This window comes from Burkholderia aenigmatica, from assembly GCF_902499175.1.
In the GTDB taxonomy this organism is placed as follows: domain Bacteria; phylum Pseudomonadota; class Gammaproteobacteria; order Burkholderiales; family Burkholderiaceae; genus Burkholderia; species Burkholderia aenigmatica.
Window position 1 is genome coordinate 1 of sequence record NZ_CABVQC010000015.1, and the last position, 112784, is coordinate 112784.

At 66.0% G+C, this 112784-nt stretch carries 105 protein-coding genes and 6 pseudogenes (1 of these 111 running past the window's edge); 49 read left to right on the forward strand and 62 right to left on the reverse strand.

The genetic code is table 11. The features are described 5' to 3' along the window. The 3 genes and pseudogenes from BDO18943_RS12990 to BDO18943_RS13000 form a co-directional block, all read left to right on the forward strand. Window positions 1-627: alkaline phosphatase family protein (locus BDO18943_RS12990; protein WP_321533533.1), on the forward strand; the 627-nt coding region annotated here is incomplete at its 5' end. Between the two features lie 22 nt (window positions 628-649). Further along, window positions 650-1873, forward strand: a complete 1224-nt coding sequence (locus tag BDO18943_RS12995) for a cytochrome-c peroxidase (protein ID WP_265328603.1) — start codon at window positions 650-652, stop codon at window positions 1871-1873. Between the two features lie 135 nt (window positions 1874-2008). After that, a pseudogene (locus BDO18943_RS13000) lies at window positions 2009-2209 on the forward strand (IS5/IS1182 family transposase); the annotation flags it as partial. Between the two features lie 4 nt (window positions 2210-2213). Here the strand turns inward: BDO18943_RS13000 and BDO18943_RS42620 are convergent. Next, window positions 2214-3122: pseudogene (locus tag BDO18943_RS42620) on the reverse strand (IS110 family RNA-guided transposase); the annotation flags it as partial. 478 nt (window positions 3123-3600) lie between these two features. Between BDO18943_RS42620 and BDO18943_RS13005 the strand changes: the two are divergent. Then, the gene (locus BDO18943_RS13005; RefSeq protein WP_175022598.1) at window positions 3601-4206 is read left to right on the forward strand and encodes a hypothetical protein; all 606 of its coding nucleotides are present in this window, start codon (window positions 3601-3603) and stop codon (window positions 4204-4206) included. 338 nt (window positions 4207-4544) lie between these two features. Here the strand turns inward: BDO18943_RS13005 and BDO18943_RS13010 are convergent, their stop codons facing one another. From BDO18943_RS13010 to BDO18943_RS13030, 5 genes and pseudogenes are all read right to left on the reverse strand, one after another. Then, window positions 4545-5669 carry a M14 family metallopeptidase gene (locus BDO18943_RS13010; RefSeq protein ID WP_175022599.1) on the reverse strand — a complete coding sequence of 375 codons (1125 nt, stop codon included), beginning with the start codon at window positions 5667-5669 and terminating at the stop codon, window positions 4545-4547. Window positions 5670-5911: 242 nt separating this feature from the next. Continuing rightward, window positions 5912-6409 (reverse strand): annotated as a pseudogene (locus BDO18943_RS13015) (hypothetical protein); the annotation flags it as partial. A gap of 43 nt (window positions 6410-6452) precedes the next feature. Beyond that, complete coding sequence (locus tag BDO18943_RS13020; protein ID WP_175022601.1) at window positions 6453-6959, reverse strand: disulfide bond formation protein B; 507 nt, start codon at window positions 6957-6959, stop codon at window positions 6453-6455. Next, the gene (locus BDO18943_RS13025; RefSeq protein ID WP_175022594.1) at window positions 6956-7237 is read right to left on the reverse strand and encodes a hypothetical protein; all 282 of its coding nucleotides are present in this window, start codon (window positions 7235-7237) and stop codon (window positions 6956-6958) included. Before BDO18943_RS13025 ends, BDO18943_RS13020 begins: the two co-directional genes overlap by 4 nt. Continuing rightward, complete coding sequence (locus BDO18943_RS13030) at window positions 7237-8460, reverse strand: MFS transporter (RefSeq protein ID WP_175022602.1); 1224 nt, start codon at window positions 8458-8460, stop codon at window positions 7237-7239. Before BDO18943_RS13030 ends, BDO18943_RS13025 begins: the two co-directional genes overlap by 1 nt. A 439-nt stretch (window positions 8461-8899) precedes the next feature. Between BDO18943_RS13030 and BDO18943_RS13035 the strand changes: the two genes are divergently transcribed. Then, window positions 8900-9286, forward strand: a complete 387-nt coding sequence (locus BDO18943_RS13035; RefSeq protein ID WP_235995985.1) for a nuclear transport factor 2 family protein — start codon at window positions 8900-8902, stop codon at window positions 9284-9286. Between the two features lie 72 nt (window positions 9287-9358). Here the strand turns inward: BDO18943_RS13035 and BDO18943_RS13040 are convergent, their stop codons facing one another. The 15 genes and pseudogenes from BDO18943_RS13040 to BDO18943_RS13110 all read right to left on the reverse strand — a co-directional run bounded on the left by BDO18943_RS13040 (window position 9359) and on the right by BDO18943_RS13110 (window position 23614). Then, window positions 9359-10393 carry a helix-turn-helix domain-containing protein gene (locus BDO18943_RS13040; protein ID WP_175022604.1) on the reverse strand — a complete coding sequence of 345 codons (1035 nt, stop codon included), beginning with the start codon at window positions 10391-10393 and terminating at the stop codon, window positions 9359-9361. A 232-nt stretch (window positions 10394-10625) separates the two neighbouring features. Beyond that, window positions 10626-11123, reverse strand: a complete 498-nt coding sequence (locus BDO18943_RS13045; RefSeq protein ID WP_175022605.1) for a hypothetical protein — start codon at window positions 11121-11123, stop codon at window positions 10626-10628. Window positions 11124-11177: 54 nt separating this feature from the next. Beyond that, window positions 11178-11669 carry a hypothetical protein gene (locus BDO18943_RS13050; RefSeq protein ID WP_175022595.1) on the reverse strand — a complete coding sequence of 164 codons (492 nt, stop codon included), beginning with the start codon at window positions 11667-11669 and terminating at the stop codon, window positions 11178-11180. Continuing rightward, a complete protein-coding gene (locus BDO18943_RS42625; RefSeq protein ID WP_235995987.1) occupies window positions 11582-12097 on the reverse strand; it encodes an isocitrate lyase/phosphoenolpyruvate mutase family protein in 516 nt (171 codons plus the stop codon). Before BDO18943_RS42625 ends, BDO18943_RS13050 begins: the two co-directional genes overlap by 88 nt. Window positions 12098-12247: 150 nt before the next feature. Continuing rightward, window positions 12248-13183, reverse strand: coding sequence for a 3-hydroxyacyl-CoA dehydrogenase NAD-binding domain-containing protein (locus BDO18943_RS13060; RefSeq protein WP_175022606.1), 936 nt, complete (start codon window positions 13181-13183; stop codon window positions 12248-12250). Window positions 13184-13211: 28 nt separating this feature from the next. Next, window positions 13212-14417: an acyl-CoA dehydrogenase family protein gene (locus tag BDO18943_RS13065; RefSeq protein ID WP_175022607.1), complete on the reverse strand. Its 1206-nt coding sequence runs from the start codon at window positions 14415-14417 to the stop codon at window positions 13212-13214. Window positions 14418-14441: 24 nt separating this feature from the next. Beyond that, complete coding sequence (locus BDO18943_RS13070) at window positions 14442-15197, reverse strand: acetoacetate decarboxylase (protein WP_175022608.1); 756 nt, start codon at window positions 15195-15197, stop codon at window positions 14442-14444. An 80-nt stretch (window positions 15198-15277) separates the two neighbouring features. After that, window positions 15278-16510: a CaiB/BaiF CoA transferase family protein gene (locus BDO18943_RS13075; protein WP_175022609.1), complete on the reverse strand. Its 1233-nt coding sequence runs from the start codon at window positions 16508-16510 to the stop codon at window positions 15278-15280. 78 nt (window positions 16511-16588) lie between these two features. Next, window positions 16589-17392 carry an enoyl-CoA hydratase/isomerase family protein gene (locus BDO18943_RS13080; RefSeq protein ID WP_175022610.1) on the reverse strand — a complete coding sequence of 268 codons (804 nt, stop codon included), beginning with the start codon at window positions 17390-17392 and terminating at the stop codon, window positions 16589-16591. A gap of 113 nt (window positions 17393-17505) precedes the next feature. Further along, window positions 17506-17862: a DUF3331 domain-containing protein gene (locus BDO18943_RS13085; RefSeq protein WP_175022611.1), complete on the reverse strand. Its 357-nt coding sequence runs from the start codon at window positions 17860-17862 to the stop codon at window positions 17506-17508. A 341-nt stretch (window positions 17863-18203) separates the two neighbouring features. After that, a complete protein-coding gene (locus BDO18943_RS13090) occupies window positions 18204-18668 on the reverse strand; it encodes a two pore domain potassium channel family protein (RefSeq protein ID WP_175022612.1) in 465 nt (154 codons plus the stop codon). Window positions 18669-18759: 91 nt separating this feature from the next. Continuing rightward, window positions 18760-20001 carry a PucR family transcriptional regulator gene (locus tag BDO18943_RS13095; protein WP_175022613.1) on the reverse strand — a complete coding sequence of 414 codons (1242 nt, stop codon included), beginning with the start codon at window positions 19999-20001 and terminating at the stop codon, window positions 18760-18762. A gap of 256 nt (window positions 20002-20257) precedes the next feature. Continuing rightward, window positions 20258-20443 carry a hypothetical protein gene (locus tag BDO18943_RS13100; protein ID WP_175022614.1) on the reverse strand — a complete coding sequence of 62 codons (186 nt, stop codon included), beginning with the start codon at window positions 20441-20443 and terminating at the stop codon, window positions 20258-20260. Window positions 20444-20454: 11 nt separating this feature from the next. Further along, window positions 20455-20730: pseudogene (locus BDO18943_RS13105) on the reverse strand (catalase); the annotation flags it as partial. 157 nt (window positions 20731-20887) lie between these two features. After that, window positions 20888-23614 carry a LuxR C-terminal-related transcriptional regulator gene (locus BDO18943_RS13110; RefSeq protein WP_175022616.1) on the reverse strand — a complete coding sequence of 909 codons (2727 nt, stop codon included), beginning with the start codon at window positions 23612-23614 and terminating at the stop codon, window positions 20888-20890. Window positions 23615-24460: 846 nt separating this feature from the next. Between BDO18943_RS13110 and BDO18943_RS13115 the strand changes: the two genes are divergently transcribed. From BDO18943_RS13115 to BDO18943_RS13140, 6 genes are all read left to right on the forward strand, one after another. Further along, on the forward strand, window positions 24461-25543 hold the full coding sequence (locus tag BDO18943_RS13115; RefSeq protein WP_175022617.1) for a porin: 1083 nt from the start codon (window positions 24461-24463) through the stop codon (window positions 25541-25543). Between the two features lie 180 nt (window positions 25544-25723). Then, window positions 25724-26158 carry a YtcA family lipoprotein gene (locus tag BDO18943_RS42630; RefSeq protein WP_235995989.1) on the forward strand — a complete coding sequence of 145 codons (435 nt, stop codon included), beginning with the start codon at window positions 25724-25726 and terminating at the stop codon, window positions 26156-26158. Between the two features lie 14 nt (window positions 26159-26172). Beyond that, window positions 26173-27228 carry a multidrug transporter subunit MdtN gene (gene mdtN / locus BDO18943_RS13125; RefSeq protein WP_175022618.1) on the forward strand — a complete coding sequence of 352 codons (1056 nt, stop codon included), beginning with the start codon at window positions 26173-26175 and terminating at the stop codon, window positions 27226-27228. A gap of 7 nt (window positions 27229-27235) precedes the next feature. Continuing rightward, window positions 27236-29329 (forward strand): FUSC family protein, encoded by a 2094-nt coding sequence (locus BDO18943_RS13130; RefSeq protein ID WP_175022619.1) that lies wholly within the window; start codon window positions 27236-27238, stop codon window positions 29327-29329. Then, a complete protein-coding gene (locus tag BDO18943_RS13135; protein WP_175022620.1) occupies window positions 29326-30810 on the forward strand; it encodes an MdtP family multidrug efflux transporter outer membrane subunit in 1485 nt (494 codons plus the stop codon). Before BDO18943_RS13130 ends, BDO18943_RS13135 begins: the two co-directional genes overlap by 4 nt. Beyond that, complete coding sequence (locus BDO18943_RS13140) at window positions 30810-31280, forward strand: MarR family winged helix-turn-helix transcriptional regulator (protein WP_175022621.1); 471 nt, start codon at window positions 30810-30812, stop codon at window positions 31278-31280. The genes BDO18943_RS13135 and BDO18943_RS13140 overlap by 1 nt, the downstream gene beginning before the upstream one ends. Window positions 31281-31611: 331 nt before the next feature. On the opposite strand, the gene BDO18943_RS13145 is transcribed toward BDO18943_RS13140, so the two are convergent. The 5 genes from BDO18943_RS13145 to BDO18943_RS13165 form a co-directional block, all read right to left on the reverse strand. After that, window positions 31612-32301: a PqiC family protein gene (locus BDO18943_RS13145; protein WP_175022622.1), complete on the reverse strand. Its 690-nt coding sequence runs from the start codon at window positions 32299-32301 to the stop codon at window positions 31612-31614. Next, window positions 32298-33950, reverse strand: coding sequence for a PqiB family protein (locus tag BDO18943_RS13150; RefSeq protein ID WP_175022623.1), 1653 nt, complete (start codon window positions 33948-33950; stop codon window positions 32298-32300). Before BDO18943_RS13150 ends, BDO18943_RS13145 begins: the two co-directional genes overlap by 4 nt. Continuing rightward, a complete protein-coding gene (locus tag BDO18943_RS13155; RefSeq protein WP_175022624.1) occupies window positions 33943-34596 on the reverse strand; it encodes a paraquat-inducible protein A in 654 nt (217 codons plus the stop codon). The genes BDO18943_RS13150 and BDO18943_RS13155 overlap by 8 nt, the downstream gene beginning before the upstream one ends. After that, the gene (locus BDO18943_RS13160; RefSeq protein WP_175022625.1) at window positions 34593-35240 is read right to left on the reverse strand and encodes a paraquat-inducible protein A; all 648 of its coding nucleotides are present in this window, start codon (window positions 35238-35240) and stop codon (window positions 34593-34595) included. The genes BDO18943_RS13155 and BDO18943_RS13160 overlap by 4 nt, the downstream gene beginning before the upstream one ends. 83 nt (window positions 35241-35323) lie before the next feature. Then, window positions 35324-35779 (reverse strand): MarR family winged helix-turn-helix transcriptional regulator, encoded by a 456-nt coding sequence (locus BDO18943_RS13165; RefSeq protein ID WP_175022626.1) that lies wholly within the window; start codon window positions 35777-35779, stop codon window positions 35324-35326. 272 nt (window positions 35780-36051) lie between these two features. On the opposite strand from BDO18943_RS13165, the gene BDO18943_RS13170 reads away from it, so the two are divergent. Then, window positions 36052-37359 carry a PucR family transcriptional regulator gene (locus tag BDO18943_RS13170; protein WP_235995991.1) on the forward strand — a complete coding sequence of 436 codons (1308 nt, stop codon included), beginning with the start codon at window positions 36052-36054 and terminating at the stop codon, window positions 37357-37359. Window positions 37360-37386: 27 nt separating this feature from the next. On the opposite strand, the gene BDO18943_RS13175 is transcribed toward BDO18943_RS13170, so the two are convergent. Then, window positions 37387-37992, reverse strand: coding sequence for a TetR/AcrR family transcriptional regulator (locus tag BDO18943_RS13175; protein ID WP_175022627.1), 606 nt, complete (start codon window positions 37990-37992; stop codon window positions 37387-37389). 110 nt (window positions 37993-38102) lie between these two features. Here BDO18943_RS13175 and BDO18943_RS13180 point away from each other — a divergent pair, with 110 nt between their 5' ends. From BDO18943_RS13180 to BDO18943_RS13190, 3 genes are read left to right on the forward strand one after another with little or no spacing between them, the layout of a single operon-like run. Then, window positions 38103-39158, forward strand: coding sequence for a sugar phosphate isomerase/epimerase family protein (locus BDO18943_RS13180; protein ID WP_175022701.1), 1056 nt, complete (start codon window positions 38103-38105; stop codon window positions 39156-39158). 29 nt (window positions 39159-39187) lie between these two features. Continuing rightward, a complete protein-coding gene (locus tag BDO18943_RS13185) occupies window positions 39188-40072 on the forward strand; it encodes an alpha/beta fold hydrolase (RefSeq protein WP_175022628.1) in 885 nt (294 codons plus the stop codon). A 2-nt stretch (window positions 40073-40074) separates the two neighbouring features. Beyond that, window positions 40075-41013, forward strand: a complete 939-nt coding sequence (locus tag BDO18943_RS13190) for an alpha/beta hydrolase (RefSeq protein WP_175022629.1) — start codon at window positions 40075-40077, stop codon at window positions 41011-41013. Between the two features lie 470 nt (window positions 41014-41483). On the opposite strand, the gene BDO18943_RS13195 is transcribed toward BDO18943_RS13190, so the two are convergent. Genes BDO18943_RS13195 through BDO18943_RS13205 form a run of 3 tightly spaced genes read right to left on the reverse strand, consistent with a single transcriptional unit; the run spans window position 41484 to window position 43962 of the window. After that, window positions 41484-42227: a polysaccharide deacetylase family protein gene (locus BDO18943_RS13195; protein WP_175022630.1), complete on the reverse strand. Its 744-nt coding sequence runs from the start codon at window positions 42225-42227 to the stop codon at window positions 41484-41486. Between the two features lie 23 nt (window positions 42228-42250). Next, a complete protein-coding gene (locus BDO18943_RS13200) occupies window positions 42251-42817 on the reverse strand; it encodes a hypothetical protein (protein WP_235995993.1) in 567 nt (188 codons plus the stop codon). Next, on the reverse strand, window positions 42817-43962 hold the full coding sequence (locus BDO18943_RS13205; protein ID WP_175022703.1) for a glycosyltransferase family 4 protein: 1146 nt from the start codon (window positions 43960-43962) through the stop codon (window positions 42817-42819). The genes BDO18943_RS13200 and BDO18943_RS13205 overlap by 1 nt, the downstream gene beginning before the upstream one ends. A 584-nt stretch (window positions 43963-44546) precedes the next feature. Here BDO18943_RS13205 and BDO18943_RS13210 point away from each other — a divergent pair. The 4 genes from BDO18943_RS13210 (at window position 44547) to BDO18943_RS13220 (ending at window position 49513) form a co-directional block, all read left to right on the forward strand. Next, on the forward strand, window positions 44547-45851 hold the full coding sequence (locus BDO18943_RS13210; RefSeq protein ID WP_175022631.1) for a dicarboxylate/amino acid:cation symporter: 1305 nt from the start codon (window positions 44547-44549) through the stop codon (window positions 45849-45851). 57 nt (window positions 45852-45908) lie between these two features. Then, entirely contained in the window at window positions 45909-46040 is a 132-nt protein-coding gene (locus BDO18943_RS42960) for a hypothetical protein (protein WP_260865346.1), read from the forward strand. Window positions 46041-46383: 343 nt separating this feature from the next. After that, window positions 46384-48318, forward strand: coding sequence for an SMP-30/gluconolactonase/LRE family protein (locus BDO18943_RS13215; RefSeq protein ID WP_175022632.1), 1935 nt, complete (start codon window positions 46384-46386; stop codon window positions 48316-48318). Window positions 48319-48673: 355 nt separating this feature from the next. Further along, window positions 48674-49513, forward strand: coding sequence for a peptidylprolyl isomerase (locus BDO18943_RS13220; RefSeq protein ID WP_175022633.1), 840 nt, complete (start codon window positions 48674-48676; stop codon window positions 49511-49513). Between the two features lie 25 nt (window positions 49514-49538). Here BDO18943_RS13220 and BDO18943_RS13225 read toward each other — a convergent pair whose 3' ends face one another. Both BDO18943_RS13225 and BDO18943_RS13230 read right to left on the reverse strand, forming a co-directional pair. Further along, complete coding sequence (locus tag BDO18943_RS13225; protein WP_175022634.1) at window positions 49539-49976, reverse strand: GNAT family N-acetyltransferase; 438 nt, start codon at window positions 49974-49976, stop codon at window positions 49539-49541. Window positions 49977-50105: 129 nt separating this feature from the next. Next, window positions 50106-51011, reverse strand: a complete 906-nt coding sequence (locus BDO18943_RS13230) for a LysR substrate-binding domain-containing protein (protein ID WP_175022635.1) — start codon at window positions 51009-51011, stop codon at window positions 50106-50108. A 162-nt stretch (window positions 51012-51173) separates the two neighbouring features. On the opposite strand from BDO18943_RS13230, the gene BDO18943_RS13235 reads away from it, so the two are divergent. Beyond that, a complete protein-coding gene (locus tag BDO18943_RS13235) occupies window positions 51174-51674 on the forward strand; it encodes a lipocalin-like domain-containing protein (protein ID WP_175022636.1) in 501 nt (166 codons plus the stop codon). 35 nt (window positions 51675-51709) lie between these two features. On the opposite strand, the pseudogene BDO18943_RS13240 reads toward BDO18943_RS13235, so the two are convergent. Continuing rightward, window positions 51710-52231 (reverse strand): annotated as a pseudogene (locus BDO18943_RS13240) (hypothetical protein); the annotation flags it as partial. A 308-nt stretch (window positions 52232-52539) separates the two neighbouring features. Between BDO18943_RS13240 and BDO18943_RS13245 the strand changes: the two are divergent. Then, window positions 52540-53832, forward strand: coding sequence for an MASE1 domain-containing protein (locus tag BDO18943_RS13245; RefSeq protein ID WP_175022637.1), 1293 nt, complete (start codon window positions 52540-52542; stop codon window positions 53830-53832). 13 nt (window positions 53833-53845) lie between these two features. Further along, window positions 53846-54661 carry an alpha/beta hydrolase gene (locus BDO18943_RS13250; protein WP_175022638.1) on the forward strand — a complete coding sequence of 272 codons (816 nt, stop codon included), beginning with the start codon at window positions 53846-53848 and terminating at the stop codon, window positions 54659-54661. An 85-nt stretch (window positions 54662-54746) separates the two neighbouring features. On the opposite strand, the gene BDO18943_RS13255 is transcribed toward BDO18943_RS13250, so the two are convergent. Further along, window positions 54747-55361, reverse strand: a complete 615-nt coding sequence (locus BDO18943_RS13255) for an FMN-dependent NADH-azoreductase (RefSeq protein WP_175022639.1) — start codon at window positions 55359-55361, stop codon at window positions 54747-54749. Continuing rightward, the gene (locus tag BDO18943_RS13260; protein WP_175022640.1) at window positions 55361-55810 is read right to left on the reverse strand and encodes a GNAT family N-acetyltransferase; all 450 of its coding nucleotides are present in this window, start codon (window positions 55808-55810) and stop codon (window positions 55361-55363) included. Before BDO18943_RS13260 ends, BDO18943_RS13255 begins: the two co-directional genes overlap by 1 nt. Before the next feature lie 84 nt (window positions 55811-55894). On the opposite strand from BDO18943_RS13260, the gene pdxR reads away from it, so the two are divergent. The 4 genes from pdxR (at window position 55895) to BDO18943_RS13280 (ending at window position 59633) form a co-directional block, all read left to right on the forward strand. Next, complete coding sequence (gene pdxR, locus BDO18943_RS13265; protein ID WP_175022641.1) at window positions 55895-57307, forward strand: MocR-like pyridoxine biosynthesis transcription factor PdxR; 1413 nt, start codon at window positions 55895-55897, stop codon at window positions 57305-57307. A gap of 659 nt (window positions 57308-57966) precedes the next feature. Next, the gene (locus BDO18943_RS13270; RefSeq protein WP_175022642.1) at window positions 57967-58215 is read left to right on the forward strand and encodes a hypothetical protein; all 249 of its coding nucleotides are present in this window, start codon (window positions 57967-57969) and stop codon (window positions 58213-58215) included. A 201-nt stretch (window positions 58216-58416) separates the two neighbouring features. Continuing rightward, window positions 58417-59448, forward strand: coding sequence for an HAF repeat-containing protein (locus tag BDO18943_RS13275; protein ID WP_235995997.1), 1032 nt, complete (start codon window positions 58417-58419; stop codon window positions 59446-59448). A 20-nt stretch (window positions 59449-59468) separates the two neighbouring features. After that, window positions 59469-59633, forward strand: a complete 165-nt coding sequence (locus BDO18943_RS13280; RefSeq protein ID WP_235995998.1) for a hypothetical protein — start codon at window positions 59469-59471, stop codon at window positions 59631-59633. A gap of 636 nt (window positions 59634-60269) precedes the next feature. Here BDO18943_RS13280 and BDO18943_RS13285 read toward each other — a convergent pair. Continuing rightward, the gene (locus tag BDO18943_RS13285) at window positions 60270-61295 is read right to left on the reverse strand and encodes a MerR family transcriptional regulator (protein ID WP_175022644.1); all 1026 of its coding nucleotides are present in this window, start codon (window positions 61293-61295) and stop codon (window positions 60270-60272) included. Window positions 61296-61504: 209 nt separating this feature from the next. Between BDO18943_RS13285 and BDO18943_RS13290 the strand changes: the two genes are divergently transcribed. Further along, window positions 61505-62191, forward strand: a complete 687-nt coding sequence (locus tag BDO18943_RS13290) for a hypothetical protein (RefSeq protein ID WP_175022645.1) — start codon at window positions 61505-61507, stop codon at window positions 62189-62191. Between the two features lie 22 nt (window positions 62192-62213). On the opposite strand, the gene BDO18943_RS13295 is transcribed toward BDO18943_RS13290, so the two are convergent. Further along, complete coding sequence (locus tag BDO18943_RS13295) at window positions 62214-63299, reverse strand: ATP-binding protein (protein ID WP_175022646.1); 1086 nt, start codon at window positions 63297-63299, stop codon at window positions 62214-62216. Beyond that, window positions 63296-64039 (reverse strand): response regulator, encoded by a 744-nt coding sequence (locus BDO18943_RS13300; RefSeq protein WP_175022647.1) that lies wholly within the window; start codon window positions 64037-64039, stop codon window positions 63296-63298. Before BDO18943_RS13300 ends, BDO18943_RS13295 begins: the two co-directional genes overlap by 4 nt. 374 nt (window positions 64040-64413) lie before the next feature. Between BDO18943_RS13300 and BDO18943_RS13305 the strand changes: the two genes are divergently transcribed. The 6 genes from BDO18943_RS13305 to BDO18943_RS13330 all read left to right on the forward strand — a co-directional run bounded on the left by BDO18943_RS13305 (window position 64414) and on the right by BDO18943_RS13330 (window position 69988). After that, entirely contained in the window at window positions 64414-65088 is a 675-nt protein-coding gene (locus BDO18943_RS13305) for a histidine phosphatase family protein (RefSeq protein WP_175022648.1), read from the forward strand. Window positions 65089-65107: 19 nt separating this feature from the next. Continuing rightward, window positions 65108-66139, forward strand: a complete 1032-nt coding sequence (locus BDO18943_RS13310) for a phosphotransferase (RefSeq protein WP_175022649.1) — start codon at window positions 65108-65110, stop codon at window positions 66137-66139. Between the two features lie 58 nt (window positions 66140-66197). Further along, complete coding sequence (locus BDO18943_RS13315) at window positions 66198-66962, forward strand: SDR family oxidoreductase (RefSeq protein ID WP_043179052.1); 765 nt, start codon at window positions 66198-66200, stop codon at window positions 66960-66962. Between the two features lie 7 nt (window positions 66963-66969). After that, window positions 66970-67728, forward strand: a complete 759-nt coding sequence (locus BDO18943_RS13320; protein WP_175022650.1) for an SDR family NAD(P)-dependent oxidoreductase — start codon at window positions 66970-66972, stop codon at window positions 67726-67728. Window positions 67729-67761: 33 nt separating this feature from the next. Next, entirely contained in the window at window positions 67762-69006 is a 1245-nt protein-coding gene (locus tag BDO18943_RS13325; RefSeq protein WP_174914491.1) for an acyl-CoA dehydrogenase family protein, read from the forward strand. Between the two features lie 76 nt (window positions 69007-69082). Further along, complete coding sequence (locus BDO18943_RS13330) at window positions 69083-69988, forward strand: LysR family transcriptional regulator (protein ID WP_175022651.1); 906 nt, start codon at window positions 69083-69085, stop codon at window positions 69986-69988. Window positions 69989-70089: 101 nt separating this feature from the next. On the opposite strand, the gene BDO18943_RS13335 is transcribed toward BDO18943_RS13330, so the two are convergent. Beyond that, entirely contained in the window at window positions 70090-71064 is a 975-nt protein-coding gene (locus BDO18943_RS13335) for a LysR substrate-binding domain-containing protein (protein ID WP_175022652.1), read from the reverse strand. Window positions 71065-71218: 154 nt separating this feature from the next. Between BDO18943_RS13335 and BDO18943_RS13340 the strand changes: the two genes are divergently transcribed. From BDO18943_RS13340 to BDO18943_RS13360, 5 genes are all read left to right on the forward strand, one after another. Continuing rightward, on the forward strand, window positions 71219-72331 hold the full coding sequence (locus BDO18943_RS13340; RefSeq protein WP_175022653.1) for a CaiB/BaiF CoA transferase family protein: 1113 nt from the start codon (window positions 71219-71221) through the stop codon (window positions 72329-72331). Next, window positions 72328-73671, forward strand: a complete 1344-nt coding sequence (locus BDO18943_RS13345; protein ID WP_175022654.1) for an MFS transporter — start codon at window positions 72328-72330, stop codon at window positions 73669-73671. Before BDO18943_RS13340 ends, BDO18943_RS13345 begins: the two co-directional genes overlap by 4 nt. Next, complete coding sequence (locus BDO18943_RS13350; RefSeq protein WP_175022655.1) at window positions 73668-75014, forward strand: PhoPQ-activated protein PqaA family protein; 1347 nt, start codon at window positions 73668-73670, stop codon at window positions 75012-75014. Before BDO18943_RS13345 ends, BDO18943_RS13350 begins: the two co-directional genes overlap by 4 nt. 161 nt (window positions 75015-75175) lie before the next feature. Continuing rightward, on the forward strand, window positions 75176-76234 hold the full coding sequence (locus BDO18943_RS13355; protein ID WP_175022656.1) for a porin: 1059 nt from the start codon (window positions 75176-75178) through the stop codon (window positions 76232-76234). A gap of 42 nt (window positions 76235-76276) precedes the next feature. Beyond that, entirely contained in the window at window positions 76277-76636 is a 360-nt protein-coding gene (locus tag BDO18943_RS13360) for a BON domain-containing protein (RefSeq protein WP_175022657.1), read from the forward strand. A 22-nt stretch (window positions 76637-76658) separates the two neighbouring features. Here the strand turns inward: BDO18943_RS13360 and BDO18943_RS13365 are convergent, their stop codons facing one another. From BDO18943_RS13365 to BDO18943_RS13385, 5 genes are all read right to left on the reverse strand, one after another. Then, window positions 76659-77681, reverse strand: a complete 1023-nt coding sequence (locus tag BDO18943_RS13365; protein WP_043179037.1) for an AraC family transcriptional regulator — start codon at window positions 77679-77681, stop codon at window positions 76659-76661. A gap of 100 nt (window positions 77682-77781) precedes the next feature. Next, complete coding sequence (locus tag BDO18943_RS13370) at window positions 77782-78978, reverse strand: porin (protein WP_175022658.1); 1197 nt, start codon at window positions 78976-78978, stop codon at window positions 77782-77784. A 137-nt stretch (window positions 78979-79115) separates the two neighbouring features. Then, on the reverse strand, window positions 79116-80297 hold the full coding sequence (locus BDO18943_RS13375; RefSeq protein ID WP_175022659.1) for an MFS transporter: 1182 nt from the start codon (window positions 80295-80297) through the stop codon (window positions 79116-79118). Beyond that, entirely contained in the window at window positions 80294-81706 is a 1413-nt protein-coding gene (locus tag BDO18943_RS13380) for a D-arabinono-1,4-lactone oxidase (protein WP_175022660.1), read from the reverse strand. The genes BDO18943_RS13375 and BDO18943_RS13380 overlap by 4 nt, the downstream gene beginning before the upstream one ends. Before the next feature lie 74 nt (window positions 81707-81780). Next, window positions 81781-83007 carry an amino acid deaminase/aldolase gene (locus tag BDO18943_RS13385; RefSeq protein WP_175022661.1) on the reverse strand — a complete coding sequence of 409 codons (1227 nt, stop codon included), beginning with the start codon at window positions 83005-83007 and terminating at the stop codon, window positions 81781-81783. Window positions 83008-83437: 430 nt separating this feature from the next. On the opposite strand from BDO18943_RS13385, the gene plcR reads away from it, so the two are divergent. Then, window positions 83438-84151, forward strand: coding sequence for a phospholipase C accessory protein PlcR (gene plcR, locus BDO18943_RS13390; RefSeq protein WP_175022662.1), 714 nt, complete (start codon window positions 83438-83440; stop codon window positions 84149-84151). A 66-nt stretch (window positions 84152-84217) separates the two neighbouring features. After that, window positions 84218-85594 (forward strand): pectin acetylesterase-family hydrolase, encoded by a 1377-nt coding sequence (locus tag BDO18943_RS13395; protein WP_175022663.1) that lies wholly within the window; start codon window positions 84218-84220, stop codon window positions 85592-85594. 108 nt (window positions 85595-85702) lie between these two features. Here BDO18943_RS13395 and BDO18943_RS13400 read toward each other — a convergent pair whose 3' ends face one another. The 11 genes from BDO18943_RS13400 to BDO18943_RS13450 form a co-directional block, all read right to left on the reverse strand. After that, window positions 85703-86026, reverse strand: coding sequence for a DUF4148 domain-containing protein (locus tag BDO18943_RS13400; RefSeq protein ID WP_175022664.1), 324 nt, complete (start codon window positions 86024-86026; stop codon window positions 85703-85705). A 271-nt stretch (window positions 86027-86297) separates the two neighbouring features. Then, complete coding sequence (locus tag BDO18943_RS13405; RefSeq protein WP_175022665.1) at window positions 86298-87413, reverse strand: J domain-containing protein; 1116 nt, start codon at window positions 87411-87413, stop codon at window positions 86298-86300. A 107-nt stretch (window positions 87414-87520) separates the two neighbouring features. Beyond that, window positions 87521-87844: a DUF4148 domain-containing protein gene (locus BDO18943_RS13410; protein WP_089453956.1), complete on the reverse strand. Its 324-nt coding sequence runs from the start codon at window positions 87842-87844 to the stop codon at window positions 87521-87523. Window positions 87845-87999: 155 nt separating this feature from the next. Beyond that, window positions 88000-88965, reverse strand: coding sequence for a LysR family transcriptional regulator (locus tag BDO18943_RS13415; RefSeq protein ID WP_235996000.1), 966 nt, complete (start codon window positions 88963-88965; stop codon window positions 88000-88002). Window positions 88966-89045: 80 nt separating this feature from the next. Then, on the reverse strand, window positions 89046-89345 hold the full coding sequence (locus BDO18943_RS13420) for a hypothetical protein (protein WP_235996002.1): 300 nt from the start codon (window positions 89343-89345) through the stop codon (window positions 89046-89048). Between the two features lie 452 nt (window positions 89346-89797). After that, window positions 89798-90745 (reverse strand): transcriptional regulator CynR, encoded by a 948-nt coding sequence (cynR, locus tag BDO18943_RS13425; RefSeq protein WP_235996004.1) that lies wholly within the window; start codon window positions 90743-90745, stop codon window positions 89798-89800. 113 nt (window positions 90746-90858) lie between these two features. Next, window positions 90859-92271 (reverse strand): efflux transporter outer membrane subunit, encoded by a 1413-nt coding sequence (locus tag BDO18943_RS13430; RefSeq protein ID WP_175022667.1) that lies wholly within the window; start codon window positions 92269-92271, stop codon window positions 90859-90861. After that, the gene (locus BDO18943_RS13435) at window positions 92265-93164 is read right to left on the reverse strand and encodes an efflux RND transporter periplasmic adaptor subunit (protein WP_175022668.1); all 900 of its coding nucleotides are present in this window, start codon (window positions 93162-93164) and stop codon (window positions 92265-92267) included. The genes BDO18943_RS13430 and BDO18943_RS13435 overlap by 7 nt, the downstream gene beginning before the upstream one ends. Before the next feature lie 2 nt (window positions 93165-93166). Further along, window positions 93167-93391: a DUF1656 domain-containing protein gene (locus BDO18943_RS13440; RefSeq protein ID WP_175022669.1), complete on the reverse strand. Its 225-nt coding sequence runs from the start codon at window positions 93389-93391 to the stop codon at window positions 93167-93169. Next, window positions 93388-95454: an FUSC family protein gene (locus BDO18943_RS13445; protein WP_175022670.1), complete on the reverse strand. Its 2067-nt coding sequence runs from the start codon at window positions 95452-95454 to the stop codon at window positions 93388-93390. Before BDO18943_RS13445 ends, BDO18943_RS13440 begins: the two co-directional genes overlap by 4 nt. 501 nt (window positions 95455-95955) lie before the next feature. Beyond that, on the reverse strand, window positions 95956-98340 hold the full coding sequence (locus BDO18943_RS13450) for a DNA polymerase II (RefSeq protein WP_175022671.1): 2385 nt from the start codon (window positions 98338-98340) through the stop codon (window positions 95956-95958). Window positions 98341-98482: 142 nt separating this feature from the next. On the opposite strand from BDO18943_RS13450, the gene BDO18943_RS13455 reads away from it, so the two are divergent. Further along, on the forward strand, window positions 98483-98980 hold the full coding sequence (locus BDO18943_RS13455) for a hypothetical protein (protein WP_175022672.1): 498 nt from the start codon (window positions 98483-98485) through the stop codon (window positions 98978-98980). Between the two features lie 129 nt (window positions 98981-99109). Here the strand turns inward: BDO18943_RS13455 and BDO18943_RS13460 are convergent, their stop codons facing one another. Beyond that, window positions 99110-99406, reverse strand: a complete 297-nt coding sequence (locus BDO18943_RS13460) for a hypothetical protein (RefSeq protein WP_175022673.1) — start codon at window positions 99404-99406, stop codon at window positions 99110-99112. 214 nt (window positions 99407-99620) lie between these two features. Between BDO18943_RS13460 and BDO18943_RS13465 the strand changes: the two are divergent. The 3 genes and pseudogenes from BDO18943_RS13465 to BDO18943_RS13475 all read left to right on the forward strand — a co-directional run. Continuing rightward, window positions 99621-100739 (forward strand): annotated as a pseudogene (locus tag BDO18943_RS13465) (SEL1-like repeat protein); the annotation flags it as partial. Window positions 100740-100802: 63 nt separating this feature from the next. Further along, a complete protein-coding gene (locus BDO18943_RS13470; protein ID WP_175022596.1) occupies window positions 100803-101723 on the forward strand; it encodes a hypothetical protein in 921 nt (306 codons plus the stop codon). 68 nt (window positions 101724-101791) lie between these two features. After that, window positions 101792-102499, forward strand: a complete 708-nt coding sequence (locus tag BDO18943_RS13475) for a tetratricopeptide repeat protein (protein ID WP_307871418.1) — start codon at window positions 101792-101794, stop codon at window positions 102497-102499. A 223-nt stretch (window positions 102500-102722) separates the two neighbouring features. Here the strand turns inward: BDO18943_RS13475 and BDO18943_RS13480 are convergent, their stop codons facing one another. Further along, window positions 102723-104297 carry an EAL domain-containing protein gene (locus BDO18943_RS13480; RefSeq protein WP_175022674.1) on the reverse strand — a complete coding sequence of 525 codons (1575 nt, stop codon included), beginning with the start codon at window positions 104295-104297 and terminating at the stop codon, window positions 102723-102725. A 489-nt stretch (window positions 104298-104786) separates the two neighbouring features. On the opposite strand from BDO18943_RS13480, the gene BDO18943_RS13485 reads away from it, so the two are divergent. After that, a complete protein-coding gene (locus BDO18943_RS13485) occupies window positions 104787-105083 on the forward strand; it encodes a hypothetical protein (RefSeq protein ID WP_175022675.1) in 297 nt (98 codons plus the stop codon). A gap of 35 nt (window positions 105084-105118) precedes the next feature. Here BDO18943_RS13485 and BDO18943_RS13490 read toward each other — a convergent pair whose 3' ends face one another. Together BDO18943_RS13490 and BDO18943_RS13495 are read right to left on the reverse strand one after the other, a co-directional pair. Continuing rightward, complete coding sequence (locus tag BDO18943_RS13490; protein ID WP_175022676.1) at window positions 105119-105424, reverse strand: hypothetical protein; 306 nt, start codon at window positions 105422-105424, stop codon at window positions 105119-105121. Between the two features lie 74 nt (window positions 105425-105498). Next, window positions 105499-106545, reverse strand: coding sequence for an AraC family transcriptional regulator (locus BDO18943_RS13495; protein WP_175022677.1), 1047 nt, complete (start codon window positions 106543-106545; stop codon window positions 105499-105501). Window positions 106546-106639: 94 nt separating this feature from the next. Here BDO18943_RS13495 and BDO18943_RS13500 point away from each other — a divergent pair, with 94 nt between their 5' ends. Further along, window positions 106640-107659 (forward strand): sterol desaturase family protein, encoded by a 1020-nt coding sequence (locus BDO18943_RS13500; protein WP_175022707.1) that lies wholly within the window; start codon window positions 106640-106642, stop codon window positions 107657-107659. A gap of 36 nt (window positions 107660-107695) precedes the next feature. After that, window positions 107696-108430, forward strand: a complete 735-nt coding sequence (locus BDO18943_RS13505) for an alanyl-tRNA editing protein (RefSeq protein WP_175022678.1) — start codon at window positions 107696-107698, stop codon at window positions 108428-108430. A gap of 87 nt (window positions 108431-108517) precedes the next feature. Here BDO18943_RS13505 and BDO18943_RS13510 read toward each other — a convergent pair whose 3' ends face one another. Together BDO18943_RS13510 and BDO18943_RS13515 are read right to left on the reverse strand one after the other, a co-directional pair. Further along, window positions 108518-108952: an HAD family hydrolase gene (locus BDO18943_RS13510; protein ID WP_174929877.1), complete on the reverse strand. Its 435-nt coding sequence runs from the start codon at window positions 108950-108952 to the stop codon at window positions 108518-108520. 331 nt (window positions 108953-109283) lie between these two features. Then, window positions 109284-110642, reverse strand: a complete 1359-nt coding sequence (locus BDO18943_RS13515; protein ID WP_175022679.1) for an NAD(P)/FAD-dependent oxidoreductase — start codon at window positions 110640-110642, stop codon at window positions 109284-109286. Window positions 110643-110742: 100 nt separating this feature from the next. Here BDO18943_RS13515 and BDO18943_RS13520 point away from each other — a divergent pair, with 100 nt between their 5' ends. Then, a complete protein-coding gene (locus BDO18943_RS13520; protein WP_043178984.1) occupies window positions 110743-111696 on the forward strand; it encodes a LysR family transcriptional regulator in 954 nt (317 codons plus the stop codon). A 39-nt stretch (window positions 111697-111735) separates the two neighbouring features. Here the strand turns inward: BDO18943_RS13520 and BDO18943_RS13525 are convergent, their stop codons facing one another. Beyond that, a complete protein-coding gene (locus tag BDO18943_RS13525) occupies window positions 111736-111936 on the reverse strand; it encodes a hypothetical protein (RefSeq protein ID WP_175022680.1) in 201 nt (66 codons plus the stop codon). 194 nt (window positions 111937-112130) lie between these two features. Here BDO18943_RS13525 and BDO18943_RS13530 point away from each other — a divergent pair, with 194 nt between their 5' ends. Then, window positions 112131-112784, forward strand: the 5' portion of a protein-coding gene (locus BDO18943_RS13530; protein ID WP_175022681.1) for an AraC family transcriptional regulator. It continues 264 nt past the right edge of the window; the window shows 654 of its 918 coding nt (coding positions 1-654); it begins with the start codon at window positions 112131-112133; the stop codon falls past the right edge of the window.

The window sequence follows — 112784 nt, forward strand, 5'->3', positions numbered from 1 at the left end:
TTCGTGTACTTCCATTCGATCATCGACTCGCCGGATTGCGCGAAGAACGTCGTGAATCTCGCGAGCCTCGAGAACGATCTGAAGTCGGCCGACACCACGGCGAACTTCAACCTGATCACGCCGAACCTGTGTCACGACGGCCATGACGCGCCGTGTGCGAATGGTGAAGCGGGCGGCCTGACGAGCGCCGACGCGTTCCTGAAGAAGTGGGTGCCGCTGATCACCGCGTCGCCGGCGTTTCAGAAGGACGGGCTGTTGATCGTCAATTTCGACGAGAGCAGCTATGCGAGCGTGTCGCAACCGTCGCCGGGTGTGACCAACCTCACGTTCGCGGGCACCACCTGCTGCAGCCAGCAGCCGGGGCCGAACCTGCCGGTCTTCCCGCAGACGTCGTCGCTCGCCTACCACGGCGCGACGATCAACCTCACGAAGCAGAGCTTCGGCGGCGACCAGACGGGCGCGGTGATGATCTCGAAGTTCATCAAGCCGGGTACGGTGTCGACGGTCGCGTACAACCACTATTCGATGCTGAAGAGCGTCGAGGACATCTTCGGGCTCGACCATCTCGGCTATGCAGGGCAGGCTGGCCTGCAAGGCTTCGGCAATGACATCTTCACGAACCTGTGAGATGCGGCGGATGCTAGGCGATGTGTGTCGAAGCGGGGGCTGGCGCGCGCTGGGCGCGGCGCTGGCGATCTGGGCCTGCGCCGCGCCGGCTGGCGCGGCCGGGCCGAGCGACGCGGCGGCCCTCGGCAAGCTGATGTTCTTCGATCCGTCGTTATCGGCGTCGGGCAGGATGTCGTGCGCGACGTGCCACAGTCCCGAGCACGCGTACGGGCCGCCGAACGGCCTGGCCGCGCAGTTCGGCGGTGCCGATCTGAAGCGGCAGGGCACCCGCGCGGTGCCGAGCCTGCGCTACGTGCTGAACCGTACACCGATCTGGTCGCATCCGAAGGCCGCCAGCGTCGCCGAACGGTTGACGGAGACCGATAACGCGCCGATCGGCGGCTTCGGATGGGACGGGCGCTTCGACCGGTTGCGCGATCAGGCGAGCTTTCCGCTGCTGAATCCGGACGAGATGGCGAACCCGAGCGCGGAGGCTGTCGTCGCGAAGCTGCGGCGCGCGCCGTATGCGAATCGCTTCCGCAAGGTATTCGGCGAGCATGCGTTCGACGACTCGAAGCAGGCGTTTGCGAATGCGGCGCTCGCGATCGAGCGTTTCGAACTCGAGGATCCGAGTTTTCGCCCGTACACGAGCAAGTTCGACTACTACCTCGACGGCAAGGTCGAACTGAGCGCGCAGGAGATGCGCGGCAAACGGCTGTTCGACGATCCCGCGCGCGGCAACTGCGCGTCGTGCCATATCGACCAGCCGGGCGTGAACGGCGCGCATCCGCTGCTGACCGACTTCACATTCGAGGCACTTGGCGTGCCGCGCAACCGAGAGTTGCGCGCGAACGCGAATCCCGATTACTACGACCTCGGGTTGTGCGGCCCGGTGCGCGCCGACCAGTCCGCCGACCGGTCGAATTGCGGGCTGTTCAAGACGCCGACGTTGCGCAATACGGCCACGCGCCGTGTGTTCTTCCACAACGGCCGTTTCCACACGTTGAAGGACGCGCTGCGATTTTACGTGCAGCGCGACACGAGCCCGGAGAAATTGTACGTATCCGATACGCATCGGCATGTCGTCAAATTCGACGATTTGCCCGCGAACCTGCGAAGCAACGTCGATACGACGGACGAGCCGCTGACACGCAAGCGCGGCGAGCCGCCGGTCTGGAGCGAGGCGGACATCGCCGACGTCGAGGCCTTCCTTTCGACGCTCAACGACGGCTACGCATCAAAGCATCCGCCATCCCCTGGCCGTTGAGTCCCTTCGCAACTGGCGCGTATGGCGCGCGTTTTCAAAGGACCTCGTCCAACCTCGGTTGCGTTAACAGGTCGTTGAAATACCTCGGTCGGTCCTGCACGATGTAGGTTCCCGAGATCAAGGAAGAGCAGGCCGATGCGAGGTGCGGACGGTTACAACGAATCGTTATTCAGCACGGTGAGGCTAGAAGAATTTGTTCCGCAGGCGCATCCGCTGCGCCAGGTCCGGATATGGCTGAACGAAGCACTGTCGAAGATGGATGCGAAGTTCTCGGCAATGTACGAAGTCGGCGCGAAGGGAGGCCGACCGAGCATCGCGCCTGAGAAGCTGATGCGGGATAAGGCCGTCGCTTCTGCAGCTGTTCAACCCAGGGGTGTTTGGATCGAAGTTGCACGCTGATGACTCTCGCGCAATGCACGAGCAGTGTACGTAGATAAGCGTCGCTACGTTTGCTGATCCCGAGCAGCGTTGTCCTTCCACCCGAGCCGACTTGCCTGGGCAACTGGCCAATGGATGCCGCAAACTCGCGACCGAACTTGAATGCTTTCGCGTCGCCGATCGTGACAACTGCGGCGGTGGCGGTCAGCAGACCGACGCCCGGGATCGCGCCGATGGCTTGCGCGCTCAAGTCGGTGCTCATCCACTGCTTAAGCCGTTGCTCGATGCGCGTGATTTGCTCGTCCAGGTGTGTCAAGGCTGCGCACTGCTCCTGGAGGGTATCGATCAGCGGTGCTGCGACATGGTCACCGACTCGATCGAGAACGGCTGCGATATTCGCGTCGAAGGCGCGCCGGCCCGCCGGCATGACTTCGCCGTATTCGCCCAAGAGTCTACGGATGCAGTTGATCTGGGAGGTGCAGAACTTCACGAGCTGCTGGCGCAGCCGATGTAAGGCGAGCACGGCTTGTTGCGCCTCGCTCTTCACCGCGACCTTATTGCGAGGCTGCTGCACTGCCAGCCAGATTGCCCGTGCGTCCGCAGCAACGTTCTTGTTGCCGATGTTGAATGCTTTGGCAACGCGCGGAGCCATCAGACGGACCTGGTGCCCGAGCCTGCTGAGTGATCGAGCCCAGTGCTGCGAGCCGCCACATGCTTCCACGCCGATCATGCACGACTCAAGGTTGGCGAAATATTCGAGGAAGTTCGCTCGTTTGAGCGATTTGTTGATGATTTCTCCGCTGTTCGGCGCAATGTAGTGGATCTGGAAGACGCTCTTGCCAATGTCGACTCCCACGGGGATGGGATTCAAGCTGCCTCCGTTCGGAAGTTCCGCAGGCGCATGATGCGCTCAGCGCGCAGAGGCGTTCACGCCATCGAATTAGTTCTACTGTACGCATGCGTCATCTTGCGCAGAAGGTCGATTCGGTCGCTCTGAACGTAAAGTGGCGGGGCACGGCTGCTCGATACCGGTTCCGTTGTAATGCCGGGCATACGTGATCATGCTTGGGCACCTCATTGTTGTGCGGAGCTAGATGGACGACATTTGCTGCTCTGAACGGGCAGTCGACGGGAACGCTGCTTTTAGACGGCCGCCAGTGCCTACGAGATGCAGTGGTGTCAGGCGTGCCGTCGCATGTGCGGTTGCCGAGCCATGCGGCGCAATTGCGGTAGGAGGGGCCGCTGCGGGCGAAATGACTGCTGCTGCGGAAGGCGGGTAACCCGAGTGAGTCATTGGCTTCTCGGTCGAGCGTACCCGAGCAGGTGATCCAATTTAGAGTGATGCGATCATGAACGACGAGTTACTTGAGCTGGAAATGCTCTACGAAAATTCCGAGGAATCGGTTCCTCGCAGTGAGCTCTTGAAATTTATCGATAGTGATCAACCGGAGGTGCTCGGGTCGCTGTACGCCAAGCTTACGAAGAGAAGTTTCACGGAGAAAATTGTCCCTCCAATGGAGTTTGGTGATTGTAAGCGATTATTCTTGGAATTCTATGGATTGTGCATTTCAAACGATAATGTTGAGGCGGACAATCCCCAGTTGTTCTTGATTTCAAGATATATTGCAGCGGTGGATTTCGGGAGATGGTTTGTTTCGATTGTAGAGGACAGAAAGATAGCCAGGAGCGATGTGGCTGATGTGGTGAGGTGGTTGGAAAATTTGTATGTGCAAGGTGATCAGGAAATTCGATCTTGCTTGATTGTTGCGTCGTTGGAGCACATGTTTTCACGCAATTCAATAAGGAAGTTGTTTTCAAGCTGGAAGTTCGATCCAATCCTTGGGGGTGCGTATCGTGAAGCGACTGCTAAGTCGAGGTATGAACATCTGAATGCGGAAGAAAACGTTGATTATTTCAATAGGCAAGGCAGTAACATGCCCGTGAGACGCGAGTAGCTCCCCTTTTGCCTATCGGAAAACACTTTGTTCTCGAGCGAACGGGAGGTGCGGAGCCCATTGCATGCTTTGCGGACTCATCCCGCTGCTCCGGCCCCCAGTGACGTTATGCAGCGCAGCAGGTCTTCGGTGCGTCGCTTCGATATCAATGTAGACCTGTATCCCATCGAGCACGCTATTTTGTCGAGATCTTGACCGGCGTATCCCATCAGGGACAGCCGGCCTGTACCGGAATCAGAGTCCGGGCGCAGCCGCAATCCCGACCTTCAAGCCGTCGCGCAAATGAAAGCTCGGCAAACCGGGGGTGCCCATATGCCCCACGGAACGCGAGAAGGGCCTCAGGGCCGCAAGGACGGCGCAAGCGCCAGGGCGGTCTCGAGCACGGCCCGTCCGAATGTGCGGGCGTATGCAGCGGCGTCGGCAACGTCCCGTGGGCGGTCAGCGCTCTCTTTGAACGGCAACTCGATGGTCATCGCCAGCGCGTCGAATTGCTCCGCGACCCACGGGATGCACTTCTTCGGGCTCGCATGATCAGGTCGGTCGACGGAATAGCCACGCGCAGTCTGGAAGACGGGGGAGCGTCGCAGCAGTTCTTCGTCGAACGCGCGGCGCAAGACCTGCAAGCGTGGTGTCCAAGCGGGGCTACCGTCAGCGCCCACCGAGAAGACGTGGGGCAGAACCTCGTCGCCATGGAAGTCGACGAGCAGGTCGAGCCCGAGCGCTTGCATGCGCCGGCGCACGGCGGCCGTCTCGGGCGCGTCCGGATACTCGCGGTCCCAGCAGCGATTGAGGTTGGCGCCGCGCGCGTTCGTGCGCAGGTTGCCCAGGCGCACACCGTCCGGATTGACATTGACGACGACGTGCACTGCGTGGTCACCGATCTCCCAGACGGGACGCAGTTCGCCGCACAGTGCCTGCACGAGGCCCTCCAGGCAATAGCCGCCCTGCGATTCGCCCGGATGCTGACGGGCCATAAACCAGAGGCGCGAGCGCGGTGCACGGCCCTCGAACGAGAGCATGCGGATCGGCTCGCCGAGCGCGGAGGCTCCGAGAGTCGCCAGCGTCGCGCCTGCTTGCGTCGCCTGGGCAACGAGATTGTCCTCAGCGACGCGGTCGAAGGTCGGGAAATAGGCGAAGCGCAGGCGCGCGGCGGGGCCGGGCGCGTGGAAGGCGAGCGCGTCGCCATCGAAGTTCGTTGGCAGGCGGCACCAGGCCGCCTTCTCGCCGCCGTTGGCATGCATGCAGACGCGGTAGTCGACCCAGCCTTTAGGGTAGGACGATCCGGCTAGGCCCTCGATGCGTACGTCGATGCCCTCGGACGGCACGTCGACCAGCTCGAAGGCGAACCATTGGGTGAATTCGGCCGCGTTGTCGCTGCGCAGACGCAAGCGCAAGGGCGAGCCGGTGGTGGCATCGGCGACGTGGTCGATCGCGGCGGCTTCGAAGTCGGTGTCGATGTGCATGGGGCCGGTCCTTGTACAGTGATAAAAGGCGGGATTCCGCGAATCAAGCATGATATTTGAGTCGCCTTGCAAGAAACAGCGGATCAATATTGGGACGCGGCGGCCTTTTACACAATGTTCGATCGACCTCCCCAAGTCGTTGTTGTCGCATTGAGGGCACCCACTGCCACGTCACATCGGACGTTCGGCAGTCCACCTCTTCATAAATTCCATTTGCGGCCCTGACCGACACCTCGAACACATCACAAGTACATCGGCGTGGATGTCGTGAACGCATCAGCAACAAATTCGCCGCCAGGTAACCGATGGTGCTGCATAAAATCGCGCTGCGCGGATTCGACCATCACCGGCGCGCCGCACGCATACACCTGGCGGCCCAACAGATCGGGCAGGTCCTCGATCACCGCGCGATGGACGATGCCCATGCGGCCCGTCCACTGATCCCAGGCGCTCGGCTCGGAGAGCACCGGCACGTACTTGAAGTTCGGGATCTTGCGCGTGCCCACTGCCCGGCGAGCTCGCCGAGATCGATGTCCTTCTTGTCGCGCGCACCGCAGTAGAGCGTCGTCGGCCTTGCGTTCGAGCGCGGCGAACCGGCACGGCAGCTTCTTGACCTGCACGCCGTCGACGCCGGCGATTTCGCGCACGTCGATCTCGAGATCGCACTGCGCCTTCGAGCAGCACAGCAGCGCGAGGCTTTGAATGTGATGGTGTTGTTGACAGCGGTGTGCGGACACGGGTATTGCACGAGTACGCCGCGCGTCCACACGTCACGTGGAGGAATCAGGCGGTGCGGATGACCGCTTGTGCGCGTATCCGCCAGCCGAGCGCTGCCGCAATCACGGCGAACCCCGCCAACGCCCACATCGGCAATGACAGCCCGAGAATCGGGGGAGTCGGTGTTTCGCACAACCCGCTCACCTTGAAGACCAGCGGCAGCCAGTGCGCTGGCGGCAGACTGTCGACCAGCGGCTGCAACGCATCGAAGCCGCAACTGAATCCCGGGTGAGCCTGTACATAGATATGCCGCACGGCGACCGCCGCGCCTGCCAGTGCCGTGGCCAGCGAGAGTGCACGTAGCCACGCGACGCGGCGTCCGCCTGCCGCCGCCACGAAGGCGAATAGTGCGATGAGCAGGAACAGATAGCGCTGGATGATGCACAGCGGGCACGGATCCTCGTGCCACACCAGCTGGATCCCCAGTGCGCCGGCGACGAGCGCGATGCTGGCCGTGCCGATCGCCAGCAGCGTCCACCGCTCCGCGCGCGTGGCGTGGATCGGCGGGCTCATCGCTGTGCTCCGGGTGTGCTGAACGGCGACTCGAGCATGCGGTCGACATCGCGCTCGAGATCGGGTGCGGCGCTGTCGATGCTCACCGTCGGGCGCGGGGCATGCTCGCTTGTCAGCCAGTCGCCGGCGAGCACGGCTGTGTGCTCGTCGATGTGGTTCGGCGCGTCGAGCGCGCGATCGAGGGGCCGTTGCAGACCCGCTTCAATGCCGACGAGGTTGTCTGAGCGTTTGGCATCCATGCTGTCGATGAAGGTTGGGTGGAGGAACGAAACGGACATCACGCGCGCGGGCGCAGCGTCGCATACCAGAACAACAGCGCGGTTGCACTGAATGCGGCGCCGAGCGTACAGACGCCGGCCCAGCCGAAGCGCGCATACACGCAGGTCGACGCGATCGAGCCGGACGCGCAGCCCGCGGCATAGAACAGCATGTAGCCGGCCGTCAGGCGGCTGCGTGCATCGGGACGCACGCCGTAGATCAGGCTCTGGTTGGTCACGTGCACCGCTTGCAGGCCGAGGTCGAACGCGATGACGCCCACGACGAGTGCCGCGAGCGAATGCATCACGAGCGCCGTGGGCAGCCATGACACGAGCATCAACGCGAGCCCGATGCCGGAGGTCCATTGCGCCAAGCCGCGATCGGCGAGACGGCCGGCGCGTGCGGCGCCGAGCGCGCCTGCCGCACCCGCGAGCCCGAACAACCCGATCTCCGTATGCGACAGCGACAGCGGCGGCGCGCTGAGCGGCAGCACCATCGGCGTCCAGAGCGTCATCGCGGCCGCGAAATGCAGGAAGGCGATGAAGGCGCGCACGCGCAGCACGTGCTCCTGCGCGAAAAGTGCAAAGACCGACGCGATCAAGCGCGGATACGGCTCGGCAACACCCGGAAGACGATGAAGCGGGAGGACGCGCGACAGAACGACGGCAAGCAGCAGCATCACGCCGGCCGACGTGAAATACACCGCGCGCCATCCCGCGAGGTCGGCGATCGCGCCCGAGAACGTGCGCGCGAGCAGAATGCCGAGCACGATGCCGCTCGTCACCGTGCCGACGACCTGTCCGCGTTCCGCCGGTTCGGCGAGCCCTGCCGCGAATGACACGAGCACCTGCGTGACAACACTCAGAAAGCCGATCAGCGCCATGCCGGCGAACAGCACGGAGGTGCGCGTGGCCGTGGCGATTGCCAGCAGCGCAAGCGCGCAGACGACAGTCTGGATCAGGATCATCCGGCGCCGATCCCACAGATCGCCGAGCGGAACGAGGAGCAGGAGGCCGAGCCCGTAGCAGACGCTCGTGATCGTCATGATGCCGCCGATTGCGGCGCGCGAGATGTCGAACTGGTGCGCGAGCGTGTCGAGCAACGGCTGCGCGTAGTAGACGTTGGCGACGGCGAATCCCGCCGTCGTCGCGAACAGCAGCGTGACCGGACGCGTCAGCGTGGCATGGGCTACCGCGAGGGGCTGCGGGGCGCGCTGTAGCGGAGACAGTTGTTCGAGACTCATGATGGTGACGGCTGGCGAACCGGCATGAAGAAAGCGGGCGGGGTGGTGCTGACCTCCCCCGGGAAACGGCAACGCGCGTGAGGTGGCCCGCGCGGCGAAGTCAACGATGGAGGGAAATGTACCGAGTGCGATGCGCAACGGTTAGCCGGTGCGTCTCAATGGATGGACTGTGCGTCCCACCCACACGGCGCGCGGTGCGGACGAGCGCACAGAAACGGATCGTCGATGCGTTGGGACAAAAGCGCTAACGGTTGCGGCCGCCCCTTTCATACCATCACACGCAGCCCACTTCCGCCTGTCGACGCGGCCGGCTGGGCGCATGTCGACGGCACGCTCGCGCGGTTCGAATCCTGGCCGTCGGCATGGCGACATACCGGCGTCGCGGCGGGGGCCGGTCTCGACAATCCCGCTTTGCCATTCATCGATCATGGAGGTTCGTATGGCACTCAATCCGCTGCAACAGTTCTTCTCGAAGGTCGGCGCCCGTGACGTATCGGGCGCGCTCGCGGTCATCGACGACGCGACGGTGTTCGAGCCGCAGGGCCCCGAGAGCCTGCCGATCTACGGGCGCTTCGTCGGCAAGGGCGGTGTCGAACGCCTGCTCGGCACGCTGGCCGAGCAGTTCGAGACCGAGCGGTTCGAGATCCGCGAATGGGCCGAAGCCGGCGACTATGTGTTCGCGTTCGGTTACATGCAGCATCGCGTGCGCAAGACGGGGCGGATCTTCAAGAGCGACTTCGCCGTCGTTGCACAAATCGAAGGCAACGTGATCCGCCACTATCGGATCTTCGAGGACACGGCCGCCGCCGTGGCAGCGTTCGCCTGACCGCCCGCAGGATGCCTATCCGGCCCGGTGCGCCTTACGCCGGGCCGTCGCGCGTGGTGTTCGCCGCGTCGTTCAGCGAATCTGCGCGAGCCAGCCGTTGTAGTCGGTATCCGTGTGTCGTTGCAAGCGATGCTGCGCGTTTCCCGCGACGATGCGGGTGTCGCTCGGTGCGTGACCGAACTCCAGCCTGAACGCGCGGCTGAGCTGCGTGTTGCTGTTGAAGCCGTACCGGTATGCCAGATCGCCGATCCGGTGCCGTGAGCGCTCGGGTGACATCAGCACGCGGTGAATCGCAAGCAGGCGGCGTTTGCGGATGTAATTCGCGACACCGCCGTCCTGCTCGAATAACCGGTACAGACCCGAGCGCGAGATGCCGATTGCCTTGCAGATTCGATCCGGCGACAGGTCCGGTGAGTCGAGGTTCTGCCGGATGTATTCCTTGATCTTCACGTACAGGGTCGACAGCAACGCGTTGTGCGCATTCGACATCTCTTGAGCGGTCGGGCTGAGCATCGCCTTCACCAGGCTCAGCGTCGCCTGCTCGGCATGCAGCGTTTCCGATTGCGACAGCATGCCGATCTGGTCGAGCAGGCTCCTCAGATAGCTATCGAGGAGCTGGCTGATGCCGCCACTGAAGAGGGTGCCGTGGACGCTCGACGGCAGGTTCGGCAGCATGTCGCGCGCGACCAGCAGCGTGATCGCGTCGCCCGCCTGGATTTCGCGGTGGTAAGGACGCGCCTGGTCGACGACGAGGATATCCCCGGGCTGTACGAACACCGGCCTTCCATCGATTTCCCCGCGCACGATTCCCGCGTCCCGGAGGTTGAACGAATAGTTGTCCATCCCGTCTCGCCGAATGAACGCCGTCGAACGGTTCAGCGCGTACGAGAGCGGAACTGCCGCGCGCCCCGGATGACGGTAGGTCCATTTACCGACCGAGATGTTGCCAAGCGTGTATCCGATAAATTGGTAGTCAATGATCGGGTCAATCGGCGTGGTTAAAGAAAATTCTGCAATCGAATATTGTGTCTGCCATGCGTCGAGCCGGTCGGCAGGTGAATGATCCTGTAAGGAGAAGCGGAAAGGTGGATTTGCCGTGTCGCTCATCTCGCGGCCCTCGATGTCGTATTTTCGTTTGCTGAATTATAGGAATGTTTCTTAAAGGAAGGCGGTGAAGAAGGTTGGGTCGCTATGTAGATTTTCTTATATTTATATAATTTCTCTGGGGGGGTAATTGCATCTGGATTGAGGGTGATTCTGTTGTTTTTAATGGGGTTCAACCTCGTCGCCGCCGTGATCCGTCTGGTCGCCCTTGCGAGCCATCGCCGTCATGCAGCGGCTACGCCGTCCGGTGCTTCTTCACGCATTCCAGGGTTTCGCACGCTCGAAGAATCGTGTCTTTCGAGAATGGCGACAGGGGATGTTCGTCGAGCCATAAAATCCACTCGATCACGGCATCACACTCGATGTCTGTCAGCTTGGGCCAGCGCTGCAGAAAATACGCATCCCAGTATTCCGCAACCGGCGATCTGTCCAGCGACCCCATCAAGCTCTCGATGACCGTCAGGGTAACCTGATTGTCTTCGACCGAAACGCGGATGATCCCGGGTAGAAAGTAGCAGAACGCGTCGGGAGTCAATCTGTAGATGGCGTCGGAGTATTTTCTCCAGTCGTGAGCAGTTGTCTCGTCCCAGAGCAGGTTTGAGAAGTGCAACGCGTCGTCGTAGTCGTTCGTGTGGGGTGAGACGGCCGGAACGACCGACGTCGGCCTCATGCGTTCGGAGAAGGCCGTTCTCACCTGTTTCATGACGAGACGCCCGTTGTCAGCTGTTTGCATTTTCCTGTCATTGCTTGCTGGTGGAGCACGACGCCGAGGATTGCGTCGACGGACTCAACTTGGCTTGCGTCGTACCAGTGAACGCGCCCAACCGGCGATCGCAACAAACGTCAGACCGGGAGAACACATCAATGCGACCAGCAGGTCGAAGACTTTGGAAAGCTCGGACTCGTCGGCCCCGAAAATCCAGCGACTGGTCGCCCGCATCACGGCGTACCATACAGCCGCGCCACCTGCCGAACACAATCCGATCAAGAGCCAGGGTTTTGTTTCCGGTTCAACCTTGCGCCAGATATAGATCGCACTCACAGCCCACGCGCCGTAGATTGGAATCCATAGCGGTCGAGGGATGTCGGAAGACGGGACGAAAACCGACAGGATCGCCACAAGGATCACGAGAACGATCAAACCCGTGGCGTCCGCGAAGTATCGGTTTTTTTGCGCCGTGAACATGAGTATCAGCCTCTCATTCCTTGAATGCTGAATGGCGACCTGTGCCGGCGTGCTGAAACGACAGAGGCCCGGAGTCTGGCTGGCGACCAGCATACACGTCTGCGATGGCGCCTGGATGGAGATGTCTGGGATACCGCGCCTAGATGATTCGCTTCCAGGAACCGTTTTCCGCTTTCTCGGGCTCGACGAATGCCCGGATCGAGCGGCAGCACGTGCAGCGACAGTACATGACCGAACCTGCCGAATCGGGTCCTTCGGAACAGAAATGAGGCTGAGGAATTGGGGAGAGGATGCTGTTTGCGACGGCCGCGTGCGATGGTTTCCTCCCGCGCACGGTCGACATCCGGCAGATAGGTGCCGGTGCCCTCGCCATCGGCGTAGCCCAGTGAGTCGGCAATGGCGGCGCTGGACGTCCCGATTGCCGTGTAGCCGGCCGCTTCCGCGGCACGGGCGCTGGCGGCATCCCGGACGTTGGGGAGCAACAGCGGCTCGGCTTGTTGATGGCGCTGGGAAAAAGTCATGATGCGCTTCTCGGTTGGGCGGGCGGAAAGTACGGGTTTCCCGTCGATCGCATCACAACCGAAAACTGGACAAGCATTTTTCCAATGCGGCTACGCGACTTCTTGTGGCGTCCATCGCCGCCGCGATGCACGCGGCGGCCGACGCAGGCGTTACCGGTCTTCCGCCCGAAGGGACAGCAGGCCGAGCAGCACCTCGTCACGGCGAGCGGCCAACTGGTCGATCGATCGACCGTCCACCTCGTCCTGAATGCCGTCGATCATTTTCCGCCGGACCTCCGGCGTGATTTGGGGTGACCCCAGCACGTTCCACCAGGCGGTCATCGGGCCGGTGAACTGATCGAAGAAATGCTCGATGCCGCCTTGTCCGCCACCGAGATGAAACAGCAGGTTCGGCCCCATCACGCCCCAGCGCAGGCCCGGCCCCCAGCACACGGCCGTATCGGCATCCTTGACGCTCACGACGTCTTCCGCGACCAGATGGACGATCTCGCGCCAGAGGGCCGCCTGCAGGCGGTTGGCGACATGGCCGGGCACTTCCTTGTTGAGCCGGATCGTCTTTTTCCCGAGGCGCGTATAGAACGCCGTCGCGCGTTCGATCGTTGCCTCCGATGTCCTGTTGCCGCCGACGATCTCGACGAGCGGAATGAGATGGGGCGGATTGAACGGGTGGCCGATCACGCACCGTTCGGGGTGGCGCTCGCAGGCTGACTGGATTTCGCTGATGGTCAGGCCGGACGAGCTCGACGCGATGATCGTGTCCGGGGCGAGAATGGCGTCGAGATGTTTGTAGAGATCCTGCTTGAAGTCGATCCGCTCGGGGCCGTTCTCCTGGACGAAGTCGGCGCGGGTCACCGCTGCGTCGAGGTCGGTCGTGAACTGCAGCCTCGCGCGCGACGCGCCCGGTGCGAGGCCCATTGCTTCGAGTGCGGGCCATGCCGCGTCGATGAATGCGTCGAGCTTTGCGCCGGCGTCCGGCGCGATGTCGGTCGCGACGACGTCCAACCCTCTGGCGAGAAACAGCGCCGCCCAGCTTGCGCCGATGACACCGGTGCCGATGATGGCGACGCGGTTGATTTCCTTGCTCATGGCTTGCGATCCTTCGAATGGAGTGAGGTCAGACGAACGCGCTGAAACCGGTGATCGCCTTGCCGACGATCAGATGGTTCATTTCGCGCGTGCCTTCGTACGAATAGAGGGCTTCCGCATCGGCAAAGAAGCGTGCGACGTTGTAGTCGAGCACGATGCCGTTGCCGCCGAAGATTTCGCGTGCCCAGGCGACGGTCTCGCGCATGCGGCTCGTGCAGAACGCCTTGGCCAGCGACGATTGCTGATCCAGCAGCTTGCCCTGGTCCTGCAGCTCGGCGAGCCGTACCACCATGCATTGCGACGCAGTGATGTTGCCGAGCATCTTCGCGAGGTGGTCCTGAATCATCTGAAACGATGCGATCGGCTTGCCGAACTGCTCTCGGGTCTGCGCGTAGCGCAGTGCATGCTCGTAGGCGCCCATGCTGCAGCCGACGGCCTCCCATGCGACGTATTGGCGGGTCAGGCGCAGCACGCGCGCCGTGTCGCGGAACGACATGTCGCCCTGAAGCCGGTTTTCTTTGGGCACCCGGCAGTTGTCGAGGGTGATCACGCCGTTCTGCACGACCCGCAGCGCGATCTTGTTCTCGATCTTTTCGACCGAAAAGCCCGGCGTGGTCTTGTTCTCGACGATGAAGCCCTTGACCTGGTTGTCGTCGACGTCGCGCGCCCAGATGATCGACAGGTCGCACCAGGGCGAATTGCCGATCCAGCGCTTCTGGCCGTTGAGCACCCACGTATCGCCTTCCCGCTTGGCGGTGGTCAGCAGGCCACCGCCGGAACCCGATCCGACCAGTGGTTCCGTCAGGCCGAAGCAGCCGATCTTCTCCAGGCGCGCCATCGGCGGCAGCCATTTCTGCTTCTGCTCCTCCGATCCGCCGAGATAGATCGATCCCATCGCCAGCCCGCTATGGACGCCGTAGAAGGTCGAAATGGACGAGTCGACGCGCGCCAGCTCCATCGCGATGAAGCCGTCGAGCAGCGTGCTGCCGCCGGGACAACCGTAGCCCTCGAATCCGATGCCGGCGATGTTCAGTTCCCGGATCTCGGGGATCAGCTCGAACGGGAACGCGTCGTCGGCCCAGTACGTGTTGATGATCGGTGCGACGCGGCTCTCCATGAACGCACGTACCCGTTTCATCAGGGCGAGATCGGACTCGCTCAGGAATTCACGGATCAGGTAAAAGTCGCTGTCGGGGGCCGGAAGCGGGTGATTCGGCTTCGCGCTGGCTGTCATGATGATGTCCTTGTGAGGCGGAGTTCAGGAGGCGTCCGACGGCGCTTGCAGATAGTCGTGAACGACTTCCGCGCCGGCGATCGTCAGATCGGTCAGGAGATGGACGGCGGACACGACTTCCAGCACCGGTAGTCTGGCGACCGGGGCGAAGCAGTGCGGATGCAGTTCCAGCGAGGCCGGGCCGGTCCACGCGCCTTTCACCGTGATGTCGGTCACGTAGTACCGGACCAGTTCGCAGACGCGGGCCGTTCCGTCGACGTGCGGCAGAATCTTCAGCAGGAAGCCGGGCGCTTCGAGCGTCTTCCGGACGGCGGCGAGATCCAGCGGCTCGTACTTGTAGGCCATGGTGGCGGTTGCCACGCGCACGCCGTTGTAGTCGAGGGTGCCGACCAGCGCGTCGTTTCGCACTTCGAGCTTCGGCTGTGCGAGCACCTTGGGAAAGCCGAGCAGTTCCCGGCCGGACGCGATGCCCGCTTCGCTGTCGAGGTACATGGCATGCGTGAAGCCGCCGGGCGTGCCGTTGAACGAGACGGGGACGACCTGGCCCGATTCGGTATAGGAACCCAGCCCGCTCGAGTCGGGCATCTTGATGAACTCGTATTTGACGAGCGGCTCGGTCGGCCGCAGCGGCTCGGGAACGATGCGCGCAAGCGCCTCCGGATCGGTGCGATAGGTCACGATGATGAATTCGCGATCCACGAACCGGAACGGTGGCTTGGGGTAGGCCGGGCTGCCGAACGGCATCGCGTACGCGCTGGCACGGATTTCAGCTTCAGTCATGAAATGCTCCGAATGGGCGGCTGGCGTGCGCCAGCCGGTGTGTGGGTCGGAAGAGGGGCGGGCGACGGGGCGGGCGTGGGTCAGCTCGCGTCGTCGAAGCGGGCAACCGTGCCCGAATCGAGAAGGCGAGCGATATCGGCGTCGTCAAAGCCGATCTCCGCCAGGATTTCGGCGCCGTGCTCGCCGAGTTGCGGTGCCGCGCCGGGCGCCACCTTCTTGCGCCCCTTGATTTGAATCGGATTGCTGACCGTTCGCGTGGCGGGTTTGCCGGGGAGGTCGAGCGGTACGACGATTTCGTTGATCTCGAGCTGCGGATCGTGAATGATTTCCTCGGCGATCTGCACGACACCGAAGATCACGCGCTCAGCCGCGAGCGTCTGTTTCCAGAAAGACAGGGGCTGACTCGCGAACAGCGGATCGAGTATCTCGACCAGCGCGGCAGCGTGCTCGACGCGCAGTCGCTCGTCGGCAAAGCGCGGATCGTCCAGCAGGGCAGGCAAGCCGGTCGCGCGGACGAAACCCGCCCACTCCTTGCGTTGTGCGGCGACCAGCAGGATCCAGCGGCCGTCGCTCGTCCGATACGGGTTGAGCAGCGCATTCGGCGGATTCTTGCGGTCGTGCTGCGGAAAGAACCGGCCGCCGTTGAGGCCGCCTTCGACCCAGGCCGCCGCCGCCCAGATGCCATTGGCGATCAGCGACGTCGTCACGTGGCTGCCCTTGCCGGTCCGGGTGCGCTCGTAGAGCGCGGTGACGATCGCGGCGTACAGCGTCGTTGCGGTGGCGTGGTCGCCGATTCCCGGAATGGGCAGGGTCGGCGGGCTGCCCGCATCGTGCGTGACTTCCATGAGGCCGGAGCGCGCCCAATAGGCGGTGACATCGAATCCCGGCGTGTCGGCATCGGGGCCGTCGGATCCGTAACCGGTAATGTCGGCGTAGATCAGCCGGGGATTCAGCGGCGCGAGATCGTCATAGGTCACGCCCAGGCTGGCCCGCACGCGCGGCGGGAAATTGACGACCACGACATCGGCCCATTGAACGAGGCGTGCCAGCACGGGCCGCGCGTCGCCCGATTTGAGGTCGAGCGCGATGCTGCGCTTGTTGCGGTTCGTCAGTTGCCACGCATAGTTCGTCGCGGCAACCGGGTTCGGCGGAATGCTCGAAAAGAAGCGATAGACGTCGCCGGTGCCCGGCGGTTCGATCTTGATGACGTCCGCGCCGAAGTCGGCGAGGATCGTCGTGGCGGCAGGGCCGGCAATGTAGCTCGCGAGGTCGAGCACCTTGAGGTCCGAGAAAACGTGTTGTCCGTGAGTCATGGAAGTGTTCAGCATTCGAGGTTGAGAGAGGGCGTGGCGTCGAGGGGAGGGCTCCCGAACGCGCGATGGCGTCGTGCGTCAGCGCCCGTGAAATACCGGCGTGCGCTTCTCGAGAAAGGCCGCGGTGCCTTCCTGCTTGTCGTCGGTCGAGGCGCACAGCGCGAACAGCTTTCCTTCCAGTGCCAGTCCTTCCGGCAGGGCCGCGTTCAGGCCGAGATGGACGGCGTCCAGCGCATAGGCGACGGCCAGTGGCCCATTGGCGGCGATCTGCGCCAGAATCGCTTCCGCGCGGGCGATCAGCCGGTCGGCTTCGACGATTTCATTGACCAGCCCGATCCGGTGCGCTTCTTCCGCCGACACCATCTCGCCGGTCAGGATGAGTTGCAGCGCGACACCCTTGCCGACGAGACGAGGCAGTCGTTGCGTGCCACCGAAACCGGGGATGAGCCCGAGCCTGACTTCAGGCTGGCCGAACTTCGCGGTGGGGCTCGCGAGCCGGATCGTGCACGCGAGTGCGGTCTCGCATCCGCCGCCGAGAGCGAGGCCGTTGACCGCGGCGATCACGGGTTTGCCGAGATGCTCGATGAAGTCGAGCAGCGCCTGGCCGGCGCGCGTGCGCCGCTCCGCATCGATCGGCGTCGCCGTGGCCAGTTCGCCGATATCCGCACCGGCGATGAACGCGCGCGGGCCTGCACCGGTGAGAATGACGCCGCGAATCGACGGGTCGTCGCGCGCATCCTCGAACGCCGCACGCAGTTCTTCGATCGCCTGCTGGTTCAGCGCGTTCATCACGTCGGGGCGGTTCAGCGTCACGTAGGCAGTCGCGGCCTGCTTTTCATACAGCAGGGTGTCGAAACGGGGGGAGGACAAGCTGTTGGGCATGGGGGCGGTTTCTCCGAAGAAGGTCGCTTGCTGGTCCGGAGCCAGGGGCGTCCGGATGGCGGGAACGCAGCGGCGTGGTGGTGTCTTGCAGCGCGAGAGGCAGGCGTCAGGCGTCAGGCGTCGGGAATCCGGGTATCCTCGACGGCGGCGGCGAGGATCATGAAATTCAGGTTGACGGGCTTCGATTGCAAGCGGATCCGGCTCGGCCGATAGACGAGGTCGCCGGCGTATATCGCGCTATGCGACAGCGCGCAGACGCCCGCGCTGCGGGCGATGCCGATCTTCCAGATCTGATCGCCGTAGTGGCATGCGGTCGGGTCGAGCCATGACACGCAGATGGTCGATTCGCTTTGACGCCCGAGGATCCTGACCTTGGCGACTGACGAACCTGCGCCTGCATGCGTCCTTTGCCCATCATCGCGGCCGCGCGAAGCGACGGGGGACGCGCGCCGATGGCTGCCGTCGAGCATGTCGACCAGGTGCGACCATATCGAGCAATCCGGTACGCCACTCTCCATCCATGTGACTCCTCTTACCTTCACTTCATTCAAGTAAGTGGTACTGACTTGAAACAATCCTAAGGCGGTGCCGATTCTGCGCATATGTGGGATCCCACAAAAGCATTAGCTTTTTTTCCAAAACGTGAATACGCCCGACGAGCGGGGGCGGTCCCGGGAGGCGGGTAAGGCGTGGGAAGGGGGCGCGAACGCGCAGGCCATCTGCCGCATTGCGTCGCGCACAATCCGTGCGGCACGCGGTGTGCGTCAGTCGTCCGATACCGGCATGCCGCGGGGTATCGGACGTCGATCCGCTATCGGGAGGACGTGGAGCGATGCAGCGAGTGGGCGATTGCCGCGAAGTCGGCCTGAATGACCGCGAACAGGAAGGCGGTGGACATGCCGAACAGCAGCACGCCGTCGGATGACTCGATCGCGCCGAGCATTCGCCAGTTCGGGGTCAGCGAAAGGCCGGACGCGCCGCGTGTGGCCATCGTGTCGAGCGAGAAGAACAGTGCGTCGCTGAACGAGCCGAGCGCCTTCAGTTGAACCAGCACGACGGCCCATAGAGCCGCTTCCAGCGTATGCAGCGTGCCGAGCGTGATGCAGATGAAGGTGACGATGCCGACCAGCTTGCGCAGTTGCACGTGAATGGTGTTGTGCTGCATGTCGAGTGCGCGGCGTATTCGACGCGCGCCGACGGCCAGGAAGACCATCGCCGCCGCGTGAATCAGGATGTTGATCATGCTGAGAAGCACACCGATCGTCCAGCTTTCCATGATGAATGGGTTTGGTCAGGAATGGGAAGGAACACGGAACCGCTTCAAGCCTCGGGCAAGGCGTGTACGGCAGCCTGCTCGTCGGTTGCCGTCATGTGCGCGCGTTGCGCAGCTTGAGCGCGATGTCGAGCTTCGAGATCCAGCCGGCATCGTCCAGACGCGCGCCGAGCATGTTCTCGATGCGCTCCAGGCGGTAGTTGAGCGTGTTGGGGTGGATGCCCAGGACGCTCGCGGTCGCCTTGAGCCGCTGGCACTGCGCGAAGTAGGTCTGGAGCGTCTCGAGCAATTCCGGTTCGCGGGCCAGTCGTTCGATCAGGGACGTCAGGTAGGTCAGCGCACGTTGCGTGCCGCGGAGGCTTTCCTCGACGGCAATTTCGGCATACAGGCGGACGCGTGCGTCGTCGAGATGGTGGCGGCCGAACCCGAGCGCCCGGCTTGCCTCGTTGGCGGACTGAGCCCAGCCCGATGCGCCTTCTCCCGGCAGGCCGACGCCGATCGCGGTGACTTCGGGCAGCGTATCCGCGATGGACGCGATCTGCTTCACCATCTGCGCGTCGCTCGTTCCTGCGGCGTCGCCAGGCCGGACGGGTATCCACATGAGCAAATACCCGCGAAACCAGATGGCGAAAATATCGTCGGCGGACAGTTTGAGGTGCCGGGCTGCCGCCGCGACGATGTGGTCGATCTCGCTTTTGAAGGTGATCGAATTGCTGTCGATCGACGCGATGTCGACGGCCAGGGCCACGCGCGGCACCGACACGTCGAGACGCAGCGCTGCCGCCGTCTTGTTGAATTCGTCGGTGTCGTCGGGGAAGTTGAAGATGATGCCGTGCAGCTGGTAGCGAAGTGAATCCCGCCAGCGCGCCTGCTTGTACTGCTCCTCCAGATAGGTCTGCGCCACTTCCTGCGACATGATGTCGAAGAATTCCATCAGATAGGGAGAAACGCGGAACAGGAGCTCGTCGCGCAGACCGCCGCTCTCATCGGCGAGCCCGATATAGAAGCACCACAATTCACGCGACCCGAGTCGGAACGCGCGGAGCAGCGATTCCAGCGGAACGCCCTGATAGACGCGCCGGCGCCCGTATTCGCGGAAACCTTCGAGGGCGTCCTCCGACGGCATTCGGCCCGATACGAGGCTTTCGAGCCAGAGCGTCGACGACAGGGTGATCGAATGACGAATATCGAGCCGCGTGGTCGAATCGAGATCCGCGTAGGGCTTGACGATCATCAGGGCCTTGTACACGCGATCGACGAAGACGGCGTTGTTCTCGGCGACGCTGGCAGTCCACTGGCGCAGGGCCGGCGAGATCTCGGGGATGGCGGTGGTCATACGAATTCGCTCCTGACGAATGCCTTGCTTGATCGGACGATGCGCCGGGAAGTCTGAATGGTACGTCCGGGAGCGGTCGTGCTGCTGAACTGATTGAGCAAAACTTGGCGGTACAAAGGATTGCCGCTTGCGTCGCCGCAGGTCGCGCCAATGGCCCCTTGCGGGGCCCTGCGGCAACGCCGCGCAACGGCCGGTTCACGCTACTGTCGTAGCCGTGCCGGCACCGTTGCGCGACGCGCGCGGAAGATCATTCCATTCAGCGCTCGTCCAGCCAGCCCTTGACGTAGCTGGCCACGTCTCTCCAGTTCTGATCCACGATCAGCACATGACATTGCCCGTCGAACCGATGGAAATCCGCGACCGACGATGCGTCGCTGTATTTCTGGATGTTCTTGAGGTTGAGCACGGCAGCGCTGATGGGATCGTCTTCGCTGCCAGTCATCAGCAGCGGCCCGTGCGGCTTCGTGAAATCAGGCCGGTCTTCCTGCCGATCTGCGAAAACACCTTGGCGCGCGTGTACTGCGTGATGTCGCCGGTCCCGGTAAAGATCCCGAACGCACCCGAGCCCTTCGCGTGCATGCGGCGTTCCGGGATGACTTCGCGATGGAGGTGCGCCAGTTTCTCCATGCGCCACAGATCCTGCAGCGGCTTGGCGCCGCGAGGGCCGGCGGTCCGCACGTCCTGGTTGTCGGCAACGGGTGCGCCGGCGGCGGTGGTGAGTTTATTCATCGATGAACTCCTTCCGGGTGGATGAAGCCGAACGGCGTAAACGCTGTTCAACGGCCGGGTGTCGAGCGTCGCCGCTCCGGCGGAGCAACGTCGATTCGCTCTTTCATGCCGCGGCGGGATAACCTGATCGTCAGGAATGCGATACGTTGCGTTTGTTTCAGGAATGAGTTTCCCTGGCCTTGCCGCGTTCGGCCGGTGTCACGCCGAGTGCGCTCTGGACGGCCTCGAAGCGCGAGCCGACCTTGAGCTTCTCGAAGATGTTCTTCAGATGCCACTTGATGGTCTCGGGGGCGACGCGCAGTGCCCGTCCGATTTCCTTGTTCGACATGCCGCGGGCAATGTGACTGAGGATCTCGATCTCACGCGTGCTGAGCAGGTTCCGGGCGTCGCGCGCGGCGCCGTCGTCGGCCGGGGTGCGACGCGGGTCGAACGCGGCGAGCAGCCGATCGACGAAGGCCGGTTGAATGCCGCCGCGCTCGGCCGTTTCGCGGTTCAATGTCGTCAGCAGGCGCAGCACCGGTTCGCCTTCATCGACGAAGCTGCCGATCATGCCGTTCGGCTGCGCATAGCGCAGCGCGTCCGTCAGCGCGACCGACGCCGATTCATGCGCGTGTTCCTGCTGGAGCGCCACGGCGTACAACAGCGACATCCGCGCTTCCAGGTAAGTCATCCCGGCACGGGACAGCGTGGTCCTCAACTCGCGCAGCCGTTCGGCTGCGCAATCCGGCCGGCCTGTCGCGAGGTCGAGCCGTGCCTTGACCTCGCACCAGCTTGCCCACGTCTCGATGAAACTGCCCATCGGCGCCGGGATCTGCTCGGGCATCAGCGCGTCCAGTGCGTCGGCGGCTTCCCGGGCGCGATCGACCCAGCCCTGCTGCAGACACAGCCGGACGATCTCCGCGTCGCACGACGCGCGCATGCGCAGCCAGTGTCGGGAGGCAGCGATTTCGCTTGCCTGTTGCAGGCACAGCAGCGCGGATGCGATGTCGTCGTTGCGCGCATGGAGCCGCGCCGCGGTGCGGCAGTAGCTCGACAGGGAGCCGAGCGGGCAGGCTTCCGCCGTGATGGCCGAGCGGTCGTTGATCAGTTGCCGTGCGCGGGACAAATCGTTCTGCTCGTAGCAGAGTGCCGCCAGGTAGCCCGCGGGAACCGCCGCCGCCGCCGAATGGCGGAACACGTTTGCCTCGGCATGCGCGATCGCCGATTCCAGCAGCGTGATCGCTTCCGGCAGGCGGCCGTTCACCAGCAGGTTCAGCCCGAACATGCACTCGCGGTAGACGTTGGCGTAGATGAAGTCGTGATCGTCGGCCGGGACGGCGGCCGCGCCTTGCCTGAGTCGCTCGACTTCGTCGAAGCGGCTGTCGTAGATCAGGCCGAAGATGTGCGCCGTTTCCCCGAGCCGCCTGACCCATGCAGAGGCAGGCAACGACGAGAGGACGACTTGGCGCCCCAGCTCGAGCGACCGGTAGCTGTCGTCGTCGAAGCCGGAAATGGCCGCATCCACGGCAATCATCTCGATCGGCAGCGCCGTGTCGGGTTCGCCTTCCGTCCGTGTGCGATCGTCATGATGGCGCGCAAAGTCGGATTGCGCGTGCCGCAGCACCTCGCCGGCCTCCGGCATGCGCATCAGGAACGCGAGCGCCCATGCATTCGCCAGTCGCAAGCGCAGCCGCGACTTCACCAGTTGACGCGGCAGCTTGCCGATCAGGCTCAGCAACGTGTTGACGTCGCTGCGATCCATCAAGGCCGTCGCACAGTTCTCGACCCAGATCGCGGCTTGCAGCGTGTCACCGGCGGCGAGCGCGTGACGCACGGCGTCCGGCCATCGCCGCGCGTTCGCGAACCACTGGCTGGCGCACTGGTGAAGTCGCGGCAATTCGTCGGCCAGTTGCCGCGCGGCGCGCCGCCGCAGCGCGTCGGAAAGCAGCGCGTGATAGCGGAACCATTGGCGCTCGTCGTCGAGCGCGCGGATGAACAGGTTGTGACGCTCGAGCCAGTCGAGTTTTTCCCAACTGCGGGCGCCGGCGCCCATGACGGCGTCGCAGAGGCCGGGGCTCAGGTGATCGACGATCGATGTCCGCAGCAGAAACTGATACACGGGACGCGGCAGGTGCGACAGGACGGCGTCGTCGAGATACGCGTCGATGCCGAATCGAGTGCCGGCGAGATCGCGCGCGACCTTGGTGGTATCCGCTTCTTCCTTCAGCGACAACGACGCGAGCTGCAAGCCCGTGATCCATCCTTCGGTCGCGTCGGTCAGCATCTCGACCGCGTCGCGGTCGAGCGGCGCGGTGCCGGTACGCGCGAAGAACGCCTGCGCATCGTCCGCGGAGAAGCGCAGGTCCGATTCGTCGATCCGCAACAGCTGGCCGTGGGTCCGGAGCTGGGCAAGCGCCAGCCTCGGCTCACCGCGCGCGCCGAGCAGCACGTGGAAATTGGCCGGCGCGTAGCGCAACAGGCGCGACACCACCGCACATACCGGGGAAGACGTGAGCCGGTCGAAGTCGTCGAGGATCAGAAAGACCTGCTTGCCGCACGCGGCGATCTCGTTGAGCAGCACGGAGATCACGGTCTTGCCGGGCGTCATCGGATCGTTGCGCAGCAGCTTTTCGGCCTGCTGACCGATGCCGCCCGTGCCGTGATTCAACGCAGCCACGAGGTAGGCGCCGAGCCGGTCGGGATTGTCGTCGTCCTGGTCGAGGCTCAGCCACGCGACGAGCTGATGGCGGGTGCGGAGTACTTCGCACCATTCGGACAACGTCGTGGTCTTGCCGAACCCTGCCGGCGCGATCACGAGGGTGACCGCGTGCTCGGCCGCCGCGGCCAGTTTCTTCGACAGCGTCCGCCGCGCGACACGGAACCGGGGCGGGCGCGGCGGCGCCATTTTTGTCTGTATCAGCGAGAGATTCCAGAGAGGCTCATCGGATTCGGACGGCAAGTTCATGGGGGATAGTCCGGAATGCACCACATCATGTTAATGATAGTCGCCACCACTGCGATGAGGGTTTTCCCACGGTAGGGGGGGAGTCGCATCGCGCCCCCCCGTCGCCAGACTCCCGCCTCCCCTTTGGAGGGGGGCACATCCCCTCGGCCTGCTTTTAGTCTTGCATTCAGTCCACGTCGATCCGGCGCTGCGATACGGTCATCATTGTTTCGCATGACGTCGTGACAAACGTGCTTCGTCGAATCGAGCCCTACCGGAAGTATGTCAAGGAGTCCTTTGTGCCCACCGCATCGCCGATCGGTCAGACGTCATCGACCTGTACCTGCTTGCTGCCGATCACCTCTGCGGGCCCGACGCGGTTCGCCTCCTGACATACGTGCGCCGTCGTGCGCGTCGCCGTCCGTCGCGCGATTGCGCCCGCCTTTCCCTCCATCAGCCGCGTGCGGCATCGGGCCGGATCGGCCTGCCGTGGCCGCTGCCGCAACGTTGGCCCGCACGGGTCGGCGTGGGCGGTGACGGCTCGATCGCCTCGGTAGCGAATGCGGAATGGTCCGCGGCGATTGCCTGCCGTTCGACATGCAATGCCGTCGATGACGGCCAGGTGCGTCGTCGATCGCATCGACGCATGTTTGGTTTCTGCCGGACGTGACGCGTCCGGATCGGGAAGACTCCGCGCGGCGCAAGAAGCGGCCGTGACGGACCTGTTGTGATGTGTAGCGAAAGCGCCGATCGGCATCCAGCCGTGACGCGACATTGAAAATAACGATCTTGGGTTGGAGGATAGACATGAAATCGACATGGCGTCAGGGAACGCTTGGCTTGGCCATTGCTGCGTCGCTGGGCGCGACGTCCGGCATGGCGCATGCGCAAAGCAGCGTCACGCTCTACGGCGTGCTCGATGCCGCCGTGCTCTACACGAACAAGTCGCTGAATCCGGCGACCGGCGCGAACGACGGCCACAAGTTCGCGATGGTCGACGGTGCGGCGTCGGCATCGCGATTCGGCTTGCGGGGCGTGGAGGATCTGGGCGGCGGGATGAAGGCCACGTTCGTCCTCGAGAGCGGCATCGACATCCCGAGCGGCGGGTTCGGCAATTCGAACGGCAACCTGTTCGGCCGTCAGGCCTGGATCGGCTTGAGCGGCGGCTTCGGGTCGGTCAAGGCCGGCCTGCAATACTCGCCGTTCGTGCTGTCGCTGATCGGCACCGATCCGCGCGACGTGGCCTATTTCGGCAGCGGCGCCGTCATCTATGTCGACAGCGTGCTGGTGACGGGGCTGTTCAACCAGAACGCGGTGTCCTACACGAGCCCGGACATCGCCGGCTTCCAGGGCAGCGCGATGTTCGGACTGGGCGGGAAGGCGGGCGATTTCCAGGCGGGGCGGCAGTATTCGGCGAGCCTCAAGTACCAGCGAGGCGGGTTCCTCGTCACGGCGGCGCTCTACAACGGCAACGCGGGCGGCACGGCGGGGACGCCGATTCCCAGCACGGTCCCGTTTACCGGCCGCACCATCGGCGCGGCATACAGTTTCGGCAGCCTGACCGTCAAGGGTTCTTATGCGCTTTACAAGGTGAGCGGCGGGTTCGACAGCCGCGTGTACGGCGCCGGCGCAAGTTACACCATCACGCCTGCCGTCGAAGCCGATGCGGGCGCATGGGTGACGAGCGACGGCAACGATACCGGCAACCACTCGGTGCTGACCGCGATCGGGCTGCGGTACTTCCTGTCGAAAGCGACGACGGTTTACGGGCAGGTCGGTGTGGTTCACAACCACGGCCTGATGAATACCGGGCTCGCGATCAACGGCGCGCTGCACGAGGGGGCCGGTACGACCGTCGGTACGGTGGTCGGCCTTCGTCATACGTTCTAGGCCGGCGCGCGCGCCGTCGGGGTGCCGAGGCCGCACCCCGGCGGCATTCTCGCCAGGCTCGACCGGCGGCACGGCACCGGCCGACGCAGTTCGGCATTGGAGATTTTCACAGTGTCGTTGTGCGATTTCACGATTCTCCGGCCGCGCCCCGCCCCCTAACATCGGAGATCGAGCCGCGCGGTGCCCGATCCCGGCCCGACCGGTGTTCCGCCAGGCGGCGGAACCCGCGTCCGGCTGTCGCGGCAACCCGCCCGCGCGTTCTCGCGCCCTGTTCGTTCAATCCATGAATCCATTCGCCGGCATCCCGTCATGCCGTCCGTGCCCGTTGTCGTGAGTACCTTGCAGATGCGTTCGTCCATCGCCCTGACCATCGTTTCGATTGCGGCAAGCCTGTTGCTCGAAGGATGCGCGCCCGCGCCGTCGGTTGCCGTATTCGGCGCGGCTTTTCCGGATTGGCTGTTCTGCATCGTCGGCGGTGTGCTGGGCACCGTGGTTGTCCACGTCGTGCTGGGCAAGTGCGGCAAGCGCGATCTGCTCGCGCCGGTGGGGATCGGCTACCCCGCCCTGGCCGCGGTGTTCGCGATGGCGTTCTGGCTGCTCTTCTTTCCTCACTGATCACGCGTACCGTTATGTCCGACGCTTCCGGCGCATCGCGCAAAAAGTCCATCGTTACCTGGCTCATCGTGGTGGCCGCGCTGGTGTTGCTCGGCGTCGTCCTGTGGCGTCTCGAGCATGCGCCGACGACCGACGACGCCTATGTCTATGCCGACACGATCAACGTCGTGCCGGAAGTGAACGGCAAGATCGTCGAGATGCCGGTACGCGACAACCAGCCGGTCAAGCGCGGCGACCTGCTGTTCCGGATCGATCCGCGGCCCTACCAGGACGCGCTGGATCAGGCACGTGCCCGGCGGGTCACGCTCGACCAGCAGATTGCGCTGACGCAGCGCTCGGTCAATGCGCAGCAGTACAACGCCGATTCCGTGAAGGCGGCGGTCGAGCGGTCGCGCGCGCAGGCCAGCCAGGCGACGGATACGCTGCATCGCGTCGAGCCGCTGCTCGCGCACGGCTATACGTCGGCGGAAGATGTCGATCGGGCACGCACCGCGCAACGGGCGGCGCAGGCGGAACTGAACGCGGCGATGCTGCAGGCGCAGCAGGCGGCCGCGGCGGTGAGCGGCGTGGATGCGCTGGTGGCACAGCGCGCGGAAGTCGACGCGCAGATCGCCCTCGCGGAGCTGAACCTCGAGTTCACCGAAGTGCGTGCACCGTTCGACGGCCGGGTGGCTGCGTTGCGCACGACGGTCGGCCAGTTCGCGTCCGCGCTCAAGCCGGTCTTCACGCTGATCGATACGCGTCACTGGTACGTGATCGCCAATTTCCGCGAGACCGACCTGAAAGACGTGCGCGCGGGCATGCCGGCCACCGTCTACCTGATGAGCGACACGGGCAAGCACTTCGACGGCACGATCGATTCGATCAGCTACGGGGTATTGCCTGACGACGGCGGCGTGGTGCTGGAGGGTTTGCCGCGCGTGGCGCGCAGCATCAACTGGGTACACGTCTCGCAGCGTTTCCCGGTGAAGATCGCGGTGCGGAACCCGGACCCGGAGACGTTCCGGATCGGCACCTCGGCGGTGGCCACGCTGCGGCCGGGTGCCGCCGTGCACGATGCGGCACGGTGAGCGTGACATGAGCGCCGGGCATCCCGCCGCGAGCCGCCTGCAGCGCTTCGCCCGCTTCATCGGCGGCGAAATCCGGCCGTACCCGGGGCGCCTGAACGTGACACTGCGCTGCGTGCTCGCCAGCGCGCTCGTCATCGTCGCGTCGATGGCGTTGCAGGTGCCGCTCCTGGCGCTGTCGCTGATCGTCGTGTTCTACGTGACGCAGGCGAACGTGGTGGTGACGCGGCTGATCGGCGTGCTGTTCGTGATCGGCTCGACCGTGGCGGTCGGCAGCGCGATCCTCGTGCTCAAGTTCACCTACGACTATCCGTTGCTGCGGATTCTGCTCGCGAGCGTGCTGTTCCTGTTCAGCGTCTACATGATGCGGGTGGCGAAGATCGGGGTCGTGTTCTTCATCGTCGCGATCGTCGTCATTTACGTTCAGACGTTCGTCGATCGAACCGACCAGGCCGAACTGCTGGTGCGTACCACGTTGTGGGTGTGGGTCGCGGTCAACTACGCGATCGCGGTGACGCTCGCGATCAATACGCTGTTCCTGCCCGCGGAACCGGTGCGCCAGCTCGAAGCGGCCATGCGCGGCCAGCTGACTGCGATCGATGCGGCGCTGGCACGGCTCGACCATCGCGCGTCGGCGGCTGGCGGGCCGGGCGCGCGTGAGATCCAGGCCGGTGCGCTGACGCTCCAGAAACTGCTGCGCTTTGCGACGATGCGGGATGCGTCGTATCGCGCAAATCAGGCGCTGCACCTCGCGAGGGTGGCGACGGTGTCCCGCCTGTACGCGGCGGCAAGCCATCTGCCGGACGCCGCAACCGGCACGGCCGCAGACGCGAAACGCGCACTGCGCGACGCATGCCGTGGTCTCGGCGACGCGATCGAAACGGGCGCGCGATTCGTCGCGCCGGCGTCGCTGGTCGACTTGCCGACGGACGGCTTGCCCGGCGCGCTGGCGGACATGCGCGACGCGTTGCTGGCGTTCGCGGATCGGTCCGCCGCCCCGCCGGCCACCCCATCCCCGGCCGAGAAGGCGCGCCTGCTGGTTCCGGACGCGTTGACCAATCCCGCCTACGTGCAGTTCGCGTTGAAGACGCTGATGGCCGCGCTGCTCAGCTACGTCTTCTATGTCGCGACCGATTGGCCGGGCATTCACACGATGATGCTGAGCTGCCTGATCGTTGCGCAGCCGAGCCTTGGCGCCACGACCCAGCGCGCGGCGCTCCGGATCGGCGGCGCGGCGGTCGGCAGCGCACTGGCGCTCGCGATGGTCGTGTGGGTCGTGCCGCATCTCGACGACATCGTCGGCCTGTTGATGATGACGTTGCCGGTGGTTGCGCTGGGCGCGTGGGTGTCCGCCGGGTCGGAACGCATCAGCTATGCCGGCACGCAGATCGTGTTTACGTTCGCGCTGGCCTTGCTGGAGAAATTCGGCCCGACCACCGACCTCACCGAAATCCGCGACCGGATGATCGGGATCCTGCTCGGTGTCGTCGTGTCGACGGTCGTTCATGCGTACCTGTGGCCCGAGGCGGAAGGCGAAGCGCTACGCCAGCGCGCCGCGCGGCTGGTGCGCCGGATCGGCGAGCATCTCCGTGCGGAGACGGTGCAGCCGGTGCCCGTCGGTCTCTGGAGCGAGCTGGGCGACAGCGAGGCGATGTCGGCGCGCGTCGCGCTCGAGCCGGGGTGGCAGATGGCGGACGGCGAGCACGAAGGCCTGACCTTGCGCATGCAGGCGCTCCTGGCCCGGGTCCGGGAAATCCTGCTGGCGGTCGACGCGTTCGGCGCGGAGCGACGTGCGTCGTGGCCGACGCGCACCGCGACTGCGGCAACCGCCTTTCAGCACGAGCTGGCCGCGCTCCTCGACAACTATGCGGACGCGCTGGCCGCGCATCCGCTGACGGTGGGCGCGACGCCGCGCGCGTCGCTCGAGGCGCTGGCCGAATGCTGCGCGGCGGATCTTGCGGCCCGGCCGACCGATGCCCTGCGGGCCGCGTATGACCGGCTGACGACCCGGGCCGACAGCCTGGCCGGCCAGATCTCGGGCCTGCCCGCATGGGCGCCGGAACCCGCCGGTCCAGTATTGACTTCTCGAGCTTCGCAAGCATGACTGATTCGTTGATTCGCCCTTTCCGTTCATCGTTGCGCCGTGTCTCCGTCGCGGTGTTGCTGTGCGGCCTGTCCGCCTGTGCGTTGATTCGTCATGACGTGAAGCCGGCGGCGACGCTCGACGCCGAACGCATCCGCGTGGCCGACGACATCCATCTGGCGAAGGACGGCTGGCCGTCGGCGCGCTGGTGGACGCGCTACGGTGATCCGCAACTGGACGTGCTGGTCGGGCGTGCGCTGGCCGATTCGCCGACGATGGCGATCGCGCGGACGCGCGTGTCGCAGGCCAAGGCCGACGTCGACCTCGTGAAATCGGGCACGGGCCTGCAGGTGGGGGCGCTGGCCTCGGTGGACCGCGAGCGCGTGTCGGGCAACGGCTTTTTGGGCGCCTATTCAGGCAATGAACCGCTCATTGGCGCAACCGGGCCGTGGTACACGGCAGGCATCGTCGGTCTCGGCGCGAGCCTCGATATCGATATCTGGGGCAAGGCGCGCGCGCAGGTGGCGGCTGCGCTGGGCGTGCACAACGCGCGGGTGGTCGAGACTTCGGCCGTCGAACTGGAGCTCTCCGCGGACGTGGTGCAGCTTTACTACGGTATCCAGACCACCTATCGGCTCATCGAGCTGCTGGAGCAGTTGCAGGACGTCGCGACGTTTTCGCTGAATGCGCACGCCGCGCGGGCGGCGCGGGGGCTCGAGGCGCAGACGCAGACCGAGGTCGCCCGCGCGCAGCAACTGGCGACGGCACGGCAGATCGTGGCCGCCCGGGGGCGCATCACGCAACAGCGCGAAGCCCTGCGCGCGCTGATCGGCGCGCGGCCGGACGATCTCTCGGAGATCCGGCCCGTGCCGTTGCCGGCGCCGCCGTCCGCGTTGCCTGCGACGCTGTCGTACGAACTGCTGGCGCGCCGCCCGGATCTGCAGGCGCTGCGCTGGTACGTCGAAGCGTCGTTCGACAAGATCGACGCAGCCAAGGCCGCGTTCTATCCGAGCTTCGACATCAAGGCATTCTTCGGCGTCAATGCGTTGCATCTGGCCGACCTGTTCACGCATGCGAGCCAGCAGATCAACCTGGTGCCCGGCCTGACCCTGCCGATCTTCGACGGCGGGCGGCTCAACGCGAACCTCGGCAACGCCCGCACCGCGAGCAACCTGCTGATCCTGCAGTACAACCAGGCGGTGCTGAATGCCGTGCGCGACGTCGCCGCGAGCGGCAGCCGGCTGCAGGATCTCGACGCCGAGGCGGCCCTGCAAACCGGGAAGATCCGCGCGGTGACGTTCACCCAGGACAGCGCCGAGGCCCACTACCAGCGCGGGCTGGCGAGCCAGTTGACCGCGGTCGAGGCGAGACAGGCCGTCATTCAGGAACGGGTTGCGCTGCTCGACATCGACGGCCGGCGAATCGGCCAGGACATCGCGTTGACGAAGGCGCTCGGCGGCGGCTACCGGTCGGACGCGCCCGTCGTTCTGAACCCGCGGTAATGCAGCACGTGCCCGACCCGTTTGCACGCTCCGGCCTGGGTGACGCATCGCGCGAGGCAGACGGATTTCGCACGATGCTGGGCGCGCAGCTCGCGATCAAGCGCGTGCTGGACCAGACCATGCTGGCGGCGCTCGGTATCCGGTTCTCGCAAGGGCGTGCGCTGGTTCAGCTCGCCTGCGGCGGCGCGATGTCGTGCCAGCGGCTCGCGAGCGTGCTTGGCTGCGGCACCAGCCGCCTCACGCGTCTGGCGCAGGATCTCGAACGTCGCGCGCTGATCGTGCGATGCCGGGATGACCGGGATCGCCGGGCACTGGTACTGACGCTCACGCCGGCAGGCAGGGCAATCGCGGAGCGTGTCCCCGCCGTCATCGCGGCAGCGGAGGCCGTCGCCCTGGGGCCGTTGACGGCGGAGGAGCGGATGTTCCTCGCACGGCTTCTCCAGCGGATACTTGGCGAGCGTGATGCGTGATGCGTGATGCGTGATGCGTGATGCGTCATCGTCATCGTCATCGTCATCCCGCGATGGAGTGAAAGCGGCGCGTATCGTCGCTGTCGGAAGGCGCGCATGCGCGGCATGCGCCCGATGGCATCCGATGGACGCCTGTTGCCTACCTGCATCGCTCCCCGACCGCGACCGCTTCTGTCCGCGGCTGCTTCTATCGATCAGCCGCCAGTCGATCAGCCAATCTCTTCAACGAATCGGGTAGCGACGCGCGTCTTGGCGTTCGTCCAGGGCCATGCACACGCGGCCCCCGCAGTTTGCCGGCACCGATGCAGCACTGGCGCGGTGCAGGCGGGCATCATGAATGTTCCGGCGCGGAAGGGCAGCGCATGGCCGGCGAAGCCGTATCGACGTTTTTGACGATGCGCTGCGCGGTCGCCATCGCGCGTACCGTGCCGGCGATCTCGGTCGCAAGCTGACCGATCGCCTGACGGTGCCCGGTCACGAGCGCGTCGTAGCCCGCGCTCACCGGTACGGCCGCGTGGGTGTGGCAGGTCGTGACGCGCTGGCTGGAGAGCGAGCGCACACTCCAGACGGCATCGAGCACGGCGCGCTGGCCCGGCCACGATTCGAACCGCTGTACGTCCACGCTGACGCGGTATACCGGTACGCCGGGCGGGTAGGCCGAATGGGCGACGTCGATCGTATCGAGCTGATGCGTCAGTGCCGACGAAAGCGCACTGCGAATCTCGTCAGCCGGCGCCGACGCCCAGCGTTCCTGCTCGAGCACAGCGACTTGCCCGATGCTTTTCTGCACGACGAACTGATTCTTCGCAACCTGCTCGGGGACGCCGACGGCGGGCACCTGGATCAGGAACGCCGGATCGGCCGACGTGTCGGGCACAGTGGGCGTGGCGGCGGATCCGTCGGCGGCGAGCGTGTAGAAGCGCGCTGGCGGCGACGCACAGCCGGCGAGCGTCGCGGCCACTGCAAGGGCCGCGCCGGCCCGTGCGAGAAGCTGGCCGAGGCGTGGCGTGCATGCGTTCATTGCTTGTCTCCAGGCTTGCCTTGCAGCAGTGATTCGGGGTGGCGTTCGAGATAGTCGGCGAGCATGTTCAGCGAACGCAGCGTTTGCGTCAGTTCCTTCAGCGCGCCGCGTACGTCCGATTGCAACGGGGAGTCCTGCTGCAGCGTGGCTTCGGCGGTCGTGAACGTCCGCTTCGCGGCCGACAGCGTATCGCGCGCTTCCGGCGCGACCTGCGTGTCGAGCTGCTGGAACAGCTTGTTGGCGTTCGCGAGCGTGCTGTTCAGGTTGGCGCCGATCTGGTCGAACGGGACCTTGTCGAGTTTCTTCGCGATGTCGGCGACTTGTACTTGCAGCTCGTCGAGCGTGTTCGGCACGGTCGGCAACTCGATCGTCTCCTGATTGACATCGAGTTTCACGGCCGAGGCGGTCGGGAAGAAGTCGAGCGCGACGTACAACTGGCTCGTCAGCAGGTTGCCCATGCGCAACTGGCCGCGCAGGCCGTGTTCGACGAGTCGCTGAAGAATTTCGCGGCGGGCGGGTTCGCCCTTGCTGCGGATCGTATCGCGGAAGCGCTTGCCGAGGCGCTCGGGGTAGAGGTTCATCGTCACCGGCATCGTGAAGCCCTTGGCTTTCGGATCGTAGTCGATGCCGATATTCGTGACCTCGCCGAGCACGATGCCGCGGAAGTCGACCGGCGCGCCGACGCTGAGCCCGCGCAGCGACTGGTTGAAGTTCATCACGACCGGCACGCGTTCGCCGTCCGGATCGCGCATCGCCTGCGTTTCGTCCGCGCCGAGTGCGAAGACCGTATCGTGCGTGGCAACGGCGCCGGCCGGCTGGTCGACCGGTGCCTGGAACGCGATACCGCCGAGAATCACGGTCGCGAGCGATTGCGTGTTGAGCTTGAGGCCGCTCGAATCGAGCCGCAGATCGACGCCGCTCGCCTGCCACCAGCGCGAGTTCGCATGGACATACTGGTCGTACGGCGCGTTGACGAACACGGTGAACGTGACGCCCGTGCCGAGCGGGTCGAGCGAGAAGCCGACGACTTGCCCGACCTGCACGCGCCGGTAGTAGACGGGCGAGCCGATATCGAGGGAGCCGAGCGAATCGCCGCGCAGCGTGTATTGCGTGCCGCGCTGGTCGCCGGTGACGGCGGGCGGCGTCTCGAGTCCGCTGAATGTGGTGGCGTCGATTTTCGAGCGCCCGGCGTCGACGCCGATGTACGCGCCGGACAGCAGCGTGCCGAGGCCCGACACGCCGCTTGCACCGACCCGCGGCCGCACGACCCAGAACCGCGAATCCTTCACGGCGAAGGTGTCGGCGTCCTTGGTGAGCTGGACGTCGACCAGCACGTGCGACAAGTCCTTGGCAAGCTTGATCGTCTTGACGGTGCCGATTTCGACATCCTTGTATTTCACCCGCGTCTTGCCGGGTTCGAGGCCATCGGCGTTGCGAAAGCTGATCGTGATCTCGGGCCCGCGCTCGAGCACCGACTTGACGACCAGCCCGATGCCGATCAGCGCGGCGACGAGCGGCACCAGCCAGACGAGCGACGGCAGCCATCCGGCGCGTGTCGCGATGACGGGATCGGGGACGGACGGGAACGGCTGGCCGTTCCCGGGGCGTTCCGCATTCGAATCGTGTTGCGGGCCTTGCGGACTAGTCATGGTGTTTCCCAGAAGTTTCGACTGGATCCCAGATCAGGCGGGGATCGAACTGCATCGACGCGAGCATCGTGAGGATCACGACCGAGCCGAACGCGAGCGCGCCGGGGCCGGCCGTGATCGTCGCCAGCGAGCGGAAATGGACGAGCGCGGCGGTGAGCGTCACGACGAAGATGTCGAGCATCGACCAGCGGCCGATCCGTTCGACCATCCGGTAGAGCCGGGTGCGCTGCATCGGTCGCCACGCGGAGCGGCGCTGTGCGGTGAAAGCGAGGATGAAGAGCACGCCGAGCTTGAGCATCGGCACGAGGATGCTCGCGACGAACACGACGACGGCGAGCGGCCATTCGCCCGACACCCAGAAATAGATGACGCCGCTCATGATCGTGTCGTCCTGCGAACCGACGATCGAGGTCGTGTGCATCATCGGCAGCAGGTTGGCCGGGATATAGAGGATCGCGGCGGCGATCAGCAGTGCCCACGTGCGCGCGAGGCCATTCGGGATGCGCGCGTGCAGCGCCGTGCCGCAGCGCGTGCAGCGGGCCGGGGTGGCATGCGGGTGCCCGGCGCCCGGCTGCGCGTGCCGCTGTACGCGGCCGCACGCGTGGCAGCCCGTCACACCCGCCCGGGTAGCGGTGACGATGTTCATCGTGCGGTCGCGCGACGTGCCGGACCGCTCGCCGCCCGCTCGCGCAGCGCATCGGCCACGTCCCACAGCGCGCGGGGATCGAACGCGGCGGCCACGGCAAGCAGCAGTGTGAGCGTCGCGAACGCGAATAGCGCCGCTTCGGGGACGACTTGCGCGAGGCTCACCATCTTCACGATCGTGACGAGAATGCCGAGCATGAACACCTCGATCATGCCCCACGGGCGGACGAGCTGGATTGCCCGCAACACGGTGTCGAAGGCCGGCGGGATCCGGCCGGCGCGAAGCGGGGCCAGCAGGTAGAGCAGCGCGGTCAGCTCGACCAGCGGAAACAGCAGGGCGGAACAGAACACCATGACCGCGACGATCCGCATGTCCTGGCGCCACAGCGCTCCGAGCGCACCGGTCAGCGTGGTCTGCACATGCATGCCGCTGACGTTCATGTCGAGGATCGGGAAACATTGGGCGATCGCGAACGCGATCAGTGCCGCGAGCGTGAGCGCGCAGAGCCGGTCGAGCTGCGCGGCATGGCCGCGGTAGAGCCGTTCGTTGCAGCGCGGGCAGCGCGCGGTTGCTTTGCCCGCGAGGCGCGGCTTGTTCAGCACGGCGTCGCAGGTATGGCAAACAATCAAGGCAGGTTGGGACACGTGACGTGATTCGTTTCGGTTCTATCGGTAAAGCGCGGCGTCCCGATGGCGGCATGAACGGGCCGTATCGAGGCCCGCGAGGGTCAACGGCGAGGCTTCCGCACTTCGTCGAGCATGCGGGCCAGCGAGGCCCCGAGAACGCGACGTTCCTCGACGGACAAGCGGCCGAGCACGGCCTGCCCGGCCTGGGCGAGCACCGACGGGATCTGCCGGGCGAGCGCGAGGCCGGCGGGCGTCAGCGACAGGTTCCGCGTGCGGCGATCGCCGCGGCCCGGACGGCATACGACCCATTCGCGGTTGGGCAGATCGTGCACCAGGCGCGAGATCCGGCTCGTACCGCAGCCGAGCGCCTTCGCGAGATCCTGTTGCGAGACGGTGCCGCCCCCCGCGAGCTGGACGAGCACGCTACCCTGCGAGAAGGAGATCCCGAGTGTCGTCAGCATGCGCTGGTCGAGCATGCGCTCGATCGAGACACGGATGTCCAGCAGCAACCGGAAGCTGTCGACGTGGCACGGTGTGCCACCTCGGCTGAAGGACAAAAAGTTCTCGAACATACTCGGCATCACCCTGCATTCGACGCGACACGCGCATCCGGTCGATTTCCACCACCGTGCGCGCTGGGCAAGGTGCGGTTTCGATGGTAAGCGTGCGGGGCCGGCGGGAAAATTGGAAAATCCGACAATGCGATTGTCGATATTCACAACGCGACCGGTCGCGGTCATGCCGCCGCCAAGCAAATCCGCGATACTTTCGCCTACGCAGGCACAGCACCGCGCTGTGCCTGTCCATTCCATTGCGACCCAAGCCGACCATGCCAGTCATCGTTCCCACCCTCAGCTCGCGCCTGCGCGACAAGCTTGCCGAGCTCGCGGACGACCGTGCCGTGATCGTCGAGAGCGCGTATGCAATCCTGATGAAGCTCGAGGGCTACCGGGACCTTGCCCCGACCGTCCGAAACGACATCTTCGAAACGATGTCGCTGCAGACGGATCTCTGCCTCCGGTCGTTGCTGACGGGGAAGCCTTGTTCGGCGGAGGTCATCGACGCGTTGCAGGAATCGGCGCGGCGTCGCGTGCACCAGAATGTGCCGCTGCAGTCGATCCTGCGTGCGTATCAGCTCGGCGCGCGCGAGATCTGGCGGGTGAGCGCCGAGGTCGGCCGGGCCGACCCGGCACTCGCCGAGGAATTGCTGTTCGACGTGTCGCCGTATCTGTTCGACTTCTTCGACGAGCAGGCGCAGATCACCGCGCAAGCCTATCTGGCCGAGCAGCACCAGCAAGCCTGGTGGCGTGAATCGCTGCTGCATCAGTTCCGCGACGTGATCTTCCATGCGTCCGGCGATGCTGCGATGTTTGCGGAGCTGGCCGCTGCACTCGGACTGGATGCCACGTCACCGCGCGTCGCACTCGCGATAGACGCCGATCTCCGGGATCTTCCGCCGGTTGTCCGGTACGACGAACTCGAACGGCTCGTCCTGATTGCGGCACGGCATCTGGACGTGGCGCGGGAGGCGCTCGTGCATGCGTGGCATCGCGAACGGCTGGTGATCTGGGTGCCGTGCACGCGCGGCGATACGCTCAGCCGCTGCGACCAGATCGTCGCCGAGCGGGCGGCGCGCCTCGTCGGTGCGGAACCGCGCATGCGCAACATCGGGATCGGCCTGATGAATCATGGCGCGGACGGCTGGGCTGCGTCGGTCACCGAGGCGCTGAAGGCCGTCGACTTCGCGCCGCGCGACGGGCAGTCCCGCAGGATCCACCGATATTCGTCGATGGCGATCGAGGAAAGCGTGCGCGGCACGCCCAACGTGCTGCGCTACCTGGTGTCGCTGATCGAGCAGTTGTCGGGCGAGGCGGATCTGATCGCGACGCTCGCCGCCTATTTCGAGAGCGGGCAGCGGCGCAGGGTGACGGCCGAGCGCCTGAACATTCATCCCAATACGCTGATCCATCGGCTGGAGCGCATCGAAACCGTGCTGGGCGCGTCGCTCGACGATCCGGGGTGGATCGCGCAACTCGACATCGCGCTCAAACTGAGGCACGCCACGTCCGGATGCGCGGCACCCGAGCCGACCGAAGCCGAACCGAAACCGCGGCGAGGGCGCGCCAGCGCGAAATGACCGGCCGGGGCGGCGCGTCGGGCCGCGTCACGCGTTGCCGCGTACCGCCATCGCGAGCGGCATCATCGCCGGCCCGATGGAAGCGAGCAGGCGCTCTTTCGATACCCCGTCGCGGGATTGCACGGAAATGCCGTGCAACTGCGTCGCATAGAAATCGGCCAGCGCCTTGATGTCGGTGCCGCGCGCGAGCTGCCCCTGCTCGGCTGCGAGTTGCAGGCGCTCGGCGATCGATTGCGTGCGTGCACGCCGATGGGCGGCCAGCCATTCCATGACGCCTTCGTTTTCGGCCGAGTAGTTGGTCGCGGCGGAGACCACCATGCAGCCGTGCGGCTGGCCACGCCTGGTATAAGCGGCGACGGCGTCGCGCAGCATCCGCTCGACGGCCGCGCGGACATCGGTTTCCTCGCCGAGCGCACGATCGGCGAAGCCGCCTTCGCCTTGTTCGTAGAGCGCAATGGCCTCCTGGAACAGGGCCTCCTTGCTGCCGAACGCGGCATAGATACGCGCTGACGCGATACCCATCGCTTCGACCAGGTCGGACATCGACGTGCCTTCGTAGCCGCGTCGCCAGAACGCGAGCATCGCGCGTTTCAGCGCCATGTCGCGATCGAATTCTCTTGGTCGTCCCGCCATATCCCTTTCGTCCGTCGTCACATCGTGCGCCGATTTTATCGCGCGTCGTGTTGACACGCGCCGTTCCGCTATTCTATTCTTTGTCGATCAACAAACAATTGGAGTTGATCATGCGTACCCTCAAGGGCCCCAGTCTCCATCTCGCCCAGTTCGCCGACGATGCGGCGCCGTTCAACAGCTTGCCGAACATCGCTCGATGGGCGGCCGGCGTCGGCTTCAAGGCGCTGCAGATTCCCGCGTGGGACGGCCGGCTGTTCGACGTGGAGACCGCTGCGGAAAGCCAGGTCTATTGCGACGACATGAAGGGCATGCTGGCCGAACACGGGCTGGAGATCAGCGAACTGACCACGCACATCTTCGGGCAACTGGTCGCCGTGCATCCCGCGTACGACGCCATGTGCGACAACTTCGCGCCCGAAGCCGTGCGCGGCAATCCGGCCGCGCGCACCGCATGGGCGCTGGATCGGCTCAAGCTGGCCGCGCGGGCTTCACGCCGCCTGGGGCTGACCGACATGGGCTCCTTTTCGGGGTCGTTCGCGTGGCCGTACCTGTTTCCGTTCCCGCAACGGCCCGCCGGCCTGATCGAGACGGCCTTCGACGAACTGGCGCGCCGCTGGCGGCCGATTCTCGACGTCTGCGATGAAAACGGCGTCAACCTCTGCTACGAGATCCACCCCAGCGAAGACCTGCACGACGGCGTCAGTTTCGAGCGCTTCCATGCGCTGGTCGGCCAGCACGCACGCTGCAAGATGCTGTTCGATCCCAGCCATTTCGTGCTGCAGCAACTGGACTATCTGGCGTACATCGATATCTATCGCGAGCACATCCGCATGTTCCATGTGAAGGATGCCGAGTTTCTGCCTTCGGGCCGTCAGGGCATCTACGGCGGCTACAGTTCGTGGCTGGAGCGTGCCGGCCGTTTCCGCTCGCTCGGCGACGGTCAGGTCGACTTCAAGGCGATTTTTTCGAAATTTGCTCAGTACGACTACACAGGGTGGGCGACCCTCGAGTGGGAATGCTGCCTCAAGGATCAGGAGGACGGCGCGCGCGAAGGCGTCGCGTTCATCAACGACCACATCATCCGGGTGACGGAGCGCGTCTTCGACGACTTCGCCGGTGCCGCGGTCAACCAACAGCAAATCCACGACATGCTCGGCATCGCCTGAGCCGGCCCCCATTGCGAGGAACCATCGATATGTCCGCTCAATTTCAGTCGTCGTTAGCCGGCGCTCAAAGCTTTGCCCATCAATACGTCCGCATCGACGGCCAGCGCATTCATTGCGTCACGGCCGGCGCAGGCACACCGGTGCTGCTGATTCCGGGATGGCCGCAAACCTGGTACGCATGGCGTCATGTGATGCAGGCGCTCGCCGCGCGCGGCTTCATGGCCATCGCGGTCGATCCGCCCGGCACCGGCTATTCCGACCGGCCGGAGGCGGGTTACGACACGGGGCGCACGGCGGCCACGCTGCATCGCGTGATGGCGCAGCTTGGCTTCGATGTGTACCAGGTGGCCGGCCACGACGTCGGCATGTGGGTGGCCTATGCGCTGGCGAGCGACCGGCCCGAGGCCGTGAAGTCGCTGGCGCTGACGGAGGCGGTGATTCCGGGGCTCGCGCCCGCGCCGTCGATCTTCGCGCCGCCGGAAGAGAACATCTTCCTGTGGCATTTCATGTTCAACCAGCTGGCCGATTTGCCCGAGACGCTGATTGCCGGACGTGAGCGGGCCTATCTGGAGTTCATGTTCAACCGCTGGTCGTTCCGGCGCGATTGCGTGGCCGCCGACGTGTATATCGACGCCTATTCGGCGCCGGGCGGCTTGCGCGGCGGCTTCTCCTATTACCGTGCGATTCCGGAGACGATCCGGCAGAACCAGGCGCGGGCGCAGCGCAAGCTGGCGATGCCGGTGCTCGCCATCGGTGCCGAACATGCCACCGGCGATGCGCCGCAGGTCACGATGCGCGATAACGCGACGGATCTGCAGGGGGCGGTCGTGCCCGATTGCGGCCACTTCATCATGGAGGAGGCGCCCGACGCGTTCATCGGCCACCTGCTGCCGTTCCTGGAGCGGAGCCGCTGACCATGCCGATCGACGCCAACATCGCTGCGCTGCTGGAGCAATTGGCTGGGGTCGAGCCGCCCGCGTCGCTGGACGCGTTGCGGCAGGCCACCGATACGACACTGCGGTGCTGGCATGGGCCGCTGGAAGCGGTCGACCGTACGGAAACCTTCTCGGTGCCGACGCGCGACGGGCGGCAGATTCGCGTGCGGGCTTATTGGCCAGCAGTCACGTCGGCGTGCGCGGCAGGCCAGCCGGCGATCGTCTATGCGCACGGCGGCGGATGGTGCCTCGGCACGCTCGAGTTTTACGACAATCCTTGCTGCGCGCTGGCCAACGCGACGCAATGCGTCGTGCTGTCGGTCGATTACCGGCTTGCGCCGGAGCACCGGTTTCCGGTCCCGCTGGAGGATTTCTGCGATGCGCTGGACTGGGTAGTCGGCGAGGCGTCCGGCCTGGGACTGGACCCGGCGCGCATCGCCGTCGGTGGCGACAGTGCCGGAGGAAACCTGGCGGCGGCTGCCTGCCTGGTCGCCCGGGAGCGGGGCGGCCCGTCGATCGCGCATCAGCTGTTGCTGTACCCGCCGCTGGATGCGTCGATGAGCACGACGTCCTATCGGACTTGCGGGCAGGGCTACTACCTGACGCAAGAGATCATGCGGTATTGCTTCGATCTGTACCTGGCCGATGCGGACGACGGCAGCTCACCCTGCGTGTCGCCGCTGCGGGCGGCGTCGCTCGAGGGTTTGCCACCGGCCACGTTGCTGGCGTGCGAGTACGACCCGGTGCGCGACGATGCGCTGATGTACGCCGAGCGATTGCGGGAAGCCGGCGTGCCGGTCGATTGCGTCGTGCTGCCCGGGATGATCCATGCGTGCATCCATATGGCCGGCGTGACGCCGGCAGCCCGCCGGGTGTTCGACGTGGCCGGCGCGCAGATGCGCAGGGCGTTCCGGCGGTGAGCGCATGGCCGAAGGGTGCGTGCGCGAACTTGGGAAGACCGGCGCATTTTCGGTGGCCTCGACGGACTTCCTGTCTGGCAGGCCAAGCAGTCGGCGTATTGACGTCCGACAGCAGGTTGACTAGATTCGTCACATGAACGCACCTTTCGTCACGACCACGACTACCACCACGACCGCCAATGGCGGGCCGAGAGGAGGTTGCGCGTCGTAGTCCAGTGTGTCGAACCCACCCCAAGCCCCGCCGGAAACGGACGGGGCTTTTTTCATGCTCCGTCTGGCCGGCATCGAACGTCAACGGAGAACATGATGGAAGATTGCGATCGGCGGGTTGCTCGGCAATTTCATCGGCAGCGTCGCCGCAGGCTGGACGGCGCTCACGCCGGGACGGATCCTCTTTATGGGAATCGCGTTGGCCGGTCTGCTCGCATTCTGCAGGCAGCGGCCGGCATAGCCAGGGCGACGGGTCGATGTCACGTGAGCGACCTGCGCCGCCGAACCCGCGCCTTTGCACACTTGAACCACAGCCGCAGCGCGCCGACACCGCCCGCGACCGGAATCCGCGGCAACAGGAACCGGTCGTCGTGCGCATCGGCGCAGCCGCGCCGCGTCGTCGTCGCGTGGCGGTAACCCGCGGCGGCGACCTGGTCGCGCACGCGCGGGTCCAGATCGCCGTACGGATAGCAGAACGATTCGACCGGCTGGCCGCTCAACGCTTCGAGCCGCCGCTTCGATTCGGCGATTTGCACCTCCGACACGTGCGCCGGCACGTGCGACAGCGCGACGTGATCGAGCGTATGCGAACCGATTTCATGGCCGCGATCGCGCCAGGCGAGCATGTCCGCGCACGTCATGAGCGGCGAGCATGCGGTATCGGCGCCCGCATCCCAGTCGTTCTCGCCGCCGAACCGGCCGGCGACAAAGTAGCAGGTCGCGGTGAAGCCGAGCTCGTTCAGCACGGGCATCGCATGCGTCAGCACGTTGAGAAAGCCGTCGTCGAACGAAATGCCGAAGACCTTCCCGCTGCGCTCGCCGCGCAGATACGGCTGCAGTTCGCGCACGCTCAGGCCGCGGTAGCCGAGCCGCCTGAACAGCGTCATCTGGCGGCGGAACGCGTCGGGCGCGACGCTCAGGCTGCGCAGCCGGTCGGGCGGCGGCGGCAGCGTGCGGATCTGGTGATACATCAGGATCGGGTAGCGCGGGGCGGACAGCAGCATGAGCGGCTCGCGAGGTCGGGGAATTACGCCGCTTTGCGGAAAATCCGCAGGGTCTTGAAGTCGCCGACTTCGACGAAATCGGCATTCGCCGCCCATTGCTCGATGATCGGCTCGGCCTGCCGGTACGCCGACGAGCGCTTGTAGAACAGCAGATGACCTTCGCGCGCGGTATGGCGTGCGAACAGGTTGAGCACTTCGGCGTCGGTCTTCGCACCGTAAAGGCTGTTCTTCTCGTTGCGGAATTCGCACAGATGGAACAGCGTGACGACGTCGAACGCCGGCAGCAGGTCGGAATTGCTCGTATAGATGTCGCCGAAATAGGCCAGATAGGTTTTGCTGACTTCCGGTAGCCGCGTGACGAGATCGACGTACGACTTGTATTCCTTCGGCGACGCCGTGACGCCGAAGACGGTGTTGTTCAGGTGCGGCCGCGCGCATTCGAGGCCGACATGATGGTGGCCGCCGGTGCCGAAGTGATAGATGCGGATGCCGTTGAGGCGAACGGATTCCAGCCATTCGATGAAGTGCACGTCGCACGGGCACTCCCGCGTGCGCAGGTTCCAGTATTTCTTCCAGATGTTCATGGCCATTAAACGGACCTCAAGGAGGTTGCTCGACGATAGGGGTTGTGTCGAATCGATTTCTGATAGATGGACAGTGTCGCGTCGACGAATCGTTCGAACGAGAACTCGCGTTTGCCCTTCAGCCGTGCGTTGCGCCCCATCACGGCCACGCACCCGGGCTCGCGCACGATCGCGCGCAGGATTGCCTCGATCGCCTCGGGCTCGCGCGGCGGAACCACCCAGCCGTCCACGCCCGGTTCGACGTTCTCGGGCAGCCCGCCCACCCGCGTGACGATCGCGGGGCAGCCGAGCGCCATCGCTTCGCGGCACGCGTACGACAGGCTCTCGTAGTACGACAGCACGAACGACACGTCGACGATCGAGAACGGCGTCCGCACGTCGTCGACGCGGCCGGTGAAAGCGGTGCGCGCGGCCATGCGGTGGTGCGCGATCTGTTCGCGTTGCTCGCCGGTCGGCTCCGTGCCGACCAGCAGCACGCGAAACCGCTCGCGCTCGTGTTCGGGCAAGCGGCCCAGCGCCGCGATCAGGTCCATCCAGCCTTTTTCCGGCGCGGTGCCGGCGCTGCTGCCCAGCACGATCGCGTCCGCGGCGGACGGCCCGAACAACGCGATCTTGCGGCGCCGAATTTCGTCGCCGGCCAGCCGTTCGGCGGCCTGCCGGCGCACGCCGTGCTTGACGACCGTGACGTTTCCATACGGCGACTGGAGCGCCAGCATGCCTGCCACGTAGTCGCTGACCGCGATGGTGTGGTCGGTGGCCAGCCGGGCGCGCAGCACGTTGCCGAAGCTGTCGGCGCGATAGGTGTTGTGCTTGGTGAGCACCACCGCGGGCCGATACCGGCAGCCGAGCAGCGCGAGCATCACCTGCCGGTGATCGGCGGCCCCATTGACATGGATGACGTCGAAGCGCTCGGCGACGATCCGCTGGCGCAGCCGGACGATTTCCTGGCACAGCCGGTTCCAGCGTGGCTTGAATTCCATGTCGAAGATGGCCACGTCGGGACTGTCCTTCAACAGTCGCGACAGGCGGCTGCCTTCCGGCGACGCGACGGTCACGCGATGATGCCGGCTCATCGCGCCAGCGAGATCGCGGACGTAGGTGTCCTGGCCGCCGCCATAGTCGCCGTGGAAGTTGGTGTACAGAATGTTCATCACGATGCCGCCTTTCCTCGCTCAATCATTGGGCAGGACTGCTGAGAAAATGAATGCCCCAGCCCGTAGAAAGCAATGACTCGAACCCGGTGCCGCGTTGCCGATGCGTGATTGCGCATCGACGCCCGGGCGTGGCGGCAACGCGAATCGTTTCAAAATATTACAGAAGCATTACGTGCCGTAGTGTCAAGGTCTGCGCATCTTTGTGAGGATGTGTCGCGATCGCTGGCGGTGTCGTCACGCGGTGTGACGCCGCCGGGGAGGCAGGGGAAGTCCGGCCGCGTGACCCGTGGCGGCCCTGGCGCGGACGACGATATGGCGCGATTACCCCCAGGTCGCGCAGGAAGCGGGCTGGATCGCGACAAAACCCGCCTTTTCGACGACATCCGGACGCAGATCAACCTGACTGACTTTCAGATTTGAAAGCCGGGGGGCCATTTGCGTTAGAATGCCCCCCCTTGTCCGCCATGGCGACCGCCAACGGCGGACTTGTCGCACCCAGAGAGACGTGGGTTTCGATTCGTAGCCGGGCGCGAAAGATGTGCCAGCCGTTAGCAACATAAGCTTTGTGATTTGGATTACTAATGAAGAAGAAGCACAACATCACCAAGTACATCGTTGTCGCGATGATTCTTGGTATCGCAGTGGGTTACGCCTGTCATAGCGCGTTTCCCGACCCGAACATGGCGAAGGAGGTCGCCGGCTACGTGTCGTTGCTGTCCGACGTGTTCCTGCGCCTGATCAAGATGATCATCGCGCCGCTGGTATTCGCGACGCTGACCGTCGGCATTGCGCAGATGGGCGACGGCAGCGCGGTGGGCCGCGTCGGCGTCAAGGCGTTCGGCTGGTTCTTCATCGCATCGTTCACGTCGTTGCTGCTCGGCCTGCTGACCGCAACGATCCTGCAACCGGGCAGCCATCTGAGCCTGCCGCTGCCGGCGTCCGATGCGTCCCTCGGCCTGAAGACGGGCGCCTTCACGCTGAAGGACTTCGTGGTCCACCTGGTGCCGAAGTCGATCGCGGAAGCGATGGCGAACAACGAAATCCTGCAGATCGTCGTCTTCTCGATCTTCTTCGGTACCGCGCTGTCCGCGCTCGGCGAATCGGGCAAGCGCCTGACCGGCGTGATCGACGATCTCGCGCAGGTGATGCTGAAGGTGACGGGCGCCGTGATGTGGTTCGCGCCGGTCGCGGTGTTCGCGGCGCTGGCGTCGACGATCACGACCCAGGGGCTCGGCATCCTGCTCACGTTCGCGAAGTTCATGGCGAGCTTCTATCTGGCACTGGCGCTGCTGTGGGGCGTGCTGACGCTCGCCGGCGTGGTGTTCCTCGGCAAGCGGGCATTCACGCTGATCCGGCTGATTCGCGAGCCGTTCCTGCTGTCGTTCGCGACGGCGAGCTCCGAAGCCGCCTATCCGAAGCTGCTGGACGCGCTGGACCGCTTCGGCGTGAACCGCAAGATCTCGAGCTTCGTGCTGCCGATCGGCTATTCGTTCAACCTCGACGGCTCGATGATGTACTGCACGTTCGCGGTGCTGTTCATCTCGCAGGTGTACGGCATCCATCTGCCGCTGGGCACGCAGATCACGATGCTGCTGATGCTGATGGTCACGTCGAAGGGGATGGCGGGCGTGCCCCGCGCGTCGCTGGTCGTGATCGCGGCGACGCTCAACCAGTTCAACATGCCGGAAGCCGGGTTGCTGCTGATCATGGGCGTCGACATGTTCCTCGACATGGGGCGTTCGGCCACCAACGCGGTCGGCAACTCGATCGCGGCGGCCGTGGTCGCGAAGTGGGAAGGGCAGCTCGACGATCCGCGCGACGAGGACGATCCGGGCAACGGACGCGTCATGAAGGTGAAGGTGCCGGAAACCTCGGCATCGGCATGATGCGCGGCGGTGCGGCAGCGCAGCGATAGTAGCGCGTTGCCTGCCCTTTGAGCATGGATGATCGCCGGCCTGGATTCGATACGGATTCAGGCCGGCGATTTTGTTTGGTGCCGTGATTCCGCCTTGAATGCGGTGATTTTGCCCGATTCCCTGAAACCGGCATTCGCCGTTTCAATCAGTCGTCGTTGAACGCGCGGCGATATTCCCGCAGGCACGAGCCTGATTTTTCCCCTCCCGATTCGACGTGTAAGTGACCATTCACTGTCGCGCCGTCGCGTGCGACATCAGCGTGGATGGGCGCGACCGGCAATGCAATCGAAGCCGAACCGGTGAAAAGCGCAACGGCACGAGCGATTCGCAATTTTTTTCGATTTATATAACGCTATTCTCGCGCTGCGCATTATCGAACGCATGCTGCACGTAATACCGACTGCGCCGGATGATTCAGGGGAAGAATTTACGCATCGCGGTTTTCAAGCCATCCGGCCGGCCCTTCAGGTGAAGGTTCGCACCATTCAGGAGAGCATCCGTCATGGTCGCCAGACAACGGTTTCAGGCTGCGCTTTTCGCCGCAGCGATCGCCGCGATTACCCCTTCCGTTCACGCACGCAACACCACCGACTGGCTGGCGAACACGTACGGCACGCTTGCGGCCCACGTCGGCAACGTCGCGCGCGCGATGTGGGTTGCGCCCGAAGGCGTGATCTATACGGCGTCGATGTGGGACGAGGATGAAGGCGGTGTCGCGATCTACCAGAACGGCAAGAGCGCCGGCTCGATCGGTACGCACTCGGAGTTCCAGGGCAGCGCGATCACGGGCAACGCGACCTCGCTGTTCGTCGCGCTGCAGCCCGGCAAGACCTACGGCAGCGGCGCGGTGGGGCGCTACAACCGCGCGACGAAGTATCGCGACCGCGTCATCCAGGTCAGCGCGGCGACCAACCAGCCGCGCATCGACGTCGTCACCGGGCTCGCGACGGCCGGCTCGCTGCTCTATGCGAGCGACTTCTACGGCAATCGCGTGCGCGTGTTCACCACCGACGGCGTGTGGCAGCGGGACATCAGCGTATCGGCGCCGGGCGCGCTCGCGGTGGACGCGGCGGGCAACGTGTGGGTCGCGCAGAAGAGCGCGGGCTCGATCGTCGGCTTCAGCCCGACCGGCGCGCTGCTGAACACGATCCGGATGCCGGCCGGGTCGCAGCCGTCGGCGCTGTATTTCGATGCGGCGGCCGGGCAGCTGCTGGCGGGCGACGAAGGCCCCGACCAGAACATCAAGCGCTATACGGTGGCGGGCCGGCCCGCGCTGGCCGGCACGTTCGGCGTGCGCGGCGGCTATCTCGACACGACCACGGGCATCAAGGGGCAGGTCGGTGCGCAGCGTTTCACGCGTATCGTCGGGATCGGCAAGGACACCGGCGGCAATCTCTATGTGCTCAACAATCCGTGGGGCGGCAGCTGGGATCTCGGCCGCAACGGCGCGACCGACATTCATGCGTACAGCAGCACCGGCAGCCTGCGGTGGACGCTGCAGTCGCTGAACTTCGAAGGGATCGCCGCGCCGGACCCGGTCACCGACGGCGCGCTGTTCTACGGCGCCACGCACGTGTACGGCGGCGGCGCGGGCGGCACGTTCGTCGCGAACACGGTCGATCCGTTCACGTATCCGTCCGATCCGCGCATCAACATGAGCGACACGCAGCGCGACGAGCATTTCGGGCTGCTCACGTCGGTCGGCGCGAACCGGATTCTCGTCGCGGCGGGCCAGAACCCGCCGGTCTTCTACTTCTTCCACTTCAACGCGGCGAACGGCTACATCGCGATCCCGGACGGCTCGATTCCGGGCCCCGCGTTCAACACGACGCGGCGCGTGACGAGCGGCTTCAGCATCGACAGCAAGGGCGGCGTGTGGGCCGGCCTCGACAAGACCGGCGCGATTACCCACTATCCGCTGACCGGCTTCGACGCGAGCGGCAAGCCGTCGTGGGGGCCGGGCGTCGCGACTCGCGTGCCCGACAGCATCCAGCCGCTCACGCGCATCGTGTATCTCGCGGACAGCGACACGATGGTGCTCGCCCAGGGCGCCATCGGGAGCAACGACTGGACGTCGATCGGCACGCGCATCGAGGTGTATCACGGCTGGAGCGCGGGCAACACGACGAAGCCGGACCCGGTGATCACGCTGCCGCACAGCGGCGCGAAATCGATCGACGCGGTGGGCAACCATCTGTTCGTCGGCTACTGGTTCAGCAGCAGCGGGCCGCTGTGGCCGAACGTCGACGCGTTCAACCTCACCACCGGCAATCTCGACACCACGCTGGTCAACGCGAGCCCGGCAACCGTCGATACCAGCAGCGCGATCGATGCGATGTACAGCATCCGTGCATACCGCCGATCGAACGGCGAGTACGTGGTGATGAAGAACAACGTGAAAGGCAACAGCATCACCGTGTACCGGTGGACGCCCTGACTTCGATGAGGCTTGCGCGGCCGCCTCGACCTCGGTCGGCGGCCGGGCTCGCGAAGCCATGATGTGATTCATCGCGATTTCGCGCGATTTCCATGGCGCTTCCACTGAATTTCCACATCTCGCGTTCGTAATGACCGGCGTGCGCAATGCGCGCTTCACCGCCCGCCGGGCGGCTGTCCCCAACCACGCGACGCGAAAAATCGCTTCCGGGCACAATGACAGCGGCACCGGCAGGCACTGCGCGTGCCCATGACGATGAACCGAATCGACTGGATGGTTGCACCGGCGCTTTGCCGCGCCGGAGCATGTGCGCGGCCGCCCCATGCCGCGTTTTTTGAGCCGAAGTGACGAAACGATGAAGATGAAAACCACACCGAACCGCCTGTTGCTGATCGCTGCGCTGGCTGGCGCGCTGAGCGGTACTGTCCACGCAGAGACGGCGGCGACCACGGCGACCGTTGCGACGGTCAACGGCACGCCGATCATGCAGGCGGACGTCGATACGTTGCTGCGCGCGTCCGGGCAACCCGACTCGCCGCAGATCCGTCAGGCGATCAAGAATCAGCTGATCACGCGCGTGCTGATTCAGCAGGCGGCCGAGAAGGCGAATTATGCCGACAAGCCCGAGGTCAAGGCGGCGGTGCAGCAGGCGAAAGTGAATGCCGAAGTGCAGCTTTACCTGCGCGACAACGTGAAGCCCGCGCCGGTGACCGACGAGCAGGTCAAGGCGCGCTACGACGAACTCGTGGCCGCGCTCGGCAAGAACGAATACAAGCCGCGCCTGATCGTCGTCCAGGATCCGATGACGGCCGCGACGGTGCTGAGCGAACTGAAGGCGGGCAAGTCGTTCGACGGGCTGGCGCGCCAGTACAGCATGGCGCCGAGCCGCGATACCGGCGGCGAGTTGCCGTGGGTGAGCTTCAACACGCCGGCGACGGAAGGCAAGACGTCCGGCTTGCCGCTGCCGGTCGCGCAGGCGCTCGAGAAATTGAAGGTCGGCGCCGCGACGAACGATTCGATCCCGGTCGACGGCGTGCGGGCGATCGTGAAGCTGGATGCGAAGCGGCCGACGCAGGTGCCGGGCTTCGCGACCGCGAAGCCGGGGCTTCAGCAGCAATTGCAGGCGGCCGCCGTGGAGAAGGCGAGTGCGCAGATGATCGGCAACTTGCTGAAGGACGCGAAGATCACGCAGTAATGCGTCGGCGTCGACACGCCGGACATCACGCGCGCCAGATCATGCTCGCGCTCGTGTCGGTTTCCGATTCGCTGTGGAAACCGAGCCGTTCGTAGAGCCGCCGCGCCGGGTTGCCGTGCAGCACGCTGAGCGACACGGGCACGTGCGCGTGTGCGGCGTCGGTCAGCAAGGCGTTCAGCACGGCTTCGCCGATACCCCGGCCCTGGTGCGCGGGGAGGATCTGGATCTGGTGCACGTGCCACTCATCGGTGGCGCGTGTCACCTTCAGCAAGCCGATGGCTTCGTCGCCTTCGCAGACGATCATCGCATCGTCGAAATTCGCGCGGATGCGCCGGTCGTGCGCTTCGTCATCGGTCGGCGCGCCCACGCGTTGCAGGTGCTCGGTCATCGTGAGGCGACGCAGGTTCAACAGGAACGGCAGGTCGGCGGCAGACGCCGGGCGCAGGCGGATTGCGTGTGTCATCGTGCGGACTCGTTCGTTCGGGAATTCGGGATCGTCGACGGGAAGGTCGCCCCCCGCAGCGAATCATTCCCGATGGCGGGCAGCCGGTCAAAGGGCGCGGCGCCAAATCTGGCGCGCATCCGTGGCCGATCATCCGGTGTGCCGGCCGGACGCCTTGTGCGCATCCGCGAGATTGGCGATCAGCGTGTCGATCACCACGCGTTTCAGGCTCGCGAGCGCGGAACGCGCATCGCCTCCACCCGCATGGACGCACACGTCGACTGACGGCAGCGGCGGCAGGCCGTCGCGCTCGCCGAGCTGCCGCAGCGTTGGCGGCACCCCCACCATTGTTCTGGCCGTAATGCCCAGTCCGCCCGCGACGCCGGCCCACAGGCTTTGCAGGCTGCCGGTCGTGTAAGCGAGCCGCCACGGGATCCCGGCGGTGTCGAGCGCATCGGTGCCGGCCTTGCGGAACAGGCACGGCGGTTTGTACAGCGCGAGATCCAGCGGCGCGCCGGCGCGCGGACGCACGTCGATGCCATGCGGCCCGATCCACGCCATCGGCAGCGTGACCAGGTGTTCCGCGTCGGCGCGATGGCCGCGGCCCATCGCGAGCACGATGTCGAGTTCGCCGCCATCGAGCCGATCGAGCAACGCGCCGTTGCCGTCGACGACGATGTCGACGCGCACGCCCGGATGCGTGCGTTTGAACTGGCCGAGCGCGACGGGCAGCCACGATTCGGCGAAGTCGCCAGGCAGCCCGAATCGCACGGCCCCCTCGATCGCCGCGCCGCGAATCGCACCGACCGCCTCGTCGTTGAGTTCGAGAATGCGGCGCGCATAGGACAGCATCAGTTCGCCGGCTTCGGTCGGCACGAGGCCGCGCCCCTGTCGGCGAAACAGCGGCTGGCCGATCTGCGTTTCGAGCTTGCGCATCTGCTGGCTGACCGCCGATTGCGATCGGCCGATCCGGTCGGCGGCGCGGTTGAGGCTGCCGAGCCGATCCGCGGCGATCAGCGTGCGGAGCGCATCCATGTCGAGATTCGGAAACGTCATGATTCGGTTTTTCTTATAGATCGATTTCGAATTATCGTATTTATTGCACATTTCCGTCGCTACCATCAAGTGAACCGGTCGTTTCGGTTCACGGGGATGCGCGCGAGACGCGGCTGCGGATGCCTGTGAGGTGGCTTCCCTTCTTTCCGACAAGGACTGTGAATGAACATCCGCTCGATATTCCGCCAGGGCCTTCCCGGCATGCTGCTGGCCGCATCGATGATTCCCGGCGACGCATCGGCCGCGCCGTCGCTCGCGGGGACGTGGACGCTGGTCGCGGCGGACGTACAACATCCCGACGGCACGGTCGGCCGCGACTATGGTGCCGATCCGAAGGGGCTGCTGCTGATCGACATGCACGGGAACTATTCGCTGCAGATCTTCAGGTCGGAGCGCCCGCGCTTCGCGTCGAACGACAAGGCGACCGGCACGCCGGACGAATTCCGTGACGCCGTGCTCGGCTCGAGTACCCACTACGGCAAGCTGACCGTCGATCCGGCGAACCACACGCTGGCATTTCACATCAGCAACGCGTCGTACCCGAACTGGATCGGGCAAACGCAGACGCGAAGCTATCAATTGAAGGATGGTGAGTTGAGCTACCGCGTGCCGCCGCGTGCCAACGGCGACATCCCGATCTCGGTGTGGCGACGGGCGGATTGAATCGGGAGGGCGTTCGACGCGAGTGGCATACGGGTGCGAACGCCGACGTCGCGCAGCAGGGTGAGGACGGACAGGTCGATTTCGAGTGCGTCGCCGTCGACGTGCAGGATGGCGGTGTGTTCCTGCATCTGCACCTGCCGGATCTCGCGCCCGCGCAGCCATTTTAGGACGGCGAAGAGCCCCTTTCTCGCCCTGGGCGCGGCGATGCCGAGCGCGGTCAGGATCGTGACCGCATTGGCGGGCGCCGTGCCTTCGTTGCCGCTCAGCATGTCGCGCATGCGGCCGAGCAGCGAGGTCGCGAGCGTGAAGTCGATGCCGAAGCTGCCGGTCTTGAAGCTGCCGCGCACATTCACTTGCGGCCGAACCTGATTGCCGCACAGCGCGCGGGTCGACGCGTCGAGCAGATCCCCGATGGCAAGCAGCGCGGGCGCGAGTTCGCGCACGTCCATCTCGGACGATTCGAGTGCGGGCCCGTCGTACGTGACGCGGAATCGGCTCATGGCGTCGAGGGGGCCGGGATCGGCCGGGCCGGTACGGTTTTCATCGCGAGCGGTCATGTGGAAAGTTGGCTGATGACGTGGACGATACCCGAAGCGCATGCTTTCGGATGCCTTTCGTGTTAGGTGCGAACCACCGGCCGCGGGCGATTTTGGCCGTCCGGCCAAGACGACGCTCGGACGCGTCCCGGCCGTACCGGGCACACGCCGAACTTTTCCGATACTTGCCCGGTCACAACCGCCAGCTTGCGGGCGCGCCGGCACCCACAATGCGCTTCCGGCCCCGGTATTCCCCGGCCCGCCCCGTCCGCATATCATTCGCACATCGCGCACCTGCCGATCGCAGGCGCAGCACACAGGGATTCTCGATGGACACCAAACGATCGCGGCCGGGCCTCGTCGCCGCGCTGCTCTGGGCGGCGCTGTATCTCGCGACCGGCTACATCTCGCACCAGTTCAACGGCCCCGTCCGGCTGACGGGCTACATCTGGCTGCCGGCCGGCGTGACGGTCGGCGCGTTCATGCTGCGGCCGATGCGCGAATGGCTGACGCTGGCCGGCGCGTTCCTGGTCGGGCAGCTCGCGCTGACCGGGATCGAACACGGCAGCCTGGTCAACGCGGTGCTGTTCACGGCCGACGAGGTCGGCGCGGCCGCGCTTGCGGTGTGGCTCGTCCAGCGCGTGCGCTTCTCGCTCGAAGGGCTGTATTTCCTGCGCTCGGTGATCCTCGCCGGCTTGATCGCGGGCGTGGTCGGTGCGATCGGCGGTGCGGCGTGGTACACGATGGTCAAGGGCGCGCCGTTCTTCGACGTGTGGTCGGTGTGGGCCGCGTCCGACTTCGTCGGCGTGCTGCTGGTCACGCCGGTGCTCGCGTCATGGTCGCGCTTTCGCGCGCACCGCTCGGGCGACCACGAGCGCTTCGACCTCGTGCTCGGCCTGGTTTCGTTCGTGCTGCTCGCGATCGTCGCGCTCGTGATCTTCGATGGCGACACGTCGCAGAAATTCGGCACGGGCGCCGGCTTCGCGCTGACGTATATCCCGCTGTTCCTCACGGTCGCGGTGACGCTGCTGCTCGGCGGCCGCGCGGGCTCGTCGTCGGTGCTGGTGCTCGCGCTGATCGTGATCGAGCAGACCGCGCAGGGCGACGGCCCGTTCGCGTCGTTTCACGAGCATTACGGCAGTGCGCTGCTCGAGGCGCAGCTCTATCTGGCGGTCGCGTCGCTGCTGGTGCTGACGGTGAGCACGCTGAAGACGACGCGCGAACGCGTGCACGAGCATGCGGCGGTCCTGCAGAACAACATGGAGCTCGCGCTCGCGAGCGCCGGCCAGATCGCCTACGTGCTCGATCCGGAATCGGGGCGGATCGAGTGGAGCGGCGACGTCGAGCGCGTGTTCGGCGTCGGCGTCGATGCGGCACAGATCGCGAGCGTGCCGGGCGTGCTCGAACGCGTGCAGCCGGGCGATCGCGATGCGCTGCGCGACTACTGGAATGCGGAGATCGCCGGCGAGGATCGCGCGTCGCTGTCGCTGCGTATCGTGCAGCGCGACGGCGGCACGCAGACGATCACCGATCACGGCGCGCCGCTGCTCGATTCGAATGTCGACGTGACGGTGGTGGCGGGCGTCTGGCAGATCGAGCGCGTGTGGCCGGCGGACGAATGAGCGGAGACGCGTCATGACGGGCCGCACGGGCGTCCTGCTGATCCACGGGCTCGGCGGCACGCAATACGATCTCGGTTCGCTGCACAAGGCGATGCGGCGCGCGGGCGGCGATACGCACATGATCACGCTGCCGGGGCACGGCACGCGCCCCGAGGATCTGGTCGGCGTGCGCGCGGAAGCCTGGCTCGACGCGGTGACCGGGCAGTATCGCGCGCTGGAAAACGAGTACGACACGCTGCATGTCGCGGGCATGTGCATGGGCGCGCTGGTTGCGCTGCTGCTGTGCCATCGCGTGCAGCATGCGCGCGGCCGGCTCGCGCTGCTGGCCACGCCGGTGTTCATCGACGGCTGGTCGACGCCGTGGTACCGGGCGTTGCGGCATGTGCTGTACCGCGTGCCCGGTGTCGCGGAGCGGATGCGCGTCGAGGAAGGCGATCCGTTCGGCATCAAGAACGCGACGATCCGCGCGATCGTGAAGAAGAAGTTCGAGCGGCAGGACAGTTTCCACTATGCGTGGGTGCCGCTCGCATGCGTGCGCCAGGTCGACCGGATGCGCGACTGGGCACTCGACGCCGCGGCCGGCACGCCGTGCCCGACGCTCGTGCTGCATGCGCGCGAGGACGAACTGACCAGCCTGCGCTCGGCCGATTTCCTGCTGGAAAAGATGCCCGATGCGCGCGGGATCGTGCTGGAGAACAGCTACCACATGATCTGCGCGGACAACGACCGCGACGACGTCGCGCGCCACGTGCTCGAATTCTTCGGGTTCGATCCGGTGCATGCGGTCAGCCCGGCGATGGCGCGCAGGATGGGGCGGCTGGAGACGTGACGGCGAAGCGCCCGGCGCGGGATGCCCGATATCGGCCGCTCCCGGCGCGCATCGGTTGACGCATGCGCGCCGGGGCGTCGCGCATTCAGACCGCTTCCGTCGCGCGGCGAGCCAGCAGGGTCGAGGCGGCCAGCTGGCTGCGTACCGCATCGATGGCCGCGTCGTCTGGCGCATGGCCTTCAAGGTAGATGAAATCCACCGTCGAGATGCCGATGACGGCCAGCACCTGCTTCAGGTACGGGGTCAGGAAATCGGGCTGCCGTGCCGCTGCCCCCGTGCAGATGCCGCCGGAGCGCACCAGCACGAGCACGGGACGATCGGCGAGCAGGCCGAACTTGCCTTCCGGTGTGGACGTGAACGTGCGGCCGATACGCAGCACGTAATCGATCCACTGCTTCAGCACCGCGGGTACCGTGAAATTGTGCATCGGCGTGCTGATCAACAGGCCGTCGCTGCGCTCCACTTCCGCGATCAGTTGTTCGGAGCACGCGAGCGCGGGATCGGAATTCGGCTGCCGCGCGACCAGCGCATGCGCATAGGCGGCCGAGATCGCAGGCAACCCGGGTTCACCGAGGCTGCGCGACACGATCCGTGCGTCGGGGCGGGCCGCCTGCCATTGCGCGATGGCGTCGCGCGCGATGCGCGCGCTCAGCGAATGACTGCCATGGGGACTGGCATCGACAAAAAGAAGGTTGTTCATCAGGGCGCCTGCAGAGACTGGCTGAAATGCATGCCGCGGGACAGCATCCCCTGGCGGAAATAGAAGCGCTGCGCGAGCGCGTTGGACAAGCCGGTATCGAGTATCAGGTACATGCAGCCGTGTTGTCGCGCGTCGTCGCGCACCGCATCGAGCAGCCGCTCGCCCAGCCGTTGACCGCGCGCGTGCTCGGTCGCGACCAGATCGTCGACATAGACGAAGCGGCCGTACACCGTGTTTTCAAGGTGACGGTATCCCGCCAGCGCGACGACCGCATCGTCGGGGCTGGTATCTCGTGCGGTCAGCAGCACATAACCTTGTTCGGCCTGGCGGTGCATCTGCCGCACGAACGCATCGACATCGGTCAGGTGCGGGCGCAGCTCGCGCATCACGTCGAACGCCGACCGGTAATCCTCGTCCGTCACGGCGCGTTTCAAATGGATCTCTGGCATCACGATTGCTCCAAGGTAACGTCGTTACTTTACGATCCGGATGACGTATCCTGAAGGGTCAAAAAATGACTATTTGACTGGGACATGAACTTCGACGATCTGATGCCGGACCGTCATCTCGACATGCCGGTCTATCGGCAGTTGTACCGGCGCTTCCGCGATGCGATCGAGACGGGCAAGCTTGCGCCGGGCAAGCGCGTGCCGTCGGTACGGAGTCTGGCCAGCGAACTCAATCTGGCACGCGGCACCGTCGAAGCGGCCTATCAGATCCTCATCGGCGAAGGGTACCTGGTCGCACGCGGGCCGGCCGGCACCGTCGTGTCGCCCCAGTTGCCGGATGGCCGGCAGCCGCGCGCCCTCGCAGCCAGGCCGGACGAACCGCCGCGCGGCGATCCGGCGGCGCGCGAGCCGAAGCCGTTCCAGATGGGCATTCCCGCGCTCGATGCGTTTCCGCGCATGCCGTGGATACGGTTGACGGGGCGTCATGTGCGGACGATGGCGACCCCGTCGCTCGACTACGCGCCGCCGCAGGGGCTCGACGCGCTGAGGCGCGCGCTGTCCGCCTATCTCGGCGTGTCGCGCGGCATCGACTGCTCGGCCGGGCAGATCTTCATCACCGCGGGGTATCGCGGTGCGCTGGATCTGATCTGCCGGACCCTGCTGCGTCCTGGCGACACCGGGTGGTTCGAGGATCCCGGCTATATCCACGCCCGGCGCCTGCTCGAGCACGCGGGCATGCGGCTCGTGCCGGTGCCGGTCGACGACGACGGCTTGTGCGTGGAAGCGGGGCAACACCGTGCGCCCGATGCACGTTTTGCCGTGGTCACGCCGACCCATCAAAGCCCGCTCGGCACCGCGCTGTCGCTGCCGAGACGCCTGGCATTGCTCGACTGGGCCCGTCAGCAGCGGGCCTGGATCGTCGAGGACGACTACGACAGCGAGTTCCGTTACCACGGCCGCCCGCTGCCCGCGCTCAAAAGCCTGGACCGCCACGATCGCGTGCTTTACACCGGATCGTTCAGCAAGGTGCTGTATCCGGGCTTGCGGCTGGGCTATCTCGTCGTGCCCGACGCGCAGGTCGAGGCCTTTCGCGACACCGCCGGCTGGCTCGGCGGCAGCGGCCAGATGCTGATGCAATCCGTCGTTGCCGACTTCATGGAACAAGGGCACTTCGCACGCCATCTGAAGAAAATGCGCGCGCTCTACGCAACCCGCCGCGCGTGGCTGGTCGATGCGCTGGTCAAGGTCTTCGGCGATACGCTGCATGTGCCACCCCGCGCGGGCGGCCTGCATGTCGTGGCGTACTGGCGCACGGCTATCGACGATCGCGCCGTCGCACGCATGGCCGACCTGCAGGGGTTTTCCATCCAGCCGCTGAACGACTGGAGCCCGAGCGGCCGGATGCCGCCCGGCATGTTGCTCGGCTTCACGAACCTGACGTCGGCGCAGCAGGCATTGACCCAGGTTCGACGCCTGCACCGGCTCGTTCGCGCGTGAACTGCGTGTGGCGGTAACGCACCGGTAGGGCGCCGGAGTACGTGCGACTGGCGCCACGGTTTTGTGACTGTGTGACCAAGTTACTGCGACTGCCCTACGCATTGTCGACCACACCTCGTGACGTCGCCGTCCGGATTCATACGTCGTAGGTCGCGTGTTCGCGTAGGGTGCACGGCCGGTACCATGCTGTTCCGACTTTCGACCGAGTCGACGTAACCGACCTGGCTTGCAACTCCGACGGCGGCTGCCGGCCATCTACGGCCGTTCGTCCACGCGGCCACGAGGACATTGGAACGTCGGCTTGACCAACCATAGCGGTCGTTCGTTGGGCAATGCAATTCGACGGCTCGTTTGCCTTAACCGTACCGGCGACGTTACAGCCGGCACCGGTTCAATTTGTCGGGCCACTTGTTCACCATTGCCTTCACGCCATCCTGACGCCGGCGCAGGTTGTGGCGACTGGCTAGCGCGCCGCTATCAGTCATTCTTTGCAGACTTCCAAATCATTGGCTGGATTTTTATCTATTGCGGTGGAACGCGCTGGCACATGTCCGAATGGTAAGCGCCTCGCCAAGGCCGTTTCCCGTTCCGCACGCTTGGCATGCATGATCCCGGGCTAACCTGGGCATCGCATGAGATCGCGTCCACGATCGCCAATCATGGAGACGATCGCGATTTGTCCGCCGGTGTCCGAGCTTGGCCGAGTCCCAGCATTGAAACACATCGCGTTTTCGCCGGAAGCCAATATCGACGAGCGCAAAGAGGCTCTTCGTCTACGCTCCACGGTTTGGCGAGATCCGCGCCGTGTCGTGCATGAAACATATTTCGATTTTCCCAACCAAGCCATAACCAATCGCCGGCTTTTTTTCAATGAAATCAATGCACAAACACGTCGGGCACGCCTATAGCTTGGATACGCAGGCGCCGGGGAGGGGCGAGGGTTAGTGCGTTTGTAGACAAAGCCCGCATACCTCCAGTCAATTGGACTTGATCGGTGCGCGCGTCATGAGCACGACGTATCCGAACAGTCTGTCGGTAGTCTTCGCGGCAGCTTTGGCCCTGGCTGCGACAGATTGCGAGGTGGGCCATGTCCCAGGAAGGGGATCAAGATGGAATCCGCACGCAAAGTAAATAGCGGTGGGCGCTACTACGTTCACCGCGTCCTGATGGCTTTCGCCCTTTTGGCTGTCGCGGCCTTCCAGCCTGCCTCCGCCCAAAGTGTCACCATACAGGACCTGGGCACGCTCGGTGGCAACTCTAGCCAAGCTGCCGGGATCAACAATCGCGGCCAAGTGGTGGGCCAAGCGGACATCGCGAGCGGGGACACGCATGCCTTCTTGTTTGAAGGTGGGGTGATGACCGACCTCGGCACGCTCTCCGGTAGCGGATCCAGCCAAGCTTACGCAATTAACGAGCGAGGCCAAGTGGTCGGAAGTTCGACTATCAGGAGCGTCGGGCCTACGGACGCTTTTCTGTTTGAAAAAGGGGTGATGACCGGCCTGAACATCGCTATTGACAGCCGCGTCGACGCTACCGGCATCAACAATCGCGGCCAGGTGGTCGGCAACTCTGGCCCCAGACACGGTCGTCCACATTCAGCGGCTTTTCTGTATGAAGACGGGGGGGTGACCTGGCTCCCCGGTGCCGCTTTTAGCGTAGCGACCGGGATCAACAACCGCGGTCAAATCGTGGGTTGGGCGGTTTTCACAACCGGGCCCGCACATGCTTTTCTGTTTGAAAGCGGGGTGATGTCAGACCTCGGCACGCTCCCCGGTGGCGCTTATAGCGCGGCTTTCGGGATCAACAACCTCGGCGAGGTGGTCGGCGAGGCGAGCACCGCGAACGGGCCCCTGCACGCCTTTCTGCTTCGCAACGGGGTAATGTCCGATCTCGGTACGCTCCCCGGTGGCACTTATAGCGCAGCTTTCGGAATTAACAACCGCGGTGCGGTGGTCGGCGAGGCGAGCACCGCAAGCGGAGCCTTGCATGCTTTTCTGTTTCAAGGCGGGGTGATGTCCGATCTCGGTACGCTCCCGGGTGGTACCTTCAGCCGAGCTTTGGGGATTAACGATCATGGACAAGTGGTTGGCGTCGCGAATACTGCGAGCGGAGCCATGCACGCTGTTCTCTGGACGCCATAGACGGAAACAGGCTTGCCGGGATGTGCGTGAACACCATCGTGTTGAGCAAGCTCGGTAAGCACCTCACGACGGCCATCCACAACGTGGGTGCGTCGATTGCCCAGAACGGGAAACACGCTTTTCTGCATGACAACGGGGTGATGGCGGACCTGGGCGTGCTGCTCATGACTGGAAGACGGCGATGAACCAGTTCGCCATCCTCTACGAGGATCGATTCGTTCGACCATCCGTGTGAATCTCAACCCGCCTTGAACACGGAAATTCTGACACCCCCAGCGACGGAGTCAATCGCGCGGTGCTATGGAGCCGTTAGCATTTTCGGGGTGCCAGTCAAGATCATTGAACGGCAAAGCGGCCAAGGAGCCGGAGCATGATTGACCCGTCATGACCTAACTGAGCGGCCCCGGTTTTCGTGCCAAAGGCAATGGCAGTCTTCGGCTTTCGTGATCCGCAATTTAAGCGGTTCCGATAAAAGAGATTGCCATTCACTGCGAGCCAACGGCTCGAGCACGCGCCAGCGAATCCAGCAAGCGAATGGCCGCTGTGCCACCGGAAGAGACAGCGAGGCGAGCTGTTGTCGAATGAGCGAGAAGGGTCGACTGCAGCCAATCGGGCGCAACGAAAACCCACTACTTTGGCGCCGCAGTAAGCCAATCGCACGAACTCTGACGCTCCGCCCCGGCACCGGTGGCGCAACTGGAAGTAAGTCGCTGATTTTCTGCGCACACCGTTGCCGATACTCTGGCGTCCTACGACACCGGCAGCCCGGACCGGGCACGCCGGTTGTCATCGGCGCGTGACGCCGAGCCGGGGCGACGCCGTTACCCGGCCTCCGGTCGCCGCGCGATCCGGGCGCGGGTGGCGGGCGACGCAAGGCAGGTGGCCACCGCTTCGTAGCCGGGTGCGCCGGGGTACGGTGCGACGCGGGCAGGCGGGCTATGGTTGGCGGGACACAGAATGATCGCTTCGTCGGGCCCGACAGCCGACAGATCCAGCATCGCCGACGAGCGGGTCAGCATGAACAGCGGCCGCATGCCGTCGGCCCTGGCGCGTCGGCGAAGGCACGCTATCAGCGCCGCCTGCGTCGACTGGTCGAGCTCCTGTTCGATCATGTCCACGACCCGAGCGCCGGCGCCGTCCGCCTCGAGGCCGGCGAGCAGCACGGTCAGCGCCGCGGACGGCGTGGCGCCTTCGTCCGCGAGCCATGCCGACGTGCGCTCGACGCGTGCCTTCAGTGCCGGATCGGCCTGCAACGCGGCGAATGCCGCCGCGCCACCGTCGTCCAGCCGGTCCAGCCCGATGAACGCGGCGCCGGGCAATGCCTCGGCCAGCCGATGCGCGAGACGGGTCTTGCCGCTGCCCAGCGAACCGATGATGTAGTTCAACGGACGGATATCGCGCCACTCGAACCATTCGCCGTCCCACGGCCAGGGGAGGCTGAATGCAACGCCAGTGGCCGCCGGATCGAGCAGGCGAGTCAATTCGCCGTCGTCGGGCATCCGGCCGCGCGCGAGATCGGCGCGGATCGCGCGAACCCTGTCGACCTTGCCGACCAGATCCTGAATGCCGCGCTCGAGCGCCGCTTCATGGATCGCCAATGCGTCGCTCAGGCTGCGGGCGTCGCCGTCCAGCACGCTCGCCACCTGGGCGAGACTCAGACCGAGCGCGCGCAGCGCCGCGATTTCGGCCGCACGCGCCAGATCGTCCGGGCCGTAGGCCCGGTATCCGGCCACCGTCCGCCGGGGCGTGACCAGTCCTTGCCGCTCGTACAGCCGCAACGCCTTGACCGATACGCCGAGCCGCGTAGCGGCTTCCGATGCGCTCAGGCCGCGCGTGACATCGCTCATGGGGCACCTTCGGGTCGTCGATTCGTGACGACCAGCATAAAGGCGATCCCAGGGGCCGGGTCAATCGGGTACCGGCATGTTTCTGGCCGGCCGCGATGCGGGAACGCACGCTTCGAGCCGCCGATGAACGGCGCCGCATATCTGGGAGAATGCGGGTGCGCCGGTTCACGGCCGTCGCGGCAACGGCAGGGGATTCAACAGGTGAAGAATTGACCGACAACGAACAACTTTCGCTCCACCGCGAGAGCCGCTTCTGGCGGCTGTCGCCCGTGAGATGGTGGATCCAGGGACATGGCCGCGACGGCTATTCGTTCCGCCTGCTGCTGTGGCCGCCGGTGATCGTGTTCGTGCTCGAATTCGTCTGCATGATCTTCGATGCGCTGTACACCAGCATCGCCGTCAGCGCCGTCGCGACGCTGTTCCTCGGCTTCGCCGGGTACCACGGCGCGCAGCGCGAGTGGCTGGTGCCGTCCGCGACCACGCGCGCGCTCGTGAAGGCTCGCATGAAGAAGGCGGCCGAGCGGTTCTCGTCGCTCGGCGTGGGCGCGACCGTGCTCGCGATCTTCGTCGCCGCGACGTCGCTGTCGCTCGTGATGTCGGGTCAGCCGGTGCTCGACAGCGTCTCGAAGGACGCGGTGTCGATCTTCATCGCGCTGGTGTTCCTGCCGGTATACGTGTCCGGCGCGGTGCGCAAGCTGGCGATCGCGCGGATCGAGGAAGTGGAGGCGCTGCGCAACGCGACCCTCGGCACCCGCCTGAAATTCGACCGGGCCGGCGCCGTGCGCGCGGTCGTCGTGCAGGGCGCGGCCGGGAAAGGGACGGTGTCGGTGCTGGAGTACACGGTGCTCGGGTTCAACCCGCCGCTCGAACAGGTCGGGCGCGAACCGCGCGCGTGACGGCGTAAAGGCAGGCGGCGTCTCAGGCCGGAAAGCGCTCGTTTTCAGGCGTTGGCGCGAGGTTGTCGGGCCACTGCACTTCGAACAGCGTGCCGCCGGTGCCGGTCGGCACGCAGACGGCTTCGCCATGATGCGCATGGGCGATCGCCGCGACGACGGCGAGCCCGAGGCCGCTGCCGCCCGGCTGCGTGTCGTCGGCGCGCCGGAAGGCCTTGAACACGTGTGGCGCGAAATCGGCCGCGATGCCGGGGCCGTCGTCCTCGACGCGCAGCCGGCACATCCCTGCGTCGATGCGCGTCTGGATCCGGATCGCGCCGGGCACAGCATGGCGGCGCGCGTTTTCCAGCAGCGCCAGCAGCGCCTGACGGATGCGCACCGGGTCGCAGCGCATGGGCCGCATGTCGAGATCGAGCACCGGATGCTGGCCGGCGGCCTGCAGCGCGTGCGCAAACACGTCGACCACGGCGCGCACCTCGGCGGCGAGATCCGCGTCGCGGATCTCGATGCTCAGGTGGCCGCCATCCGCGAGGCTGACCACGCGCAGATCCTCGATCAGCCGCGTCAGCCCTTCGACCTGCGCGAGCAGGCTGCGGAACTGTGCTTCGTCGGGTTTGAACACACCTTCGGCGAGCCCCTGCAGGCGCCCGCGCAGCACCGTGACGGGCGTGCGCAGTTCGTGCGCGATCGCGGCGTTCCAGATCGCCTGCTCGTTGGTCACGCGCTGCAACTCGTCGGCGAGCGCGTTGAAGTTGTCGGCGAGCAGCGCGGCTTCGTGCAGCGAGCGGTCGCCCGCCACCGCGCGTGCGTCGAGATCGCCGCGCGCGACGCGGCGAATGCTGTCCGTGACCGAGTTCAGCGGCACGAGAATGCGGCGCGCGAGATTGACCGCGACCGCCACCGACAGCGCGAGGCCGGCCAGCGTGGTCGAGATCAGCCACCCCCACTCCGGCGCGGTCGGCATCAGGTTCTTCGTGTCGAAATACGCGGACCAGTAATTGAACGCGATGTAGTAGAAGGTGTACGCAGTCACCACCACCAGCACCGTCACGCCGAACGCCATTCCGGCCATCGTCAGCGCGATCTGGCGGCTCAGGCCGTCGAGCTTCAATCGCCGCTCCACAGCTTGTAGCCGACGCCGCGCACGCTCGCCGGCACGCCCTGCACGCCGAGGTCGTCCAGCTTCTTGCGCAGCTTGCTGACGTGGCTGTCCACCGTGCGTTCCAGCGTATCGCCTTCCGGCAGGCAGGTGGCCATCAGCTCGGCGCGGCTGAACACGCGGCGCGGCGCGCGCGCGAGTTGCGCGAGCAGCTTGAACTCGGTGAGCGTGAGCACGAGCGTGTGGCGTGTGCCGCCGACCTCGACCGTCGCTTCGTGGTGCTCGAGATCGATCTCGAACGGCGCGACCCGCAGCACGCGCTGTTCTTCCTGGCGCGAGCCAGCCATCGAGCGGCGCAGGACCGCCTGCGCGCGCGCGACGACCTCGGCCGGGTTGAACGGCTTGACCACGTAGTCGTCGGCGCCGATCCGCAGCCCGGTGAGCTTGTCGATGTCCTGGTCGAGCGCGGTCAGCATGATGACGGGCGTGTCGCCGCGATGACGGATTTCGGCGAGCACCTTCCAGCCGTCGACGTGCGGCATCTGCACGTCGAGCAGCACGAGGTCGGGCTTGAGTTGCAGGTGCAGTTCCAGTGCGCGGCGACCGTCGCCCGCGTGCACGGTGCGCAGGCCGCCGCGCGCGAGATAGGCGGTCAGGATCTCGGCGATCTCGGGTTCGTCCTCGGCGATGAGGACCAGCGCCTGGGTGTCCTGGCCGGCGCTGGAAGGGGTCAGGAGATCAGGCTGGGCCATTCGTGTAAGTCCGTCGGGGTTTCCATCGAATCGCCATACTACCGCATGGGAAAGGCCGTCGATCAGAGGCGGGGCGGAGGCGCGCGCCGGACCGCGTCAGCGGATTGCTTCGAAGGCGGGGCCTCGCCGAATCCGGTCGTTCGGCTCGCGCTTCAACGGGGTGGCATGCCGGTACCGCGTCACGCGCGATCGCGCTTGCCGTGCATCGCCATGATGGTTTGCCGTGCCGCACCCGCGTTAGTCGCTATTTCCCGATCCGTGGAAATGGCGGCCCGCCGCAATTCACCCAATGAATACCCCCGGATTCAGAAAATAAAGTTTAAAAATGCGTCCCCGCCCCCTATGCTGAATCCTTCTGATCTGGCGGGCATGCGATGGCTGAACTTTTTCTGGTACGGCACGGGCAGGCGTCCTTCGGCACGGACGACTACGACCGGCTGTCCGCGGCGGGCGAGCAGCAGAGCGTCTGGCTCGGCGAATACTTTGCACGGCAGGGCCTCACATTCGACCGCGTGATCTGCGGCACGCTGAACCGCCACGCGCAGACGGTCGACGCGATCCTGCGCGGGATGGGCCGGGAAGGCACGCCGGTCGACCGCCATCCGGGCCTGAACGAATACGATTTCCACGGCCTGTTCGCCGCCGCCGCGCACGACTACCCGGCGCTCGCCCGCCTCGCGGCCGGCTCGATGAAAGAACATTTCCGCGCGCTCCGGCAGGTGCTGCAGCTCTGGTCGGAAGACAAGCTCGGCGAATCGGCCCCCGAGACCTGGGCGCACTTCCAGCAGCGCGTGGCCGAGGCCCGCGCGGCGATTCGCCACGGCGGTGGCCAGCGCGTGCTGGCGGTGAGCTCCGGCGGCCCGATCGCGGTCACCGTACAGCAGGTGCTGGCTGCCCCGCCGTCGAGTGCGATCGCGCTGAACCTGCAGATCCGCAACAGCAGTCTTTCGCAGTTTTTCTTCAACGCCGATGCGTTCCACCTCGCGTCGTTCAACGGCATCCCGCATCTGGAGGATCCCGAACGACACCCGCTGCGAACCTACGGCTGACCCACGAACGATCGCGACGATGACGAACCCTACCCAGCAACTCGACGTAGCCCGCCTCACGCGCTATCTGGAAGCGCACGTGCCGGGCTTCGAAGGCCCGGTCGACACGGAGAAGTTTGCCGGCGGCCAGTCGAATCCGACTTTCCTGCTGCATGCGAAGAGCGGCCGCTACGTGCTGCGCCGCCAGCCGCCCGGCGAACTGCTGAAGTCCGCGCACGCGGTCGACCGCGAATTCCGCGTGCTGAGCGCGCTGTCGGGCACCGCGGTGCCGGTCGCGCGTCCGTATCACCTCTGCGAAGACCGCGACGTGATCGGCAGCATGTTCTACGTGATGAGCTTCGAGGACGGCCGGATCTTCTGGGATCCCGCACTGCCGGAACTGCCGAAGGCCGATCGCGCGGTGTGCTACGACGCGTTGCTGCGGACGATGGCCGCGTTGCACGACGTCGATGTCGACGCGGTGGGCCTCACCGACTACGGCCGCCCCGGCAACTACTTCGAGCGCCAGATCGGCGTGTGGACGAAGCAGTACCGCGCGGCGGAAACGGAGCGCCTCGACGCGATGGAAACGCTGATCGACTGGCTGCCGAAGGCGTGCCCCGCCGACACGGGCCGGCCGACGCTGGTGCATGGCGATTTCCGGATCGACAACCTGATGTTCGCGCGCGACAGCTATCGCGTGCAGGCCGTGCTCGACTGGGAACTGTCGACACTCGGCAACCCGCTCGCCGATCTCGCGTATCTCTGCATGTGCCTGCGGCTGCCGTCCGGCGGGCAGGTGCGCGGGCTCGCGGGCCAGGATCGCGCCGAACTGGGCGTGCCGGACGAGGCGGCGATCGTCGCGCGCTATTGCGAACTGCGCGGCATCGAGCCGATCCGCGACTGGCACTTCTACCTGGCGTTCAGTTTCTTCCGGCTCGCGTCGATCGCACAGGGCGTGAAGGCGCGCGCGCTGCAGGGCAACGCGTCGAGCGAGCAGGCGCTGCGCGTCGGCGAGATGACCGGGCGGCTGGCCGAACTGGCCGTCGGCGTGATCGACGCGCATCGCTGACATCGCGGGCTTCACCGCGCGGCGGCACGACAACACATCAATGGAGGAGCACAGCAACATGGCAACGAATCTGTTCGACCTGACGGGCAAGATTGCCCTGGTGACGGGCGCGAGCCGCGGCATCGGCGAGGAAATCGCGAAACTGCTCGCGGAGCAGGGCGCGCACGTGATCGTGTCGAGCCGCAAGCTCGACGACTGCCAGGCCGTGGCCGACGAGATCGTCGCGGCAGGCGGCCGCGCCGAGGCGCTGGCCTGCCACGTCGGGCGGCTCGAGGACATCGCCGCGACGTTCGAGCACATCCGCGGCAAGCACGGCCGCCTCGACATCCTGGTGAACAACGCGGCCGCGAACCCGTATTTCGGGCACATCCTCGATACCGACCTCGCCGCGTACGAGAAGACGGTCGACGTGAACATCCGCGGCTACTTCTTCATGTCGGTCGAGGCCGGCAAGCTGATGAAGACGCACGGCGGCGGCGCGATCGTCAACACGGCGTCGGTGAACGCGCTGCAGCCGGGCGACCGGCAGGGCATCTACTCGATCACGAAGGCCGCGGTCGTCAACATGACGAAGGCGTTCGCGAAGGAATGCGGGCCGCTCGGCATCCGCGTGAACGCGCTGCTGCCGGGCCTCACGAAGACGAAGTTCGCGGGCGCGCTGTTCGCCGACAAGGACATCTACGAGACCTGGATGGGGAAGATTCCGCTGCGCCGCCATGCGGAGCCGCGCGAAATGGCCGGCACGGTGCTGTATCTCGTGTCGGACGCGGCGAGCTACACGAACGGCGAATGCATCGTCGTCGACGGCGGCCTGACGATCTGAGCGCGCGATGAGGATCGACAGCTACGCCGGACAGGCCGTGATGATCACCGGCGCCGCGAGCGGCTTCGGCGCGTTGCTCGCGAGCGAGCTGGCCGCGATGGGCGCGCGCGTCGCGCTCGGCGACCTGAACGACGACGCGCTCGAACGCGTGGCCGCGCCGCTGCGCGCAGCCGGCACCGACGTGATCGCGCAGCGCTGCGACGTGCGCGTCGAGGCTGAGGTGGCGGCGCTGGTGCGTGCGGCCGCCGAGCGTTTCGGCCGGCTCGACGTCGGCATCAACAACGCGGGCATCGCGCCGCCGATGAAGGCGCTGATCGACACCGACGAAGCCGATCTCGACCTGAGCTTCGCGGTGAACGCGAAGGGCGTGTTCTTCGGCATGAAGCATCAGATCCGACAGATGCTCGCGCAGCGCGCAGGCGTGATCCTGAACGTCGCGTCGATGGCCGGGCTCGGTGGCGCGCCGAAGCTGGCGGCCTATGCGGCGTCGAAGCATGCGGTGGTCGGGCTCACGAAGACGGCGGCCATCGAATACGCGCGCCACGGCATTCGCGTGAATGCGGTGTGCCCGTTCTACAGCACGACGCCGATGGTCACCGACAGCGATATCGGCGACCGCCAGGACTTTCTCGCGCAGGGCTCGCCGATGAAGCGGCTCGGTCGGCCCGAGGAAATCGTCGCGACGATGCTGACGCTGTGCGCGAAGGAAAACACTTATCTGACCGGGCAGGCCGTCGCCGTCGACGGCGGTGTCTCGGCATTCTGACGGAACCGGACGAGCGAAATCGAGGAGTCGATCATGGACTTTGGCTACACCCCGAAAGTGGAAGAACTGCGCAGCCGCGTGCGCGCATTCATGGACGCGCACATCGTGCCGCGCATCCGCCAGTGGAACGAGGAAGTGCACGCGGGCCAGTATCCCGTGTCGTTCATGGAGGAACTGAAGGAGCGCGCGAAGGCGGAAGGGCTGTGGAACCTGTTCCTGCCGCACCTGAAGGACGACGAGCCTGGCATGGGCCTGACGAACCTCGAATACGCGCCGCTCGCCGAGATCATGGGGCGGGTGGGCTGGGCGTCGGAAGTGTTCAACTGCAACGCGCCGGACACCGGCAACATGGAGCTGCTGCACATGTTCGCATCGCCCGAGCAGCGCGAACAGTGGCTGAAGCCGCTGCTGCGCGGCGAGATCCGCTCGGCGTTCGCGATGACGGAGCCGGATGTGGCATCGTCGGATGCGACGAACATCACGACGCGCATCGAGCGCGTAGGCGACGAGTACGTGATCAACGGCCGCAAGTGGTTCATCACGAACGCCGCGCATCCGAACTGCAAGATCTTCATCGTGATGGGCAAGACCGATCCCGAGGCCGCGTCGCACCAGCAGCAGAGCATGATCCTCGTGCCGCGCGACACACCGGGCGTGACGATCGTGCGCAACATCACGGTGGTCAATCACTACGCGCCGGAAGGGCACTGCGAGATCACGTTCGACAACGTGCGTGTGCCGGCGAGCAACCTGCTGGGCGAGGAAGGCAGCGGCTTCGCGCTCGCGCAGGCCCGCCTCGGGCCGGGCCGCATCCACCACTGCATGCGTTCGATCGGCGCGGCCGAGCTGGCGCTGGAGCTGATGGTCGACCGCGCGCAGTCGCGCGTCGCGTTCGGCAAGCCGCTGAACAAGCACGGCACGGTCGGCGAATGGATCGCTCGCTCGCGCATCGAGATCGAGCAGGCGCGCCTGCTCGTGCTGAAGGCCGCGTGGATGATCGACAAGGTCGGCGCGAAGGCGGCACGCAAGGAAATCGCGATGATCAAGGCGCTGGTGCCGACCGTCTATACGGACGTGTGCGACCGCGCGATGCAGGTGTTCGGCGCGGCGGGGTTGAGCCCCGATACGCCGCTCGCCGACCTCTGGACCTGGGGCCGCGCGCTGCGCTTCGCAGACGGCCCGGACGAGGTGCACCTGCAGGCGATCGCGCGGATGGAAATCAAGGACGGCGAGCCCGGTTCGACGGCCCCGTACCTGACGCCGCCGCTGCGCGGCTGAGCGTCTCGCCACGATGCGCAGGGCCGTGGACGAACGGGAGGCGCACGCCGTAAGATGCCGGCAAGGAGATCCGGCGATGCGCCTTTCGAAGATTGACCTGAACCTGTTCGTCGTATTCGACGCGATCTACACCAAGCGCAACCTGACGCGGGCGGCCGAGGTGCTGAATCTCACGCAGCCGGCCGTCAGCAACGCGCTGGCGCGGCTACGCAAGACCCTGAACGATCCGCTGTTCGTCAGCACGCCGGCCGGGATGATGCCCACGCCGCTGGCCGAGAACATCGTCGGCCGCGTGCGCGAGGCGATGCAGCTGCTCGATTCGAGCGCGCACGAAGGCGACGTGTTCGATCCGGCGTCGTCGACGCGCGTGTTCCGGATGAGCATGAGCGACCTGACCGAAGCGCTGCTGCTGCCCGCGCTCGGCGAACTGCTGCAGACGCATGCGCCCGGCATGCACGTGCGCAGCTACACGATGGACCGCCGCGAAGTCGCGACCGCGCTCGCGAACGGCTCCGTCGACATCGCGATCGACGCGCCGCTGATCGGCGATCCGCATCTGCACCAGGCGCTGCTCGTGCGCGACCGCTATGCATGCATGATCCGCGACGATCACCCGTTCAAGGGCGACACGCTCACCATGGACGACTACCTTGCGATGGGGCACATCCACGTGTCGAGCCGCCGCAAGGGCAGCGGGCACGTCGACGCGGAACTGACGCGCCTCGGGCTGCGCCGCACCATCCAGATGCGCGTGCAGCACTACATGGTCGCGCCGCTGATCGCGATGCGCGGCGATCTCGCGCTGACGGCGCCGCTGCGGCTGCTGCAGCGCTATCCGGCGCGCATTCTCGAACTGCCGTTCGAGATGCCGGGCCTCGAATACTTCTGCTACTGGCATCGCAGCGCCGATCAGGACCAGGGCAGCCGATGGTTGCGCGAGCAACTGATGACGCTGATGGGCGGGATCGGCGAACCGCAGTGATGCGCGTGCGGCGGCCGTTGGCTAATTCGACGTCAGCCAGAATGCACGCCGGGTGGATGGCGTGATGGCACGGCAACCGGCCCGCCTGCGATAACCGCGCGTCAACGACGTGCATGCGCGGCCGCTTCGACCGCATCGCGAAATCGCTGCAGCGCGGGCAGGCTGGCCATCGTCGCGAGGTGAATCAGCGCGATTTCCCCCACCGGCATGACCGGAAAACCACCGACCCTCCGGATCACGCCCATGCGCGCATAGTGCAGCACGGCCGACTGCGGCGCGACGGTCAGCGCGCCGAGCGCGTCGGCCATCTGCAGGTTCGTGTGAAACGACATCGATTCGACGAGCGGGCGCGGCGGCATCAGGCCGTGATCGACGAACAGCGCGTCGAACGCGCGGCGGGTATCGGTGCCGGCGTGCGGGACGATCCAGTCTTCGCGCTGCAACTGCTCCGTCGACACGCGTCGCGCATCGGCGAACGGATGCGCGAGCGGGCACGCGATCGCGAGCGGTTCTTCGTACACGGGGAGGATCGTGACGTCGAGCCCGTCGAGCTTCGATAGCGCTTCCGCGTCAGGGCGGCTGATGATGCAGTCGATCCTTCCGGCCGACAGCGCGTCCAGCAGCCCCGAGACGTTCGATTCCATGACCGTGAACCGTGGCGCGGGTGCGTCCCGCGTCAGGTGCCGCATGATCTGCGGCAACAGCGCGACGCTGACCACGGGCAGCATGCCGATGCGCAGCAGCGGCCGGCCTTCGTCGTTGCCGTCGCCGGCCAGCGCGACGTCGAATTGCGCGAGCGCGATCCGCAGGCGCTGCAGGACGGCTTCGCCATCGGCGGTCAGCCGTCCGCCGCGCGCGCCGCGCGTCACGAGCATCGTGCCGAACACCGCTTCCATCTCCTGCAGCATTTTCGTGATCGCCGGCTGCGACAGGTGCAGCACGCGTGCGGCCGCGGCGAGCGAGCCGCCGTCCGCAACCAGCTCAAGCATGCGCAAGTGTCGCAGCCGCAGGAAATTGCCCGCATTGCGTCGCCCGGAAATCAGGTCGGGATTCATGTTTTCGGAATGCTGGTTCATGAATCTTCAATTTTCATGAAAGCACAACCTGCCCACAATAGTGACTCGACCTAATGGAGAGAGACATGCGCAAGGGGTTGGGGCAAGCAGGGGACCGGCAATGGCAGCCGACCGGGGCGTCGACGCGTCGGGCGGCGGCGAAAGGAGCGCGGGCATGACGGCATTCAAACCGCTCGCCGGGATTCGCGTGCTGGATTTCACGCACGTCATCGCGGGCCCGCTGGCGACGTTCCATCTGGCACAACTCGGTGCCGAGGTCGTCAAGATCGAGAATCGCAACGGCGGCGACGTGATGCGCCGCGGCAACGGGCGGATGGGCTTCGTTGCGCTGAACGCCGGCAAGCGCTCCATCGAGCTGGACCTGAGCGACGCAGGCGACCGCGACCAGGCGCTCGAACTCGCGCGCGAAGCCGACGTGCTGGTCGACAGCCTGCGGCCGGGCGTGCTCGACCGGTTCGGCCTGGGCGACGGCGCGCTGCGGGCGCGGAATCCCGGGCTCGTCTACGCTGCGATCAGCGGCTGGGGCAACACCGGGGCGTGGCAGGGCCGGCCGGCCTACGATCATGTCGTCCAGGCGGCGACGGGCATGACGCTGATGGCCGGCCGTGAAGGCGAGCCGCCGGTCAAGACGGGCTTCCCGGTGGTCGATGCCGGCACGGGGCTCGTCGCTGCGATGGCGATCCTGGCCGCGCTGCGCGAGCGGGATGCATCCGGTCTGGGGCGGTATCTCGACGTGTCGATGACCGGCGCCGCGTTGCAGTTGATGTATCCGTTCGCGTGCCAGGCGCTCACGGCCCGCGTTGCGCCGCCGCGGGTCGGCAACCAGGGATACTCGGGCAGTCCGGCGGCGGACCTGTTCGCCACGCAGGACGGCTGGGTCGCGCTTGGCGCCAATACGCCGCGGCAACTGGCGGCCGCGCTCGGGATACTCGGGCGCGCCGACATCGCACGCGATCCGCGCTATTTCGATCCGCCGCTCGATGCCGGCGGGCCGGCCGCGTTCCTGCGCGCCAGCGACCCGGTGGCGTTGCGCACCGCGCTGGCCGCCGCGATCCGTGAATGGCGCGCGGCCGATCTCGAGGCGGCGTGCGCTGGCGTGGGCGTGGCCTGCGCGAAGGTGCGCACGATCGTCGAGTTCGTGGACGACGCGATGAACCACGACGCGCTTGAAACCGTCATGTTGTCCGACGGCGACTGCAGCGTGCTGTCGCCGGGCCTGGGCTATCGCGTGCACGCGGCGCGTCCTGACGGAGGGACGTCCGCATGAACACCGGAATGGAATGCTCGACGGACGGCGGCGGCATGGCCGCGCGCAGCGAAGCGGAGCGGGTGTTCGCGCGCATCACGAGGCGTCTCGTGCCGCTGTTGTTCCTGTGTTATCTGACCGCGTTCGTCAATCGCAACAATATCGGCCTCGCGAAGCTGCAGATGCAGGGCGCGCTCGGATTCACCGACGCGGTGTACGGCGTGGCGGCCTCGGCATTCTTCGTCGGGGTCCTGATGTTCGAACTGCCGAGCAACCTGATGCTGCGGCGGGTCGGCGTGCGCCGCACCCTGCTGCGGATCATGGTGCTGTGGGGCACGGTTGCGGCCGCGACGCTGTTCGTCAGGACGCCGGGCCAGTTCTACACGCTGCGCTTCCTGCTCGGCGCGTTCGAGGCGGGATTCTTCCCCGGCGTCGTGGTGTATCTCACGTTCTGGTTTCCGCCCGAGCGCCGCGCGAAGGTCATTGCGCTGTTCATGACGGCCGCTGCCGCAGCCGGGCTCGTGACCGGGCCGGTGTCGGGCTGGGTGCTGAATGCGATGAATGGCGTGGCGGGGCTCGCCGGCTGGCAATGGCTGATGCTGCTGGAAGGCGTGCCGAGCATCGTGCTCGGCGTGATCGCGTTCCGGGTGCTGCCCGAAGGCCCCGAACAGGCCCGCTGGCTGTCGCCCGACGAGCGCCGCATCGTGCAGCAGGCGCTGGGCGTGCCTGAGGGCCGGCATGCTGCCCGCCATCCGTTGCGCGCGGCGCTGCGGGAGCCGTGCGTCTATCTGCTGGGCTTCACGACGTTCTCGCTGGGGTGCGCGACCAACCTGCTGATTTTCTGGCTGCCGTCCATCATCGAGGCGACCGGCGTCACGAACCTGCAGCACGTCGGCCTGTACGTCGTGATCCCGAACCTGATCGGCACGATCGCGATGGTCTGGTATGGCCGCCGTTCGGATCGACGCCGCGAGCGTCACCTGCATTTCATCGTCGCGGTCGGCGCGGGCATTGCCGGACTGTGCACGATGGCCGTCTCGCACGGTGCGCTGCCCGGCGTCATGGCCGGCGCCATCCTGGCAACCAGCGGCATCGCGTCTGCGTACCCGGTGCTCTGGGCGATCGCGACCCGCCTGTTGCCGCGCGATGCCGCCGCCGGGGTGGCGCTGATCTCGAGCATGGGCGCGGCATCTGGCGTGAGTTCCGCGCTGTTCGGCGCGATTCGCGTGCGGGCGGGCAACCTCGACCCGGCGCTCTATCTCGTCGCACTCGCGCTCGTCGCCGTGGTGCTGCTGTTTGCCTGCGTCATTCGCCCCAAGGCCGCCGAAGCGGCACTCATCAACCAGGAACTGCGCTCATGAATCAGATGTTCACGGACACGCAGCCGGCGCTCGGGCCGGCACCTTTTTTCGACATGGCGGAACTGCTCGACGAATCGACGCTGGCGCCGGAGATCGTCTCGGATGGCGTGCGCGACAGCCGGCATCGTGCTGGTCGCCGGGTTCGCGTCATCGAGCTGACCTTCACCAGCCAGCAATGGCACGGGCTCGTCTGGCGGCATCCCGCCCGCATCTACGTGCCCGACGGTTATGACGGCGACGGCGCAGCCGGCATCATCGGCACGGAGCGCCAGTGCTTCGAGCCTGGGGAATGGGCCCGGCGCGTCATTCCGGGCACGACGCTCGATACCGAGGGCGAATACGCGGAAGGCACGGCGCTCGACCTCGGGATGCCGATCATGATCTTCGCGAACCCGGCCGATTGCCCGTTCGGCCTCGACGAATCGGATTTCACCGGCTATGCGCTGAAGAAGATGCTGGAAACCGGTGACCTGACCTGGAACGGGTACTACCCGATCGCGAAGGCATATCTCCGTGCCATCACGCTGCTGCATTCGCTCGCGGGCATCGGGACGAAGCGGGCCGTCCTGCTCGGCCACTCGAAGCGCGGGGTCGGCGTGGCCATCGCGTCGGGCGCGGACCCGGACCGGGTGGCGGGCGTGATGGTGTGCGGTTACCACGGCGGGAACAACCTGTATCACCTGGCAACGAAATTTGCCGAGTTCGGGCCGCACGTCGCCGGGCCGTCGGAGTCGCGCGCCGGCCCGGGCTTTCAGGGCGCGGAGACGATGCTGCGCGCGCTCAACAATCCGGTCGGTTTTCGCATGCTGATGCATTTCGATCCGTATCTGTGGCGTGACCGGATCAAGGCCGCCTATCTCGTCGCGCTCGGCACGAACGACGAGTTCTTCGCGCTCGGCGCGCCCAACAGCATGATGACCGAGATGCCGGGTGACAAGGCCTATCTCGCCATCGACAACGTGCGTCATTCGTGGGTCTCCACGAAGCATCTGGCGGCGTGGCGGATGTGGCTGGCCCGCACCTTTGCCGGCCGTCGCGTGCCGCGCATGCCGGTGGTCCGGCACGAGACGGCCGGCGACCGGCTGGCCGTGGCCGCACGCGTCGAGCCGGAGCACGTGTCGGGTGTCAGGCTGTTCCACGCGTTTCACCCGGTCTCGCAGGACTGGCGCAGCGCCACGTGGCAGTCGACGCCGATGGCGGCGCGTGACGGCGAGTGGCACGCTGCGCTGAACCTGCGGGCGGGTCACAACCTCGCGTGGTACGTCGAAGTCGAGCACGACGGCGCTGGCGGGCCGGGATACGTCAGCTCGCTCGTGCAGAACGTCGGGCGGCCGGCCGAGTAATCCAGGAGGGCGGGAATCGGTGCGCGCGAGCACGCGGAGCGCCGATCCCGGTAACAACGTGAAGCGATCGGCAACGAGTATCGATCGATTAATTCGGTATGCGAATCATGAAGTGAGGCAGTGACCAACATATAAAGCCAGGCACTGGCAGGAGGAGACGGATGAGGAAATTCGCATGGATGGCATTGCTCGGCGCGTTGCCGGGCATCAGCGTGGCGCAGTCGAGCGTGACCCTCTACGGGCAGATCGGCGGCGGGATTCGATGGACCAACGGCATGCAGGGCGGGAGCGCCGTGGGGTTCAACAACAACCTGATCTCGGGAAACGATTTCGGCATTCGCGGAAAGGAGGATCTGGGCGGCGGATTCAAGGCGCTGTTCGTGCTCGATGGCGCCTTCAGCAGCGGAACCGGCGCGGTGAAGACGGCCGGCACGCTGTTTTCGCAGGCGGCGTACGTGGGTGTGACGGGCGGCTTCGGGCGCCTGACGTTCGGGCGCCAGTTCAATGCGGCGACCGACTTCGGGATCGTCGTGGATCCGGCGGGCGGGCGCGGCCAGTCGCTTGCCATCGAGCCCGGTGTGCTGTGGGTCGGCAATCCGTTCACGCTCGATTCCCGCTTCAACAACACGATCAAGTACATCGGCGAACTGGGCGGCCTGCGACTCGCGGCGAGCTATTCGCCCGGCGGCATCGCCGGCAATACACGCGCCGGAACCAATTTCTCGGCGGCGGCGATGTATCAGTACCAGACGGTACTCGGCGGTGCGTCCTATGCGAAGACGTACAGCGCGGACGCGTCGCAGTCCGCGCAGACCTGGATGGCGGGCGGGACCTGGCAGATCGGTGCGGGCCGGCTCTATGCGAGCTACTCGGCCCTCGACATATCGAGCGCGAACCCGAGCCGGCCGCACCGTCGCGACAAGATCCCGTCGGTGGGCATCGTCTATCAGGCCACGCCGTTCCTGCAGTTCACGGCCGGCATGTACGACGACATCGGCAGAAATCTCGGTAACCGGCGCGACGCGGACGGGCACAAGCTCACGACCTATGCGGTCGTCGAATACTTCCTGTCGAAGCGCACCGAGATTTATGCGGAGTTCGATCGCAACGGTTTCTCCGGCGCATACCGCACCGATCCGACCAATATCGCGGCCATCGGCTTGCGGCCGGGCGGCAGTGGCGTGACGGGGGCGTCGATCGGCCTGATGACGAAATTCTGAGCGTCGGGTCGACGCCATTTTCCGTGTGTGAAGGGAGACTCCATGAAAGCAGTGCAACGTGTATTGATCGCGACCGCCTTGGCATGCGGCATCGTCGCCGTAGCCGGTCCCGCGCGGGCCGCATCGGACCTTGGGTCGCCAACCCTTGCCAGCGGGGCACCGGGGGACCAGGCACGCCGGGCCGACGACCGGCGCCTGACGCGCCGTGTCAGCGCCGCACTCGCACGAACACGCGGGCTGAACGCGACGCGCATCGTGGTGCGTGCCCGGAGCGGCGTCGTGACGCTGCGCGGCGGTGTGAGCGACGGTCAGCAGGCCGCGATGGCCGTGGACGCGGCCCGGCAGGTCGACGGAGTGACGCAGGTGACGAATCAGCTGCGCCTGGGCGAGCAGATGCCGTGATCGGCCCGGGCCCGCGTGACGTTCACGCGGGCGGCCGTTGCCCCTCTCTCGGCCCGTGCCCCGTCCACCGCTTGAACGCGCGCCGGAAGTTGTGCGCATCGCTGAACCCGACTTCATGCGCGACGTCCTCGATCGACAGCCGCGGGTTGCTCAGCAGCGTGAATGCGCGCTTGCGGCGGATCGTGTCGATCACCGTCTGGTACGACACGCCCTGATCGGCCAGCCGCCGCCGCAGCGTGCGCTCGCTCATGCACAGTTGCGCGGCGATCGCCGCGAGCGACGGCGCATGGCGCAGGTCGCGCCGCATGATCCGTTCGATCGATTCGAGAAATTCGGTGCCTTCGGGTTCGGGCGGCAGCGCGTCCTGCAGGAATTCGAGCGCCTGGCGATGCGCGAGCGGATCGTGGGTCGCGATCGGGCGGTTGCCGAGCGCGGCGTCGCATGAAAACAGGTTCTGTTCCTGTTCGAACCGTACCGGGCACGGGAACACGCGCGCGTATTGCTCCGCATAGGCCGGCGGCGGGTAGCCGAGATCGATGACCTTCGGCTGGAACGCGGGGCCGACGAGCGAGCGCCCGATCTTCATGAAGCTGCCGAACGCTTCCTCGACGAGGAACGCCTCGATGTCCGATTCGATCAGCAGGTTGGTCGCGCGGATCGACAGCGTGCGCGCATCCGAGATCACTTCGAAGCGCATCAGCGGCCCTGTATGGCGCTGCAGCTCGATGCCGACCACGATCGCGTCCTTCAGCGTCGGGCTCGTCAGCATCGCGTAGCCGACCAGCCCGATCGACGCGATCGTCTCGCTCGTACCGAGTTCGAGGCCGAGCGCCCGCCCCGGCGCCATCTCGAGCGCGCGGCGGATCATCGTGCTCGCCTGGCGCAATGAAATCCGGCACGACGGATTCGACAGGTCCGCGACGTCGAAGCCGAGCCCCAGGCACAGCCGCTTGGGATCGATGCCCAGTTCCTTGCTTGTCTCCGCGAGGCACCGCAACAGATGGACCGGCAGATTCGCCGTCGTATAACGGTCGGGTTCGTCCATGGATGCTCCGTATTTTTTTCCATGGATTGTACTCGTCCCGCCCGGCCGGAGACCCGGTGCCGCCCCGGCCGCGATCGCCCACATCCTGTGCGGCCCCGCTTCAGAAGTAGTGGCGCAGGCCGACCGTCGCACCGAGCTGCGTGGTGCTCGTGCTCGGCGCCTGCCCGTTTACGCCGACCAGCTGCGCGCCGACCAGGCCGCCGCGATAGATCGCGTAGTCGACTTCCGCATAGAGCATGCTGCGCTTCGACAGGCTGTAGCCGGCGATCACCTGGAACTGGCGCGCGCGGCCGTCGAAGTCCGGCGTGTAGCCCGACTGCGTGGTCCACCACGCGTTGACGGCGGCCGTGAACGCCGACGTGAACTTGTAGGTCAGCCCCGCGAGCGCCATCTTGCGGCGCCGGAACCCGCCGGGCGTCGACGGATCGACCACCTGCGCGGGCGAGATGATGCCGAGCGCGGCGAGATCGGTCGAGCTGAACGGGCCGTTCACGAACGACGTGAAGTCGTTGTCGCGCGCGTTCTCGATATAGCCGGCGTTGACGGTCGCGTTGCCGAGCGTGACGGAGCCGCCACCGCCATAGATGTCGAATTTCGCGTGCGTGACGTCGTCCCAGCTGCGCATGAACGACGCGCCGACCGTAAACGGCCCCTTGTCCGGCGCGTACGCGATCGCCGCGCCGGCCTGGCTGCCGAGCACGCCGCCGCCCGCCCGGCCGCCCGGCGCGTACTGCGCGAGCAGGTACAGGCTGCCGAGCTGCGCGCCGTACTGGATCATGTTGCTGGTGCGCGCGCCTGCGAGCATCGTCTGCTCCGGCTTGAACAGGTTGAAGTACGGATCCTGCGGGCCGGCCCACAGGTTCGAGCCGTAGGTCAGCGACACCATCTCGAACGGCACGTTGTACTGGCGGCCGAGCGTCAGCTGGCCGAGCGACGTCGACGTGAGCCCCACGTACGCGACCTGGAAGAAGTTCGGCGAGCCGGCCGGCACGATGCTGCCGCTGTTGGGGCCGAAGTGGCTCTCGACGTTGAACTGCGCGGACAGCCCGCCGCCGAGATCCTCCTGCCCCTTGAGGCCCCAGTAGCTTTCCGTCAGGCCGCCACCGTCGGCCATCGAGATCTTGCGGCCCGTCGACACCGGCGTGCCGTCGGCGCCGTAGGACACGCCGTGCGTTTCGTAGCGGATGCCCGCATCGATCACGCCGTACAGCGTCACGTTGCTTTGCGCGTGCGCGCCGGTACCGGCCAGGACCAACATCGCGCAGCACGCGGCGCGAACGCTATCGTGACGATTCATTATTCTGGACTCCGCATCGAACAGGGGACGGACGGCTCGCACCGTCGGGAACGAATGTAGAAAGCCAAATTTGCGTGGGCCAAGGCCGCGGCGGCCATTCTCGTGGTGCGTCGCGGCCACGGCATGGCGCACTGCGATCAGGGCGACGCGCTGGCCACCGCACCGGGCGTCGCGCGGCGCAGCGCGAGCCGCACGAACGGGGCGGCCGCCAGCACGGCCACGCACAGCACGTGGGCGACGCGCGTGCCGCCGAAGCGGCCGAGCAGCGCGCCCGACAGCGCGGTGCCGATGCCGGCCGCGAAGAACGTGACGACGAGCGTGCGCGCGACCAGCGAGCCGTCCGGGTCGACGTCGGACAGCATCCCGGTGAGGAACGGCACGATCACGAAGAACGCGCTGTTCAGCACGAACTGGCTCAGGAAGTACGCGCTGCCGCTGCGTGCGCTGAAGAACCATTCGATCGATGCGATCATCGCGAGCTGCGCGGCCCAGATCAGCGCGAGGCGGTGCCGGTGGCTGGCCGGATGCGACGGAATCGCCGCGCCGACGAAGCCGAGCAGCGACGACACCGACAGCAGCATGCCGATCGTCGTGGTCGACAATCCGGCGCGCTCGCCGACGAAGCCGGCGATCGCCCACTGCGACGCCTGCACGCCGTACACGAGCGCGGTCACGACCCAGATTGCGATGACCGGCCGCCACGGCAGCGTGCCGGCGCGCACGTGGGTCTGCGCGGGTGCGCTCGCAAATGCGTCGATGCCGCGGATCGCGGGCGCCAGCACGGCGACGACGGCCGCCAGCAGTGCGAACACCCAGTGCCCGAAGCCGGCCGGCAACGCGGAGATCAGCACGAGGATGCCGCCGTTGATGACGCCCGCGAGCAGGTTGATTTGCCCCCACAGGCGGTCGGTCGATGCACGCTGCGACACGCCCGACGCGACGACGACGAACAGCATCCCTTCGAACAGCCCCGTCAGCCCGCGCGCGACCGCCGCCGACACGATGCCGGGCGCGACCGCGCTGAGCGCCTGGCCGGCGATCGTGCCGACCACGCCGGCCAGCGTGAACGACCGCGCGGCACGCGCGATCCGGTGCGACAGCAGCGCGCAACTGATCGCGATGCCGAGGATCTCGGCGCTGACGAGCGCGGTCGCCGTGCCTTCGTCGAGCCGGAAGCGCGTCATCACGGCCGCGACGAGGAACGGCGACAGGATCAGGCCGTTGGTGGCGGCCGCGAACGCGAGCGCAAGACGGACGACGGCGCCGGTCGACGGATCGGGACGCGACTGCGCGGCGACATGCAGGGTGGCTGTGCTCATGAGGCCTCCGGGTTGGATCGCGGCCGATCTTGTGCGACACCGGCCGTTTCGTGCATTGGGTGTGTCCCTTGGCGGCCTGGCGTGGCGCGAGCGGCTGCAACTGCGCTTGCGCTGGCGTGTTGCGGCAGGCCGAACAGCGTGCGCAGGTACGGCGTCAGGAAGCGGCCGTGCGGATCCATCCGTTCGCGCAGTGCGAGGAAATCGTCCCAGTGCGGATAGCAAGCCGCCAGCTCGCCGGCCTTCATCGCATGCACCTTGCCCCAGTGCGGCCGCCCGCCGTGATTGCGGCAGATGGCCTGCACGCCCGAGAAGTACGCGTCGAACGGCATCCCGCGATACTGGTGCACCGAGATGCGCACGCTGTCGCGACCGTAGTCGGGGCTCAGCCAGATGTCGTCGCCGCGCACCCAGCGGTATTCGATCGGGAACATCAGCGGGAAGCTGCGGCGCGAGATGAACGCACGGATTTCGCGCAGCGCATCGGCGCCGCGTTCGGCCGGCACCGACCATTCCATTTCGTTGAAGCGCACGCGGCGCGCCGTCGACAGCATCGCGTAGCTCGCATCGACGTGCCGGCCGGCCGACACGGTCGATGCGCACAGCCGGCTCAGCGCCGGGCACAGCGACGGCACGCGCCGGCCGAGCCCGCACAGCGCGCCGAACACCGTGTTCTCGAGGAACGACTCGGACGCACGGCTCGCCCAGTGCACGGCGTCGGCCGGCTCGTCGGTCATGTTCCAGGCCTTGGTCAGCACGGTATCCGTGTGCGGGAACCAGAAGAACTCGAACGACCGGTGCTTCGCGATCAGCGTGCCCGCTTGCGCGAGGCAGTCGTCAAGACGCATCGCGCCGCGTTCGAGGCGCAGCTTGAATGCGGGCACGAGGCGCAGGCCGATCTCGGTCAGCACGCCGAGCGCGCCGAGCCCGATCCGGCCGCCCGCGAACAGGTCGGGATGCGTGTCGGCGCTCGCACGGATCTCGCTGCCGTCCGCACACATGAAGGTCAGGCTGTCGATCTGCGTCGACAGGTTGCCGAGCGTGATGCCGGTGCCGTGCGTGCCGGTGCTGGTCGCGCCGGCGATCGACTGCACGTTGATGTCGCCGAGGTTCTCCATCGCGAGGCCGTGCGCGGCGAGCGCCGGGCCCAGCGCCCACAGCCGCGTGCCGGCATGCACGCGCGCGACGCGCCGGTCGCGGTCGACGTCGATCACGCCCTGCATCGCGTCGAGCGACAGGATCACGTCGTCGGTCTGCACGAGCGGCGAGAACGAATGACCGGCGCCGGCCGCGCGCACGGTGGCGCCGGCGGCCGCCGCGCCGCGCAGCACCGCCGCGAGTGCGGTGCGCGACGCAGGCGTCGACACGGTTGCATCAGGACTGCAGACATATCCCGACCAGTTGCGCCACATGGCATTGTCTCCGTGGTTGTCGTTTGAATGGGATGAACGGGGTGATCGTTTTGAACGACGGGCCGTGCGGCCCGCTAGAAGAAGCTCTTGCCTTCGCCGCGATAGGTGGGCGCCTCGCCGACCACGCGGCCGCCGCGGATCAGCAGCAGCGTGTTGAAGCGTTCGCACAGTTCGCCGGCCTTCGCGTGGCGGAACAGGATCGGCTCGCCGATCGCCGGTGCGACGCCGCGCGGCACGCGCACGGGCGTTTGCACCTCGCCCGCGCCTTCGTTGTCGATCAGCGTGCAGCCGGCCGGCAGCCACGGCCGCGGCAGGCGGCTCTTGCCGGCCGGGCCCGATGCGATATAGCCGCCGCCCGAGCAGGTCACGATGCCCGGCTGCGGAATCCGCACGACCGGCAGCGCGAAGCCAGCGGCCGGCTGCGCATGAAACGCCGCGTAGTGATCGAACAACGCCGGTGCGTAGAGGCCGGAGCCGGCCGCGAGCTCGGTGACCGATGCGTCGCCGAGCGTGCTCTCGAAACTGCCGGTGCCGCCGCCGTTCACGAAGCGCAACGTATGGCCCGCCGCCGCGAGCGCCTGCACGGCCGCCTGGCGGCGCGCGTTGATCTCGCGCGCCGAGCGGCGCTTCAGGTGACGCACCAGCGCGTTGCGCGCACCGCTGCCCGGCTCCGTGTCGGCCACGCCGGCGATCTGCCCTTCATAGCCCATCAGCCCGTCGAGCCGTACGTGCTGCCGTTCGCCGATATGGTTCGCGAGCGAGAGGGCGCCGGCCGCATCGCGCACCGGTGAGCGGTACATGCCGAAGTACAGGCCCGGATACGCGGACGACATGTCGAGATCGATCGCGAGCTGGATCGTCACGCGTGCCTCGTGTGCGAGGCGGTCGATCGCGTCGACCTGCGCGATGGCGTCGACCATCAGCGTGATCGAGCGGCCGCGCCTGAGCTGCGCGGCCACCGCGCGCAGGTCGTCGGGCTCGACGGTCGGATACGCGACGACGATGTCGTCGAACCCGCCGTCCGCGAGCCACGCGGCTTCCGCGGCCGAATAGCACAGCAGCCCCTGCATGAACGGGCCGGCAGCGAGCACCGCGCCGATCAGGTCGCGCGAGCGCACCGACTTCGTCGCGAGCCGGATCGGCAGGCCGCGTGCGCGGCGCTTCAGATCGGCGAGGTTCGCGTCGAGGCAGTCGAGATCGACGAATGCGGCGGGCAGCCGGTGGCCCGCGAGCGCGTCGCGATAGGTCGGATAGTCGTGAACGGCGGCGGGGGCGCGATGCGGCAGGTCTGCACGGCTCATGGAACGGGCTCGGCTGGGTGGGGTGTGCGTCGCGCCGACCGTTCGGCGCGTGTCGGAAATCAGCATAGGGCGGGTCAAAATGACGACCAAGCGCTGAGCGGGTCGTTCGACGGGTCTGATCCGGCCATCCGTATCGGCCACGCGCGTGCACGGCGGTCGTGCGCCGCGCCGCTGGATTGCTGCTTGCTTGGTGTTGCGGTGCCCACGCCACGTGCAGGCCCGAACCGCCGCTGGACGGGCATGGCGCGCGACATCGCGCGGTTGGCCGGGCGACAACGAAATGCGTTTCAAACGTTTTGCCGGACGTGGCCGATGCGAGCAGGTTTAGTGCGTGCGTTCTAGCGCCGCTTTTGACTGCATGCCGGATTCGACCTAGAACCTACTCGCGGATGCAGCGGCGAAGAACGGCATGACGTGACGAGGAGGCGACGTGAAGAAGAACAGGGCACTCTGGCGGCGCACGGGCGCGATCGCGGCGATCGGCGTGGCCGTCGTTGCAATCTGGCGATATGAAGCGGCGACACCGGCGCAAGCCGCGTCATCCGGCACACCGGCCGCGATGGCGAGCACGCAGTCCGTCGCGGCCGATACGTTCGGCACCGGCGCCGCGTTGCCCGGCCCCGAGGAGCGGCGGCTCGACGTCGACGCGCTGCGCCGTAGCCTTGGCGGGCGCCCCGACGCGGATGCCGAAGTGAAACGCATCGTCGCGTTCGCGCGCTTTCGCGATGAGGTTGCCGCGTATGGGGATCGCCGCAACAGCATGCCGCAAGCCGGGCGCACCGCGCTCGCGCGCAGGATTCTCGACGAACTGCCCGACCATGTCGCGCGCAACGAGATCGTGCCCGTGCAGGCCGAAGCGCTGAGCGCGGCGCTGCTGACCGATACCGAAGCCGATCCCGCGACGCGCAGTGCGGCGATCCGGTCGATGCGCGCGCAATGGGACGCGTATGCGCAGCAGACGGTCGGCCCGTCGCCGGCGCAAGACCCGCGCTATCTCTCGTACGAACAGCAAAGCCGCGACGTCGTCCGGCAGGTTCAGGCGAGCATTCCCGATCCCGACCAGCAACAAGCCGTCATCGCGCAGCGCCTGCAGGCTTTGCGCGTCCAGCTGTTCGACGGCGCTTCACCGTCCGGCGTGCACTGAGCGCCGAATCCGCGACGCCGGGACGGAGCCCGGCGGCCGCGTCATGTCCATCGACAAGGAGGGGAGATGTCCACAGCACGATGCCTGCTGCGCGCGGCCGTTGCCACGCTGCTCGGTTGCGCGGCACTGAACGGCCACGCGGCCGATACGACGATGCCGGATCCGTCGATTCCCTATTATTCGTGGTACGAAGTGACGTTACCGGAGAGCACCGGTGCATCGTGCGGCAACGGCACGCCGATGCGCTTCTACATCAATCGCGCGCAGTCGGACAACCTGCTGTACATGATGGAACCGGGCGGCGCGTGCTGGGACTACGGCACCTGCACGCAGACGTCGACCGGCGCCGAGGCCGGCCTCGGCGGCTTCAACCCGGATGGCATCCCGCACAACTACATGAACGGCACCGCGAACGAGAGCCTGCTGTCGTCGTTCCTGTCGCCGCTGCTCACGCGCATGGATCTCGCGCACATCCTCGTCGGCGAACCGAAGGTCGAGACGCAGCAGTGGACACAGGTTTTCGTGCCCTATTGCACCGGGGATATCCACATGGGCAGCGCGGTGCGCAACTACACGTCGCCGAGCGGCGACTGGCGGCTGCAGCACTACAGCGGGCTGAAGAACATCCAGGCCGTCGCGCAGTGGTTGACGTCGCACGGCTTCGGCAAGCCGAACCGGCTGCTCGTGTACGGGATGAGCGCGGGCGGCTACGGCACGCTCGCGAATTACGCGACGCTGCGTAACACGCTGCAGCCGCAGGCGCATAGTTCGCTGCTCGACGACGCCGGCACGGTCTTCAACACGCCGTTCGATGCGGACGCGGCCACCCATCCGTCGGTCGGCCTGTACGACCGGGTACGCACCGAATGGGGGATGACGGGCCCCGACGGGATGATTACCGTGAACAGCCGGCTGACCAGCCATTTCGATCCGGGCAACATGGGCAGCGCGTACGCGGCGCTGTCTGCGACGTATCCGCACGATCGCTTCGGTTTCTCGAGCTACCAGCGCGACAAGATCATCGCCGCGTATCACTATCGCGCGTTCGTGCCGGCCGTGATCGCGGCGCCCGACGACACGACCAAGGATGCGCTGTCGCTCACGATGTTCGACCAGGAGCTGGACGGGCTGAAGCAGACGCTGAACCCGCTGCCGAACTTCGGCTACTTCATGCCGTGGGCGCGCAACGACTTCATCGACAACCATCAGGTGACGGCGGTCAGCTTTACCGGGTCGGGGATCCACGAGAACGGCATCGACGCGGATATCGGCACGTTCGTCGACAACCTGCTGAACCAGCAGGACCCGGCCGATACGCCGGTGATGAAGGCGTTCCGCACGCAGCAGTGGTCGGATTTCACGTTCTCGACGTTTCTGGCGTGGATTGACAGCGTGTTCAACCTGACCGGTGAGGCGGGGCCGATCTCGGGGCACAGGGCGTGAGGGGGCGGTTCGCGTGAGCGGGTGGCCGCGACGCAGCGCGGCGGCCGGGTGTCGTGGCCGCCTGCCTGCGTCGATGCGTGGCCGTGCGTCGCGTGATCGCGTCCGGCGTTACGGCTTCACTACCGCCACCGCCGGCGCACCCGCCTCCACGCCCGGCACACCGTTCGACCCGTAGGCCGCTTCGGCGCTCTTGTGCTCGGCGAGCCGCTTGGCAGCCAGACGCTCCTGCGCGGCGACGATGTCGCCCGGATAGTTGTCGCCGTCGCCGGCGGTCGGCTCATAGCCGACCGACTCGAGATCGAACAGCTCCTGGCGCACCTGTGCACGAGTGAGCGTCGAGTGCGACGACTGCGCGTACGAGACAGTCGGTGCGGCGAGAAGAGCGGTGGCGGTAGCGGCAACGGTGGCGATGGTGACGATGATGGATTTCACGATTTCCTCAGACGGTTTCGTTGCGGTTCGGCGTGTTTGCTGGCTGAACCGACGAGACAAGTTTAGGAACCCGGAACGGCCGGATAAACGGCGATTCCTGACCAGCTGTGTTCCTGAATACGTGAGAGTGGTGACGCGCGATGTCCGGGGTGGCCGGTTGTTGCCTGGTGTTTTAGCGCGGAATGCCGATCGATGAGGGGCGCGCAGCCATTCCGTCAGGCTGGCTACGCATTCGATGTTCGGCGGGCGGACGCATGCCCGCCCGGCACGATTAATCGTCGAAGCGCGGGAATGCCCGCTGGCGCTTCAGGTCCTTCAGCCAGTCCTTGACGTTGGCCGGATCGTCGAACTCGCGCAGCGTGAGGTTCAGGTCGTGGATGCCGCGCTGAGTGCCCGCGATGTCGCGCGTGAGCATGCGCATGATGGTATCGGGCGCGACCTTGACGGACGGCGCAATCCCGTAACTCCGCCGGAATCCGGTCTCGACGTCCTGGATCTCCTGATCCAGCTCGCGGAGCTGATCTTCCAGGATGCCGTTGTAGCGCGCGAGCCGATCTTCGCCGAGGCCGTTGATCGCGTGCCGGTCGATCTGTTCGATCTCCAGTTGCAGCTCCAGCAGTTGCAGGAGCTTGCCGTTCGCATAAGCGTGGTTGACCCGCTGCATCAGCACGGTCTTGCGTTCCTGTTCCTGGGGATCGGTCTCGCGATCGGGGTGCAGCGCGCTCGCCAGCTTGCGATAGACCTCGCGGATCGACCGGCTCGCTTCGGCCTGCTCGGCTTCACGCTTCGCCAGCGCGGCCGATTGCCGGGGTGCTTTCTTGCGCTTGGCGCGCTGGGCCTCGCGGGCTGCGTGCTCGGCCATGTCCCGCTCGAACTGTTCGTCCAGTTCGGCCTGCATGCGCGCTATGAGTTCTTCGGGCGACAGCGAATCGAGATCGTCTGCCGCTGTCACGCCGGGCGTCGATTCCGATTCCGCCTGCGGTTCCGGCTCGTCCGCTGCGTTGCCGTCGTGCTCGGCCGCGCTGTGCCGGTCGTGGATGGCCTTCAACTGAGCATCGTCGCTGAAGTCGAGCAAGTCGCGAGCCATGTTGGCAATCATCCCGGAAAGGGTACGCTGCTCGGCCTTGCTCAATCCCTTCTGCAGGTATGCGTCGTCGAGCTGATTGAGCAACCGGATCCGCAGCGCGGTCGACGTCTGTTCGAGCGGCAACAGCTCGTCGACGAATTTCTTCTGGAAGACCGGCATCACGGCTTCCCACGCGCCGAGACGCTCGCGCCGCTTCTCGATCTGCTGGACGAGCGCATTGAACGCTTTCTGGGCTTTCGACAGGCTGGCTGTCTCGTGGCCGGGCGCGATGGCGACCGCTGTTCCGCGACGTGCGGTCATGTGAATGTCCTCCGGCCGCGGCAGGACGCGCAGCAGGCCGGTATTCTAGCCGGATGTCCTGCGGGGTAGCCCGGATGGGCGTTCTCCCCGCAGCGACCGGCCGCGTGTCAGCGCTTCACCGTTGCGACCGCCGGCGCGCCCGAATACGTGCCCGGCGCGCCACTCGACCCGTAGGCCGCTTCCGTGTTCTTGCGTTCGGCGAGGCGTTTGGCGGCCAGGCGTTCCTGCGCGGCGACGATGTCGTCCGGATAGTTGCCGCCGTCGCCGGCCGCGGGGTCGTAGCCGACCGATTCGAGATCGAACAGCTCCTGGCGTACCTGGGCGCGCGTGAGGGTCGAGTGCGACGACTGCGCGTACGACGCGGACGGTGCGGCGAGCAGAACGGTGGCGGTAGCGGCAACGGTGGCGATGGTGACGATGATGGATTTCACGATTTCCTCAGACGGTTTCGTTGCGGTTCGGCGCGATTGCGGCAGGCCGGACCGATGGGGTAGGTTCAGGTGCCCGGAACGGCCGGATCCACGGCGATTCCTGGCGAGCTGTGTTGCAGAGTGCGCGAGCGTGTGCAACGCGCGCGCCGATGCGATCAGGCATCGGCGATCGCCGCGATGGCCGTTCCCGCCTGCCCGGCGCCCGACGACCGCGGTGCGGCGAGCGACGGCAGCCTGAAGCGCGCGGCCGTCAGATCGACGAATGCGCGGACCTTGCCGGGCAGGAATTCGCGGCCCGGATACACGAGCGAGACGGTGACGCTGTCGTTCACGATCCGGTAGTCGTCCAGCACGCGGGTCAGCGTGCCGATGCGCAGGTCGTTCGCGACCATGTACTCGGGCAGCAGCGCGACACCGCTGCCGGCCAGCGCGAGCTGACGCTGCATCAGTGTGCTGTTGACCGTGATCGGCGCGTCGAGCGCGATGGTGTCGATCGTGCCGTTCGGGCCGGCCCACCGGCAGGTGCGTGCACCGGTCGCGAGGCCGACGATTCGGTGCGCGGCCAGATCGACTGGCCGGCGCGGCGCGGCCGCGTCCAGCAGATAGGCGGGTGACGCGACGGCGACGAGCGGTGCATGGACCAGCGTGCGCGACACGACGGAAACCGACGTGATCATCGTGTCGGCGACGATGCCGGCGTCGAATCCGCCGCCGAGCAGGTCGACTTCCGATTCGGTCAGTGTGATGTGCAGCGACACGTCCGGATGGCGCGACTGATAGTCGGCGAACAGGCCGGCGAGCTCCGGCGACATCACGCTGTGCAGCACGACGACGTTCAGGTCGCCCGCGATCCGGCTCGATTCCTGTGTGGCGCGCGATTCGATTTCGGCGAGGTCGCTCAGCAGCGCACGGCACGCTTCCGCGTAGCGGATCCCGATCCCGGTGAGCACCGTCTTGCGTGTCGAGCGTTGCAGCAGCTTGACGCCGAGGTGCGATTCGAGGTCGCCGACATAGCGCGTCACCAGCGACGGCGAAAGATTCAGCTGATGCGCTGCATGAGAGAAATGGTGCGTGTCTGCAACCTTGAGAAAGACCCGCATCGCACTGAACAGATGATTCACGTCGGTTTCCGGGGAGGCGTTGAAGGGAGAGGCGTGGCGTGCCGGCGGCGTCCGCAGCGGGCCGGATGACGCTCGCGGGTTCAGCTACCGAAGTAGACGTTGCAGAAGCTCGCCGGGCCGACGCAGTCGGCATCCGGCGCGGCCGGATGGCTTGCCGGCGCAACGCGAAGCGGAACGATGGTCTTGGTCGCGGCGGTGGCCTGCGTGCCCTTGTCGTCGCTCGAGCGCGCGGCGAGTTGCGCGGTGTAGGCCGGGGCGGCGGGTTGCGCTGCCTGGCGAACCGCTGGCGGAGCCGGTTGCTGCTGCGCGCAGGCACTGGCGGCGACGCCCGAGAAAGCGATCAATGCAACGGCGAGACGGGTCAGGATAGGATGTGTCATTTAGGATTCCGATAATAATTGGATATGTTCTTCCAGATCGACCTGGGATGCCGGAGCAGTCGAATCGTCCGGTCGATGCCGGGGAGCGTGTCGGACCTTCTGTCGAGTCGGGGCGACGTCAACGACGTCATCGACGTAGTGCGGAAGGTATCTGCGACACAAGATCCGGAGCCTCGACGCCGGGATTCGGCGCGACCGATTCACCTGGAATCGATAGTGAAAGAATGAAGGAAATCCCTGATCGCGTCCAAGGCGAATTTCCGATCCTGTCGATAAGACAAAACGATGACTCATCCGCATCGGAATCCATTTGATATGGATTGCGAATCAAAATTTATAAAAATGGAAGTGTGAGGTGACGGTCATCGCGCTCGTCATGCGAGCGCCGGCGTCAAGCGCTTGTGCGGGGGGTATGCCGGTGCGTCGTCAGGCTGGCGACGCACCCTGCAAGGTCAGGCGTGGTCGAGCGTCGTGATCGTGCGCAGCGACGCCAGGCTGCCGTGCTCGAGCATCTCGTGAACCAGATCGGCGAACGCGGTCGACGCAACGGTGCGATAGGCGCCCTTGCGGCGCAGCAGCGCGACGGTGCGCACCGGGAACGGCGGATCGAGCGGCACGTACTGCAAATCGCGATGCTCGAATTCGATGGTGCCGGGCAGGATCGTCGCGATCTTGCCGCGGCTCACGATCTTCAGTACCGCGCTGATCGAATTCGCCTGCAACGCGACATCGGGTTGCATGTCGTATGTCTGGAAATAGCTGTCGACATAGAAGCGCGACACGAAGCTCGTCGTCAGCAGCGCGAGCGGCGTTTCGGCGAGCTGCAGTGGCGTGACGGGCTCGCGCTGGGTGGTCAGCGGATGCGAGCGGCCGACCACGAGCATCAGGCGCTCGGGAAACAGCGCTTCGGCCTCGATTTCGTCGTTGCGAACATCGACGAACCCGAACGCAAGGTCGACCTGGTCGTCGCCGAGCGCCGCCTCCACCGCGTCGAGCGACATCTCGGTCATCTCGATCACGATGCCCGGATGACGCTCGTGGAATAGCTCGATGACGGGCGCGACCAGATACTCGGTGAAGGTTGGCGTGAAGGCGATCCGAAGCTTGCCGCGCGACAGGTCGTGCACGTCGTGCAGCGCGCGCTGCGCGGTGAGCAGGTCGTTGTGCGCGCGGCGCACGTATTCGAGGTAGACGCTGCCGAAATCGGTGAGCTGGACCATGCGTCCGCTGCGGTCGAACAGTTGCGCACCGAGCTCGTCTTCGAGCTGGCGCACCTTCTGCGACAACGCCGATTGCGACACGCTGAGCGCCTCGGCCGCGCGTGTGAAATTGCGGTGCTCGTCGATCGCGAGCAGATAGCTGATGTTGCGAAGCAGCGGGCTGCGTTGGGTGAACTTCATTTTTCGCGGAATGGGTCGCGGGTCACGTAGGTCCGGCATCTCGCCATTATGCGCCGGAAGGCGGGCGGCGGAACGCGATGGGGCCGGGTATTCGGCGACGATGTCACGGTTCGTCATTGCCAGCCGCCTCCGAGTGCGAGGAACGTGGTGATCTGGTCGTTGTTCACGTCCTGCCGGGCCGCCGCAACGGCCGTTTCGGCTGCGAGCCAGGTGCGCTCGGCGTCGAGCGCCGCGAGTCCGCCGACCCGCCCACCGCGCCGCAGTTCTTCGGTTCGCGCCATCACGTCGCGCGCCGCGTCGCTCGATGCCTCCAGGCGCTGCAGCCGGTCGAGCGCGCCCGCGTAGGTGTCGAGCGACGTTTCGGTTTCGCGCAGCGCGGTGAGGACGGTTGCATCGAAATGCGCGAGGCTCGCACGGCTGTCGGCCTGTGCGGCGTCGATGCGGTCGCGAATCGTGCTGCGATGGAGATTCCACGTGACCATCGGGCCGATCGCGAAGCGGTTCGTCAGCGGCGTGAAGAACGCGGCCGCGCCGCCGGTCGAGCCGATGCTGGCACCGAGTCTGATGTCCGGATACAGCGCGGCCGTTTCGACGCCGATGCGTGCGGTCGACGCGGCGAGCCGGCGCTCGGCCGCACGGACGTCGGGCCGGCGCTTCAGCAGCGCGCGCCCGTCGCCGGACGGAATCGGCGTCGACAGTTCGAGCGGCTTGTTACACGACAGCAGTGCGCGGTCGTAGTTTTCCGGCGGCTGGCCGGTCAGCGTCGCGAGACGGAACGCCGCATTCAGTCGGCGCGCCCGCAGCGGCGCGAGTTGCGCGCGGCTGTTCTCTATGCCGCCCTGGTCGCGCTGCTGCTCGAAGGTCGGTGCGCGTCCGTTCGAGATCAGCTGGCGGGTGAGGGCGAGGCGGCGCTGCTGGACGTCGATCGAGCGTTGCAGCACGTCGATCTGGTTGCCGGCGTTGCACAGGTCCGAGTACGCACGCGTGACTTCCGCGCTGACGTTCACACGCACGAGATCGCGCGCAGCGGCGACGGCCTCGTTGTCGGCGGACGCCGCTTCGATCCCGCGCCGGATCCCGCCGAACAGGTCGAGGTCGTAGCTCATCTCGAGGCCGATGTTGTAGATCTCGTGCCGTGGCGGCTCGACGTGCGACAGGACCGACGCCGCCGATTGCTGCGTGTAGTTGGTCGATGCGTCGATGCCGGCGCTCGGCTCGCGCGCGGTGCGCGTCGCCGCGAGCAGCGCATTGCTGCGTTCGAGGTTCGCCTGCGCGGCGCGCAGGTCGACGTTGCTTGCCAGTGCCTTTTCGACCAGGCCGTCGAGCGTCGGGTCGTTGTAGAGGCGCCACCAGCGGTCGGGCAGCGGGTCGCTCGACGCAACCGATGCACCCGCAACGAACGCATGGTTGGCGGCCGGTGCGTTCACGAGTGCGTTCGACGGCACGCGATAGTCGGGGCCGACCTCCGCGCACGCGGCGAGCGCGATGCACAGCGCTGCGATGGCAGTCGTACGCAGGCTTACCATGGCAGGCTCCGGTGTACCGTGACGTCGCCGGCCCGCGCATGAATCTCGACCGACGCGGTCTGCCCCGGCACGAGCCGCACGCCGGGCGGCACCGAATCGATCGCGATCCGCACCGGGATGCGCTGCGCGAGCCGCACCCAGGTAAACGCCGGGTTCACGTTCGCGAGCTGGGCGTCGCCTCCTGCGCGCTCGCGGTCCTCGACGCCGCCGGCGATGCTCTGCACGTGGCCGCGGATCTTGCTCGCGACGCCCATCAGATAGATACTGGCCGGATCGCCGACATGAATCGCCGGCAGCTTGGTTTCCTCGAAGTAGCCTTCGACGCGCAGCGACGTGTCGTTCACCAGCGCCATCGCACCCTTGCCGGCGCTCAGATAGACGCCCGGCAGCAGCCCGACGTTGGTCACCGTGCCGTCGATCGGTGCGCGGACGAGCGTGCGTTCGAGGTTCAGCGCGGCGAGGTTGCGTGCGGAGCGGGCCTGCGCGAGCGCGGCGCGCAGCTTTTCGACGCGTGTCGCGCCCTGCTGGGTCGATTCCTCGGCGACCACGTCCGGCATCGCGCGATTGCGGCGGTCCTCGCGAATCGCTTCGTCGAGTTCGGCCTGCTCGCTCGCGATGTTCGCGTCGGCCTGTTCGAGTGCGATCCGGTAGCGCGACGGGTCGATCACGAGCAGAACCTGACCCTTCGTCACTTTCTGGTTGTCGTGTACGCGCACGTCGGTGACGAGCCCGCTGACGTCCGGGGCGATCGGCACCACGTCGGAGCGCACCTTGCCGTCGCGCGTGAGCGGTTCGATCTGGTAGCGGACCCATAGTCCGTAGATCGCGCCGAGGATGCCGAGGATGATCGCGGCCGTCAGCACGGTGCGTAACAGGGGGATGATTCGCTTCATGTTCAGGAAAGGAGGCGATACGGGAAATACGCGTCGGCGAGACGGGCGATGCCCCACCACAGCAGGAAGAAGGCCGCCAGTTCGAGCAGCGCCGGTTGCCAGAGCAGCACGCGCAGCGGCAGGCGAAGCAGCACGCCACGCAACAGGAACGTGACGATCAGCGCGACGATGGCCCACGCCAGCGCGGACGGCAGGTAGATGCCGAAAATATGGATCTCTTCGATCATCGCGTCGTTCCTTCGACGAGTTGCACATGCGGGAACAGGTTGCAGCGCATGCCGACGAGCGCGAGCAGCGTGGCGTCGTCGCGGCCGGTCGTATTGCGCGCGGCGGCACCGATCGCGCGGTTCAGCGCGCGCATCAGCGATGCGGTGGCAGGCACCGGATGGTGCGCGTCGGCGCGTGCGCGATACAGCGCCGACACGGCCTCGAGCGCGGCCTCGATCGCGACACGCGTCTGCGCATCGCTTCTGTCGAGTCCTTCTCGCACCTGGATGATGTTGCGGCCGATGCGCAGGTCGCTCAATCCGTCGACCGCATGCAGCGCATCACCCGGATTCGCGAACGCCATGCGCGCGGCGACCTGGCCGAGCCGGTCGACCGCGCGCGCGGTCCAGGTCGGCGCGTCGAGCGGCCGGTGCGGGTCGGCCATCTGCGCGAGATCGGCCCAGTTCTGGCGCACGATCCGGTAGGCGGTCCAGCGCGTGCTGGCCGAGCGGAACAGTTTGGTCACGACGAGCGTCGTGACGATGCCGCCGACCTGCGCGAGCCCCGTATTGAGGAACAGCGCGAAGTCGGCCTGGAAGCGATCGAGAAAGCCCATGGCGACGATGAAGCAGGAAAACATCGGGAGGGCGCGCGCGGTGCGCGCCGGATCGGCCTGGATGTAGCCCATCCAGATCAAGGCCGGTGCAAGCGTCAGGATCAGCATTCCGGCGCCGTCGACACGCGGCAGGATCACGAACAGGTACAGCGCGGCGAGCGGAAAGGTGACGAGCGTCGAGACGAGGTAGCGGCCGATCACCGGTGCGGGATCGTCCTGTGCCGCGAACGAGCAGGTGACGAGCGCGGCGAACGCGGCGGTTGCCGAGCCGTTTGGCCAGGCAAGCAGGATCCACACCGCGCAGTAGATGATGATCGCGGTGGTCGTCGCGGCACCGGCGAGCAGCGCCAGGCCGTGATCGCGCGCGAGCTTGAAGCGGTGCGTGCCGTCGGCGGGCGGCAGGTGGCGCTCGAGCTCGGCATCGCTTTCCGCGAAGGTACGCACGAGCCCGCGCGCCGCGTGCAGCGTGTCGATGAAATCGGCGGTGCGGTCCAACAGGTTCGCGGCGAGCAGCGACGTCCAGGCCGGGTCGGCCAGGCGCTCGGCCGCCAGCGTGCGGCAACGCGCGGCGAGGCCGACGTCGAGCGCTTCGCCCACTTCCTGCGACGCGTGCAGGTCGTCGATCACCGCATCGACCAGCGCGGCGGTTTGCGCATCGATCGCGTTCAGCGAGCGCAACTGGTCGAGTCGGTTCGCGGCGGCCGATGCGATCGACAGCAACGCCGCGAGGCGATGCTGCAATGCCGTGACGGTGTCGCGCGTGGCGAGCGCGAAGCGCTGGTCGAACGGCAGCGTCGTCGCGATCATCCCGAGTTCGGTGACGTCGGCCGCGAGCTTGCGGCGATGCTCGTGCTCGAGCCGCGTGTGATGCGTGCCGAACGCTTCGGCGGTCCAGCGGCACGCATCGCCGAGAAACGACAGCGCGCGTTCGTGGATGACCGGCCGGCTGTTCGCGGGCTTCAGCAGCATGTGCGTGATCGTCACGCACAGGATCGCCACCGTCATTTCCTCGACGCGCGACACCGCGGTGATGAAGATGTTGGTCGGATCGTCGAGATACGGAAAGCAGATGACGGCCGAGCTGAACGCGGCCATCTGGAACAGGAACGCGCGCGGCGTGCGGTCGAGCACCGCGAGGTAGATGCAGAAGCCGATCCACAGCGCGAGGCACAGCACGAGCAACGCCGGCGAATTCTGCAGGTTCGGGGCGACCACCACCGACACGACCGCGCCGGCGGCGATGCCCGCGAGCCGGTAGATCGTCTTCGGACGGAAGGCGCCGGCCATCGGCTGCGAGGTCACGTAGACGGTCAACAGCGCCCACCACGGGCGCGGGAAGCTGACCGTGAACGAGATCAGCAGCACGAGTGCGGCCGCGATAAACGTGCTGATCGAGAACAGGAGCTTTCTCGGATCGATGGAGAATGGGTCGCGCGGCCGAAGCGGCGCGACAGTGGCTTGCGACACGTCGGGTTCCTTTGGCGAGACTGGCGGAGGGGATTGCAGCGATTGCGCTAGGGCGCGGGAGGCGGTGCGCCGCACGTCATGTCGTGCGGCGCCGTTTTGCGGCGTGTGCCACGCGGGAGGGCGGCGGGGTGCATGGAAAAAAGCGTCCACGCGAAACGGGGTGTTGTGGCAGGCATGTCAAGCACGAGTGCGCGCCTTTTCCTTGTTATTCAAGCACATGGCCACGCGTTGGGGGACGGCGGGTGCCACGGAAACTCGGGTAGGAAGGATCAGGGTTTCATTCGATTGCGATGCCCGAAATTGTGCGCTGCGGCGCGCGCGGCGTCCAAGTCGGATTTCTGACCGGGGCAATCGGTTTTACTTATCGTGCGGCGTGCCGGGGCGCAAGAATGCCGATTGATGTCGACGCGGACGAATCGGCAGACTCATCGCGGGCGCGTGATGGGCGACGTGCGGGGAATCGGTTGTACGCGCAACCGGGGCAGGCCGGATCGCGTTCCGTCAGTCGCCGAACAGCTGCCCCTGACCGGAGATCACGCGTTCGAAGTCGTCGCGCAGGAACGGCAGGATCGCATCGGCGACGGGCTGGAGCTGGCGGCTCACGTAGAACGCATAGTCGATCGGCGAGCGCATGGTTTCGAGCGGCTCGGGGCCGGCCGTCGTCATCACGTAGCTGATCCAGCCGCCGCGCTGATATTGCAGCGGCCGGCCCTGTGCCTGGTTGAACTCGTCGGCGATCCGTGCCGCGCGCACGTGCGGCGGCACGTTGCGCTCGTACTCGCGCAGCGGCCGGCGCACGCGCTTGCGGTAGACGAGCTGGTCGTCGAATTCGCCGGCCAGCGTGCGCCGCACGGTGTCGCGGATGAAATCCTGGTACGGCTCGCGGTTGAACACGCGCCGGTACAACTCGCGCTGGAACTGCTGCGCGAGCGGCGTCCAGTCGGTGCGCACCGTTTCGAGCCCCTTGAAGACGAGATCCTCGCCGCCGCCGGCGGCCGCCGCGAGGCCCGCGTAACGCTTCTTGCTGCCTTCTTCCGCACCGCGCACGGTCGGCATCAGGAAGCGGCGGTAGTGCCGCTCGTACTGCAGCTCCAGCGCGCTCTCGAGCCCGAAGTGGTCGCGCAGGTGCGCTTGCCACCAGCGGTTGATGTGTTCGACGAGTGCGCGGCCCTTGGCGCCGGCCTCGTCGTCGTCGTGCGCGCGACCGAGCCACACGAATGTCGAATCGGTATCGCCGTAGATCACTTCGTAACCCTGAGCTTCGATCAGCTCGCGCGTGCGGTGCATGATTTCGTGGCCGCGCATCGTGATCGACGACGCGAGGCGCGGGTCGAAGAACCGGCAGCCCGTCGAGCCGAGCACGCCGTAGAACGAATTCATGATGATCTTCAGCGCCTGCGACAGCGGTGCGTTGCGCTGCCGCTTCGCCTCGTCGCGGCCTTCCCATACGCGGCGCACGATATCGGGAAGACAGTGCGCGGTACGCGAGAAGCGCGCGCCGAGAAAGCCGGGCACCGACGCGTCGTCGCCGGGATTCGCGAGCCCTTCGATCAGCCCGGCCGGATCGATCAGGAACGTGCGGATGATCGACGGATAGAGGCTCTTGTAGTCGAACACGAGCACCGAGTCGTACAGCCCGGGGCGCGAATCCATCACGAAGCCGCCGGGGCTGTTTTGCCCCGTCACGTCGCCGAGGTTCGGCGCGACATAGCCGAGCCGGTGCATGCGCGGCAGGTACAGGTGCGTGAAGGCCGCCACCGACCCGCCGGTGCGATCGGCCGCGAGGCCCGTCACGCTCGCGCGTTCGAGGGCGAAGGACAGCAGGTCGGCCTTGTCGAAGATGCGCGTGACGAGCTCGCAATCTTTCAGGTTGTAGCGCGCGAGCGCGGGCTTGTCGTGATCGAAGCGGCGCTGGATCTCGTCCATCCGCTGGTACGGGTTGTCGATCGACTTGCCTTCGCCGAGCAGCGACTGCGACACGTATTCGAGGCTGAACGACGGGAACGTCCACGTCGCGGATTTCAGCATGTCGATGCCGTCGAGGATCAGCCGGCCCGCCGCACCCGCGAAGAAGTGGTCGGGCTGCTGGCCGTGCGCGCGCCAGTCGAGCACGCTGCCGCCGCGCCCGAGCTTCAGCGGCACGCCGTATTGCTCTGCGTGCGCGTGCAGGATACGCAGGTCGAACTGCACGAGGTTCCAGCCGATCACCGCATCGGGATCGTGTTCGTCGAACCAGTCGTTGAGCCGCGCCAGTATCGCGGGCCGGCTGTCGCAGTAGTCGAGGCGGAAGTCGACGGCGCGGGCTTCGTCGCTCTCGGCTCCGTTCGGCGGGCCGAGCATGTAGACCTGCCGTTGCCCGCAGCCTTCGAGCGCGATCGAATACAGCTCGCCGTGGACGCTGGTTTCGATGTCGAGCGACACGCAGCGCAGCGTCGGGCGATAGCCGGTCGCGGTTTTCAGTTCGGCGCCGGTCAACGTGCCGTCGTGGCCGGGCTGGCCGCGAAACTGCACGCAAGCCGTGATGAAGCGCTCCATCGCGTAGCGGTCGGGTGGCTGCACGTCGGCTTCGTAGACGTCGATGCCGGCCGCCGCGAGGCGCTTCTGCAGCCCGGACAGATGGCGGTAGCGCCGGCAATAGAGGCCGACGACCGGGCGCTGCCGGAAGTCGCGCAGCGCGAGCGGGCGCAACTCGATATCGCGCTCGCCGGCCAGCGCGCGTTCGGCGAGCGCCTGCTGTTCGGCCGGAATGAATGCGACGGCTTCCTGCGGGCGCAACTGTACACGGCGCGGACCGTGTTCGGTTGCCAGCCAGAACTCGATCTCGATGCCGGTCGCGGTGTCCCGCCAGTGGCGGGTGAGGATGAAACCCTGCTCGAACTCCGTCAAAACGCTTGCTCGTCGTGGATGCCCAGGCGGCGGATTTTAGCGCTTGGGCGGGTGGTGTGCCGGAATGGGGGCGATACCGTCCCGGCATCCTGGCCAATGATCGTATGATTCGGAATCGAATGAACCCATCCGGAATCGTTTAATGAAACTCGCGATCGATCGCATCGCACGTGTTGCCGGTTACGTTGTTGCCGCGGCCTGCCTGGGTGGAAACGGGAGCGCGATATTCGCGGCCCCGACATTGAAGGGTCTGCCGGCCGCCACGGAAGCCAACTGGATACAGGCGGTCAAGCGGCATCGCACCAAGGATGGCGCGACGGTTGCCGAAGTGCTCGCCTATGCGGAAAAAATGCGGCCGCGCATCTTCAAGGCCGGACGATTCGGCGTGGGTTACAACGGCGCGACCGGGGTTGCCAGCTCGGTTTCGATCGGCTACTGGATCGGATCGAAGCGCGCACCGGACGATGCGTTCGTCGATCTCGGCTATTCGATGTCGCCCGATGGCCGCGTGATGCCGGTCTCGCGCGACGAGCACACGGCAACGGCATTGGAGAACGGGCGGAAGGCATTTCTGCGTGCCGTCGACGATGCCTATCGGGACACATGCCGGTCCGATCCCGATCATCCACCGGCGTGCTGACAGGCATCGTTCACTGCCGTCGTCACCCGATTTTCACGACCTGATACATGGCGGGTCACGTGCATTCATCGTTCGCATCGCGTTCACCGCCGGCGCGTGTTCTGCGAGCGCCTGCTGTTCGGTGCGGAATCAGGCGACGGCGAGCCGTTGCGCGACACGCCACTCGGTGCCCGTGGTATTGAACGGCTGGAGCAGCCAGCGGCGCGCGGCGACCGTGTGCCGCTTTTGCGTCACGTATGCGTCGACGGAGAGTTCGAGCGCGTCGTCGTCGGCGCGGGCGAGCGTGGCGGCCGCGCCCGATCCGTCGGCGAATTCGATCACGGCCGGATGCGGCTTCGCGGAACGCGGCGCGTCATTGTCGAAGGTCACGACGCTGCCGGGATACAGGTGCGAATGGGTTGCGCGTAGCAGTAGGGCGTTGGGCATGGCGGGCGCTCCGGGCGGCGTAGTGCGGCAGAGGCCGGTGACGGCTGACGGCCTTCATGAGAGTGAGCATGCGTGGCGCATTCAGGTTTTCAATGATTTGAATACCGCCCGATTGACGTCACGGAATCATCGTTCGTAGAATCGCCGGTCAAGAACAACATCATTCCGAGAGAGGCGCTATGGTTGCGCACCGTATGGTCGTAGCGATTGAGCCATGAACCGACACCTTTGGGTGGTTGTGTTGCCCGTTCTGTTGTGTGCGTGCACGAAACGAGCGCCCCAGGCGACCTCATCGCCTGACATGGGTGCCGTGCGCGCCGATCTTGCGTTCACCTTCACCTGCACGCATCAAGCGGACCAATTGCCGCCACTCGATCCGCAGGCCGACAGCCTGTTCCGTTACGCGCGATACCTGGAAAAGAAGAACGGCCCCAGGGACTTCAATGATGTTGCCCGCTACTACAGGATCGCAGCGGCGCACGATCATTACAAGGCCAACCAGAACCTGCAATCGCTTGTGTCACAGGGGTTGGCCAACTCCCCCGATGCGCCGGCCGAGGTTGTCGGCCTGGGCATGAAACTGGTCAAGCAAGGTATCCCGAGCGGCTACTACGATATCGGTCACGCTCTCGAGACAGGCTATGGTTTGAAGCAGGATGCCGAGGGCGCACTGCGCTACTTTCGCAAAGCGGCCGATCTTGGCAATCCAGAAGCTCAGTTCTATGTTGGAAACCTGCTGTTGCCCAACGATAAAGCGCCCGCTATCGCGAGACAAATGTTGGCCTGTGCAGCCGATCAAGGATCCGGTCAGGCTGCCAACTTGCTGGGTGTCGATCAAAAGACAGGGGGGGTGTATCCCGATGCTGCCAGGACATTCCAGAAAGGGGTAAGCGCAGGCGATACCCTGTCTGCCTCGTTCCTGAGAGATGGATTCAAAGGACCGCCGCCGTCGAATCAGCTCGATTACCTCGCGCTGCAAAGCGATCCTGAACGGTCCCGGCGATACGATCTGATCGGGAAATTTCTCGACGCCAACGATGGCCGCGAACCGACGGTACCCGACATCGACAAGATCGTTCCATTACCGCCCGCCAAGCTTCCGCCATGGGACGGCACGTTCCAGTGGCAAAAGGAACAGGATGCGGCCACGCCGCCGAAGCAACCGACGGACGCGCTCGTCAACGAGATGGCGAAGGCCAGGCATCTCGATCCGGCGACAGGGCTGCCGCTCCCGGGATCGGCAGACAACACCTCGCACACTGAGCAACCGGACAACGCCGCGTCCCGTTTGCCGTTGGGTACTGTGGCACGAACCGGTCAACCCGGCCCGGAACAATTCACCTGAAGGTCTGGCGCGACACCATTGACTGATCACTCCATTTACCCAGGAATCCCCATGACCTCACCCTCCCGGAAACTCTCGTTACCCGGCTCCGCCGCACTCATCGCGGCGGCCATTACCACGGCGCAGTTCCTGATCGTCCTCTACGTATGGTCGACGAGGTCATCACCGTCCGTGGGTGTGCTGGCTGTGCAACTGTCCAGTTTCATCGAGAGCCTGGTATTTCGAACCGGCCTGGTCTTCCTGATCGTCCGCTGGCACGGAGAGCATCGCGATCGGCTTGCATTCCGCCGTCCCGTGTGGCCGTTGACAGCCTACGCGTTATGCCTGCTGCTCTGGCAGGCCGCGCAGATACTGGTATACCAGGCGCTGACGGGACTGTTGGATAGCGGTGCCCTTAGCCTTGCGCAAATGGGGACGATCATCGCCCCGGTGCATGCCGTCCTCTATGCGTTGGTAGCCGGGCTGGCGTGGTGGTTCGTCGCCCACCTGTTCCGCAACGATGCGTTGCCCGGGGCGCCGAGCGGTAATCCACGACGGTCCATTGCGGCTCTCGCGGCCTGGCTGTATGCCAGCGCATTGCTGCTCTTCATGCCGCAAGCCGTGCTGATGTCGCTCAACTACTATGACGACAATCTCAAGCTTGTGATGTTGAACTATGTCGGAGGCTTGGTCATTTGTGCCGCGGTCGTCTTCGCCGGCGCGATGTTCGGCCTGCCGCGCGAACTCGGTCGGCTGCACGTCTGGCGTCTGCTGGGGGCGTCGCTTGCGTCGATGGTATCTGTTTTGCTGGTGGCTTACGGGGTGCTGAGCGTGCTGGGCGATACGCTCGGGATAATCAGTTTGCTGTCCGGAGTGATGCCGATCGTTGCTGTCGCCGGAACCGGCGTGGCCTACTGGGTGTGGTTCCGCGTGTTCTATGCCGCTGCGCGTCGCGAGGCCGCCGAAACGTCTCAACGCATGCCGTCTGCATGAAGGCTGGGAGCGGATAGATCTGCTCTCATCTTCTGACATCCCTGGAACGGTCTGATCGAGGTCGCTTGATGCCGATAGCGGTGATCTACAGGATTATTTTTGCAGCCCTGGCGCTGTTCGCGTCGAGCGTACATGCGGAGGGCCTGCCTGCTTCGACTGTCAGGTCATCGGCTGAGACGTCGGATCTCCCGCGCGACGAAAAGCTGCCGTTGTTCGACCCGCATCGAAAGAGCTTCACGTGCGTTCATCAGGATCAGCACGTGCCGCCGATCGATCCTCAAGCCGAGTTATGGTTCCAGCAGGCGCTGGCGCTCGACAATCCTGACGTGTACTACGAGCAACGCGACTATCCGAAGATCTACCAGCTCTACGTTCAGGCTGCCGATCGCGGGCACTGGAAAGCGATGCTCAATCTCGCGCCCCTGATTCGAAGCAATTATCCCGGCGTGCCTAGACATGATCCGGAAGCCGCGATCGGGTGGGTTGAGAAAGCCATGCAGTTGGGTGTGCCCGATGCCTACGACATGATGGGCACCTATCACCAGAGCGGGTTGGTCAAGGGCGGTGATGCGACCCGTGCCTACGCGTTCTTTCAACGGGCTGCGGATATGGGCAGTCCATCGGCTCAAACGTTTCTCGGTTTCAAGATGAGCGGCAGCTACGACAGTCCTGACGGGGAATTCCGGGGAAACGCGGCTATTGGCATGGAAATGCTGCAATGTGCGCTCGCTCAAGGTGATGGCGATGCCGCTTACGATTTGGGGGGGCTTGTATAAAGGAGCGACACCCGAGTCAAAACTGCGGGCACTCAAAGTTTTGCACGAGGGTGTCAAGCTGGGATGCGTGAAGTGTGCGAAAGATCTGGCATCGGAGTTTCGTGGATTTGATCTGACCAGCGGCAATAACCTTGTTGGTCAAATTCGAGCAGGGCCGCGTGCGTATCGACGGTCAGGACGGCGCGCAGTAGCCGCCGGCGCGTAAGCGTCGTCGGCAACGCTGCTACACCGACACCGACGCGAAATCCTGCTTCAAATGCTCGACACGCTGCGGACGCTGATACAGGTAGCCCTGCGCGTACTGAATCCCGACCGCATGCAGCGCGCGATGTTGCGCTTCCGTTTCCACGCCCTCCGCGATGATCTTCAGGTCGTAGTGATGCGCAACGGTCGCGATCCCCTCGATCAACCCCGCGTTGCCGCCGTTCAGCGGCGACACGAACTGGCGATCGATCTTCACGTAGTCGAACGGAAAGCGCGACAGCATGTCGAGATTGCTGTGATGCGTGCCGAAATCGTCGATCGCGAACTTCGCGCCTTTCGCTCGCAGCGCATGGAAGATCGCGGTGGTTCGCGCGTTCTTTTCGAGCAGGATGCGCTCGGTGACTTCGAGCACCAGCGTAAAGCCTGGCGGCAGCGCGCGAATTGCCTCCTCGACGACGGACACGAACTGCGTGCGCTCGAGGTCCTTCGGCGCGATGTTGATGGCGATGCGCAGCGGCATGGCCGGCGTCAGCGCGGACAGTTCCGACACGGCTGTTCGCAGCACGAATTCCGTCACTTTCGGCAGCACCGCGCTTGATTCGACCTGCGGGATGAACACGGCCGGGCTGATGGCCCCCCACTTGGGATGCTGCCAGCGCAGCAGCGCCTCGACGCCGACGGTCCTGCGCGTCTCGACATCGACGATCGACTGGTACACGACATGAAGTTCGTCGCGCCTGAGTGCGTTGCGGACGGCCTTCAGCAGCAGGCGGCGCGGCGCCATCGCCAGCAGGTAGGCCGCCATCACGAGGCCATCCGCCAGCAGCACGATCGTGATGCCGATTAGCCGATAGTGGTGCTGGATCTGCGACGCATAGTGCGCGGAGGCGGCAACCGACACCGTGAACGGCCAACGGGGCGACGCGATCGTGCTGCCGCCTGCGGGTTCCGCGGCCGATTCCGGCGTGAACGTCCCGTGCTGATCGAGATGGCCCGAACCCGCGATCGACAGCGTCGCGGTTTCCGTCCCGTAGCGGGCGCCGTGCGCGAGCGCGTCGGCCACATAGTCGCCTTCGATCAGGTAGAGCACGCCCGCGCCGGGCGCGATGGCGTAAAACACGGGCAGCACCGGGATGCCTTGCTGGAATGGCGTCTGGCGCAACAGCGTGACGAGCGTCGAGCCCGGTTCCGGTTCGTGTGTGTAGGCGCCGAGCGGCAAGTCGATCGCCCCCAGCGCGGACGAGCACATGACGCGGCCGTCGTTCACCAGCGCGACGGCGCGCAGGTAGCGCAGGCGCGTGCCGATCTCGGCGAGGGTCCGGAATACCGTCGGGCATGGCCGCCCGACGAGCGCGGTGAGTTCGTCCACGTGTCGCAGGCGGGCACCGTCGAGGATGCGATCCACCGATGCCACGATGTCGTTCGCGATCACGCGTTCATGCTGGGTGACGGTATCGCGCGCGTAGCGGTCGGCAAGCACGATTGCGCACGCCGGTACGAGCACGCAAACGATTACGGCGACGCAAAAGACGACTCGCGGCCACGCGCCGCTGCGCTGGAAAACGGGCTTCGAGCCTGGCGTGAACGCCAACATTCCCGCGGTCGCCTTTGGTGTTGTGTGTATGAAGCAGCCAGTCGAACCGGTCAATCCACCCACGTCGCGCATGCGTCATGCCGGGTTCGGGCAAGGCGGTGTGCGCGCCGGGTTCGCGATGCGATCGATTCTACGGTCGCGACGGGCATCTGCGGCAGCCCCGTCGCAATCGGCCATGTATTCCGGAAGCTGGCCTCCATAAACATGTGCATGCAGCGCATGGTTATCGACGTAGCACACCGAAAAAACCCCCGGCCGCAGGGTCGTGCGGCCGGGACGAAAAAACACCGTCTCTTGGCACGAGGATGGTGCGCGGCAAGTATAAGATGTGACGAGAGATTGTGAAATATTGTTATTCAACAATTGGTGTAGTTTTGTCATTGTGTCTTGACGAGAAACATTCCTGCGAAATGTTGTTTTCGTCGACCTGCCGCTGGCTTGCAAGCGGTCGCCACTCGTCACGGTCGCGCGTCTCGCCGGAGCGTTGAGATGGAAGAAAACACCGTGCCCACGGTCGTCGTGTCCGACGGTGCGGCCGCAACCGACGGCGGCTCGCTGTGGATCCGGATTGCCGTGAACGGGCAAGCCCACAACTACCTGCTCGATCGCGCGCTCGCTTCACGCGGGACGCCGCGCTACAACACCATCAGCGGTGAGCACGGACCACTTTCGAAAGCTGAACGAAAGATGTTGCTCGCGCTGCTGCGCCGCATTGCCGACCCCGTGATGTGTGCCGGCATCGTCGGCACGTTCGTACAGGTGCTGCAGGAATCTGGCGGTGAATGAACAATGCGGTCGCGGTGCATCGCGCGAGCCGCGAGTCAGAAATCGTTGCGCATCTTGCGGAGCAGATCGCCGGCCGACTGGTGCGTGTCCACCGCGGTGAGGACATCGGTCAGGAACCACGGCAGGTTCAGTTGCGTATTGGAATCGCCGACGCATACGCGGATCGGCGGCGCGTTCGACGGCGAGCGGGCGTCGGGTGTGGCATCGCGGGACGGGACGCAGTTTTTCGCGTGCGCTTGAAAGGGAGCCGGCTCGGCGCCGCCGGATGTTGCGCCGGCGGCTGCCGGCAAGCTGATGGCGGCAAGCAGGGTCAGGACAGCGACAGGGGCAACGCGTTTCATGAGATTCTCCGGCGATGCTCGTTCGACCGCGCGGGCGGACGCGAGTTCGTCGGCGGCATGGTGGCGCGCCGCGCTCAGCCGCGCGCGACGTTCGCCGCTCGCGCAGGTTGCCGGCTGCGCCACTGCTGCGGCGATTCGCCGGTCCAGCGTCGAAAGGCGCGCGTAAAGGCGCTGTGTTCCGAATAGCCGAGCAGCCACGCGACTTCCGCGAGCGTCAGCCGCGGATCGTTCAGGTGGTCGATCGCGAGCCGCCGCCGCGTGTCCTCGCGCAGTATCCGGAAGTTGAGCCCGAGTTCGGCAAGCCGCCGATGCAGCGTGCGCGACGACACGTGCAGATCCGACGCGATCTGTTCGATGCTCGCTTCGCCTTGCGTCAGCAGGCGCGCGACGGCTTCGCGTACCGACTGTTCGAGATCGTCCGTCTGCCGCAGCTCGGCAAGCAGCGCGCTCGCCTGACGTTCCATCATCTGCAGCAGCGCGTCGTCCGGTTGGCGCAGCGGCTGCGTGAGCAGGTGCAACGGGAACGCGAGCCGGTTCGCCGGCTGGCCGAACCGCACCGGGCAGCCGAAGTAATCGGCATACGGCTGCTCGTTGGCGGGCGACGGGTGTACGAAGCAGACTTCGTCGGGCCCGTGACGCGTGCCGGTGATATTGCGCGCGAACTGGACGATGGCCGTCAGCGCGACTTCATCGACGAGCGGGCCGAGCGGCTCGGGTGCGTCGTGCCATTCGATCGCGACTGAGGTTGCTTCGACCCGCACTTCCATGCGCGCGACGTTCGCGATCAGGTGTTCGTATTGCTGCCAGCGTGCGAGGGCGGCGCCGGCATCGCGGCACGCATGCAGCGCGTAGCCGAGCGCACCGAGGTGGGCGGGCGTGATCCGCTGGCCGACGTGCAGGCCGAGCAGCGGATCGTCGAGCGCGCGCACCGCGCATTCGAGGAGGCGCCGCCAGTGCGCGCTCGCGTACAGCGTGAGCCCGCGATCGTCCTCGGGCGGCCGCGCCTCGCCGAGCACGCGCGCGGCATCCTTGCCTTGCTCGGACAGATAGTCGAACAGCAGTCGCACGTAGGTGCTCGAGTAGTAGACGCGCTGCGTCGATAGCGGGGAGGCGGCGGGCATGGCGGAAAGTGTCAAGTAATCGTCCGCAAGTGTCAACGCGGGGCGACCCGTGCGTGACCATACTGCCGGTCAGTTCTTGATCGAGGCCGCGAACATGCCGACCGAGTTGATGACGTGGCTCCACGCGTTCCTGGGGAACGACGTGGACTGGAAGCAGGTGCTGCTGATCGGCATGACGCCGGTCTTCCTGATCGCGTTCGCGATCGAATACGCGGTGATGACCGGGCGCGGCCGTCGCGAGCCGTTTCGCTGGAAGGAGATTGTCGCGAACCTGTCGCTCGGCGCCGGCTATCAGGTGGCCGAGACCGTGATGGGGCTCCTGTTCACGGGCGCGATCTTCGCGTGGGTTTACCGGCACCGCTGGTTCGACGTGCCGGTGAACGGCTTCACGATCGTGCCGATCTTCGTCGTCGTGGAGTTCTGCTACTACTGGTTTCACCGCACGTCGCACCGCGTGCGCTGGTTCTGGGCCGCGCACGTGCCGCATCACAGCGGTGAAGTGATGAACTTCACGACGGCGATGCGGCAGTCGTTGCTGAACGCGTTCGTCGGCGTGTTCGTGTTCTATCTGCCGCCGGTCTGGTTCGGCATCCCGCCCGCTGTCGTGCTGTTCCTGCTCGCCGTCGATCTCGCGTACCAGTACTTCGTGCATACCGAAGCGATCGGGCGGCTGCCGCGCTGGTACGAATATGTGTTCGACACGCCGTCGAACCACCGCGCGCATCATGGCCGCAATCCGCGTTACATCGACAAGAATTACGGCGGCGTGCTGATCATCTTCGATCGCCTGTTCGGCACGTATGTCGAGGAAACGGAGCCGGTCGACTACGGGATCACGCAGCAGATTCGTTCGTATAACTTCCTGGTGCTGAACCTGCACGAATTCGTCGACATGTGGCGCGACGTGTTCGCGCCCGGGTCCGTCCTGCAGCGGCTGAGACATCTGTGGATGCCACCCGAGTGGGAGCGGCCGGGGCATCGGCCGATTCATACGTGGAGTGTCGAGCGCAAGGGCGAGGACGCGACTGCGGCAGCAGCGCGCGCCGCGCCTGACGAGGCGGCGCTGGTGCCAGGGCGCAAGATCGTACAAGCCACCCGCACGCGATCCGGCTAACCTGCGTGCTTTCCTCGGCGAAAGGCACGGCGGGCAATGACGAAGAAAGTATTCTGGGACGATCCGTACCGGACCACGCTGGATACCGTCGTGAGCCACGTCGACGGCGCTCGCGTGCGGGTGGACGCGACCATCTTCTTTGCGTTTTCGGGCGGGCAGGAAAGCGACGCGGGGTCGCTCGGCGGCTATCCGGTCGTCCAGGCCGACAAGCAGGGCCTCGATATCGTCTATACGCTGCCGCACGATCATTCGCTGCGCGTCGGCGATCGTGTGACCTGGTGCATCGACTGGACGCGGCGGTACCGGCTGATGCGTCTGCACTTTGCGGCCGAAATGGTGTTGCAGCTGGTCTATCGGCTCAGGCCCGGCATCGAGCGCATCGGTGCGCATATCGGGCAGGACAAGGCGCGCATCGACTTCGCGAGCGACACGAGCGTGGCGCCGTTGTTTCCCGAGATCGAATCGGCCGCGGCCGATCTGTCTAAGCGCGACCTGCGCATCGCGACCGACTTCAGCGATGTCGACACGCAACGCCGATACTGGACGGTCGACGGCTTCTCGACGATGGCGTGCGGCGGCACGCACCCGGCCTCGACCGGCGAGATCGGCATGCTGACGCTCAAGCGCAGGAATACCGGAAAGGGCAAGGAGCGGATCGAAGTGATGCTGGTCGAGCCGGAGAGGGCCGGCGGGCAGCGGGGCGATGCGGATTCGCGTCGTCCCGTCTCCGTGAAAGATCGGTCAAGCCCGGAAGGGGGCAAGCGACTTTGACGGAGGAATGTCCCGATTCGGTCGGGCAACCGTCGGATTGCCGCCGGATCGTGGACGGCCGGACGTAGCCGGCCGGTTTGACGGCGTTCAGTGCAGGCCGGCCGATGCGATCGAGCGCACGGTGTCGGTGATGTTCACGCAGCGCGACAGGCCGAAATGCTCGGCTTCGCGGCGCTCCGGTTCGCTGCTCGCGATCGCCACCGCGCGTTCGGGCGGCACGCCGAGTGCCTGCAGCGCGACGTCGAAGGGATGCTGGTTTGATCCGGAGTCCTTCTGATTGGCGTCCGTGACGACGACCGAGAAGCGGTCGAGGTTCGCGCGGCCGAACTGGCCTTCGAACATGTCGCTGAGCCGAGCGGCCGGCAGCGTCGTGACGAGACCGAGTCGATATCCTTCTTCCGATGCTCGGTCGAGCCACTGGATGATCGCGTCGCGTTGATGGCGCGATTCGTGCGAGTCCGGTGTTGCTTCGATTTGCGCGAATGCTGCGTCGAGACGGGTGACGATGGCTTCGATAACCACGGTGATTCCTCTTCAGAGACGTGATGATCCGTTCGCCGACGGGAATGCCACACACCTTAGCGTCGATCCGGAAAACGCGACTAATTAATATTTTTATCCGACCCATACGATTCGGCTAATGAATCGGGTGGCGAGCCAAGGTGGGCGCGGGATGCGTGTCGCACGTCGTATTCCGCGCGAACGGCATCGTATCGACGGTCTTCGATGTGATGCACCAGATTCGCGCACGCAGTGAATGCGTCGCACCGTGCATGTGCATCCAAAAAAACGGCATACCGAGCGATGCACGCCCGATATGCCGTCTTGCGATGCTGCGCGCGAACCGGCGCGATCAGTGCAGCTTGATCGACGGCTGGTTGCGGCTCTGCAGCCAGTGGCTCAGCGACTGGAACAGCGCGCGCTTCACGCCGACCACGCTGAACAGGTGCTTGCGATACAGGAACTTGTACAGCCCTATCGCGGCGAGCCCGTCGACGATCAGCGAGCGCGAGCGCCCGCGGAGGTCGGCCTGGTACACGGCGCCCGCATGCCCGAGCGACACGACAGTGCCCGCATCGTGGAACGTGAAGCCAGCCACCGGCTTGCCGACGACGCGGCGCGCGAACGCGTTGACCAGGTACACGGCCTGCTGGTATGCGACCTGCGCGCGCGGCGGCAGGAAGCCGCTCGCGCCGGCCGTCGGGCATGCGGCGCAGTCGCCGAACGCATACACGTGCGGGTCGTCCGGCGTCTGCAGCGTATCGGTCACGATCACCTGGTTCGAACGATTGAGCACGATGTCGCCGATCTCCCGCAGGATCGCGGGGCCCGCCACGCCGGCCGCCCAGATCGTGATGTCGCTTGCGAGCCGTTCGCCGGTCGCGGTCGTCACGGCGTCCGCGCTGACTTCGGCCACGCGTGTATCGGTCAGCACGTCGACGTTCAGCACGCGAAGCTGCGCGTGCATCTTGCCGGACAGCCGCTCGTCAAGCGCCGGCAGGATGCGCGGGCCGCCTTCGATCAGCCGGATGTGCACGTCGCGCGCGGACACCAGTGCCTTGAAGCGGTACGTCGTCAGCTGCTGGATCGCGTGCCGCAGCGCGGCGGCCAGCTCGACACCCGTCGCGCCCGCGCCGATCACGTTGATGCAGATCGGCGCCGCGCGCTGCGCGGGCTGCTGCTCGGCCAGGTGATTCGCCTTCGTGCACGCCGCGAGGAACTTCCGGCGGAAATCCTCGGCCTGGTCGAGGTTTTCGAGCGGCAGTGCATGGCGCGCCGCGCCCGGCACATTGAAGAAGTTCGTCACGCTGCCGACGGCGAGCACGAGGTCGTCATAGCCGAGCTCGCGCTGCGGCAGGATCTCCGTGCCGTCCGCGTCCTGCACGGCCGCGATCGTCGCCGTGCGTGCGGCGCGGTCCACCCGCTGCAGTGCGCCCTGCACGAAACGGAACCCGTGGCGCTTCGCTTGCGCCGCGTATTCGATCGTGTGGGACGCCGGGTCGCGATGGCCCGATGCGGCTTCGTGCAGCAGCGGCTTCCAGAAGTGCGTCGGATAGCGGTCGACGAGCACGACTTCGGCTTGCCCACGGCGTCCGACGGTATCGCCGAGACGCGTGGCGAGGTGCAGGCCGCCGGCGCCGCCGCCGACGATCACGATGCGCGGCAGGCGCGGTGCGCGGTCCGTTGCAAGGTTGGGCGTGGTGTTGTCCATGGTGGGCTCCCGCTAGATGACGATTCGGATGACATTGCTCAAGAACCGACGATATAGTTTCGAACCCACTCGAACAATTTAATGTTTATAAGCGACTCATATGTATTCACTTATAGGAAAGACCGCGACGTTTCGGCAACTGAAGGCGCTGGACATGATTGCGCGGCTCGGCAGCGTGTCGCGGGCGGCCGAGGAGCTGAACCTGACGCAGCCGGCCGTGTCGCTGCAGGTTCGCCTGCTCGAGGAGGCCGTGGGCGCCGCGTTGCTGCAGCGGGTGGGGCGCGGCGTGCAGCTGACCGCGGCCGGCGAGATCGTGTCGCGCTATGCGCGCGAGATCCTGCATCTGTGGACCGAGGCCGGCGACGAAGTGGCCGCGTTGACGGGCGATCTGGGCGGCACGCTGCGGATCGGCGCGATCACGACGGCCGAATACCTGATTCCGCCACTGCTCGTGAAATTCACCGCGACGCGTCCGCATGTGAAGACGTACTTCAAGGTCGGCAATCGCGACGACATCATCCGCATGCTCGCGACGCATGAAATCGATCTCGCGGTGATGGGCAGCGCGCCGAAGGAGCTGCGCACTCATGCGGTCGAGTTCGCGAAACATCCGATGGTGTTCGTCGCGGCGCCCGGCCATCCGCTGATGCAGCGCAAGCGCGTCGCGCTGAAGGATCTCGAATCCGCGCACCTGCTTGTGCGCGAACGCGGCGCGGGCACGCGCTCGACCGTCGAGAGCCTGTTCAAGACGGCCGGCTACCGCTTCCATGTGGGCTCCGAACTGTCGAGCAACGAGGCCATCAAGCAGATGGCCGAAGCCGGGCTCGGCATTGCGTTCCTGTCGTTGCACGCGTGTGCACTCGAACTGCGCGCGGGGCTGCTCGGGCAACTGCCGTTCCCCGGCAACCCGATCGAGCGCGAATGGTATGTGGTCACGCTCGCCGACCGGCGGATCTCGCAGGTCACGGGGCTGTTCCGGGATTTCCTGATCAAGCAGGGCGCACCGGTGATCGACGGCGCGACGGTGGCGCCGCACGAGCGGCGGCGCAAGTAGGCGGCGTACCGGGTCGAACGACGCCGGCCGCGTGGCCGGTCAGACGAGCCCGAAATCGTCGTTGCTGTCGGGGATCGACGCGAGCAGTCGTTCGAGCCGGTACCAGCCGACGATGCGCAGGCACCAGGCGGCGATCGTGGCGCGGTCGTTGCGGGAGCGGGGGCCGGATGACGGGCGGGGAGCGGCGGAAGGCGAGGACGCAGTGAGCGCGACGCGTTGCGCAAGGCACGGATGGGGCATGACGGTCTCCGTAGGTGTCGGATGGGGCCATCGTAAGCGGCGCCGCGCCCGCCGGCGCACACGGAAGGATGGCCCTGAGCAGAAACGGATGATCTTTTTCTGCTTGGCCCGGGCGTGCTCCCGGCAGGCCCGGCAGGCGGCCCGAAAACGCGTCACAATGCGCGTTCGACATCCCCATCCACGGGAGGAAGGCCATGAGCGATGCGATTCTCGCGGCGCCGACGGACAACGGCGTCCCGGTCAGCCTGCGCACCAGCCGCGGGCTCGGCTGGCAGGGCTTCGGCGCGTCGCTGCTGGAGATTCGCGCGGGCACCTACCGGATTCCGGCGGCCGACCATCACCGGATCGGCGTGCATATCGGGCCGCCCGTCCGCGCGGATTGCGTGTGCGACGGCGAGCGCGTGTCGCGCATCCAGGCGCATGGCGACGTCGACGTGATTCCGGCCGGCTTGCCCGGCCAGTGGACCGACAGCGCCGACTGCCGGATCCTCCATATCGCACTCACCGATACGTTCGTGCGGCGGACCGTCGAACAGCTCGAGCTGAAGCCGTCGCAGGGGCAGATCCGCCGCCGGCTGCAGGTGCGCGATCCGCGCCTGCAGCACATCGCGTGGGCGATGGCCGCCGAACTCGAAGCGGAAGACGCGTCGGATCCGCTCTATGCGGAAAGCCTGTGTACGGCGCTCGTCGCGCGGCTGGTCGACGGCCAGCCGGCGTTTCGCGAGCGCCGCCGCACCCTCGCGCCGAAAGCGGCCGCGCGCGTGATCGACTATGTCGAAGCGAACCTCGACCAGCGCATGACGCTGACCGAACTCGCGGCGCTCGTGTCGATCAGCGTGCCGCATTTC

Coding starts and splice junctions, on each gene's coding strand:
- BDO18943_RS13050 (WP_175022595.1), bottom strand. CDS start 11,669: ATGCTGGTCGCCAGCCAGACTCCGGGCCTCTGTCGTTTCAGCACGCCG.
- BDO18943_RS13235 (WP_175022636.1), top strand. CDS start 51,174: ATGAACATCCGCTCGATATTCCGCCAGGGCCTTCCCGGCATGCTGCTG.
- cynR (WP_235996004.1), bottom strand. CDS start 90,745: ATGAAGTTCACCCAACGCAGCCCGCTGCTTCGCAACATCAGCTATCTG.
- BDO18943_RS13520 (WP_043178984.1), top strand. CDS start 110,743: ATGTATTCACTTATAGGAAAGACCGCGACGTTTCGGCAACTGAAGGCG.
- BDO18943_RS13005 (WP_175022598.1), top strand. CDS start 3,601: ATGAACGACGAGTTACTTGAGCTGGAAATGCTCTACGAAAATTCCGAG.
- BDO18943_RS13205 (WP_175022703.1), bottom strand. CDS start 43,962: ATGAACATTCTGTACACCAACTTCCACGGCGACTATGGCGGCGGCCAG.
- BDO18943_RS13200 (WP_235995993.1), bottom strand. CDS start 42,817: ATGGCCATGAACATCTGGAAGAAATACTGGAACCTGCGCACGCGGGAG.
- BDO18943_RS13080 (WP_175022610.1), bottom strand. CDS start 17,392: ATGCCCAACAGCTTGTCCTCCCCCCGTTTCGACACCCTGCTGTATGAA.
- BDO18943_RS13280 (WP_235995998.1), top strand. CDS start 59,469: ATGTGCGTGAACACCATCGTGTTGAGCAAGCTCGGTAAGCACCTCACG.
- BDO18943_RS13360 (WP_175022657.1), top strand. CDS start 76,277: ATGAAAGCAGTGCAACGTGTATTGATCGCGACCGCCTTGGCATGCGGC.
- BDO18943_RS13330 (WP_175022651.1), top strand. CDS start 69,083: ATGCGCCTTTCGAAGATTGACCTGAACCTGTTCGTCGTATTCGACGCG.
- BDO18943_RS13420 (WP_235996002.1), bottom strand. CDS start 89,345: ATGACACATCCTATCCTGACCCGTCTCGCCGTTGCATTGATCGCTTTC.
- BDO18943_RS13285 (WP_175022644.1), bottom strand. CDS start 61,295: ATGAGCGATGTCACGCGCGGCCTGAGCGCATCGGAAGCCGCTACGCGG.
- BDO18943_RS13270 (WP_175022642.1), top strand. CDS start 57,967: ATGGAGACGATCGCGATTTGTCCGCCGGTGTCCGAGCTTGGCCGAGTC.
- BDO18943_RS13095 (WP_175022613.1), bottom strand. CDS start 20,001: ATGACCACCGCCATCCCCGAGATCTCGCCGGCCCTGCGCCAGTGGACT.
- BDO18943_RS13040 (WP_175022604.1), bottom strand. CDS start 10,393: ATGAGCGACACGGCAAATCCACCTTTCCGCTTCTCCTTACAGGATCAT.
- BDO18943_RS13180 (WP_175022701.1), top strand. CDS start 38,103: ATGCGTACCCTCAAGGGCCCCAGTCTCCATCTCGCCCAGTTCGCCGAC.
- BDO18943_RS13060 (WP_175022606.1), bottom strand. CDS start 13,183: ATGAGCAAGGAAATCAACCGCGTCGCCATCATCGGCACCGGTGTCATC.
- BDO18943_RS13115 (WP_175022617.1), top strand. CDS start 24,461: ATGAAATCGACATGGCGTCAGGGAACGCTTGGCTTGGCCATTGCTGCG.
- BDO18943_RS13310 (WP_175022649.1), top strand. CDS start 65,108: ATGACGAACCCTACCCAGCAACTCGACGTAGCCCGCCTCACGCGCTAT.
- BDO18943_RS13340 (WP_175022653.1), top strand. CDS start 71,219: ATGACGGCATTCAAACCGCTCGCCGGGATTCGCGTGCTGGATTTCACG.
- BDO18943_RS13380 (WP_175022660.1), bottom strand. CDS start 81,706: ATGTGGCGCAACTGGTCGGGATATGTCTGCAGTCCTGATGCAACCGTG.
- BDO18943_RS13405 (WP_175022665.1), bottom strand. CDS start 87,413: ATGACCGCACGTCGCGGAACAGCGGTCGCCATCGCGCCCGGCCACGAG.
- BDO18943_RS13130 (WP_175022619.1), top strand. CDS start 27,236: ATGAGCGCCGGGCATCCCGCCGCGAGCCGCCTGCAGCGCTTCGCCCGC.
- BDO18943_RS13150 (WP_175022623.1), bottom strand. CDS start 33,950: ATGACTAGTCCGCAAGGCCCGCAACACGATTCGAATGCGGAACGCCCC.
- BDO18943_RS13335 (WP_175022652.1), bottom strand. CDS start 71,064: ATGAACCAGCATTCCGAAAACATGAATCCCGACCTGATTTCCGGGCGA.
- BDO18943_RS13315 (WP_043179052.1), top strand. CDS start 66,198: ATGGCAACGAATCTGTTCGACCTGACGGGCAAGATTGCCCTGGTGACG.
- BDO18943_RS13485 (WP_175022675.1), top strand. CDS start 104,787: ATGGAAGAAAACACCGTGCCCACGGTCGTCGTGTCCGACGGTGCGGCC.
- BDO18943_RS13185 (WP_175022628.1), top strand. CDS start 39,188: ATGTCCGCTCAATTTCAGTCGTCGTTAGCCGGCGCTCAAAGCTTTGCC.
- BDO18943_RS13365 (WP_043179037.1), bottom strand. CDS start 77,681: ATGGACGAACCCGACCGTTATACGACGGCGAATCTGCCGGTCCATCTG.
- BDO18943_RS13305 (WP_175022648.1), top strand. CDS start 64,414: ATGGCTGAACTTTTTCTGGTACGGCACGGGCAGGCGTCCTTCGGCACG.
- BDO18943_RS13025 (WP_175022594.1), bottom strand. CDS start 7,237: ATGTCCGTTTCGTTCCTCCACCCAACCTTCATCGACAGCATGGATGCC.
- BDO18943_RS42625 (WP_235995987.1), bottom strand. CDS start 12,097: ATGACTTTTTCCCAGCGCCATCAACAAGCCGAGCCGCTGTTGCTCCCC.
- BDO18943_RS13210 (WP_175022631.1), top strand. CDS start 44,547: ATGAAGAAGAAGCACAACATCACCAAGTACATCGTTGTCGCGATGATT.
- BDO18943_RS13155 (WP_175022624.1), bottom strand. CDS start 34,596: ATGAACATCGTCACCGCTACCCGGGCGGGTGTGACGGGCTGCCACGCG.
- BDO18943_RS13320 (WP_175022650.1), top strand. CDS start 66,970: ATGAGGATCGACAGCTACGCCGGACAGGCCGTGATGATCACCGGCGCC.
- BDO18943_RS13525 (WP_175022680.1), bottom strand. CDS start 111,936: ATGCCCCATCCGTGCCTTGCGCAACGCGTCGCGCTCACTGCGTCCTCG.
- BDO18943_RS13250 (WP_175022638.1), top strand. CDS start 53,846: ATGACGGGCCGCACGGGCGTCCTGCTGATCCACGGGCTCGGCGGCACG.
- BDO18943_RS13255 (WP_175022639.1), bottom strand. CDS start 55,361: ATGAACAACCTTCTTTTTGTCGATGCCAGTCCCCATGGCAGTCATTCG.
- BDO18943_RS13385 (WP_175022661.1), bottom strand. CDS start 83,007: ATGAGCCGTGCAGACCTGCCGCATCGCGCCCCCGCCGCCGTTCACGAC.
- BDO18943_RS13495 (WP_175022677.1), bottom strand. CDS start 106,545: ATGCCCGCCGCCTCCCCGCTATCGACGCAGCGCGTCTACTACTCGAGC.
- BDO18943_RS13100 (WP_175022614.1), bottom strand. CDS start 20,443: ATGACTGGCAGCGAAGACGATCCCATCAGCGCTGCCGTGCTCAACCTC.
- BDO18943_RS13470 (WP_175022596.1), top strand. CDS start 100,803: ATGACCTCACCCTCCCGGAAACTCTCGTTACCCGGCTCCGCCGCACTC.
- BDO18943_RS13135 (WP_175022620.1), top strand. CDS start 29,326: ATGACTGATTCGTTGATTCGCCCTTTCCGTTCATCGTTGCGCCGTGTC.
- BDO18943_RS13515 (WP_175022679.1), bottom strand. CDS start 110,642: ATGGACAACACCACGCCCAACCTTGCAACGGACCGCGCACCGCGCCTG.
- BDO18943_RS13195 (WP_175022630.1), bottom strand. CDS start 42,227: ATGCTGCTGTCCGCCCCGCGCTACCCGATCCTGATGTATCACCAGATC.
- BDO18943_RS13065 (WP_175022607.1), bottom strand. CDS start 14,417: ATGACAGCCAGCGCGAAGCCGAATCACCCGCTTCCGGCCCCCGACAGC.
- BDO18943_RS13430 (WP_175022667.1), bottom strand. CDS start 92,271: ATGGTAAGCCTGCGTACGACTGCCATCGCAGCGCTGTGCATCGCGCTC.
- BDO18943_RS13395 (WP_175022663.1), top strand. CDS start 84,218: ATGTCCACAGCACGATGCCTGCTGCGCGCGGCCGTTGCCACGCTGCTC.
- BDO18943_RS13440 (WP_175022669.1), bottom strand. CDS start 93,391: ATGATCGAAGAGATCCATATTTTCGGCATCTACCTGCCGTCCGCGCTG.
- BDO18943_RS13475 (WP_307871418.1), top strand. CDS start 101,792: ATGCCGATAGCGGTGATCTACAGGATTATTTTTGCAGCCCTGGCGCTG.
- BDO18943_RS13175 (WP_175022627.1), bottom strand. CDS start 37,992: ATGGCGGGACGACCAAGAGAATTCGATCGCGACATGGCGCTGAAACGC.
- BDO18943_RS13300 (WP_175022647.1), bottom strand. CDS start 64,039: ATGGCCCAGCCTGATCTCCTGACCCCTTCCAGCGCCGGCCAGGACACC.
- BDO18943_RS42960 (WP_260865346.1), top strand. CDS start 45,909: ATGATCGCCGGCCTGGATTCGATACGGATTCAGGCCGGCGATTTTGTT.
- BDO18943_RS13020 (WP_175022601.1), bottom strand. CDS start 6,959: ATGAGCCCGCCGATCCACGCCACGCGCGCGGAGCGGTGGACGCTGCTG.
- BDO18943_RS13140 (WP_175022621.1), top strand. CDS start 30,810: ATGCAGCACGTGCCCGACCCGTTTGCACGCTCCGGCCTGGGTGACGCA.
- BDO18943_RS13435 (WP_175022668.1), bottom strand. CDS start 93,164: ATGAAGCGAATCATCCCCCTGTTACGCACCGTGCTGACGGCCGCGATC.
- BDO18943_RS13190 (WP_175022629.1), top strand. CDS start 40,075: ATGCCGATCGACGCCAACATCGCTGCGCTGCTGGAGCAATTGGCTGGG.
- BDO18943_RS13355 (WP_175022656.1), top strand. CDS start 75,176: ATGAGGAAATTCGCATGGATGGCATTGCTCGGCGCGTTGCCGGGCATC.
- BDO18943_RS13045 (WP_175022605.1), bottom strand. CDS start 11,123: ATGCAAACAGCTGACAACGGGCGTCTCGTCATGAAACAGGTGAGAACG.
- BDO18943_RS13370 (WP_175022658.1), bottom strand. CDS start 78,978: ATGAATCGTCACGATAGCGTTCGCGCCGCGTGCTGCGCGATGTTGGTC.
- BDO18943_RS13260 (WP_175022640.1), bottom strand. CDS start 55,810: ATGCCAGAGATCCATTTGAAACGCGCCGTGACGGACGAGGATTACCGG.
- BDO18943_RS13070 (WP_175022608.1), bottom strand. CDS start 15,197: ATGACTGAAGCTGAAATCCGTGCCAGCGCGTACGCGATGCCGTTCGGC.
- BDO18943_RS13275 (WP_235995997.1), top strand. CDS start 58,417: ATGGAATCCGCACGCAAAGTAAATAGCGGTGGGCGCTACTACGTTCAC.
- BDO18943_RS13245 (WP_175022637.1), top strand. CDS start 52,540: ATGGACACCAAACGATCGCGGCCGGGCCTCGTCGCCGCGCTGCTCTGG.
- BDO18943_RS13480 (WP_175022674.1), bottom strand. CDS start 104,297: ATGTTGGCGTTCACGCCAGGCTCGAAGCCCGTTTTCCAGCGCAGCGGC.
- BDO18943_RS13215 (WP_175022632.1), top strand. CDS start 46,384: ATGGTCGCCAGACAACGGTTTCAGGCTGCGCTTTTCGCCGCAGCGATC.
- mdtN (WP_175022618.1), top strand. CDS start 26,173: ATGTCCGACGCTTCCGGCGCATCGCGCAAAAAGTCCATCGTTACCTGG.
- pdxR (WP_175022641.1), top strand. CDS start 55,895: ATGAACTTCGACGATCTGATGCCGGACCGTCATCTCGACATGCCGGTC.
- BDO18943_RS13375 (WP_175022659.1), bottom strand. CDS start 80,297: ATGAGCACAGCCACCCTGCATGTCGCCGCGCAGTCGCGTCCCGATCCG.
- BDO18943_RS13460 (WP_175022673.1), bottom strand. CDS start 99,406: ATGCCCAACGCCCTACTGCTACGCGCAACCCATTCGCACCTGTATCCC.
- BDO18943_RS13350 (WP_175022655.1), top strand. CDS start 73,668: ATGAATCAGATGTTCACGGACACGCAGCCGGCGCTCGGGCCGGCACCT.
- BDO18943_RS13030 (WP_175022602.1), bottom strand. CDS start 8,460: ATGAGTCTCGAACAACTGTCTCCGCTACAGCGCGCCCCGCAGCCCCTC.
- BDO18943_RS13230 (WP_175022635.1), bottom strand. CDS start 51,011: ATGACGTTTCCGAATCTCGACATGGATGCGCTCCGCACGCTGATCGCC.
- BDO18943_RS13170 (WP_235995991.1), top strand. CDS start 36,052: ATGCCAGTCATCGTTCCCACCCTCAGCTCGCGCCTGCGCGACAAGCTT.
- BDO18943_RS13225 (WP_175022634.1), bottom strand. CDS start 49,976: ATGACACACGCAATCCGCCTGCGCCCGGCGTCTGCCGCCGACCTGCCG.
- BDO18943_RS13345 (WP_175022654.1), top strand. CDS start 72,328: ATGAACACCGGAATGGAATGCTCGACGGACGGCGGCGGCATGGCCGCG.
- BDO18943_RS13490 (WP_175022676.1), bottom strand. CDS start 105,424: ATGAAACGCGTTGCCCCTGTCGCTGTCCTGACCCTGCTTGCCGCCATC.
- BDO18943_RS13110 (WP_175022616.1), bottom strand. CDS start 23,614: ATGGCGCCGCCGCGCCCGCCCCGGTTCCGTGTCGCGCGGCGGACGCTG.
- BDO18943_RS13090 (WP_175022612.1), bottom strand. CDS start 18,668: ATGGAAAGCTGGACGATCGGTGTGCTTCTCAGCATGATCAACATCCTG.
- BDO18943_RS13145 (WP_175022622.1), bottom strand. CDS start 32,301: ATGAACGCATGCACGCCACGCCTCGGCCAGCTTCTCGCACGGGCCGGC.
- BDO18943_RS13085 (WP_175022611.1), bottom strand. CDS start 17,862: ATGCTCGACGGCAGCCATCGGCGCGCGTCCCCCGTCGCTTCGCGCGGC.
- BDO18943_RS13455 (WP_175022672.1), top strand. CDS start 98,483: ATGAAACTCGCGATCGATCGCATCGCACGTGTTGCCGGTTACGTTGTT.
- BDO18943_RS13035 (WP_235995985.1), top strand. CDS start 8,900: ATGGCACTCAATCCGCTGCAACAGTTCTTCTCGAAGGTCGGCGCCCGT.
- BDO18943_RS13500 (WP_175022707.1), top strand. CDS start 106,640: ATGCCGACCGAGTTGATGACGTGGCTCCACGCGTTCCTGGGGAACGAC.
- BDO18943_RS13075 (WP_175022609.1), bottom strand. CDS start 16,510: ATGACTCACGGACAACACGTTTTCTCGGACCTCAAGGTGCTCGACCTC.
- BDO18943_RS13010 (WP_175022599.1), bottom strand. CDS start 5,669: ATGCACATCGACACCGACTTCGAAGCCGCCGCGATCGACCACGTCGCC.
- BDO18943_RS13325 (WP_174914491.1), top strand. CDS start 67,762: ATGGACTTTGGCTACACCCCGAAAGTGGAAGAACTGCGCAGCCGCGTG.
- BDO18943_RS13220 (WP_175022633.1), top strand. CDS start 48,674: ATGAAGATGAAAACCACACCGAACCGCCTGTTGCTGATCGCTGCGCTG.
- BDO18943_RS13505 (WP_175022678.1), top strand. CDS start 107,696: ATGACGAAGAAAGTATTCTGGGACGATCCGTACCGGACCACGCTGGAT.